Source organism: Bacillus sp. LUNF1 (assembly GCF_011008975.1).
GTDB lineage: Bacteria > Bacillota > Bacilli > Bacillales > Bacillaceae > Bacillus > Bacillus velezensis.
Map to the genome: position 1 here is coordinate 1897322 of NZ_CP048876.1, position 115343 is coordinate 2012664.

Here is a 115343-nt window from a genome sequence, read left to right on the forward strand (position 1 = left end):
TAAGACGCAAGGAGCACCATATATAAAGTCGATTCAGTTTGGGATGCCAGCTGCTTTAACCCATCGCTTTTTTGCTTATCAAGCGTAAACTGCATTGTGGCTCCCGCAAAATCCCGTGCCGACGGCCGGATATAATCGGTCGGCAGATGAAGGACAGGAACGTCGCCGCTGTACAGCTCTAACCAATAGGCTTCTTGTTTTTGAATCTGTTGTAATCTCGCTTCGCCGGTCTGCCATACCGCGTAGTCCTTGTACTGGATGCGCAGGGGCGGTAATGTCTCTCCTTCATAAATGCGGATAAATTCTTTGATCAATACGCTCATGGACGTTCCGTCAGAAATAATGTGGTGCATATCAAACATCAGAATTCCGCGGTCAGGTTGAAGTTCAATCAGCCCCACGCGAAGCAGCGGCGGCTCATCCAGGTGAAAAGGACGAATAAATTGGCGGATATAAAGGTGAGCACCATCTTCTTCCCCTTGGTACCACTCTGTTTCAAACGCTGCATGATCCAAGACATACTGAACGGGTTCTCCGTCAGCCATTTTAAAACCGGTGCGCAAAGATTCATGGCGCAAAATCAGCGTGCGGAAGGCTTGCTGCAGTTTGTCACGGTCAAGCTTGCCTTCGACAGCCATCAGTCCCAGCATGTTGTAACTGAGTTCTCCGCCTTCCAAGTGATTCAGGATGTACAACCGTTTTTGTGCTGAGGATACCGGATAATAAGGTCTTTTTTCAATTGCAGGAATCGCAGCATATCCGGTCAGCTCCGTCTTCGTGATCGTCTGTGCGAGCTGTTCAATGGTTGGGAAACGGAAGACGTCCCGCAAAGGAATTTGGACATGCAATTGCTTTTGTATTTTTGCAATCAGCGCCGTTGCCCGCAGGGAGTGTCCGCCGATCTCAAAAAAGTGATCTCTGATCCCCACCTGCTCTAATCCGAGGACATCCTCCCAAATTGCTGTCAGCTGGATTTCTGCCGAAGTTTGCGGCGGGACGTACTCTATGCCGCTGTCACGCTTTTTGACCGGAGCCGGCAATAACTGGCGATTCAACTTCCCGTTTGGAGTCAGCGGCATCTTATCCAGCTGAACAAAATGAGCCGGGATCATATATCCCGGTAAATGCCGGGCCATTCTTTCGCGAAGTTCACTGATCTGTATTGTCTTATCCGCAGCAAAGTATCCGCACAAGTAATATTCATCATCTGCATCTTTAAGGGCAGCTGCGGCGGCTTCTTGAATATCAGGAACGTTCAGCATCACCGATTCGATTTCACCGAGTTCAATCCGAAAACCTTGAATTTTCACCTGATGATCAATCCGGCCGATATATTCAATATTTCCATCCGGCAGAAGGCAGGCCAGATCACCGGTTCTGTACATTCGGTCCTCCGGTACAAACTGATCGGCAACAAATTTTTCGTCCGTCAGTTCCGGCAGGTTCAAGTAACCCCGCCCGACACCGTCCCCTGCAATATACAGCTCGCCTTGGACGCCCGCCGGCTGCAGCCGTTTTTTTGAATCAAGAATGTACATGCGGTTTCTGCCTAACGGCTTGCCTATAGGGACATAGTTTTGGCTGCGTGCCCACGCATCGGAAGAACATTCAATGTTGAACAGAGACGCGTCTACGCAAGTCTCCGTAGGCCCATATACATTGGTAATCCCAGGCGCAGCGCCATGATCGCCGAATAATTGCATGAGCTTATTTACCGTCGTTTTGGAAAGAGCCTCTCCTCCGATTAAAAGATGCCGAAGCGTGACTCCCTGCAAATCACCCGCAGCTATCAAAAGCTTTAAGTGGGCAGGTGTTCCGTCGGTGATGTCAATCGAATGCTGCCGGTAGTAACGGCATAAGGCAGCACCGTCTGACACAATCTCTTTCGGAACAATAAACAAGGTATGTCCTGACAGCAAGGAAGCATACATTTGCTGAACAGAAGCATCGAAATAATATGGAGCGAGCATGGCTACATTCAGCTCCGCCTCATAGGCAGAGTAAATTTGGCGTCGAAGTCCTTCAATCAGGTGAATGACCTGGCGATGTTCAATTAACGTGCCTTTAGGCTTGCCTGTCGTACCGGAAGTATAAATGGCATAGGCCAGTTGACTGGACTGATAAGAGAGTGCAAGACTGCTGTCTTTTTCGTGATAGAAATGTTCCTCCATGAGTTCGATACATGTTCCTGAGAAGCCGATGTCATCCTGCAGCTTCCCGCGGTAAAGCAATACGCTGAGACTTGAATCACTCAAAATATAACGGATGCGTTCAGACGGAGAATCAGGATCTATCGGCAAATATGCGCCGCCCGCTTTTAAAACTCCCAAGATGCCTACAATCATCTCAAGCGAGCGTTCAGTCATAATACCGACAAGCTGATCGTTCCGCACACCTTTTGCCTGCAAGGTTCGCGCAAGCTGATTGGCACGCCGATTCAGTTCTCCGTAGGTGAGTTGTTTATCCTCGAATACAACCGCTGTATTGTCCGGAGTACGTTGCGCCTGTTCCTCGAACAACTCATGAATCGTTTTTTCACGCGGGTATTGCATGTCATTAGACTGAAAGCGGCTGAGCAGATGTTCTTTTTCTTGTTGAGAGAGAAGCTCCAATTCTTCTATTTTGACAGACGGCTGCTGTAATACTTGCTGCATGAGCTGTTCAAAATGTCCGCAGAGCCGTTCCGCTTCTGATTTTTCATATTCATTTTCATTAAAACCGAAATGAACGGCCAGCTGTTCGCCAGGAATAACAACCACATTCAAATCATAGTGGGAGTGTTCCTGCATATGAAAATTCGTAATGTTCAGCTCCGTACCATGATGTCCCGTCTCTTCGACCTGCTGCCCGATCGGATAGTTTTCAAAAATCATGATATGGTCAATCAGGTTCTGCTTTTGTTCCGTTTGGGCCTGAATTTCGTATAAAGGATAGGTATCGTACGATTGGGAAGCCAGCGCGTTTTGTTGAACCATTTGCATCGTATCAGCAAAAGTGCTGTCCTCCTCGCAGCGGATGCGAACCGGAATGGTATTGATGAACAGGCCGATCATCTGTTCCACATCAGGAATTTCCGCCGGCCTTCCCGACACGACACTGCCGAAGACAACATCTGCGGACCCGCTGTATTTCTGTAATAAAATTCCCCATAACGTTTGGATCAACGTATTTAATGTAACCTGATGCTGATTTGCGATCTGCTGTAATTGTTTTGTCTGTTCGTGATCAAATCGGCAGATCACATTGGCATAGGCGTATTCTTTTTGTTCATGCTGCGCTATTTTATGAAGAAGCGTGGTTTCACCTTTATATCCTTCAAGATACCTGCTCCAGTACCGCTTTGCCGCTCCCTGATCTTGGCGGCCAAGCCACTCGATATAGTCGCTGTAAGGAGCTGCCGATGGCGGTTCTGGTTCCCTGCCTTCCTGTAAGGCGCTATAATGATCAAACACTTCCTTCGTGATAAGAGACAGGCACCAGCCATCCATCACAATATGATGGAAGCTCCAAATCAAATGATATTTGCGGTCTTCCATACGGAAAATCGCAATGCGCATCAACGGATCCCGAGCCAAGTCAAATCCTTTTGCCTTGTCTTCTCTTTGATAGGCTGCGATTGCATCCTCTCGCAGGTGCTCCTCTATGTCACGCAAATCTGTAAAATGAATTTGCGGTGTTTGCGTTTTATAGACAATTTGTAAAGGAGTATCGTTCCAGCCGCTGTAAAAACGGGTTCTGAGCACGGCGTATGTTTCAAATAATCGTTCAAGGCTTGCTTTAAACCAATCAATCTTTAACTCTCCCTGCAAATCGAACGATGCTTGTTCAAAATAAGAACTTGAGGCCTCGTCCAGCAGGCTGTGGAAGAGCATTCCTTTCTGCATCGGAGTGAGCGGATACACGTTTTCAACCTCACCTGCATGCGGCAGTTGAATGAGGAGCTGATCCAATTCATCAATGGACATGCCCTTTAACAAAATATCGCTTGGCGTCAGTTCCGATTGTTCTTTATGAACGCAATGCGTAATGATGGACCGCAGGCGGCTTTGAATCGTTTCCGATAACCGCATGATCGTTTCTTTTGCGTACTGTTTGCTGCTGTAGCTGATCGTAAGCCTCAGCCGGCCCTCGGTGATCATTCCGTTTATATTCAATACATACGGTCTTTCTTGATTTTCGCTTGAGTCTGAACCGCAAGAATAAGAAGATAATTGAACCCCATGCTGCTGTAAATCTTGGTCAAACTGTCCCAGGTAGTTAAAGCTGATCTCAGGATTGAGTTTCGATGGCATTCCGCCGCTTAAGTACCTTGCTATTCCATATCCGATCCCTTTATGCGGAATTTGGCGCAATCCTTCTTTGGTCGTCTTGATATAATCAGAGATTTCTTTGCCCGGCTGCGCGTGCAGCACAACCGGATACAGACTTGTAAACCACCCGACCGTGCGGGAGATATCTATATCTTGTATAATCTGTTCTCTGCCGTGTCCCTCTAAATGAATCGGAATTTGTTCCAGTCCTGACCAATGCGATATGGAAAGACCCAGAGAAGTTAAAAGCAAATCGTTTATTTCCGTGTTATAAGCGCGATTCGCTTGTTTTAATAGCAGATCCGTTTCCTCTTTCGTCCATTCCACAGTTGCTGTTTCACTGTCTTTTGCAGTTGTATGGGTTTCATGAAAATCTTTAGGCAGCGGTTTGACATCGGTTTGTTCGATCTTTGTCCAATATTCCTGTTCTTGTTTTATGGTTTCACTTTGCGCGTATTCTGAAAGTCTCTTAGCCCATAATTGGAAAGAGTCTGTTTTTTGCGGCAATTGAATCACTCGCCCGTTCTCGGCTTGCTTGTAGCCGCTAACGATATCTTCCAGTAAGATGCGCCATGAAATCCCGTCTATAATCAAATGATGGATGGCAATGAGCAGATGATCTCCATTTGCGCATTGAAACAACACGGCTTTCATTAACGGCCCATCACTTAAACGCATACTGCTTTGTATCTCATCAGCCTTGGCTTCAATTGTCCGTCCCGGATCGGAATCTTCTTTCAGATTCAGGACTTCTAAGCGGTACAGTCCGCTTTGGGCGATTTCTTCATTCTGCGCCTCGCAGCCATTTTCCGTAGTCCGGAACGTCATGCGGAGCGCATCGTGATGTTCAGCAAGCTTTTGCAGGGTTTGACGAAGCTGCGTTTCCTGAAAACCTTCCGGCGCATGCAGCATGACGGCTTGATTATAATAATGCTGATCTGTTGTTGTTTGTTCGAAAAACCAATGCTGAATAGGAGTCAGGCTGACTTTTCCTTTGACCTCATCTTGATCGGCTATACGCAGATTCTGCTTGATATGCGGACTCAATTCAGCAATTGTTGCATATTGAAACAAGTCCTTGATTTCCATTTTGTATCCTTGCTGATTTAATCTGGAGGATACTTGAATGGATTTAATGGAATCTCCGCCAAGGTCAAAGAAATTATCAAGAATACTGACGTTTTCAGCGCCTAATACCGATTCCCAGGCAGAAACTAATATTTCTTCAGCTTTTGTTCGGGGAGCTTTATACTCTGCTCTGTCCTGCAGTTCGAAATCCGGAGCCGGCAGCCCTTTTCTGTTTATTTTTCCGTTAGAAGTTAAAGGCATTTCATCAAGCTCGATAAAATAAGCCGGAACCATATAACTTGCAAGGGTTTGAGACAATTGTTTCCGGAGCCGGGCTGCCGTTGTTTGCCCGCCGCTCACGTAATATGCACACAATTGTTTAAACCCGTGGACGTCCTCTCTGGCTGTAACGACAGCTTCCTTGATCGCTTCTTCTTGAAGCAGTGCCGCCTCGATCTCGCCTAATTCGATACGATAGCCTCTGATTTTCACTTGTTCATCTATTCTGCCCGCATATTCAATGTTTCCGTCCGCCAGCCACTTCGCCAAATCTCCGGTCTTATACATCTTCGCTCCGGGTTCAAACGGGTCAACGACAAATTTCTCTGCTGTTAATTCGGGACGGTTTAAATATCCTCTAGCCACACCGGCGCCGCTGATATAGATCTCTCCCGGCACTCCGATCGGTGCGGGTTTCATATTCTCATCAAGAACGTAAATGCTCGTGTTTGCCGCAGCGGTTCCGATCGGTACCGATTCCCGTCTGTCCTTTGCGGCATCGTAACGGTAAATCATGCAGCCGACAACGGTTTCCGTCGGTCCGTACTCATTGCATATTTCAATCCGGCCTTCGAACTGTTCATGAATGCTGCGGGCTAACCGGGTGCTTAAGTTTTCCCCGCCCACAATCATTCTTCTGACAGCCGTTTGATCGGCAATGTTCATTTCTTTCAAAACCTGCAAATGGGCCGGGGTCAATTTAATGATATCCACCCTCGGGTCCCGCACAATCGATTCAAGCAGAGCTGTTTTATCCTCTCCGTCATAGACGATGATTGCATTGCCTGTGACAAGCGGCGTGAAAATAGAAGTCACCGTCAGATCAAAAGAAATGGACGAATACAATGGGAAGTTGGCTTTCTCGCCTTTTACATAAACCTCTTTCGCCCACCAAATATAATTGGTCAAGCCTCCGTGCTCGATTAGTACGCCTTTTGGCCGGCCTGTGGAACCTGACGTATAAATGACATATGCCAAATGGCTCACATCATTTATCGGAGCAAGGTCAGAGTCATCTTGGTGATAAGAACTTTCATCATCAAGTAAAACCGTGGCGCCTTCATAGGCAAGCTGTTTCCTGACATCCCGCTGCATTAAAACGATTCCGGCTTGGGAGTCATCCAGCATATACCGGATGCGGTCTTGCGGATATTCCGGATCTATAGGGACATAGGCTCCGCCTGATTTTAAAACGGCAAGGATTCCGACCACCGATTCGATGCTGTTTCTTGTGATGATGGCTACAGGCTGATCCGTCTGCACTCCTTTCGCTCTTAACGTTCGCGCCAGTCGGTTGGCCCGCTTATTGAGCTCTCCGTACGTGAGCTGCCTGTCCTTATCAATGACGGCTGCTTGATCGGGCGTACGCTGCGATTGCTCTTCAAATAGTTGATGAACCGGCGTCTGCGGGAACGGCGCGGCCGTGTCGTTCAGCGTCTGCAGAAGGGTTCTTCTTTCGCCTTCCGTTAACAATTCCGCTTGATCCACCCGGATATCCGCATCTGTCACGACTTGATGCAGGATTTGCATGAAATGTTCCCGAACACGCTCTATGCTTGCCTGATCATACACATTTGCATTGTATTCAAAAGAGATGTTCATCTCGTCGCCCGGTATAACGGTCAAATTAAAATCGTAGTTGGTCTGTTCTTCCATTTGTACGTTGGAAATTTTGATGGATGTTTCGTTCTGGCTGCCTATACTTTCCATATACTGATCAACCGGATAATTTTCGAATATCATTAAATGTGTAATTAAATCTTGCTTTTGCGTTGTACGCGCTTGAATATCGTACAGCGGGTGTGTCTCAAATTGTTGAGACGCTACAGCCCTTTCCTGCGCCTCTTTCATAAGCTCAGCAAACGTTGTCCCGGCTTCACATCGGAACCGGACGGGAATGGTGTTAATGAATAAGCCGATCATGGTTTCCACGTTTGGAATTCCAGCAGGTCTTCCGGATACAACACTTCCAAACACAACGTCCCGGCTACGGTTATATTTCTGCAGCAAAACCGCCCATGCCGTCTGCAGCAGCGTGTTCAGCGTGACATGATGCTTGCCTGCCGTCCGCTTCATTTTCGAAGTGAGATCGGAGCTTATGTCACACGTCACTTTTTCAGGAACGTATCGTCCGTCTTCCGCTGCATGGTGATCCTTAGGAAGGCCGGTTTGCTCCTCATATCCCTCCAAGTACTGATCCCAATAAGCCGCGGCCTCTTTCGCATCTTGCCGGCCGAGCCATTCAATATATTGACTGTACGGAGTAATTGATGATTGTTCAGGCTGCTTTTGCTGAAGCAAGGCAAAGTAATTCTCGAATATTTCTTTTGTAATCAGCGGCAGGCACCAGCCGTCCATCAAAATATGGTGGAAACTCCAGATAAAACGGTATGTCTTTTCATCCGTACGAAGGATGAATAACCGCATTAACGCGCCTTTTTCTAAGTCGAACCCCCGCATCTTATCTTCTCTGGCATATTCCTGAATCATCGCTTCTTTTTGTGATTCCTTCATCTCTCGTAAGTCATTGAATTGAAAACCGATTTTTTTCGTTTTGAATATGATTTGGAGCGGCTGATCTTTCCAGCCTCTGTAAAAATTCGTGCGGAAAATGTCATATTTTTGCGATAAGCCGTCCAAGCTTTTTGAAAATGAATCAATCTCCAGATCTCCATGCAGATCAAACATCGTTTGCTGAAAATAAGCACCTGAATTCGGATCAAATAAGCTGTGAAACAGCATGCCCTTCTGCATCGGCGTTAATGGATAAATATTTTCCGCTTCGCCTAATTCACGCGTCTGCTCCAAAAGCTGTTCCAGTTCATCGATTGAGATGTCTTTTAACAGGATGTCACTTGGTGTGAGAGAAGTCTGCTGCCGGCTCACGCAATGCGCAATGACTTCTTGCAGACTTTCTTTCAGCCCCCGGGCAAATTGCGCCATAGTAGATCTTTCGTATTGTTTGCTGCTGTAGCTCAGTGTCAGTGATAATGTCCCTTCGGCAATCATGCCGTTCAAATCAAGCACGGCCGTTCTCTCTTGGTTTTCGTTCATTGATAACCCTGTGGAAAAAGGCGAGATGCGTAAAGCCTGGTGCTTCAGGTCTTGGTCAAATTGTCCCAAATAGTTAAACGATATCTCCGGATTCAGCTGCAGGCTGTCGGCTTCCGGATGCCCGGATATATATTTGATGATGCTGTAATTCATTCCTTTGTCAGGGATGCGGCGCAGCCCTTCTTTTACGATCTTTATCCGCTGCGACAGGTTTTTTCCGGCTTCCATCCTCAGGACGACAGGGTACTGGCTTGTGAACCATCCTATCGTGCGGGAAATGTCAGCATCCGGAATAATCGGTTCTCTCCCATGGCCTTCCAAATTTACGACAATGTCTTCCGTGCCTGTCCACTTGTGAACAGCCAGCCCTAACGAAGTCAGCAGCAGATCGTTGATATCCGTGTTGTAGGCGCGGTTCGCATGTTTTAATAATTGCTCCGTTTCCTCTTTTGTCCATTGAATCGTCACTTCTTCGCTGTCTCTTAATAACGATCCTTCGCTGATAGTGTCCTTAGGCAATGGCTGAGGCTTTATACTTGAAAGCTCAGTCCAATACGCAATCTCCTCTTCCATATCGGTTTCCGCCGCATATTTGGACAATTGATCGGCCCAGAATGGAAACGAGTCTGTTTTTTGCGGGAGCTGGATTGTTTGTCCGCGTTCTGCCTGCTCATATCCGCTTGCAAAATCTTCGAGTAAAATACGCCAGGATACTCCGTCAATCAGCAAATGATGAATTGCAATCAGCAAATGATCCCCGTCCGGACATTGGAACAAACCGAGCTTCATCAATGGCCCTTTGTCTAATACCATGCTGCTTTGAATCTCATTCGCTTTATCGGCAATCGCTTGAGCCGGATCGGTTTCCCCTTTATAATTCATCACTTCCAGATGGTATAGTTTACTTTCATCTGTTCCTGTAATTCGCGGAGCATATCCATCCGGCGTTTTTTCAAAAATCATCCTCAAGGCATCGTGATGCGACGCGATCCGTTCCATCGTCCGGCGAAGCGGAGCCTCTTTAAAGCCTTCCGCCGAATATAACATGACGGCCTGATTGTAATGGTGTGCATGCGGCATTTTTTGCTCAAAAAACCAATGCTGTATCGGGGTCAGCTTGGTTCCGCCATTCACTTCTCCTTGATCAGCCACCCTGCTGACCGGCGCTACAAACTGACTAAGTTCAGCAATCGAGGGGTGTTTAAACAAATGCTTCATATCAACCTTGTATCCGGCTTGATACAATCTGGATGACACCTGAATTGATTTAATCGAATCTCCGCCAAAATCAAAGAAATTATCCGAAATTCCTATACGTTCTGCCCCTAATACTTCTTGCCAGATGGACACCAGCAGTTCTTCTATTGTGTTCCGCGGGGCTATGTATTCGTATTCCGCCCGCGTATTTTCGTCAGCAGCAGGCAAAGCTTTCAGATCAATCTTCCCATTTGAAGTGAGCGGAATGCGTTCCAAAGGGATAAAGCGGGAGGGAATCATATAATTCGGCAGTTCTCGGGATAAGTCTTCTCTGAACTGCGCAGCGGTCAAAGAAGGCTCGCCGACATAATAGGCATACAATTGTTTGGCCCCGTCTGCGTCTTCCCGCGCGACGACTGCGGCTTCACGAACGTTTTCCAGATTGAACATGGCTGCCTCTACCTCGCCGATCTCAATCCGGTAGCCGCGAATTTTCACTTGATGATCAATCCGCCCTAAATATTCGATTCTTCCATCCGGCAGCCATCTGGCGAGATCCCCCGTTTTATACATCTTTTGACCAGGGACATGCAGATGCTCCACAAATTTTTCCTCCGTCAATTCAGCCCGATTGAGGTAGCCGCGGGCCACTCCCGCTCCTCCGACATACAGCTCTCCCGGTACGCCGATCGGCTGGATTTGATGGTGCGCTCCTAAAATATAAGCTTGATGGTTGGCCACCGGGCTGCCGATTGTGATCTGTTCATCAGCGGACTGAACAGGGTGAAATGTAGATACCACGCTGTTTTCTGTCGGTCCGTATTCATTATTGATCCGAATGCGAGGCTGCAGAGAATGCAGCTTCTCAACTGTATCTGTTTCCAGCTGCTCACCGCCTACAACAACATGCTGAACATGGATGAAATCCTCTGCGTTCATCTGTTCAATCATCGTTTTCAGAAGACGGGGAGAAGTTGAAAAATGAGTAATTCTCTCTTGTTTTATGGCATTTTGAATGGCGAAAGTTTCTTTATTCTCTTCATTAGGCAAAAGGTGCAAAGTTGCTCCTGAGATGAGCGGGCCGAAGAAGTTTAAAATGAACGCATCAAAAACATACGGGTACAAGACAAGCACGCGATCCGCCGGAGAATGCTTGAAAAACGCCTTCTTCCATTGGAGCGAATTCACAATGCCGCCGTGTTCAACCATGACCCCTTTCGGCTTTCCTGTTGTACCCGACGTATAAATGACATAGGCTAAATGGCTGTGTTCCGCTATTGGTGATAACAATGAGCAATCGGCATGGTATGATGTTTCATCATTCAAATCAATCACCCGGCCGTCAAAGGCGAGGCTGTTTTTTAAATGTTGCTGAACAAGGAGAACGTCTGCATCCGCATCATGAAGCAAATATTGAAGCCGCTCTTTTGGATATTCAGGATCCAGGGGCACATAAGCGCCCCCTGCCTTCCAAACGGCTATAATGGATACGATCATTTCTAATGAACGATCAGCGAGAATGGCGACTAACGTATCGGGTTGAACCCCGCAATTACGCAATGTTCTTGCCAAACGGTTCGCCTTCTCATTCAGTTCCCTGTACGTCAAATGGTCGTTTTTAAACTTGACGGCCGTATGCTCAGGCGTTCTTTCTGCTTGCTCTTCAAATAATTGATAGACTGTTCTGCTCCCGGAGAAATCTGTGCCGGTGTCGTTAAAATCAAACAATAGCTTCTGTTTTTCCGCTTCCGGTAAGATCTCTGCCGTATGGATCGCGGCTTGAGGCTGAAACAGAATCACAGACAGCAGCTGATCCAAATGGGATACAATTTGATTAATATAGCGCTCATCGTACAGATTGCCGTTATAAAAAAGCTTCAAATGAATCCCGTTGTTCTCCAAGTCAAAGTGAAACAGCGTATCGGTTGCAGTATCTTCTTTAAATTGCAAGGAATGAATTTCGTTAAGCGAAACGACGGTATGAATCAAAGGCATATGCTCGTCATTGTATTGCACGCTTAAATGCCGGACCATTTTTCTAAACGGCAGGTTTTGATTTTTCAGAGAATCATTAACGGCTTCTTTCAGCTGCCCGAATACGGTTTTAAATGTGCTCTCGTTTGAAAGCGTATTTTTTAAGAGAACAATGTTGTTAACGGCTGACTGACCGGCTTTTTGCTTCGATACCGTTGGAATGCCAAGAATCAGGCTCGTTCGATCCGTATATTTATACAACAAGCATTCAATACCCGCCAATAAAATCAGATAGGCCGCCATATCGGAATGATTCGCCATTGTCATGATTCTTTGAGATACTTCCGGAGATAAGGAACGGCAGATGCATTTTTCCTGGTAGCCGGTACGGGCCAACGACGCTTTATCCGCTGCTTTAAAGTAAGGGAATGCGCTTAGGCCGTCTTCTTCATCAAACAGGTTTTCCCAGTACGTTTCTTGAGTTTTAAATACCGACATTGGAGCACCTCATTTTATATATTTTAAAGAAATAATGCTTTTCCCTAAAAGTTCAATTGAATAGAATCAAGCGCGTTCTCTTCTTCCTCATTGCTGCCGCTCAATCCGATATGTTCGATTAGAATGCTTGGCTGTTCCAAAATCGCCGATAGGATGTGTAAGTAGTCGTTTGATAAAACCTCGATTCTGCTTTTCTTAAACAGTTTTTTCGAATATTCAAACAGTCCGTGATAGTTGTCGCGGTCCGCCTGAATCGACAAGGTCAAATCGAATTTGGCAACCGGATGATGAAATGGATACGGCTTGAGTTGAAGGGAATCGAAAGTCAATTCAGCATGATCAAGATTTTGCAGCACAAACATCGTATCGAATAAAGGATTGCGGCTTGAATCTTTTGGAAGATGCAGATGCTGAATTAATTCTTCCAATGGATAGTCTTGATTTTTATAAGCGTTCAGCATGTTTTCTTTTACTTCATTTAAGTAGGCATCAAATGTTTTACGGCCCGCCGGGTGATTGCGAATGACTAACGTATTGACGAACATTCCCACGACCGGCTCTACATCTAAATGAGTCCGCCCGGCAGACGGCGTTCCTACGATAATATCTTCTTGTCCGCTGTATTTGGATAAAAGAATCGTATAGGCTGCCAATAAAATCATATACAGTGTTGCTCCTGTGTCTTCTTCCATTTGGCTTAAACGCTGTTTTAAGTGTTCGGGTATAAGAAATTCAAATGATTCGCCTTCGTAATCGCGTATGGCAGGTCTCTCATAATCCGCGGGAATATCCAGTACAGGAATATCACCGTGAAACTGATCCAGCCAATACGCTTCCTGGTTCTTGATGTTCCGTTTCTGAATGTCCGATTGCTGCCAAACTGCAAAGTCTTTATATTGAATAGAGAGCGGGTCCGGTTCGTTCCCCTCGTAGATTCGGCTTAAATCTTTCATCAGAATATTGACGGACACGCCGTCAGAAATGATATGATGCATATCAACCACAAGCACGTGCCGCGCAGGTTCAATTTCAATCAGTCCGGCCCGCATCAGCGGCGGTTTGGCTAAGTCAAACGCTTTGATGAAATCAAGCACACGGTCTTCCGCCTCTTCTTTGCTAGCTTGAATTCGTTCTATCGTAAAGTCGACGTGATGATGAATACGCTGTGCCGGCTCGCCTTCATATAAATCAAAGCTGGTCCGCAGCGCTTCATGACGCGCGATTAATTTTCGGAAAGCGGCGTTTAACCGTTCGGGATCGATCGTCCCTTCCACATTCATGGCACCCGTCATATTGTAAGTCAGCTCGCCGCCTTCTGTGTGACTTAACAAATACATCCGCCTCTGAGCTGAAGAAACCGGATAATATGGCATTTCCTTTGCAGCCGGAATCGGTACATATCGATTTTTGTCCATGTGTAACGCCTTGTCAGCCAATTGTTCAATGGTAGGAAACTTGAATATGTCTTTGAGAGACAGATTCACATTCAGCTCTTTGTGAATTCTGGCGGCTAAGGCAGCCGCTCGGATGGAGTTGCCTCCGAGATCAAAGAAATTATGTTTGATCCCCGCATGGCTTATTCCGAGCACTTCCTTCCATAAATCTGTCAGTTTGGACTCCGTCTCATTACCCGGCGGAACATATTCAGCTGTCTGCTGCAGACTCGCTTCCGGTGCAGGCAGTGCCTTACGGTTTATTTTCCCGTTGGATGTTAACGGCATATGCTCCAGATGGACAAAATAGGTCGGAACCATGTAGTCCGGAAGCTGCGATGACAATTGTTCCCTAAGCTGCGCAGCCGCTATAGGCTTGTCGCTTACGTAATACGCGCATAATTGTTTTAAGCCGTCTTCTTCTTCTTTCACTGTAACCGCGGCTTTTTGCACCGCTTCCGCGTTATGCATTGCTGCTTCAATTTCACCAAGCTCGATTCGGTGTCCCCTGATTTTGACTTGTTCATCAACGCGCCCAATATATACGAGATTTCCGTCCTTCAATCGCTTAGCCAAATCCCCTGATTTGTACATCTTCGCTCCCGGTACATACGGGTTTTCAACAAATTTCTCTGCCGTTAAATCCGGGCGGTTCCAATACCCTCTGGCAACACCCGGTCCGCTGATATATATTTCGCCGATTACCCCGATCGGAACCAGGTTTCTGCTTGCATCGGCCACATAAATATCCGTGTTGGCAGCCGGAGTGCCGATCGGTACAAATTCCCGCTTGTCCCGTTCTGCGTCGAAGTGATAAATCATACATCCGACGACAGCTTCCGTCGGTCCGTATTCATTGAAAATGTCCAGCCGGCCTTTAAACTGTTCGCTGACACTTTTGGCCAGACGGGTGCTTAAATTTTCTCCGCCGACAATCATTTTCCGTATTGCGGTGCCGCCAGCGATATTCATCTCCTTGATGACGTGCAGATGTGCCGGGGTCAATTTGATCATGTCTATTCTTGAGTCCCGCATAATCTCAGAAAGCACAGCGCTTTTGTCTTCGCCGTCAAAGACAATGATGGTATTTCCCGTAACCAGCGGTGTAAATATCGAGGTCACAGTCAGATCGAAAGAGATGGAAGAGTATAATGGGAAGTTGGTTTTCTCACCTCTTACATAAACCTCTTTCGCCCACCAAATATAATCAGCCAGCCCCTGATGCTCAATGAGTACACCTTTTGGATTTCCCGTGGAACCTGACGTATAGATCATGTAGGCCAAATCATGCGCATCGCTGTCCGATTCAAGATTCGAGTGATCTTCATGGTATGAGTTTTCCTCATCCAAAAGCACAATGTCACCATCATACGGTAATTGATCCAGCAGGCTGCGCTGTGTCAACACAACCTCCGCTCTTGAATCTCTCAGCATATATTGAATCCGATCTTCCGGATATTCAGGATCAATGGGCACGTATGCGCCGCCGGCTTTCAGAACAGCCAAAATTCCGACAATCAGCTCGATCCGATGCGGGCTGATGATGGCAACGAATTGATCCGCTTGTACGCCTTTTGTCCGTAACGTCCGCGCCAATCGGTTCGCCCGTTCATTGAGCTGTCTGTACGTATAACGCTCATTGCCAAAAATAACGGCTTCATGATCGGGACTCTGTTCCGCCTGCATTTCAAACCACCGATATACCGTTTCCTTATGCGGATACGGCGTCTTTGTGCCATTACACTCCGTCAGCAGTTGATGACGTTCGGTTTCAGACAGCATAGGAACAGAAGACAATGTCATCTCCGGCTGCTCAGCAAGGCTGTTTAAAATGGCGGTATAGTGTCTGGTGATCTGTTCAATGGTGTCTTTTGTGAATCGTCCCGGTCTATAATCAAAATGCATCTCTATCTGTTGACCGGCATCTTCGATCGTGAGCATCAAATCATATAAAGAGACCCCTGGATTTCGTTCTTTCACTTTAAATGTACATTCATTGTGCCGGATTTCATGAAATTCAATGTTTTGAAACACAAACATCGTGTTAAACAGAGACTTTCCGGTTGTTTCCCGCTGTACATTTAATTTCTCCACAAGCCGGTCGAATGGATAGTCTTGGTTTTCGAAAGCGTCAAGCGTCTGCCGCTTTACTTCTTCCAGATAATCCGTAAACGTTCTATTGGCGTGCGGCTTCGTCCGGATTCCAATGGTTTGTATGAAAATACCGATGATCTTTTCGATATCCGGATGATTTCTTCCTGAAGCAGGCGTGCCAACGACAATGTCTTCTTGTCCCGTATATTTATGAAGCAGCACATTATAGGCGGCCAGAAGCACCGTATAGAGAGTCGTTTCCGCCTTTTGTGCCAAGTCTTGAAGCGAACGGATGACATCCGGCTGTAAGGAGCATGTCACACGCTGTCCCTCAGAAGACCGTTCTGCCGCTTTTGAACCGTCTGTCGGCAGGTCAAGGATGGGAATTTCGTCTTGAAATTGTTCCAGCCAATATGTCTCCTGCCGCTTCATGGCATCGTCATTCATCCGTTGGTTTTGCCATTCTGCGAAATCTTTATATTCAAATTCAATGTCCGGTAATGGTTTCTGATGATATAAAGCCAGCAATTCATTTGTAAGGATGTTGACGGAATAACCGTCCGAAATGATATGATGCATATCGATGAGCAGTTCGGCCTGCTCGTTTTCAATCTTGATCAGCTCCGCACGAACTAACGGAGCTTGGTCCAGGCGGAACGGTTTTACAAACCGGTCTGAATAGGCATCAAATTCATCCCGGCTCATTGTCCGGACATGAACGTTAAAATCAACTTCGTTTTCAAGTTTCTGAACGATATCGCCATCTATAATGTCGAAATACGTGCGAAACGCTTCGTGCCGCTGCATCACTTGTTGAAGAGATGAGATCAGGGCTTGCTCATCGTACTTCCCTGTTATTGATATGTGGCCGAACATATTTTGCGCCAGCTGATCCGGTTCCAGTTGGTGCAGGAAATATACTCTTTGCTGCGCCGGCGATGTCGGGTAATACGCTTTTTTCTCGGCAGCCTTCATCGGGAGGTGCACGACTTTCGTTTCGTTCTGAATGAAACGTGCTAATTCCTTAACAGTCTGGTGATTGAAAAATTGTCCGATGGAAACCTTTTGATGAAATGTCTTCTGAACTTTGGAAAGCATAAGCGTCGCCTGGAGTGAGTTTCCTCCCAGAGCCAGGAAGCGGTCTGATCTGCCGACCCGTTCAAGGCCGAAAAGTTCCTCCCAAATCCGCGCCAGCTGCCGCTCCGTTTCATTTACCGGCGCCTCGTAGGCTTCAGTAAAATTTGCCGTATTGCTTCCTATTGAAGCGATCCGCTTCTGGTGTTCGGCGTAAAGTGCTTGTAAATCATGCTGTTCTTCATCGGAAAACATCATCATGGCGTCAAGAGGGATTGAATCTCCCTCAACCATTTTTTGCAGCAATTTTGTAAAACCCGCTCCCCACTTTTTCATGATTTCCGGACTGACGACGTTCGTATTAAAGTCGAAATCAAGAACATATTCTTGATGCGCGTCTGTTATGTTAAGAAATAAATCGTACAGGGTGCGTTTTACCGGGTATGCAACAGGCTCCGCCTCCGCCTTTCCGAAATACAGCTTTCGAAAAGGTCTGTCTAAATTAAAGATAATACGCATATCCGGCATTTGATCGTGCGGAAGCTCTCTGGCCACCAGTGTCATCGGGACGGCTTGGTGCTGCATTGCAAGATTCACGCTTTCTTTCATGCTGCCAAGATAACCGGATAAAGTGCTTTCTGAAGAAGACGTGTTCTTCACCGGAATCATATTGACGCAATTTCCAATCAGATCATGCTGTTTCATATGCGATTGACCTGCAGCGGGGATCCCGATCGCAAGGCCTGACTGTTTGGTAAGCCGGTGCAGAAAAAGATGAAATGCGCCCAGCATCGTCACAAATACGCTATTTTTCATCTGAATGCTTAATGATCTTAAAGCCTCGCTCAATGGCCGTCCAAGCCTGACGGTACACCGGTCTCCCTCATACCCGTTCGGATAACGGACAGAATCTGCGGTTGGCAGAATTGGCTGCTGTATCGGTTCAGAGAAATGACGCCGCCAATAACGGACCCCTTCTTCATACTGGCCGCTGTCGATCTGTGCCTGCTGCCAGTCTAAGTATTGGCGAAACGAAACATCTGCCTCTTTCGGTGAAATCGATTTTCCTTGTACTATTGCCGCGTAGTTGCTCTCCAGTTCTTGAACAAAAACGGCGATTGACCATCCATCGGCAATGATATGATGGAACGTGAGCACAATCAGATGTTCATTGTGAGCCGATGTAAGCACATGGATTCTAAACAAAGGCTTTTGTTCATGGAAATGAAACTGCCGCTTGGAATCTTCTGTCAGCCATTTTTGGATTTCCGGCTCCCGATGTTCATGCGGGAGACCGGTAAAATCAATGACAGGTATTTCTATATTCATCCGTTCCTGCACTTGCTGTACCTCGTCATCGGGATGAATCACCGTACGTAAAGCTTCATGACGGTCAACGATATGCCGGACGGCTTGTTTTAATGATGTATACTGCAGTTCGCCCTTCACTTTCAGCATAATGGACTGGTTTAAAGCGGCGGAAGCTTCATTCCCGTAATGGGATGCCATAACCAACTGCTTTTGTTCAGGTGAAAGCTCGCGCGTCCCGGACTTTTTACGGCCTCCGCCATCAGGGGAATCCGGGCCTTCCGGAATAAATCCGCCTCGGCGAAGATCCTCCACCGTGTCTTTCACCGCTTGAATAATATTTTCGATATCATCCGCGGTATGCGCCGCAGACAAGAAGCAGTTGCGTCCCTCCCATACATAGACCCCTTTATAGTTGAGATGGTAAAAGAACAAGTCATTATCAAGCGATGAGACAAACCGGAATAAAGAACCGAATCGAACCATGCGGATAGGCACTTGCGCTTGTTCGAAGCAGCGATTCAGCTCATCGACCAGGTAGGCTGTTTTTTGATTAAGCTGCTCATACAGATGTTCTCCCTCGGTTTGTAAATGGCGAAGGACGGCTAATGACATCCTCATGGTAAGCGGGTGAGTATTGAAGGTGCCGGCCACAAACGTGCGTTTCGCCTCGTCTTGCGGGTAGGAATCGTCCCCATACTGCCAGGTACCCCCGTCGATCGCATTCATGAACTCAGCTTTTCCGGCAACTACCCCTAACGGCTGTCCGCCGCCGATGATTTTTCCGTAGGTCACTAAATCAGCCTGAATGCCGAACCATTCCTGTGCGCCGCCAAGACCGATCCGAAATCCGGTAATAATTTCATCCATAATCAGAGCTGTTCCGGATTGCTGCGTGATCGCCCGCAATTCTTTCAAAAATGCCTGCGGCTGCAAATCCGGTCTGCGGCTTTGTACCGGTTCCACCAGTACGGCTGCCAATTCATCACCAAGACTGCGGATCACATCCAGCGAATCGGGATTGTTGTAATGTAAAATAATCAAATCATCCATAAAGCTCTGCAATATGCCCGGAGCCAGCGGATTCGCAGACGCAGCCCCGCCTTTTGTGCCGGCAACCCCTAATACGCCGTCAAACGTCCCGTGATAAGATCCTGAGAACGCCACGACTTTCTTTCTTCCTGTTGCCGCCCGCGCCAAACGCAGGGCAACCATGACGGCCTCTGTTCCGGAATTATAGAAAGCGACCCTTTCCACTCCGGTACATGTGCGGATCCGGTCGGCAACTTCACCGGCGACATCTGACATCGGGCCGAGCGGAGGCAATGATGAACGGGTTGAATCATCGATAACCTGTGTAATAAAGGAAGGATGATGCCCGAAAAGGTTAACCCCGAATCCCATGGTGATATCGATATATTCATTTCCGTCAATATCCCACATTTTAGAACCGTCAGAACGTTCGGCGATAATCGGGTATACGATTTCCTTCCAATACGAACGGAAGCTGGACAAATTGCGGTTGTTTGCATGAGCAAATCGGGTGTTGTCCGTATATTGTTTGGAACCTTTCGTTTTATCTGCGTATTTCTTGATGAAATCTTCTAAGTATTGTTTTTGCCGTGCGGTATAGTGTCCCTGATCATTCAGGTTCTGAGGCTGGAAAGGAACATAGGGTTTCGCTTCTTGAGCCGCTTTCTGTTCTGCAGTGACGGTCGGAGGCCCCTGCTTGACAGAAGGAATTGATTTCTCTTGCGCTTTAGCGTATTCTTTCTCATCGGAATGATGTCCGCTGTTTCTCAGCAAATTAAAGCTATTTAATTGAGCTTGCAAGGCATCCTGAATTAATTGATTTTGAGATGCGATTATTTTTTCGAGCGTATGCTCTTGATGACCATCTCTGCGATCCGATTCAGGCTGCGCTTCTGAAATGACCTGTTTTTCCTGCGCCGGAACATTCTCTTGAGGCGGAGCGGATGCAATGGACGATGGAACGATATCAGCCAAGTAATCTATGACACTTTGAAGGTTGGTCAACGTATCAAAAAAACGATCCATCGGGATATCTACCCCAAATTCGTCCGCGATGGCTTTTTTGATCTGTGACAGCATGATAGAATCCATTCCGAGCCCGATAAAATGAGCATTCAGATCGAGTTCCTCTCCCCTGATCCCCGAAGCATTGCTGATTACAGTTTTCAGGAAGGATTCAATATGCGCCTTCGATTGATTGATATTCAATGCCGCTTCTCCTCTCTTTTCGCCCTCGTTTAAGCGCAACTGGTCAGCTTCAGCCCAGCATCGGCTCCGTTCAAACGGATACAGGGGCAATGGCGTCTTTTGTACAGTTTCACCGGAATAAAGCGCGCGCCAATCGATAACGGCTCCTTGCACAAATAATTCGGCTGCGCGATGCAGCCATGTGATCCGTTCATCTTGCGTACGTAAACGCTGCTTAATCAGAGCGGCTGCTTGTTGATTCAGCTCTTCTTTATGAGCAGGCAGCATTTCCTTCATATTCTTGTAACCGATGTATACACCGGGAAGGTTTCTGTCTCCCTGAATCAGGCGGGACAGCTTATCCGATAATTCTTGCTTACCGGATACAATCATGGCAATGCCATGATCCAAATGAGCCCTGCCCGTACTGGCTGTATAGCAAATGGACTTTAATGAAGCTTGGCTGTCATCCGATACATATTGCCGGTACTGCTGTGCGAGTTCATAGAGTGACTTTTCAGTATGAGCGGATAAAACAAATAGGTGCGGCCCATGTTCATCCTCGGGTGCATACTCACTTTGAGAAATATATTCTTCCAATACCACATGAGCGTTCGTTCCGCTAAAGCCAAATGAGCTGACTCCGCCTCGCAGCGGCTCATCACCCGATGTGAACTCCGAAACTTCCTGATTCACATAAAATGGTGATGAGTGAAAATGAATGAGCGGATTAGGTTCATTAAAGTGCGCTAACGGCGGATTTTTCTTGTGATTCAGCATGAGGACAGATTTGATCAGCCCGACGATGCCTGCCGCTTCAAACAAATGGCCGATGTTCGATTTAACAGAACCAATCGCACAAAATTGTTTTTTTGCCGTATACTTTTCAAACGCTTTACAAAGCCCGTTAAATTCAACCGGATCGCCGAGCTTCGTTCCGGTGCCATGCGCTTCGATGAAAGACAGTGTTTCAGGAGCAATGCCCGCGTCTTTCCAGGCCGTCTCAATGACCTCAGTCTGAGCTGCCGGATTCGGTGCTGTAATCCCGGCGGTTGTTCCGTCTTGATTCAGCGCGCTTCCCTTGATTACGCCGTAAATATGGTCTCCGTCGCGAACAGCATCCTGCAAAGGTTTTAGCAGGACTGCGGCCGCGCCTTCACCTGTGCCCGTGCCGTCTGAATCTTTGCTGAACGTTTTCGTGTACCCGTCCGAAGATTCCATATCAAGTCCGATACAGATCGGCAAGAGCGATGTCCGGATACCGCCGGCAAGAGCCATTTCACAATCGCCGGACATTAAAGATTTACATGCCATATGAACGGCGGCAAGCGATGAGGAGCATGCCGTATCCACTGTGACCGCCGGCCCTTTTAAATTTAAGAAATAAGCGATTCGGCTGGCTAGCACGGAAGGGAGATTGCCCACGATATATTGATGAAGTTCATCCGGATAATTCGCAGAAAGGAGACGTTCATAATCGTAGCCCACCTTCGAGTACCCCGCATATACCCCGACACGGCTCCCGTTCATGCTGCCGCCGGCATAGCCCGCATCTTCAATCGCATGCCATGCAGACTGCAAAAACAGTCTTTGGTTAGGGTCCATAAACTGAGCCGCTTTAGGAGCTAAACTGAAGAACGAATAGTCAAAGCGGTCGATTTCATCTAAATAGCCGCCCTTCACAAACTGACTCTCATTGAACTCGCTTTGGATGGACTTTAAATAATCCGCCGCATCTTTCAGCCGGGATTCGGGGTATTCTCGAATGCTGTGCTCACCTTTTTCAAGCAGATTCCAAAAATCACTTTTCGTTGACGCTCCCGGGACATTGAGCGACATCCCGATAATGGCGATATCTTTCGGTGTCACATGGCTTGGTTTCGCTGCCGCGTCCTGCTTGATTTCAGCCCGGCTTTCAGACAGATATGCCGCTAAATCAGTGATAGAAGGATACGTAAAGAGATCTGAAACGGCAAGCTTGCGTCCGAATTTCTGTTCTATGCGCTCGGCAATCTGCGATAACTGTAATGAATTTGCTCCCATATCAAAATAACTGTCAGCGAGGTGAACCTTTTTTCCATCGAGCACTTCGGAAAAGATAGACAGCAATTCCGTTTCTATCTCATGAATGGGTGTCTGTCCGGATGTTTCCGTGCTGCTCTCCAAACATTCATTGATGGCGGCAGACTCTGTTGAAAAATTCCCTGCCTCATACTGTCTGGCAAGTTCGTAGCGTTTAACCTTTCCGCTGGTTGTTTTAGGGAGTTTTCGGATCGGAAGGACTTCTTTTATGCTCCAGCCGCCCCGCTTGTACAAATGTTTTTTTATCTCTTTGACAAGCGGTGCAAATTTTTCAGGTGATTTTTTGTAAACAACAAAGAGCACGATTTCTCCGCTTTGCGTCTTTTGATCATATACACCGCAGGCGGCAACCCTTCCTAAGTCAACCTCTTCCATTTCAATCGCGACCCGTTCAATATCGTGCGGGTAGATATTTTTTCCGTTCACGAAAATAATGTCCTTTTCTCTTCCGGTTACGACTAAGTTACCACTTTCACTAATGAATCCGAGGTCTCCCGTTTTTACCCAGCCGTCAGAAGTCAGCGCTTTTTCCGTACTCTCTGGGTTGTTATAATACCCTTGCGTCACATTGTCTCCTTTGATGTGGATATGGCCGATGATTCCGTCTTCTACTCTTTCATTTGTTTCATCGGAGATCCGAAGCTGACAATAGTCAATAGGTTGTCCCACTTCAACGAATGAAGCGCAATTTTGGTCCTCTTTGCTGACTTTTACAGCTCTTTCACCAAGATTTAAATAGTCACGATGCAAATAAACGGGAACGAATTCTTTACCTATTTTAGAGAACGCTGCGCCAACCGAAGCTTCCGCTAAACCGTAAACATTCAAAATAGCGGATCTTTTCAGATTGAATGCTGCGCATCTTTTCAAAAATTCGTCACACAGCTCCGGCAATATCGGTTCTGCACCGTTTGCGATGACCTTGATGTGTGATAAATCCCAGTCTGGTTCGTTTTTCAGAAATTTAAGGAAGTAGTTGTACCCGAAATTAGGAGATGATAGAATACTGGCTTTGTGTTCATGAGCTTTTTTCATCCAAAGAATAGGTCTTCGAATAAATAACTCTGTAGGCATTAGATTTTGATTGATTCCGGTTATGAAGGGAACAAGGTGGCAGGCGATGAGCCCCATATCATGCGTTAAAGGCATCCATGATAAGAAAGAGTCTTTCGAATGAACGTGTAGGGCAGTCCCAATGGCGCACGTGTTATGTATTAAGTTGTGATGCGTTAACATGACTCCTTTTGGATCTCCTGTTGATCCAGAAGAAAATTGGATAAAGGCGAGTTCATCCGCATCAGGTTCATAAAATGAAGCGGGGTAATCGTAGGTTTGATCTTGAATGATGTCAGATTTTTCGTTTAATTGATGATGGAAATCCTGTAAATCGTGTTCTGCAGCGTATTTCTTTATTTTGTCCAATACTTTTTCAGAGGCAATCAGAAACGGATGATTTAATATATTCCAAATGCGCCAGACCTTCAGCTTATGGTCATCATCTTCTCCGATACTGACCGGCACCGGGATCATTCCTCCTAATATACAAGCCCAAAAAGCAACGACAAATGATTTATTTTCTCGGATTTGAAATACAATTTCCTGCTTCGGCTTAATGCCGAGATGCTGTAAATAGCCAAGATACCCTTGCGCCTCTTCAAACAATTGGCGATAAGAGACAACCGTCTCGTTTTTATCGGATTCGATAAAACGGATCCCGCGATCAGAGATATTGCTTCTTTCCCGAATGACATCTACTAAGGTTTGGAATTGACTGGTATACATAGGTCCCCTCCTGGGCGCTTTATTTTAAAATCCGCAATTCTTCCCAAGCCGGAAGCTGTTTAGCTTCACAAATTAATTTGCATAAATGGATCGAATGTTCGAGTTCTTGTTCTGAAAGCACATCTTCATGCCTTTTCATTCTCTCTTTCAGCTCTTGGATTTGCGTAAATAATGGCGTCGTCATATTGGAATAAGCCGCTGAATCCTTGTTGTAATTTCGCGCAATGACGGATTGAATCATCAATTTATTTAGTTGTTTTTTGCGTAAATGGACAATATGTTTCTTTCTTTCCGCTGAATTGGAAAGCGGGGGAACATCAGATGTCTGTCCTAAGGGATAAGGTACAATGTGATTCGTTGTTTTTCTCAGCAGACCGGCTAAGACATTGTTCGGACCCATTTCGATGACTTCTGTGACTCCATGTAAAAGCAAGTAATGCATCGATTCTGTCCATCTAACCGGCATCGTCATGTGCTGCTTGAGATGTTCGCGGATCGAATTTCCGCTGCTGTAAGGGCGTGCGGTGACATTTGAAATGATCGGCCATGCGGCATCCCGGAAGGAATACCGGTGTAATACAGTCTGGAATTGTTCAGATGCTGATCGTACCATCTGACTGTGAAAAGGCGCACTGACATTCAAATAAGTGTATGCCGCACCCTTTTCCTCCGCCATCTTGATGACACGTTCCACAGCTTGCCGGTGTCCGGAAATCACATGCTGCTGTTCTGAATTCATGCAGGCTACACCTGCCGGAAAGTCTTCCGTCGACACTTTCGAACATATTTCTTGCAAGGTTTGAAGAGAGAGGTGAGTCACGGCGGCCATCGCCCCCTGCTGCTGAGGATCCGCATTTTGCATAAGAATTCCCCGCTCCCTTACAAGTGTAACGGCATCCTGAAAAGAAAGGGCGCCGGCACAGACAAGCGCTGAATATTCGCCTAAGCTATGGCCTGCCAGGAAGCGTGGCTTCACCCCTATTTCCTGCATATACACTTGAAAAGCAATGACACTGACCGTTAAAATAGCGGGCTGCGCGTTCATTGTCTTTGTCAATTCATTCATATCTCCGTTAAAACACAGTTTTTTTACATCCAAGGAGATCGCATCGCTCGCTTCTTCAAACAATCTCTTTGCGAGCACAAAATCATTCCAAAATTGTTTGCCCATTCCTACAAATTGAGACCCTTGTCCAGGAAATAAAAAGGCAAGATTGTTCATGAGATTCCTCCGATCATATTGAACAAGGGATACAATATCCTACAAAATATCCCTTTATATAACATCCTAGCATGATTATAACAAATGTGTATAGAATACTTTCGGAGGAGTTATTGTTCGTTTTCACAAACGAATTAGATATATTTATTCATAAAATAAAACATGGGGGTTTCACCGAAAATCAGTCTTAAAGAGAGATGATGAAAGCCGGAGTGGAGCCTGTTACCGGCTCTTCTTCACTTAGAACGCGCTCTTCATGTTTCATATGTTTTAGGGCTATTGGCATTATTGTGTCAGAAATTACATATTTTCTGTTTATTGTAAAAATTCATTTGTATATCTGTGAAGGATTGTAAACTGATTGCGCTTGATTATAAATGCGGCGCAAGAGATGGATCTGGATGGGGAAAATCCGCAAGGGCGAAATACGCCGCAGAACATGGAAATGACCCTGCCCGGATACCGATTGACGCAGTAATCGGCCTATTGAGTGAACAAGGTTTTCAGGCATAAAAAACAGCCGTTCAGAGCGGCTGTTTTTTAAAAAAGTATTAGAACTATTGAGCGGTATACCCGCCATCCATGACTACGGCCTGACCTGTGACCCCTTTTGCTTTGTCGCTGGACAAAAATACGGCGTAATCAGCGATTTCCTTCACTGACAGCAGCCGTTTTTGGGGAACGAGCGGAAAGATGACGTCCTCAAGCACCCGCTCGTACGGTACATTCCTTGTTGCGGAAATGTCCTTTAACTGATTGCGGACAAGCTGAGTGTCCACATATCCCGGACAAAGCGCATTGACGGTAATGCCGTCAGCCGCGCCTTCAAGTGCGCCGACTTTCGTTAAACCGATGACGCCGTGCTTGGCGCTGTTATATGCCGCTTTCCCGTGAAAACCGATCAGTCCGTTGACAGACGCCATATTAATGATTCGACCGAATTGCTGTTTTTTCATCATGGGAAATGCATGCTTCATTGCGATAAATGGCGCGGTCAGCATGAGACGAATGAGCCGTTCAAACTGTTCGGTGGGAAATTCCTCGATGGGCGCGACATGCTGAATGCCGGCATTATTCACAAGGATATCGAGACGTCCGTATTGTTTCTCGACCGTCTGCAGCATGTCGGCCACTTGCTTTTCATTTGTTACATCGCATGTGATGCTGACTGCTTCACAGCCTTCATCTGTCAGTCTTGCCGCCGCTTCTTTCCCCGCTTGTTCGTTTACATCAGAGATGATGACGGCTGCTCCTTCACGGGCGAATTCTTTTGCGATTTCAAGCCCGATTCCTCCGGCTGCTCCTGTTACAACGGCTGTTTTTTCAATAAGCAATGAATGCATGACGGCGCCTCCTCATTTTGGTCTGACTCCGTTTTTTAACGACTGGCTGACAGTAAAATGACCTTCTGTTTTCTCAAAGACCTCCTCCATAGTTACACCTTCCTGCAGTTCGGTGAGCGTCATACGGCCATCATGAAAATCGAATACAGCCAAATCTGTGATCAGCCGATCGACCACCTGCCTGCCGGTTAAAGGCAGCGTACATTCCGTTCTCACTTTAGATTCCCCATATTTATTAACGTGCTCCATAATGACAATAATCCGTTTTGCTCCGTGGACTAGGTCCATTGCGCCGCCCATTCCTTTGATCATTTTTCCTGGGATCATCCAGTTCGCCAAATCTCCCCGTTCGGACACTTCCATCCCGCCGAGGATCGCTACATCAATGTGGCCGCCGCGAATCATGGCAAAGGATTCGGCACTGTCAAAATACGAGGCTCCCTTTACCTCGGTAATGGTTTCTTTTCCCGCATTGATCAGATCGGGGTCCTCCGTTCCTTCCGCCGGATAAGGCCCGATCCCGAGCAAGCCGTTTTCAGACTGAAGCAGGACGTTATAATCATTCGGTATCTCATTGGCTACAAGCGTCGGCCTCCCTATCCCCAAGTTCACATTCATTCCGTCCTTAATTTCCTTTACAGCCCGTTTGATCATTCGTTTTCTGCTATCTCTCATTCTGTCAGCCTCCTTTATCATGCTTGCCGGACGGTGCGGCGTTCAATCCGTTTTTCATGAATCCCGCCGAGCAGCACGTGCTGCACAAAAATACCCGGCGTATGAATTTGATCCGGATCAAGCTCTCCGGCATCGACGATTTCTTCAGCCTCTGCAATCGTCACTTTGCCTGCCATTGCAGCGAGCGGATTGAAATTTCTTGCCGTCTTTCTGAACATCAGGTTGCCCAGAGGATCGGCTTTCCAGGCCTTTACGATGGCGGCGTTCCCTGTAATCCCTTTCTCCAGAAGATAGGTGCGCCCGTCAAATGTCTTATGTTCTTTTCCCTCGGCTACTGATGTTCCGACGCCCGCAGGTGTATAAAACGCCGGAATGCCCGCCCCTCCCGCGCGAATTCTTTCTGCGAGCGTTCCTTGGGGCACCAATTCGACTTCCAGCTCCCCGCTTAAAAACTGCCGTTCAAAGGTTTTGTTTTCTCCCACATAGGATGCGACCATTTTTTTGATCTGCCGGTTTGCAAGCAAGAGGCCTAAACCCCAATCATCAACACCGCAGTTATTACTGACAACGGTCAAGTTTTTTACGCCGCTGTCCCTGATCGCGAGAATTAATTGTTCCGGAATACCGCACAGGCCGAAGCCTCCTGCGATGAGGGTGTCTCCGTCCTTGATCAGTGCAGCAGCATCTTGATAAGAGTCCATCACTTTTCCTATTCCCATATTCGTTTCCCCTTTCTGTTTTGGCTACACAAGGCCCGTCAGACTGTAAATGGCGATGATGACAAACACAGCGGCTGTTTTAATGACGGTAATGGCAAAGATATCCCTGTAGGATTGGCGGTGGGTCAACCCGGTGACCGCGAGCAGCGTAATGACGGCGCCATTATGCGGAAGAGTGTCCATCCCGCCGGAGGCCATCGAGATCACCCGGTGCATGACCTCCGGCGGGATGTGGAATGTATTGATTGCTTCTGTATACGCTGCTGACATCGTGCTTAAAGCGATGCCCATTCCTCCTGATGCCGATCCTGTAATCCCGGCAAGCGCAGTGGTCGTCACCGCTCCGTTGACGAGCGGATCAGTAAACGTCTGCGATATGCCGCTGCTGACCATTTTAAAGCCGGGAAGCGCCGCAATGATGCCGCCAAATCCGTATTCGGCTCCTGTATTCATCGACGCCAGCAAGGCGCCCCCGATGCCCTCATTCAGTCCTTCTTTCAAATTGAAGAGGACTTTTTTCCAATCGAACAAAATCGTTGTCATGATTCCGATGAACAGTGCGAGTTCTACTGACCAGATCGCAGTGACGGAGGAAAGGTCAATTTTCCCGAACGCTTCTAAGCCGAGCGGCGCAAAATCAAATCCGTCAGGGTACCAATGCGGGAGCCACATCGTGAAGCATTTGTTCATGACCCCCACAAGGATAAGCGGAACAAAGGCGAGCACTTGCCGCGCGGGGCTGGGTTCTGCCTCCTGCGGTAAAACAGGCGTATGTTTTTCATTAGCCAGACCCGAGGATTCCTCTGCAGCGGAAACTTCAGATTGAAATCCAGCATAGCCTTCTCCGGCATTGGCCGCTTTTTTGCGCCGGGATTCTAAATAAATCATTCCGGCCGTAAGCACAAATGCTGCACCAATCAGTCCGAGCCAGGGAGCGGCATAAATGTTTGTTTTAAAAAAAGCGGTCGGAATGACATTTTGAATTTGCGGTGTGCCGGGAAGCGCATCCATTGTAAATGTAAAGGCGCCTAATGCAATCGTACCGGGTATCAGACGCTTGGGAATATCAGCTTTGATAAATAGGTTTTTAGCAAACGGATAGATGGCAAACACCGCTACGAAGAGACTGACGCCGCTGTACGTTAAAATCGCACCCATTAAGACGATGGCGAGAATGGCTCTTTTTGCTCCCACAAGCTTGACGATTGTTTTTGCAATCGACTCAGCGAGCCCCGAGATTTCAACAACCTTGCCAAAAACGGCCCCTAAAAGAAATACGGGAAAATACAGCTTAATAAATCCTACCATCTTCTCCATAAATATATTCGAGAAGAAAGGAAGCACGAAGCTTGGATCTGTCAGGAGCACGGCAAACAGCGCGCAAATCGGGGCGAATAAAATGACTGAAAAGCCCCGGTAAGCCGCAAACATCAGCATGCCTAATGCCAATAAAATAATAACAATGTCCACAAATCCCCCTCTTTTCTGCTCAATGTTAGTAAGCGCTTACAAAAATCGAGAAAATAAAGCAAAAACATGCCGGTTTTGCACAGTTTTTGAGGCTGAAAAAATGTGCATTATGGTGAATTCTCCGTTTTGGCGAAAGAAAAGGAGACCCTTGCTGCATTATATTGATTGGCTGAGCAGTGAGTTTTTTTAGGGATAGTGAGATGGATCAGAGAGGATTTTTGCTTTATAAATATGTATTCTTTTTTCTTTCATTTATTTCCTGCAAGAGGAACCGATAAAATCCGGCCCTCCTGCATGGTCCATTCAGCCAATAACAACCGGAAGCTCTTTGAGCGACCTAAAACCAATGAGCTTGCGGTATTCAAGGCGGTGTGCGGCCAGCCGAAGTTTAGGCATCCGCTCAAACAGTGTGAGAATTGCAATTTGTGCTTCGATGCGCGCTAATGAGGAGCCTATGCAAAAATGGGCGTTCTTTCCGAATGCAAGATGCGGATTCGGTTTTCTTTGGATATCCATTTTGTGAGGCTGATCGAATATGCTTGGATCGCGATTGGCTGCACCTAAAAGGATATATACCTGCTCTCCTTTTTTTATGGTCTTCCCATTTATTTCGCAGTCTTCTGAGGCGGTGCGTGCCGTCAGCTGCGCGGGGCTGTCGTAGCGCAAACATTCCTCAACTGCAGTTTCAATAAGCGAGGGGTTTTCTCTCAGTGCGCTAAGCTGTTCAGGGTGTTTCAATAAAGTAAACACACCGTTGCTTATGAGGTTTACCGTCGTCTCGTGTCCGGCTATGACAAGTAAGATACATGTCGCGAGCACTTCCTCTTTTGAAAGCTGTTCCTCCATAATAAACCTGCTGATCAAGTCTTGCTGAGGGTGAGCTTTCCGCTTGTGAATCAAATCTCTGAAATATGACGTGAGCCTGCCTGCGGTGTCGCTTGCTCTGACTAACGTCTTTCTTGATCGGGTAAGATCAATGGCCTGAATGACGTCTGCCGTCCATTGTCTGAATTGATATCTCTCCTCTTTCGGCACTCCGAGTATCTCCGCAATGATAAGGCTTGCCAATGGAAAGGCAAACTCTGAAACAAGGTCAGCGTTTTTTTTGATTTGGACTTGATCCAACAAGTCATGAACCGTTTCGTTTATACAGGGGCGAAGTGATTCCGCCGTCTTTGCGGTAAATTCTTTACCGATAAGCATCCGCATCCGTTTATGGTCTGATTGATTTTTAAATAACAGCATATCGTGCTGGATATGCGATAGATTTTGATATTTCGTTGAAGCTTCCGGAAGAGGAATGCGGTTTTTAAACCGGGTGTCTTTCAGAATCGCTGCCGCTTCTTTGTACCCGGTGACATACCAGCCCGGATATTTTAATACGGTTCCTTTATAAACAGGATCAATGGATCGCAGTTTGTCATAAAATGGGTAAGGGTCATTCCAAAAATCCGAATCCGCATGGAGAGACGGATGTGCAATCGATAGGCCTGCCGTCATCTCATACCTCCGTATTGCAGGCGGATTGCAGGCCGGCTTTCATTTCTTCAACGGATTCGACTTCAAAACCTAAATCATGAAGCATTTGATGATCCTCTGTTTCATGCTGCCCTGCTGTCGTTAAGTAATCTCCGACGAAAATCGAATTTGCGGCATAAAGTCCCAGCGGCTGCAGCGAACGAAGGTTGACTTCCCGGCCTCCTGAGATACGGATTTCTTTTGACGGATTGATAAAACGGAACAAGGCGAGCACTTTCAGGCAATACACCGGATGTAATTCGCTTACCCCTTCTAACGGAGTTCCGTCAATCGCATGCAGAAAATTAACCGGGATGCTGTCGGCGTCAAGCGCTTTTAAGCTGTTCGCCATATCAATGACGTCCTGTTTCGTCTCTTTCATGCCGACGATGACACCAGAACAAGGTGACATCCCCGATTGTTTCGCCGTTTCCACTGTATTGACCCTGTCGTCATACGTGTGGGAGGTCGTAATGTTTGAGTGATTCCTTTGTGATGTATTGATGTTATGATTGTACCGGTCTACTCCTGCCTGTTTCAGCCGCTCTGCCTGTTCCGGCTTCAGCAGACCGAGGCATGCGCAGATTTTTAAACCGTACGTTTCTTTAATTTCTTTGACAGCATCAACAACTTGATCTACTTCTCTGTTTGACGGTCCCCGCCCGCTGGCGACGATGCAGTATGTCCCTATATTCAGGTCGTGGGCGCGTTTTGCCCCCTTTAGCAATATATGCTTATCCACCATCCGATAAGACTCGATCGGCGCTTTTGATATTGAAGATTGTGAACAGTACCCGCAATTTTCCGGACACAGGCCTGATTTTGCATTCATAATCATATTCAGCTTTACTTTTTTTCCGTAAAATCGTTTTCTGATATGAAAAGCGGCATGCATCAGCAATAAAAGATCCTCATCAGGACAATTTAAAATGGCCAGCGCTTCTTGATTCGTTACTTCCGCCCCGTCCAGCACTCTCTCTGCAAGATCCATCCATTGATTCATGTTTATCTCCCCATTTGTGTCAGATTCATGAAAGAGGTAACATCTATATGTTTCTCAATCATGTGTTGAATGTTTTCCGGTGAAACGTGATCCAGCTTCGGTGTGATTCCCAAAATCGGAACTTTGCATAATGTTTCAATCATGCTCGGGTTCGTCTTTTCGTCCAGCCCCGGCCGGCTCTTTACGCCGTTGATAATAATGCCGAGAACCTCTATCCCCATGTTTTTCGCATATTCAATGGTTAAATATGTGTGGTTGATGGTTCCGAGATCAGGCCTGGTGACAATCACTGCCGGCAATTCCATGGCTTTTATCAGATCACTGACTAAGTAATTTTCACCAAGCGGGACGGAAATGCCGCCTGCCCCCTCAACGATGAAACACTCATGACGATTTTTGATCTTACTCCAGTGGGCCATGACATCCGCCATGCTCACGGATTTCCCCTCAAGCATGGCGGCCGTGTATGGCGCAAGCGGCTCTTTCCATTCAAATGGCGTAATTTCTTCATGAGACAGTGCGGTTTGTGACATGTCTTTCAAGAGCGAGGTGTCACTTTCCGGATGAGTCCGCGGCACGCCGCTTAAAAACGGCTTAAACACTCCGATATCCGCCTGTTTCTGCCGGAATGCCGCGGCAAGTCCGCAAGAAACGATGGTTTTTCCGACGCCGGTATCTGTTCCTGTAACAAAAAAACTTCTCATTTGTTTAAATTCAGCTCTTTTCTAATGGAATCAAATGCTTCTGTCAGCTCGTCTATGTCCTGTAAGCTGCGATCCGCCGTAACGGTCAGCCTGATTCTGCTTTCGCCTTCCGGAACGGCGGGCGGGCGGATGGCCGGGGCGCAGATTCCCTTTTTCTCCAGCAGCGCAGCGGCTGAAACCGCTGTTTTTGCATCACCGATGATAACGGGGATAATCGGTGTATCTCCGCCTCTTACGGTAAAGCCCATATCGGCCAGACGCGTTTTTATCGTTTTGACAGACGATTGCAGCTCACGGCGCGTATCGTGCATATCTGATATGATGTCAAATGCCGTATGTGAAGCCGCACAAATTGACGGCGGGAGGGCCGTCTGAAAAATAAACGTCCGCGCCTGATTCAGCAAAAAATCAATGAAAATGTTTGATCCCGCGGCAAAACCGCCTTCCGTTCCTACAGCTTTGCTTAATGTGCCGATGACAACATCCGGACAAACACCGAAATAGTCACTGGTTCCCCCGCCGTTTTCCCCGAGTACACCGGTTGCATGCGCGTCATCTGCTATCACAAATGCCTGGTACTGCTTTGCAAGCGCCATTATGCGGTCAAGAGGCGCGATGGTGCCGTCCATGCTGAAGACGCCGTCTGTGACGATGAAGCGGCGGTTCCGAGCCTGGACGGAAGCAAGTTTTTTCTCAAGATCAGCCATATCAATATGGCGGTACACGATGGTTTCCGCTTTTGATAAACGGCAGCCGTCAACAATGCTCGCATGGTTCAGTTGATCGCTTAAAATGACATCGCCTTTTTGAGGCAGTGAGGCAAGCACGCCGATATTCGCCAAGTAACCGCTTGAAAACAATAAAGCCGCTTCCGTCTGTTTAAAGTCCGCGATTGTTTGTTCAAGTTTTTCGTGCCACACAGTATTTCCTGTTGTTAACCTTGAGCCGCCGCTTCCCGCTCCGAACCGGCTCAGCGCCGTTTGCGTGGCTGTGATAAGCCGCTCATCTTTTGACAGGCCTAAATAGTCATTGGACGCCCAGGTCTGCCGCTTTTGCCCTTTGGTTTTGAGAGCGGTTTCCTGTGTTCGCAGCGTCCGATACAGCCCGTCTCTTTTCACCGCATCGAGCCTTCCGAGGAGCCATCCGTCAAAATCCACGGCCGGTCACCTCGGCTATCGCTTCTTTCATAATGGAGATCATGGCTTGTAACTGATCGGTTGTGCTGGCAAGCGGCGGCAGAAAGGCGATGACGTCTCCGAGCGGCCGTGTCAGCATACCAAGCTCTCTCATTTTCAAGGACACCTTGTATCCCATCCGCTTTTCAGGCAGATAAGGCTGTCTTGTCCCCTTATCCTGCACAAGCTCTATGCCGCACATGAAACCGAGCTGGCGGACATCGCCGACATGAGGAAGCTGCTTCAGATTATGAAGAAATTCCGCTGCCGTTTTTGATTTTTCGGCGACTTGTTCAACGATGCGCTCTGATTCGAATAAACGCAGATTTTCAATTGCTGCGGCACAGCCAAGCTGATTTCCTGTATAGGAATGGCCGTGGAAAAATGTTTTCATTTTGTCGTAGTCATCGTAGAAGGCTTCATAAATGGCTTCTGTGGCAAACGTCACAGCGATCGGCAAATAGCCTCCCGTAATGCCTTTCCCTGCCGCCATCAAGTCCGGCTGGACATTTTCATGCTCACAGGCAAACATTTTTCCGGTGCGGCCAAACCCCGTCGCCACTTCGTCAACGATCATTAACACATCATATGCCGTACACAGCTTTCGTACGCCTGCCAGAAAGCCTTCAGGCATGACGATCATCCCGGATGCGCCTTGCACCATCGATTCAATCGTAAGTGCGGCAATCTCTTCGTGGTGCTTTGCAAGCAGCTGTTCGAGCGCGTGAAGGCATTTATCCCGGCACTGTACGGGGTCGCCGCTTTCAGATCTGTATACATACGGAATCGGAGCTTTGTAGCTTTCAAACATCAGCGGGCCGTACACATGGTGGAAGAGTTCAATGGAGCCGACGCTGACAGCTCCGATCGTATCGCCGTGATAGCCGTTCTGCATAGAAATAAACGTCTGTTTCTCGGGTCTCCCTATGTTTTTCCAGTATTGAAAGGCCATTTTCAGAGCGATTTCCATTGCTTCCGCTCCGCTGTCGGAGTAAAAAACGCGTGTCAGCTTTTCCGGTGTGATGCCTGTCAGCATCTCGGCAAGTTCTGTTGCGGGAACGTTCGTCATACCCAGCAAGGTCGAATGAGCGATTTTTTCAAGCTGTTTTTGAATCGCTTCATCCATTTCTTTTTTTCGGTGGCCGTGTACATTGAGCCATACTGAAGAAAAGCCGTCATAATATTCTTTGCCGCTGATGTCTTTCAGCATGATCCCGTTTCCGCTTTCAATGATTAACGGATCTTCATCGTAATCTTTCATTTGTGTGAAAGGCAGCCAAAGATGCTTTTTGCTTTTTTCAATCATTGATTGTTTCATCATTTCTCCTCCCGCTGAATGAATACAGGCTGCTTCTCTAAAAAATGGATACAGCTCTCCGTATCTATGGAGCCATCTGTAAAGAAAATCCGGCAGCCGCATTCATCTCCGGCATTTTTCATCTTGGCAATCCGCTGATATCCCAGCTTCTTTGCGGCAACGTAGCCTGTTATGTAATCAGGGTCATCCGACCAGCACAATTCAGCAATAATCCCCGGATATGCGCAAACTTTTGCCGCGATGGCATGTGCTTCTTTTATTCGTGAATTTTCCGGCATGTTGTGCGTAAAAGCCCATTTTTGAAAATCATGTGACGGCCAATCCACTCGGGATACCCGCACACCTCTATTTCCTCTGCCGTCAATGCGTTTTCCTGCCCGTATATCGAACAGGACCGCTCCTCTTGCTTCTGCATATTCCGCAATGTTTTCATACGCTTTCTCTATCATGTGCGGGGGAATCCCCGCCTTTTGCAGAAGCTTGCGGGCGATTGCTTGTCCTTTTTCCGGCGTGTCTGTTTGATGGAAAGCAACCGGCAGAGGGCGGATCGTTTCGATCGGTTCATTAATGCTTTCAAGCTGAATCTGCATAAAATCAGGTATCCCTCTTGAGTGCGAGAAGCCTTTATGTAATAAGCCATCTACCGCTTCCTGTAAACCGCCGTAAGTGATGAGCCGTTCTCCGCCGGAAATGTGTTTTCCGCCCTGCTCATGGGGGGCGTTTTGGGAAGCTCTCATTCTGACGCTGTAATAGGTCTCTTCCTGCATATATTCCCCTCCTTTCTCTTACTTTGAAAATTAATGTTAACCAAATTAATAAAAGGTTAACACTTATACAGAATATTAGTGCCCTCTACGGAATATGTCAACCTAAACTATCAAACTGTTAACTTAATGAGTTTTGCAAAGCCTCATTACGTTTTCATGTTTTGTTCATATTTTAGTAATTGTTTATTCAACACTGTCCGCTAAAGTAGTCCATATTAACGAATATGACAGCCATCTGATTCTTTTATGAAGGGAGGTCAAAACCGGATGCCGTTATGCTGAAAGAAAAAGTAAAGACAGCAGGCCGTTTTTGCACTGTAGGCGTCGGCAATACGCTGATCGATTTTGGTGTCTTCTTTCTTCTCGCCGCTTGTCATGTCCCCTATCTTCCGGCGCAGATCTGCTCCTATTCGGCAGGGATCATCAACAGCTATGTATGGAACCGGAAGTGGACGTTTCGTGTAAAACGCAAGGCTGACGGGAAAGAGATCATGCGATTTCTCATGATTAATCTTGCCGCGTCGGGAATCACCTTTTTGCTGCTTTACGCGTTTCAAAAAGGCGGCTGTTCGCTATTGGTGAGTAAGTTCGCTGCCACTATCGGCGGAATGATGATGAATTTTATCGGAAACCGAATCTGGGTATTTGGAGATTCGCTGAAAAACATACAGGATCAGGAGTGAAGATGAATGAAAAAAAGAGTGAGAAAAGCGGTCATTCCCGCAGCAGGTTTAGGAACGAGATTTCTGCCGGCGACAAAGGCGCAGCCTAAAGAAATGCTGCCGATTGTCGACAAACCGGCCATCCAATATATTGTCGAAGAGGCCGCAGCGTCAGGAATTGAAGATATATTGATTATTACAGGGAGAAACAAACGCTCGATTGAAGATCATTTTGACCGGTCGGCGGAATTGGAATTCAATCTTGAGGAAAAAGGCAAGACGGAGACGCTGAAGGAAATGCAGCGGATTGCCGATTTGGCCAATATTCATTACATTCGTCAGAAAGAACCGCTCGGATTAGGACATGCGGTGCTGTGTGCGGAGCATTTTATCGGAGATGAGCCTTTTGCCGTTCTCTTAGGTGATGATATTATGGTATCTGACACTCCCGCTCTTTCACAGCTCATAGACATCTATAACCAACACGGTACAGAAACGGTCGGCGTACAGCCCGTCGATCCTGCTGATGTCAGCAAATATGGTATTATACAGACGGGGCGGCAGAGCGGTCTTGTGTACCAGATTGAGGATCTGATTGAGAAACCGGCTGTTGAAAAGGCGCCCTCTCATATTGCCGTGATGGGCCGCTACATATTAACCCCCTGCTATTTTTAAAACGCTGAAGACGATCGGAAGAGGCGCGGGCAACGAAATCCAATTGACAGACGCGCTGCGCGAAGTGTGCCGCACCCGAAGCATTTACGCGCGGGAGCTTGAAGGAAGCCGGTTTGATATAGGAGATAAGTTCGGCTGTTTTAAGGCCGGCACGGAGATCGGGCTTCTGCGGGAAGAAATGAGACCGAAACTTTTAGCTTATTTAGAAGAGGTGTTAAAAAGAGAATCTGAAGAAATCGTGCGTTAAAAAATAATTTGTAACCATTTTGCTTGTCAATCAGTCATATAATTGGGTAAAAAGATAAAGAGGTTGTGAACAGTGTGGGCAATTTTATTAGTGAAATATTATCCTGGCTGACAAGTATGGGCTATTTAGGGATTGCGCTCGGATTAATGATCGAAATCATTCCGAGTGAAATCGTTCTGGCTTACGGAGGCTATATGGTGTCAGAAGGCACGATCAGCTTTATCGGCGCCATTGTCGCCGGTGTGATCGGGGGAACGATCGCGCAGTGCTTTATTTACTGGATCGCCCGTTATGGGGGACGGCCGTTTTTGGACAAGTACGGCAAGTACTTACTTCTGAAAAAGCATCATGTTGATGTTGCGGAAAACTGGTTTCGCCGTTACGGCGCCGGTGTTGTGTTCTCGGCGCGGTTTATCCCGGTCGTCAGACATGCGATCTCCATCCCCGCCGGCCTTGCGAAAATGCCTCTTTCCAAGTTTGTCATATTGACGACACTCGCCATTATTCCGTGGTCTGTCATTTTCGTTTATCTCGGGTATCAGCTCGGGGGACAGTGGAAAGACGTAGACAGCTATGCCGGAATGTATACAACTCCGATCATTATATTGGCTCTCGTATTTATTGTTGTTTATTTCGTTGTGAAGAAAATGAGATCAAGACTGTGAAAAAAGACTGCATAAGAACGGCTGTGAGCCGGATCTATGCAGTCTTTTTTATTTATACCGGGTATACGGGGTGTTTCCGGTGTGTGAATGTCAGTTGTTTGGACATGTAAGCAGTGAGGCGTTTATTGAGTTCTTCCCGCAAGGAATCAGCAGGAACAATGCCGTCAATCACCATTTCAGAGGCAAGCCGGTAAAGGTTAATGTCTTCCTTATATTCATCACGCTTTTCTTGAATAAAAGCCGGCCTTTCTTCAGGGGCTAGCTCGCTGATTTTGTTTGCGTAGACCGCATTCACCGCTGCTTCAGGACCCATTACGGCAATTTGCGCAGTCGGAAGCGCTAAACAGCAGTCCGGTTCAAAAGCAGGCCCCGCCATCGCGTATAATCCGGCACCGTAGGCTTTTCTGACGATAACAGAAAGCTTCGGAACAGTCGCTTCCGCCATTGCGGAGATCATTTTTGCGCCATGTCTGATGATGCCCGCCTGCTCAACCTTCGTTCCGATCATGAATCCGGGAATGTCTGCTAAAAACAGAAGCGGAATATGGAATGCGTCGCACAAAGCGATAAATTTTGCGGCTTTATCCGCCGAATCGAGAAATAAAACCCCCCCTTTGACACGCGGCTGATTGGCGATAATGCCGACCGGCTGTCCGTGAATCCGCGCAAGCCCCGTTATTAATTCCTGTGCAAATAACGGTTTAATCTCAAAAAATGAGTCTTCATCAATGACACGTTCAATTAAATCCATCATGTTGAACGGTGCGTTTTGATGTGCCGGGATGACATCTGAGAGCGGTTTTTCAAAAGCTTTCGGGTTCTTAGATTTGTTGACGGGCGCTTTTTCAGTATAATTTGACGGAAAATAGCTGAGATATGTCTGCGCCATCATGATTGCTTCTTGTTCCGTCGGGGCGAGGAGATCACCGCAGCCTGATACGGAACAATGCATACGGGCGCCGCCCATTTCTTCAAGCGATACTTTCTCGCCAATCACCATTTCCGCCATACGCGGGGAGCCTAAGTACATGGATGCATTGCCTTCGACCATAATGACAATGTCGCAAAAGGCCGGAATGTAAGCGCCGCCCGCAGCGGAAGGGCCGAACAATAAACAGATTTGCGGAATGCGGCCCGACAGCTTTACTTGATTATAAAAGATGCGGCCGGCTCCCCTTCTGCCCGGGAACATGTCGACCTGATCCGTAATTCTCGCACCTGCGGAATCGACTAAGTACAAGAGCGGACACTGAAGCTTTTCCGCCGTCTCCTGAATGCGGATGATTTTTTCCACCGTTTTCGCGCCCCACGAGCCCGCCTTTACGGTTGAGTCGTTTGCCATCACACAAACGGTTCTGCCGCCGATGGTTCCGATCCCGGTAACGACCCCGTCAGCCGGCAGTCCGTCTGACATGCACTCGGCGAAAAAAGCGTCTTCAACGGATATGCCGTCATCGAATAAAAGCTTCAGCCTGTCTCTTACAAAAAGTTTTCCCTTCTTTTCGTTGCTTGCGTGATATTTCGCGGCTCCTCCCTTTTCAATCGTTTTGCTGCGTGTCTGCCGTTCTTTTTCGTAATCCATCCGAGTCCCTCCATGTTTTATTTTCCTTTGTATTCAGGGGGTCTTTTTTCTTTAAAAGCGCGCAGGCCCTCTTCCCTGTCAAGTGTGGGGATGACTTGTTCATATGCTTTTCGTTCGATTTCGAGCCCTGTATTGAGATCTGTCTCCAGACCCTTGTTTATCGCGGATTTTGCTTGTCTGACGGCGATCGGCCCATTAGCGGCGATGCGGCCGGCCAGTGCTTTTGCTTTTTCCATAAGTTCATCGGCTTCACAAACATGCTCGATCAGCTTCATGTCTTTTCCCTCTTCTGCAGAAAGTCTTCGGCCGGTATAGATCAATTCTTTTGCCGCGCCAGGGCCAATAAGCCGGGGCAGTCTCTGCGTTCCGCCCGCTCCGGGAATGATCGCAAGCCCTGTTTCAGGAAGGCCGAGGCCCGCCCGGCTGACGGCGATTCTGATATCGCAGGCGAGAGCGAGTTCAAGGCCTCCTCCGACAGCGGTTCCGTTCAGCGCTGCAATGACCGGCTGCGGGAGAGCTTCAATGGATGCGGCCGTGTCACCGATACGCCTGACGCTTTGTCTGACTTGTTCATGATTCATCCCCGCTCTTTCTTTTAAATCAGCACCGGCGCAAAATGTGTTCCCGTTGCCGGTGAGAATGACACAACGAATGGATGGCGAGTTTTTGATGTCTTCAATCACACGCTGTAAATGATCAATCATTTCTGAAGACAGCGAGTTGGCCGCATGCGGGCGGTTCAGCGTGATCAGACCGATCGTTTCTTGACAGACGGAATACAAGACGCAATCTTCCATGGCTTCTCCTTTCTCATTTCGTTCTGAATGCCTGCAGGTTTCTGCTTGGCAGGTCTTTGCCTATTTTATCCGCGATCCAGCCGGCGGCATAAAGAAGTTTATTCATGTCCGTCCCGGTATCAATCCCCATTTGTTCGAGCATATAAATGACGTCTTCTGTGGCAGCGTTGCCTGCTGATCCAGGGGCGTACGGGCAGCCGCCAAGCCCGCCTGAGGAAGTATCAAAGGATGTGATGCCCATATCAAGAGCGGGAATGATATTCGCTAGAGCCGTTCCTCTTGTATCATGGAAATGGAGTGCGATTTTTGAGGCGGGAATTCTCGGCAAAAGGGCTTCAAGCACGGCTATGACCTGCAAGGGGTTTGCCGCGCCGATCGTGTCGCCGAGCGATATTTCATCAACACCCATTTCGAGCAGGATGTCTGACAGGCGGATGACTTGTTCGACCGGCACGTTCTGTTCGTACGGACAGCCGAACACAGTAGACAGATAAGCTCTCGTCGCCATTTTTTCAGCTTTTGCTTCAGTAATAACCCGCCTGAGCTCTTGAACGGTCTGGTCAATCGGTTTGTTTACGTTTTTTTGGTTATGGGTTTCGCTTGCAGATAAAAATACACATGCCTGATCGATTCCGCCTTCTGCCGCATGCTCCAGTCCGATGAGGTTCGGAACGAGAGCCGCGTAGACCGTATGTTCAGATCTGGCAATGCCTTTTGCGACGTCCAGGCTGTCACGAAGAGCCGGAATCCATCTCGGATGCACGAATGATGTCACTTCGATATAGGGAAGGCCTGTTTTTGACAGCATATTGATCCACTCAATCTTATCTTCTGTATCCACCCACGCTGATTCATTCTGCAAGCCGTCACGCGGTCCTACTTCATTGATGCGGACATGTTTCGGACAGTTCATGCTGCACCTCCTTTTTTATTGAAGTTCAATCAGGACCTCTCCTTCATCAGTGAAATCACCTTCTGATTTTTTCACTTCTTTCACCGTACCCGCTGCATCAGCGATAATCGGAATTTCCATTTTCATAGATTCCAAGATGGCCACTTCCTGTCCTTCTTCAATGACATCGCCCGGCTTCACATGAATTTTCCACAGATTTCCCGCCATCTGAATTTTTATGACGCTCATTTTGACGCCCCCTCGTTCATTCTTTGTAAAAAACCGGTTGTTGCCTCGCCCTTTTCAAATACTTCTGAAAGGGCAATTTTTGTCAGCAGCGGAATGTTGGTTTTAATCCCTTCTACATGATATTCGCCAAGGGCGGTTTTCAGTTGTTCAATGGCTTGTTTTCTCGTATTCGCCGTGACGATCATTTTGGCAATCATCGGATCGTAAAACGGAGAAATGACGCTTCCCTTTTCGACGGCGCATTCGTGTCGCACTGACGGGTGTCTTAAAACGGAAAAAGACGAGATGGTACCGGGTGACGGGTAAAAGGTGACCGGATCTTCCGCATAGATCCGCACTTCAATCGCGTGACCGCGGTGGTTGATATCTTTCTGCGAGAAAGTCAGCGCCTGCCCAGCGGCAATTTTCAGCTGTTCTTCCACAAGATCCAGTCCTGTAATTTCTTCTGTCACCGGATGCTCCACCTGCAGTCTTGTGTTCATCTCTAAAAAATAGATTTGTTTCTTTTGGTCGACGAGAAATTCTATTGTGCCTGCATTTTGGTAGCCGATCGATTTAGCGGCTTTAACGGCGGTTTCACCGAGTCTTTGTCTTAATTCATCGTCAACAAACGGCGACGGCGCTTCTTCTATCACTTTTTGGTGGCGCCTTTGGACTGAACAGTCACGTTCAAACAGATGAACGGTGTTGCCGAAAGAATCTGCGAGTATCTGAATTTCAATATGACGGGCATTTTCAATGACCTTTTCCATGTACATTGCGCCGTCTCCAAAAAAGGACGCGGCCCGCTTTTGATTGCCTTCAAACGCTTTGGCCAGCTCTTCTTCTGAATGTACGATCTGCATGCCGATTCCGCCTCCTCCTGCAGACGCTTTCAGCATGACCGGAAAGCCGATGGCACGGGCTTCTGCTAAGGCGGAGTGAACATCGGGCAATGGCTCTGAAACACCGGGAACGATCGGGACCTTTGCTTTTTGCATCGTTTTTCGGGCTTCTATCTTGCTGCCCATCTTTGCGATGATATCACCGGGCGGACCGATAAATGTGATTTGTTCCTTCCGGCAGCGTTCGGCGAACAGGCTGTTTTCTGACAGAAGCCCGTAGCCCGGATGAATGGCGTCCGCTCCGGCGGATTTGGCGGCTTCTATGATTCTGTCGATATGTAAATAGCTTTCATTTACTCTCGATTTTCCGATCGGATAGGCCTCATCAGCCGCTTTTACGTGCAGCGCGTCCCGGTCGGCTTCTGAATAGACAGCTGCCGAGGGGATGCCGAGACGTTTGCAGGTGCGGATAATTCTTAAGGCGATTTCTCCTCTGTTGGCAATTAGGACTTTTTTAAACAAATGTGAAGCACTCCTTTTTCATTAAGTTAACTTGAGCTCTTCAATCGTTTTTTCCCGCAGCTTGAATTTCTGAATTTTTCCTGAGGCTGTCATTGGATATTCATCTGTAAACAAAACGTACCTGGGGACTTTATAGCGGGCGATATGTTCTTTGCAAAAGGTTCTGATGTCTTCTGCGGAAGCGGTTTGTCCGTCTTTGAGCCTGACCCATGCCGCGGCCTCTTCTCCGTATTTCGGATCAGGCACGCCGACGACCTGAACGTCTGCTACCGCGGGATGCCGATATAACATTTCCTCAATCTCGCGCGGATAGATATTTTCGCCGCCCCTGATCAGCATATCTTTCAGACGGCCCGTGATTTTGCAGTACCCGTCCTCGTCCATGACCGCCAAATCACCGGTATGCAGCCAGCCGTCTTTGTCTATCGCTTCTTCGGTCGCTTCTTGATTTTTATAATAGCCTTTCATGACATGATATCCGCGGGTGCAGAGCTCTCCTTGTTCGCCCCGCGCGGCTTCTTGGGATGTTCCGGGCCGAACGATTCTGACTTCGATATGGGGAAGCGCGCGCCCCGCTGTTTCCACTCTTCTTTCAAATGAATCATCCGTTCTTGTCTGCGTAATGACAGGTGATGCTTCGGTCTGTCCGTAGGCAATTGTAATGTCAGTCATCCCCATTTTGCCGATCACTTCTCTCATGACTTCCGCCGGGCATGGCGAGCCTGCCATAATACCGGTTCGGACGTGGGAAAGATCATATTCAGAAAAACGGCTGTCATGAAGGAGGGCGATAAACATCGTCGGTACACCGTGCAGAGCCGTGCAGGCTTCTTGCTCCACCGTTTTCAGAACGGCCGGCGGAGAAAACTGTTCGATCGGAATCATCGCCGCACCCGCGGAAACACATGCCAGCACGCCGAGCACACACCCGAAGCAGTGGAAAAACGGCACGGGAATACATAAACGGTCACTTGGAGTAAGCTTCATGCATTCTGCGATATTTGCCGCGTTATTTACGATATTAAAATGTGAGAGCATGACGCCTTTCGGAAATCCGGTCGTACCTGATGTATATTGCATATGAATGCAATCATCCTTTTTCAGGCTGTCCATCCTTCCGTCAAGCTCTGCATCCGTTACAGATTCAGCATCCTTCAGCAAAGAATCCCAACGGTGCATCCCGGGCGGGCTTTTATCACCGATATATAACACCGTCCGTAAAAAGGGATAACGTTTCGAACGCAGCCTGCCGCGCTCACACGTTTTCAGCTCCGGAATCAGCTTATTCACGATTTCAACATAAGATGTCTGCCGGTAGGAATCCATGATTATCAGGGCCGAGACATCTGAATGTGCCAGCAGATAATCAAGCTCTGCGATTTGAAAATTGGTATTAATGGTGACCAGAACGGCGCCGATTTTCGCCGTTGCAAATTGCGCCGCGAGCCATTCCGGAATGTTGGATGCCCATATGGCCACATGATCTCCTTTTTCAACTCCCAGCTTCATCAGCCCTTTTGCGGTTTGCCGGCATAACCGGTCAAACTCGGCATACGTATAACGAAGGCCGCGCTCAGGGTAAACAACCGCTTCACGATCCGGAAAAAGCTCCGCGGTCCGCTCAAGCAGCTTTCCGGCTGTTAAATGGATAAGTTCAGCCATATGACCTGCCCCTTTCCATCCCTGTCTTAGTAAACGTTTTCATTTTACTTCAAAAGCTGTCTTGCGATGACCATTCTTTGAATTTCTGACGTTCCTTCGCCAATCTCCATCAGCTTTGCGTCACGAAGCATACGTTCGACACCGCATTCCTTCATATAACCGGAACCGCCATGAATTTGGATGGCCTGAAGGCATGCTCTGACGGCCATTTCTGAAGCATAAAGCTTGGCGAATGCCGCTTCTTTCGTAAATGGCAGGTTTTGATCCTTCAGCCATGCCGCTTTAAGCACCATCTGTCTGGCAAGGTCAATTTCCATCGCCATATCGGCCAGCTTAAATTGAATGGCTTGAAATGACGATATCGGACTGCCGAACTGCTTGCGTTCCTTCGCATATGACAGCGACGCCTCCAGTGCGCCTTGAGCGATACCGACAGCCAGTGCCGCAATCGAGATCCGCCCGCCGTCTAATGTATATAAAAATTGTTTAAAACCTTTTTCAGGATCACCGAGCAGGTTATCGGCAGGCACCCTGACATCCTCCAGCACAAGCTCGGCCGTATCCGACCCTCTCACACCCATCTTGTCGTACGGATTTGTGATCGTAAATCCCGGTGTGTCTGTCGGGACGATGAGAGCTGAAATGATCGGTTTTCCGTCGGAGTTCTTTCCTGTAACGGCGGTGACAATGACAGTGCGGGCGTAATTTGCGTTTGTGATCCAGCATTTCTCTCCGTTTATCACATAGTCATCGCCCTTTTTCTCGGCTTTTGTCTGGGTACCGCCGGCATCGGAACCTGCATTCGGCTCTGTCAGCCCGAATGATCCGAGCGCTTTTCCCGAAGCAAGCGGAATAAGATGTTCTTGCTTTTGCTGTTCAGTACCGAAATAGTATAATGGGCTTGCGCCGAGTGACACGGCTGCCGCGTAGCTCAGCCCAGTGCTGCCGCAGGCTTTTCCGATTTCTTCGACCGCTGCTGCATATGAAATGGTATCACCGCCCGCCCCGCCGTATTCTTCCGGAAACGGAATTCCGAGCAGCCCGAGTTCGCCTATTTTTTTAAATGTGTCTATCGGGAAGACGGCTGATTGATCAACCTCATGGGCTTTCGGGGCAATTTCATTTTTGGCGAAATCTCTGACCATTTCGCGCACCATCTGCTGTTCTTTTGTCAGTTGAAAATTCATTAACCTTCCTCCTTCTGCTGCTTTCTACATTTTATTAATGGGGGTCTTTATTCATTCCATCCAAATGAAGTCTGAACATTCGGACTCATCCGCTGCAAAAAAACTGACAGCGCCGCAACTGTCAGTTTTATTAATAATGCTATTTAACCATCTGTTTTGCGGAGGGACGGCTCTCATGGTGAAGCCTGTCAACGGAAGTAACGATATAGGTGCAGGCTCCTTTCGCCCGAGTATCAGTATCTGAAAATGTCTGCGTCCGTGACGATGTTTTTCTGACTGTATCCACTAAATAAGGCTGCTTTCCCTTTTCTGCGCGGTAAATGGCGTAATAAGCCGTTTTTTTACCGTTGGATTTCGCATCTTCAATATAGAGTGTATGGCCTGAAGCATTCTTCTCCGCCCGTTTGACAGACGGTTTTTTTAAAGCGGAATGTCCGAGCCAAGGCATCTCGGGAATTAATGCGGGCCGGCTGTACATGTCTTTGATCAAACGGTTTTTCACATCGAGCGGATTACGGTTTAAATCCTTTAAACTGAAATGCATGCTTCCTTTAATCCAAGCTGATCCCCTGTTTAGAGTAATCTGTCTTCCGTATTCCCCCGGGTCGGCCCAGGCCGGATCAGCATTGTTGTTGATTTTATAAGCTGCTTGCCCGATATATAAATGCACCGGCCGATTGTTCACTTCTTTTCCCCACCAATCCGCTAAGACGTCATATGCCGCCGCTTTAAATCCGATGCTCCAGTAAATTTGCGGCGCGATGTAATCAATGTATCCTTTTTGGATCCATTCTCTCGTATCAGCGTATAAATCATCGTAGTTCCGCACCCCTGCGGCCGTTTCGGAGCCTGTCGGGTCATCTGCGGCATTTCTCCATACGCCGAACGGGCTGATTCCGAATTTGACATAAGGTTTTTCTCGTTTGATGGTTTGGTTGATTTCTTTTACAAGCCGGTTGACGTTATCCCTGCGCCAGTCATCAATTGATGCAAAGTGAGCCTTTCCGTACCGTTCGTATTCCGCCTGATCGGGGAATTCCTGTCCGGCAATTTTATAAGGATAAAAATAATCATCCATATGAACCGCATCAATGTCATAACGGCTGACCACTTCTTTGATTCCATCCGTTATAAATTGTCTTACTTCCGGAATGCCCGGATTATAGTACAGCTGTTTTCCGTATGCAGCGACCCAGTCCGGATGGGAACGCGCGGGATGATCATCTGAAAGCGCATTCAAATTTGTGTGATTCATCGTGATCCGGTAAGGATTGAACCAAGCGTGAAATTCAAGATTCCGTTTATGTGTCTCTTCAACTAAAAAAGCAAGCGGATCGTAGCCGGGATTTTTGCCTTGTGTTCCTGTCAGATACTCTGACCAAGGCCCGTAATCTGATGGATAAAAAGCATCAGCCGCAGGCTTAATTTGGACGATAACGGCGTTCATTCCCATCTCCTGAACGTCATCCAGCAGCTTGCTGTATTCACTTTTTTGCTCTTCCGGCGACAGCCCTTTTTTAGAGGGCCAGTCGATATTGGTTACAGACGCGATCCATACGGCTCTCATTTCTCTCTCCGGCTGAGTGCCGCTTGCTTGTGCGGATGCTGAGAATGTAAAGATACCGGCTGTCAGTACAACGGTCAAAAACCATATCATGCTAAAACGGCAGCTTTTCATGTTTTTCCCCCTCTCTGCTTTACGGTATTCCGAAGCATTCCGGGCGGTGAATCAGAAAGCCTGCTTTGCTCCTCTCAGCCTAAAAGGGAAAGAAAAAAGTCCTAAAGCGAATAAAACGCTTCAGGACTTTTTATGTTTTATGGCGGCGAGCACGTCAATGATCTTCGTTCCGACGCCGACACATGTTTCAAGAATGGCCTGCGCTCCGGCGATGGACAAAATGAATATAACCGGATGTGCATAGCGGGGCCAGACCAAGTAGCAGATGCCGATCAATATGGCGCACCAGACACCCGCACACCAATAACATTGCAGCATATAACCGAATGCGGAGGAAGGGACTTTTTTTTGGACGGCGCGCCCGTTTTGATCGACGGTTTTTTCTTGCTTGATAAAGGGTTTTCTTATGAATTCCGTAATCTTATCAAATACGATCAAATGGGTCAGCCGGTAGCTGGCAAGAATGATCATTACATACGTAAGCCAAGATAGGTTCGTCATCTCAAAGCCTCCAAAAAAACTGAGTTTGATTCCCCTATCTTGCCCCTTGTCTTCTTCAGCCATTCTGCCGGATGTTACAGATTCCGCGCCAAGCGTCTTCCGCTGTTTGCAATGATGTCCAGTATGACCTCAGCATTTTGCTGTGCAAAGGCGGGTTCAAACATATCTTTATGGGCGCCCCCGCCTTGATATTCCTGATAGAGTCCCGTTGTGGCGCCTTCCCACTTCATCGGCTCGGTCTTATCACTGTGCTCTTCCTTTATGCCGGCTTCGATAAAATGGAGGTTTGCAGCGATTTGGCCGTCATTTATCAGTTCCGCCCAGTACGTTTGATAGCGCTCTGTCTTTTTGATGACTGCTTCTCTGACGGCTTCCGGGACGTTGTCGGCTGTTGCGTTTGTTGGCTGCGGCGGCAGTGCGTCAAGCTTTCTGTACGCGTCTGCGATAATGACGTCGCTGATTTCTAAGCCGCGCTTTTCCATCGCTTTTGCCGCCTCGAATGCCGTATTGCCGCCCGCTGAATATCCGAAGAGGATATAAGGGCCTTCCGGCTGGATTTCCAGCATTTTATCAATGTATTGTTCCATTCTGCTGTCTTCTTCAATAAAGTTAAAGCCGTACACAGCAGCCCGTCCGTTTAATGCCGCCGCAAGATCTTTAAAGAAAATGCCGAAACCTGAGATAGGCGGAAAACAGAATAGGTTGCGGCCTTTCGGCTGATTCAGTCTGCTGATATGCTGCTCTGCAGCTTCTGACAGTGTGTTTGAATACAGCTTTTCGGCCAATTGTTCAATTGTCGGATATTCAAATATCATTTCAATCGGCACATCCATCTGCTGCCTGGTCTTCAGTTGATGAATCACTTGCAATGCTTTCAAAGAATGGCCGCCCAGCTCAAAGAAGTCATCCTGTATGCCCAGCTCCCCGCAGCCGAGGATCGGCGTCCAAATGTCGATCAGCTCACGCTCTACCCAATTTCGTGGCGGAACGGCTTTTGATGACGTTTTTTTCCGTTCCGGCGCAGGCAGCCCGCGGCGGTCCACTTTGCCGTTTGCGGTAAGCGGCATACGGTCAAGCTTAATCACATACTGCGGAATCATATAGTCGGGAAGCGACCTGGCCAACAGGGATCGAATGGCTCTTTCTTCAGCATATGCGCCTGTATAATACGCACAAAGGATTGCTTCTTGTCCTTCTTTTGCTGCGATGACTGCCGATTCCCTGATTCCATCTATTTCAGTCAAGCGTGCTTCAATTTCGGCCGGCTCAATCCGCTTCCCGCGAATCTTGAATTGGCGGTCGATACGGCTGATGTATCCGATGCTTCCATCAGGCAGCCAGTGTGCCAAGTCGCCTGTTTTGTAGATCTTTTCTTCAGGATGAACCGGGTGGCTGACAAATGCTTCACTTGTTAAGTCAGGCCTGTTTAAATAGCCTTTGGCAACCCCGTCACCGCCGACACAAAGCTCACCGGGCACGCCGATCGGCGCAAGTCCGCCGTTTTTATCAATGATATACGCGGTTGAATTGCTGATCGGTTTTCCGATTGGGATCGGCTGAGAAAAATCGTGCCTGATTTCGTAAAAGGTAGAAAATGTCGTATTTTCCGTCGGTCCGTATATGTTATAAAGGCTGAGATTCGGACAGCGGTGTCTGACCTTATTGATGAGCGCCGGGGACAATGCTTCTCCGCCGACATATAAGGTGTGCAACCCAGAAAACATCTCCGGATCTGTCTGGGCAAACTGGTTAAAGAGCGCCGTCGTCAAAAACAGAATCGTAATCCGGTTGGAAGAAAGATAATTGCCGAACCTCTCAGGGGCAAGCATTGTCGAGCGGTCAACCACATGAAGACATGCTCCGTTCAAAAGCGCTCCGAAGATTTCAAATGTCACTGCGTCAAAACCGATGGACCCTGTCAGAATGAGACGATCCGTCACACCGGCCGACGTGTAATTGCTGTTTGACACGAGCGATACGACGTTTCGGTTGGAAATCATCACGCCCTTCGGTTTTCCTGTTGAACCGGATGTATACATAATATAGGCAAGGTCATCAGGTGCTGTATCGGTATTCAGCTTTCCCGCATCAGCTGTTTGTTTTTCAGCTGCAGCCGGGATAGAGATGATGTGAGAAAAGTCAATATCAGTCTCAATCCCTTTTTGTACCGTTAACAGCTGTGCTCCGCTCTCAGTGAGCATATCGGCGATCCTGTCGGATGGCAGTTCTGCATCAAGGGGAAGGTACGTCCCTCCCGCTTTCAATACAGCGAGAACAGCGATGATAAATTCCGGTGAGCGTTCGGCCAGAATCCCGGCAATTCCCTTTGGCGCCAAACCGTTTTCCAGCAGGATGCGGGCGAATGCAGTTGACCGTTCATCGAGCTCCCGGTACGTCAACGTCAGCCCGCCGACGTGAAGCGCTTGATGATCCGGGGTTTTCTTCACCTGTCGGCTGAACAGGCTGATGATGCTTTCGTCTCTTTCATAAGTTGTTTTCGTGTCATTAAATTCGCCGATTATTCTTGATTTTTCCTTTTGTCCGAGCATCGGAAGCCGATCAGCGGGAACATCGGGATTGAAGGCGGCGCCGCGCAGAGCTTCTTCCAAATGTCCTTTTACGCTCTCTATCCATACTTCGTCATAAACGTTCGCATTGTAGCTGAATTTGATGAGCAGCTCATCTCCAGGCGCTATGATGAGGTTAAAATCGTAGCCCGATTGTTCCGAAACGTTGACATACCCGATCCGGAACGGTGCATCCGATTCCTTTTCCGCGTCTTTCATCTGCTGCTGGATCGGATAATTTTCAAACACGATAATATGGTCGATTAAATCCTGTTTCAGCTCAGTCTGAGATTGGATGTCAGCAAGCGGATGATAACTGAACGCCTCTGAGTCAAGCATTTCTTTCTGCAAGCGCCCCAGCAGTTCTCTAAAGCTTTCGTCACCCGTTTTAATGCGTACCGGCACGGTATTGATAAACAGCCCGATCATGCTTTCCACCCCGTCAATGACGGAAGGCCGCCCTGATACGACGGCACCGAATACGGCATCGTCCGTCCGGTTGTAGCGCTGCAGCATCAGGCCCCATACAGTCTGCATAAGAACCGCGAGCGTAGCCCCCTCTTCTTTGGCGATGGTTTTCAGCCTGTCTGTCAGGTTTTGATCTAAAGAAAACAGGAGCTCTTTCTTACGGTAGCCTTTTTCCTGGGGACGGGCCGATATTTTCGGGAGTCCTGTGGGTGTCTCGCAGCCTGCTAAATATCCTTTCCAATATTCAGAAGCCGCGTCTTTGTCCTGATCAGTCAGCCATGTAATATAAGTGCTGTAAGGCTTTGCGGGCGCCAGTGTGACGGGTGAGCCTGATTCAATCGCCCGGTACATATGCATGAATTCCTGAAGGACGATGCCGAGGCACCAGCCGTCCATAAGAATGTGATGGTGGCTCCAGACGCATACATATTTTTCGTCACCCGTTTTAAACAAAGAAACACGCATCAGCATATCCTTTTGCAAGTCAAAGCCTTTTAAGCGGTCACGTTCCTTAAATCGCTGTAAATAGATGCTCTGTTCCGCTTCGTCCAAATGTGTAAGATCTTCGCGGTGCAGCCGGAATTCCCGCTCACGCAGCACAACTTGGCGGGGGCCGTTCAGCTGAGCGACATGAGGTAAAAAAACCGTTCTGAAAATATCGTGGCGGCTGATGACAGACTGTACGCTTTGCTCAAACAATTCCGGACGAAGCCGGCCTTTTATGGTGAAGACGGATTGCTCGATATATGCAGCCCCCTCCTTTTGCAGAAAGGAATGAAAAAGCATTCCTTCCTGCATTCGGCTGAGGGGATAAATGTTTTGGATATTTTTCGTTTTGTCCATGTGTTCCTCCCGCTCGATTTTAGTGGAAGCTGAGTAAGTCGGCAATATCCTGCAAGGCTTCCTCAGTCAGCTCCCGATCATCAAAGTCACTGACGGTCTTCTCCGTATCGGTTTTGCTGAGGCAGTGTTCCGACAGTTTCAGGAGATAATACCGGCAGCTTTCGGACAGCCGTTCGATCGTATCTCGCCGGAAGCGCTCCGTTTCATAGGAAATGCTGACGGTCATCCGGCCTTTTGCCGCAATCGCGCTGATTTCAAGTGACTGCTCCCGTTTCCATGTATCTGTCACATCATCTCCGCCTCCCAAAGGAGAAAACTGAAACGCGTCTGGCTGTTCCGTTTCTGCCGGATTCCCGCCGGGCGCATCGAATTGTCCGAGATAGTTAAAGCTGATCTCCGGTGCTTTCCCGAAAGTCATCCCGGCAAGCTTCGGCGGTGTTAAATATTTGAGGACGCCGTATCCGTTCCCTTTATCCGGAATGCGCCGCAATGTGTCTTTGACGGTTTTCAATGTGCGAATTTCATATTCTTCATGAGGTTCATAAGCTCCGCTCCGGAAAAGCACCGGGTAAATGGAAGTGAACCACCCCACTGTCCTGCTGATGTCCGCACCTGCCTGCTCCGATTGGCGTCCGTGCCCTTCAAGGGCGATTTTCAAAGCGTGCCGCGGCGACCACTTCTGAATGGCAAGCACGGCGGAAGTCAAAAGCACATCTTGTGTATCCGTATTGTAGGCGCTGTGCACATCTTTCAACAGGGCGTCCGTTTCACTTTCTGTCAGAGTGAAGGATACTGTGTTCCGTTTTTTTGCAGGAGTTTGAGATAAATCTGCCTGCTCGTAAGGAAGACTTTCTGTTTCATAGTGTTCAATCTCCCGCCAATACTCCGCCTGCTGAAGCAGCTGTTTACTTTCGGCATAATCGGCCAGCTGCTCCGTATATGTTTTGAATGACATGGTTTTCGGAGGGAGTTTGATTTCCTGTCCAGAGACGGCCTGCTCATAAGCAGAAGCCAAGTCTTCCAATAAAATCCGCCATGATATCCCGTCGACAGCGAGATGATGGACCGTCAGAAACAAGTAATCTTCTGCTTCAGAGCGGAACAGCCCCGCCTGTACAAGCGGCCCGTTCTCCAAATCCATGTTTCTCTGAAGCTCGGCGACGCGGCGTTTTACAAAACGTTCCTTCTCATGCTCATCGCCTTCCGTTTCTAAAATGGTCAGGCTGTAAAGCTGCTCATCTGGGAGGTCAGCCGGTCTGTTGAAAAGGAGAAGACCTTTCTCTTCGTCTTTTTTGCAGACAAGGCGCAAGGCATCATGATGAACGGTAATGGCTTTTAACGTTTTCCTCAGGATCTCTTCATCTATTGAATTTGTTCTCGTCAGCATGACGGACTGGTTAAAATGATTTGCTTCCTTCATGTCTTGTGTGAAGAACCATTTGTGAACCGGCGACCACTTCACTTCTCCTTCTGCAGGAGCTTGGCTGACCGGCTGCCGCTCTGTACGGACATAAGGCGCCAGCTCCCTAATTGTCGGCCGGCTGAAAATATCTTTTACGGCGATCTGTTTTCCAGCCTGATGTAATCGGGCTGATACTTGCAGGGCTTTGATGGAATCGCCGCCCAGTTCAAAAAATGATTGATCCGCGGCAATGTTTTCAGTTCCGAGCACTTCGCTCCAAATCGCGGACAGCTCTTTTTCCATGTCGCTTTCAGGCTCGGTAAATGCCCGTCCGGTGTGCGCTTTTTTCCGCGGCTCAGGAAGCGCGCGGCGGTCAAGCTTCCCGTTCGGTGTGACAGGCAGGGCTTCAAGTGTTTCAAAGAACGCCGGCACCATATAAGCGGGCATTTCATTTCTGAGTGCCTGCTGCACGGTTTCACTTTCTGTTCCTTCTTCTGTCACGATATAAGCGCATAGTTCCGTTTGGCCTGCTGATGCGGTATGAGCGGTGACGGCTGCTTCTTTGACACCTTTTATGCCTGTTAAGGCGGATTCAATTTCTTTCAGTTCCACCCGGTAGCCTCTGATTTTGACTTGCTCGTCCATTCGGCCGATATATTGCAGTGTGCCGTCCGGCAGCCATTTTGCCAGGTCGCCCGTGCGGTACATGCGCCGGTTCTTCCGGAACGGGTCTTGGACAAAGGCTTGAGCCGTTTGCTTATGAAGATTGCGGTACCCTCTTGCAAGGCCGGAACCCGAGATGCAAAGTTCTCCCGTTACACCGATCGGCTGCGGGTGATCCCCGTTTAAAATATAAACGTGTGAATGCTCAATCGGACGGCCGATCGTGATGTTCTCACTTTGTTCTATATGTCTTGCCGCTGTAGTGGCGACGCTGTTTTCCGTCGGTCCGTACTCATTGGCAAGCTCCGTGTGTGGACAAACTGATAAACTGCGGCTGATAATGTTTTGGTCGACAGCTTCTCCGGCTAATGTGACAATTCTGAGAGACTCGGCATCCCCCGGCTCCAGTACGTCAAGCAGTGTACGGTACAGTACGGGAACAATGATCATGTGAGTGATGCGGTAAGATGCAAGATAGTGTTTAATAGCAAGAATATCTCTTGCTTCATCTTCGGCTAAAACGGCCGCCTTCGCACCTGAAATCAGCGGTGTGAACATACTTGTTACAAAACCGTCAAAGGAAAATGAAAAGAGCTGAAGAACCGTATCTTTCTCATTCAGATCATAAAATCCGCTCCGCCATTGAAGGGTTTGGCTGACGGATCGATGTTCGACCATAACCCCTTTCGGCCTGCCTGTCGTTCCCGATGTATAAATGATGTAAGCCAAATTTTCCGGTGCTGATAATGACTGGACCGGCGAAGCATCCTGTTCTTGGATATCCTCCAGTGCGAGCACTTCACCGTTAAAACGATCAGGCACTTGTTCTATCGCACCATGTGCGGTAAGGAGAAGCGCTGTGCCGCTGTCTGAGATGATATATTGCTTGCGTTCCTCCGGATATTCAGGATCTATCGGGACGTAGGCTCCTCCGGCTTTCCAAACCCCGAAGACTGCCGCTACTTGTTCCGGCGATCTTGGTATCACAATGCCGACGGCTGCATTAGGTCCGATCTGCCGTTTTTGCAGAGCTCTGGCGATTTTATTCGACCAGTCATCTAATTCTTTGTATGTGATCAATGTTTCCCCGCTGATAAGGGCCGCGGCATCAGGTGTTTTTCGCGCCTGGGTGATGAACAGTTCATGAACTGTTTTTTCAGGCAGCTGTTGATCCGTCAAGCCGTTAAAGTCCGAAAGAATCCGGTTCCGTTCCGGAGCAGTCAGCATGCTGATCGCTTGTAAAGAAGTTTCCGGTTCACGGACAATGTGTTCAAGCATCGTCATAAAGTGGGAAGCCCAGCGCTGCATTGTTTCTCTCCGGAATAAAGACGCCGCATATTCAAACAGAAAATGAATCTGTCCCCCGCCTTCAGAAGCCTGTAAAGTGACATCAAATTTGGAAACCGGACGGGACACATCCGCAGGCTGAATATGCAAACCGTCCAACAGCAGTTCCTCATGCTCTATATTCTGGACGACAAGCATGGCGTCAAACAGCGGATTGCGGCTTGTGTCCCGCTGCACGCCGAGCCGTTCCACAAGCTCTTCAAACGGATAGTCTTGATGCTCATACGCCTCAAGCGCCGCCTGGCGGACTTCCGCCAAGTAATCGGTAAACCGTTTGTCTCCTTTCGGCTCCGTTCTGATGGCCAGCGTGTTGACGAACATGCCGAGAATCGGTTCAAGGTCTTTGTGCGGACGCCCGGCAATCGGTGAGCCGACGATGATGTCTTCCTGCCCGCTCAATCTCGCGAGTAACGTATTGTACGTGGCAAGAAGCACCATATACAAAGTGGAGCCGTGATCCCGGGCGATGCGGTGAAGGCCGGATGCCGTTTCAGCGTCAAGCGTGCACGATACGCTGCCGCCCGCAAAGCTTCTGACAGCCGGACGGGGCTTGTCAGCCGGAAGCTCAAGCACCGGAAGCTCTCCTTCTAGCCGCTTCAGCCAATACGCTTCCTGTTTCTGGTACCCTTCTTTCTCCTGAAACGACCGCTGCCAGACGGCATAGTCTTTATATTGAAGGCGCATCGGCGCAAGCGAACGGCCTGCGTACAGCTCGCCGAATTCTTTTATCAAGGTGTTGACGGACACACCGTCAGAAATAATATGATGCATATCCGTTAATAAAAGATGATGTTCGTCGGATTCTTTCACGAGAGCCGCACGGAAGAGCGGCGCTTCCTCCAGACAAAACGGCCGGACGAATGCGTCAGCTGACTCGGCCTCATCCAGCTGAAACGGTACGCTGTCATGGATGCGCTGCACCGGTTCACCGTCAGGCCCCGTTTCAAAGGACGTTCTGAGCGACTCATGCCGCTCCACAAGCTGCCGGAACGTCTCCTCCAGCCGGCTGCGGTCAAGCGGGCCCGTCAGTTCCAGCACAGCCGGCATATTGTAGCCGACACCGCCGTCTTCAAGCTGTTGGAGCACATACATCCGTTTCTGCGCCGAAGACACCGGATAGGTGTCCTGTTTTTGCGCAGGCTGAATCGCTTCATACGGGCTCTCTTCCAAGTCCTGAATAACCGAAGCGAGTTCTTCCACCGTCGGCCGGGCGAAGATGTCCTGTAACGGCACCTGAACACCGAACTCTTTGGCGATGCGGGAAACGAGAGCCGTCGCTTTTAACGAATGGCCGCCCCGCTCAAAAAAGTGATCCCGGATGCCGACAGGGCCGTTTTTCAGCACCTCTTCCCAAAGGGCGCAAAGCTTCATTTCCGTGACGTTCCGCGGGGCGGTGTACGCCTGTCTGTCTGCCGCTCCGCCGGGAGCCGGCAGCGCGCGGCGGTCAAGCTTTCCGCTCGGCGTGACCGGCCATTCGGTCATCTCTATAAACTGAGCCGGCATCATGTAGGCCGGAAGGCGTGCCGCAAGCTCCGCCCGCACGTCATCGCTTTCCCGTCCTTCGATATAGGCGTAAAGCGCGGTATCTCCGTGTTCGGTCCGGGCAGTGACCGCCGCCTCACGAATGCCGTCGATGCGCCGGATCGCCGCTTCGATCTCTCCCGGTTCGATCCGGTAGCCGCGGACTTTCACCTGTCCGTCTGAACGGCCGAGCCATTCGATAAGGCCATCTTCTGTCCAGCGTGCGATATCACCCGTCTGATACATGCGTTCTCCCGGATAAAACGGATCATTGAGAAAGCGCTCCTCCGTCAGCTCAGGCCGGTTCAGATAGCCCCGGGCCACCCCTGTCCCCGCGATGTACAGCTCTCCGATACAGCCCGGCGGCAGAAGCTGTTTCTTTTGATTTAAAATATACAGCCGCATGTTATGCCCGGAAATGCCGATCGGAACATTGTGAAATTCTTTTCCTTGCGGCAAATCAAAGTACGCCGCTTCTACCGTCGCTTCCGTCGGACCGTAGGAATTTGTCAATTCCGTTCCAGGCAGAAGGTCATAAAAACGGGAAACCAAGTGCGGGCCCAATTGTTCACCGCCGGCAAAAACCCTTTTTAAGCAGATCTTTTTGATCGGCTGTTTTCTGGAATTTATATATTCCAAGAAAGCATGAAGCATGGATGGCACAAAATGGGCCGCCGTTATGCGGTTATTCTCCAATGCGTTCAGTATCATTTCAGGGTCTTTCTCGCCGCCTTGCGGAAGGAGGAAAACAGAAGCTCCCGCGATCGGCCACCAAAACAGCTCCCAAATCGAAGCGTCGAAAGAGTATGATGTTTTATGCAAAATGATGTCAGAATCACTTAATCCATAACGCGTTTGCAGTGAGTATAAAAAGTTTACGGCTGACCGATGTTCAACCTGCACGCCTTTTGGGCGTCCCGTAGAACCGGATGTATAGATGATATAAGCCAATGAATCAGGTTTTACCGGAACGTTAGGGTTGGCCGCAGCTTCAGGGTTTCCTGTTTGTCCGCTTTTCAGAGAGATCATTTCTCCCTCAAAAAGATCTGGTGCGAAAAGTTCTGGTTCTGCCAGTAAGAATTTCACGCCGCTGTCTTTCAGTAAAAAGCGAATCCGCTCTTCCGGGTAATCCGGATCAATCGGCAGATATGCACCGCCTGCTTTTAAGACAGCGTAAATGCCGATCAGCATGTCAGGAGAACGCCGGCCCATAATGGAAGTTTTATCCTCCAGCCTTATGCCGCGCTTGATCAGCTGATGCGCAAGCTCGTTTGCCCTTTCGTTCAGTTCCTGATACGTAATCGAAATGTCATCAGTTAAAATCGCAGGACGGTCCGGCGTTTTTTCCGCCTGCTGTTCCAGCAGATCATGAAGAGACTGATGAAGCGGAAACGCTGTTTTCTGCACGGGGCTGAAATCTTGAAGCAGAGACGCTTCTTCTTTTTCTGTCAAAACAGAAATATCGTCTAATTCCAAGCCCGGATCACCCGCGGCGTTTTCGGCAAGTGTCGTAAAAAATCCCGCCCATTTTTGAATCGTTTTTCTCTCAAACAAATCGGTGCTGTATTCAAACTGGCAGTACAATTCACCGGCGTTTTCAGAGATGTACAGTGATAAGTCAAATTTAGAAATCGGCAGGCTGACGTCTGCCGGCTGCAGTTCAAGTCCGGCTGCCCTAAGCTTCTGCTGTTCCATATTTTGCAGCGCAAATGTTGTGTCAAACAGCGGATTTCGGGACATGTCCCGCGGCACACCGAGCTTATCGACGAGCTCTTCTAACGGGTAATCCTGATGTTCGTAAGCCTCAAGCGCTGTTTGGCGAATTTCCTTTAAATATTCTTTGAATGTCATGCTTCCGTCGGGACGCGTCCTGAAAGCAAGCGTATTGACAAACATGCCCAGAACGGCGTCAAGGTCGGCATGAGGCCTTCCTGCAATCGGAGACCCGACAATCATATCTTCCTGTCCGCTTAAACGGGCTAACAGAACCGTGTACACACCAAGCAGCGTCATATACAGTGTGCATTTGTTTTCTTTCGCCAGCTTTTTCAACTGAGCTGTATGTTTTTCATTGATGACAAATGACACCCGGTCTCCGGAAAAACTCCGCACCGGGGGACGCGGCTTATCAGCCGGCAATTCAAGCACGGGAATCTCACCGGCAAGCCGGTTCAGCCAGTACTCCTCTTGTTTCCGATATGCGGCGCCCGCCATAAATGATTGCTGCCAGACGGCATAATCTTTGTATTGAATCCGTAACGGCGGCAGGCTTCTCTCAGCATACAGCTCACTGAATTCACGTATCAAAAGATTGACGGATACGCCGTCTGAAATAATATGATGCATGTCAGCTAAAAGCAGATGCCGGTCTTTTTCTATTTGGACAAATCCCGCCCGGAAAAGGGGCGCTTTGCCGAGATCGAACGGCCGGATAAACGCTTCGGCTGATTGTTCTTTTGTAAATGCAAACGGCACGTCGTCATGAATCCTCTGCACGGGCAGGCCGTTTTTTTCTTCAAAGGACGTTCTGAGCGGTTCATGCCGCCCGATCAATTCCTTGAACACGGCTTCCATCCTATCTCGGTCAAACGGCCCCCTCACCTCTAAAACGGCTGGAATGTTATAGCTGACACCGCCATTTTCAAGCTGGTGAAGGACGTACATCCGTTTTTGGGCGGATGAGACAGGATATGTTTCTTTCATTTCTGTCTTTTCTATGGATGCGAACGGGTTCTCTTCTGCTTCACTGATGATTTTGGCGAGTTCTTCTACAGTCGGATGGCTGAAGACATCGCTCAGCGGGATTTGCACACTGCACTCTTTAGCTATTTTTGCAACGAGTGCCGTCGCCTTTAATGAATGGCCGCCAAGCTCGAAAAAGTGATCGTGAACGCCGATCGGGCCGGTTTGAAGCACTTCTTCCCATATGCGGGTAAGCTTCAGCTCGGTCACATTCCGGGGAGCTGTATATCGACGGCCTGTGGCGTATGCCGAAGCTTCCGGAAGGGCCCGCTGATCGACTTTTCCGTTCGCAGTGAGCGGAATTGAGTCAATAAAAGCCCATTTGACCGGAATCATATACTCAGGCACCTCTTTAGCCAAATCTCTCCGCAGCTGAGAAGGATCAGTCGCTTGTGAGACGCTGCAGTAAGCGCATAATTCATTTTCGCCCGACTCATTCGTTTGAATCAGAACGGCAGCTTCTTTTACGGCGTGATGATTTGCCAGGACGGTTTCAATTTCCTTCGGTTCAATCCGGTACCCTCTGATCTTCACTTGATCATCTGTCCGGCCGATGTATTCGATTTGGCCGTCCGCACGCAGTCTTGCCAAATCTCCGGTCCGGTACATGACGGCGTCCGTTCTGAACGGATCCGGCAAAAATTTCTCTTTGGTCAGCGCCGGATTGTTCACATAGCCTCTTCCTGTATTCGCTCCGGAAATATACAATTCTCCCGCAATTCCGAGAGGCTGAAGATGCCGGTTTTTGCTGAGAATATACATCTTGTTATGATGGATCGGTTTCCCGATCGGCGGATGTTCAGGTATGTCATCTCCCGCAGAAATCGTATACGTTGAAACCACATGAGTTTCTGACGGGCCGTAATGATTATGCAGATGCATACCGTGTAAACGGAGCGTCTGCCTGAACAAACGCGAAACGGTCAGCTGCTCCCCGGCCGTAATGACATGCTTCACACAGCGGGGAAAAGACTGTGCATAACCTTCTTCATTGAAAAGCATTTTGACAAACGCAGTCGGGAAAAACACAACTTCCGTGTTGTGCTGATCAATAAACGAAAACAGCTGAGAAACATCCCGTTTGATTGATTCGGGTACGATACAGAGGGTGCCGCCGCTCAAGAGTACTGAAAATAACTCTTGATAGCAGACGTCAAACGCCAAAGATGCGTACTGCAGCACATTTGTGCAAAAATCAATGTCTGTGTTCGTCAATTGGTCAGAAAGCAGGTTGGCCATATTTTTATGTTCGAGCAGCACACCCTTCGGTTTCCCTGTCGTTCCCGATGTATAAATCATATAAAGGAGGTCGTCTGCCGTATTAATGGATTGCACATTGCTTCCGTCCGCTTCCGTCCCGGCCTCTTCTATGTATGTAACTTGCAGCGCTTGTTCCACGGGGACGGACTGATGCCGCTCTGTTACAACATGGACGCAGCCGCTGTTTTCAATAACATATCGGATACGCTCCTTTGGACTGCCCGGATCTATCGGGACAAAGGCGCCGCCCGCTTTTAAAATACCGAGAACGGCCGCCGCTAAAGAAGGGGAACGGCCAAGCATGACGCCTACCGGTTCCTCCCGCTTTAAACCGCGCTTTTTCAGCAGGCGGGCCAGCTTATTAGCCGATTCGTTCAGTTCTTTGTACGTCACTGACTCACATTCATACCGAATTGCGATTTGATTCGGCGTTTTTGCGGCCTGCCTTTCAAACATCGCATGAACCGTGTCATATTCAGGTTTTTCGGTCTCTTCAGAAATCGGCGCAAGCAGCTGCGCTTTTTCCCCTGGAGTGATGATTTCAAGCTTGTCCGGCGTGATGTCCGGTTTGTCGAGAACCTGGGAGACGATGTGTGCCAAATGGCCTTTGATATTTTCGATAAATTGGCGGTCATACACGCTTGAATCGTATCTCATTTTCAAATGAATCTCGTCACCCGGCGCCACCATCAGGTAAAAACTGTAGTTGGTTTCGTCTTCCATGCTGAAATCATGGATGTGAAAAAGGTCTTTCGTGTCTCCCTTGCTGTTCAGCACATCAAGCTCCTGTTCAACCGGATAATTCTCAAAGACGAGAATGTGGTCAATTAAGCCTTGTTTTACCTGTGAATTCGCCTGTATGTCATAAAGCGGGTGATAGCTGTATGCCTGTCCTTTCAAAGCGTCCTTTTGCACGTTTTTGATCAGCTTTTGAAACGGGATGTCCGCCCCGCTGATCCGGACAGGCACGGTATTAATAAACAGGCCGATCATTCGCTCGATGCCTTCGATTTCAGACGGCCTTCCCGAAATGACAGAACCAAAAACCGCATCTTCTGTCTGGTTATACGCCTGAAGCAAAATGCCCCAGAGCGTGTGGAAAATGGTGCTCAGCGTGACCTCTTCTTTCACGGCCAGCTCTTTCAGCTTAGCCGTGTCCTCTTTTGAAAAGGAAAACGTCACTTCCTCTTGTCTGCTTTCGCCGGCTTTTTTCTGCTTCGGCAGAACAGTCTGCTGCTCAAAGCCTTCAAGGTATCGCTCCCAGTACGAAGCGGCTTTTTCTTTATCTTGCTCCATCAGCCACTTGATGTAGGTCCCGTACGGCACAGCGGGCTCAAGCGTTAACGGTGTCCGGCGGAGCCGCGAGGCGTATATCTGGAAGAACTCTTTCAGCACGATTCCGAGACACCAGCCATCCATAATGATGTGATGGAAACTCCATATGCACGTATATTCACATTCACCGGTTTGAAGCAGCGTCACCCGCATCAGCATGTCTTTTTGCAGATGAAACCCTTTCTCACGGTCTCTTCGTTTGGCTTCTTCAATATACTTGATTTGATCAGCCTTATTTAAATTAGTGAGATTTTCCTCAATAATGCTGACGTTCCGCTCTTTTAATACGACCTGCTGCGGCACTGACACGTTCTGGCTGATAAAGATCGTTCTGAAAATATCATGTCTTTCGAAAAGGGCATGAACGCTCTCTTCAAACACGCGGGTGTCAACCTTCCCCGTTATTGAAAAGGAGGCCTGCTCGGCGTAAGCCTGTGATTCCTTTTGCAGGAGGGAATGAAAAAGCATTCCTTCCTGCATATAAGACAGCGGATAAATATCCTGAATTGCATTCTTTTTTGTCATGTTATAATCTCCCTGTCGCCTTTTTCTACAGTTCCTCGACAAAACTCGCTATGCTGTCCAAATCATCAGATGTTAACGTTTTGCTGCTAAAATCACTAACGGTTTTTTCTGCTTCCTCTTTCCCTGTGCAGTGCGCCATAATATCACGCAAATATTGCTGTAAGGTTTGCAGCAGCTGTTCCATCGTTTCTTTGCGGAAGCGGCTCGGCGGATAGCTCAAACTGAAGTGAAGTTTGTTTTGTGCGGCCATCGCGCTCATTTCCACCGCTTGTTCCCGCTGCCATGTCGGCGTGATGTCGTGCCCGCTTGCAAGACCGGACAGACTGAACGTGTGCTGATCTTCTGTATCATTGAATTGCCCTAAATAGTTAAAGCTGATTTCAGGCGCTTGTCTGAAGCGGATTGTTTTTTGTTCAGGCGGTGTCATGTATTTTAAAATGCCGTAGCCTATTCCTTTATCCGGTATTCTTCCGAGTGTGTCTTTGACCGTTTTTACCGCCGTTCCAAGCTCAGCGCCTGCTGTGTTCAAGTCAATGAGCACCGGATACATGGAGGTAAACCAGCCTACGGTGCGGCTGATGTCGAGCTCCGGCATGATGTGCTCTCTCCCGTGCCCTTCCATCGCGATGCGCAATCTGCCGCCCCCTGTCCAGTCCCGTAAAGCCAAAGCTGCGGCAGTCAGAAGAATATCTTGCGTATCGGTATGGTAGGCCCGGTTGACCTGCTGAAGCAAAACGGACGTTTCTTCTTCTGTAAGCGTAAAGCTTACCGTTTGCCGAATGCTGTCGGCTCCCGTCTGATGCTGCGGTTTTTCATAAGGAAGTTCGGCGGCTGTTTCTTCTTCAATAAAACGCCAATATTCTTCTTCATGCATCAGCTTGCTGCTTTTTGCGTATTCTGAAAGCCTTACGGCGTATTGTTTAAACGAATCGGTCTTTGGCGGAAGCTGGACCGGCTGACCTTTTACGGCTTGAGTGTAAGCGGCAGATAAATCCTCCAGCAGAATACGCCATGACACTCCGTCAACCGCCAGGTGATGTACGGTGATGAATAAATAATCCCCGGACCGGGTTTTGAACCAGCCGGCTTTTAATAACGGCCCTTTTTCAATATCCATCCGCTGTTGGAGCGCAGCCACTTCAGTTTCTATTTCTCTTTCCCAAGTATCTGTCTCAGACAGATCCCAAATGTCCAAGCTGTACAGTTCAGCATTTTGAATACCGTGATTGATTTGTCTGAAACTTTCGTTTTCTGCACTGACGGTGATCCGGAGTGCATCATGATGAATGACAAGATGCTTCAAGGCTTCTTTGAGCGGCTGTTTATGCAATGCGTCAGAGCTGAACATCATGACGGACTGATTGAAATGATTTCTGTTTTCCATCCGCTGTGATAAAAACCAGTGCTGAACGGGTGTCCAAGGTATGTCTCCTTCTACCGGCCGCTGATCGCTGACTCTTTCCGCTTTCCGGATAAGAGGCGCGAGCTCCTTAATGGACGGGTGCCGGAATAAGTCACTTGCCGTCATTTTCCACCCATAGCGTCCGAGCCGTGCGGAAACTTGCAGCGCTTTGATTGAATCGCCGCCCAACTCAAAAAATGAGTCCTCAATCCCGACTTGTTTTGTGCCGAGCACTTCCTGCCAGATCACGGAAAGCTGTTCTTCAAGCTCATTGCGGGGAGCTGTGTACGCGGTTTGAAGCGCGAGCTCCGGTTCGGGCAGATTTTTCCGATCCAATTTACCGTTCGGCGTAAGCGGCAGCTTCTCAAGTTCCATCATATAGGCCGGAACCATGTAATTCGGCAGTTGCCGAGAAAGTAAAGAACGCACTTTTTCTGTATCCATGTCCGCCTGCAGACTCATATATGCGATCAGTTCTTTATTGCCGGACTGCCCGGTTCTGACTGACACGGCAGCTTCTTTCACGCCGTCCAGGCTCCTCAGTGCGGCTTCAATCTCTCCCAGCTCGACCCGATAACCGCGGATTTTCACTTGATCATCCATCCGCCCGGCATATTCGATCGTTCCGTCCGGCAGCCAGCGGGCTAAATCTCCGGTGCGGTACATCCGTTCTCCGGGAACAAAAGGATTAGGGACAAATTTTTCTTCCGTCAGCTCAGGGCGGCCGAAGTATCCTCTTGCCACACCGTCTCCTCCAGTGCATAATTCGCCGATGACGCCAATCGGCTGCGGTGTTCCCCTGCTGTTTATGATATATGCGGTTGAATTTCCGACTGGGCGGCCGATCGGGATTGAATGATCGTATGATTGTTCAATCAAAAAGCAAGTCGAGAACGTCGTGTTTTCAGTCGGTCCGTATCCATTCCATACTGAGAGATGCGGCAGCGCACTCCGAACCCGGTTTACATGGCTCGGGGACAGTGCTTCCCCGCCGATAATCAATCGGGATAATCCGGAAAACACGTGTTCATTTTGTTCTGATAAATGGTTGAACAGAGACGATGTCAGCCACAGTGTCGTAATGCCGTTTTGCTGTATAAATGTTTCCAGAACATCAGAGTCGAGATAGGTTTCCTGGTCACTTACATATAAAGAAGCGCCGTTTAAAAGCGGACCGAATATTTCAAATGTCGTAACGTCAAATCCTAATGATGAAGTAAACAACAGTCTATCTTCCGGCGTAAAATCAATATAATTGCTGTTTTTCACAAGGCGGATCACGCTTCGCTGTTCAATCATGACGCCTTTTGGCGCACCTGTTGACCCGGACGTATAAATCATGTAGGCCAACGATTCAGGTCCGCCGAGCGGTTCGGGATTTTCCGAACTCAATCCGGCCTTTGTTTGAATATCCTCTATGAATAAACGTTTTCCTGAAAGCGGCAGACCGTCAAGTTTATCAGATTGGAGAAGAATATCAGCTTTACAGTCTTTAAGCATCCATTCAGCCCGTTCCCGCGGCACATCGTCACCGATAGGCAAGTAGGCGCCCCCCGCTTTTAATATTCCGAGGATTCCGGAGGCAAGCTCTGTTGTGCGGCCGGTTAATAAGGCGACAACGCTTTCCGGACCGACGCCATTTGATCGGAGAGCCGCCGCTATTCTGTTAGCCCGTTCGTTCAGCTCACGGTATGTCAAGATTTGTCCATCATAAACAACTGCCCGGGCATCGGGAGTTTCTTTTGCCTGCCGCTCAAATAAACGGCTGATGGTTTCGTGTCTTGGGTAATCGCTTTTCGTCTGATTAAACTGATAAATGACGCGATTTGTTTCAGCATTATCCAGTACGTGAATGTCACCAAGCGGTATCGCTTGGTTTTCAATTACTTTTGTAAGAATACGGGTAAAATAAGATAGCCATTTTTCAATTGTCTGTTTTTGATAGATATCTGTATTGAATTCAAAATCAAAGCTGATGGAACCGTCAGACCCTTCTGACGCGTAAAGCGTGGCATCAAACTTTGCGGTTTTATGACTTGTATCCGCAGCTTGAGCCAAATGCAGCTTATTTAACACCAGGGATTCACGCTCCATATTTTGGAGCACAAACATAACGTCAAACAGCGGATTTCGGCTCATGTCCCGCTGTACGCCGAGCCGTTCCACCAGCTCTTCAAACGGGTAGTCTTGATGCTCATACGCCTCAAGCGCCGCCTGGCGGACTTCCGCCAAGTAATCGGTAAACCGTTTGTCTCCTTTCGGCTCCGTTCTGATGGCCAGCGTGTTGACGAACATGCCGAGAATCGGTTCAAGGTCTTTGTGCGGACGCCCGGCAATCGGTGAGCCGACGATGATGTCTTCCTGCCCGCTCAGGCGCGCGAGTAACGTATTGTACGCGGCGAGAAGCACCATATACAAAGTAGAGCCGTGATCCCGGGCGATGCGGTGAAGGCCGGATGCCGTTTCAGCGTCAAGCGTGCACGATACGCTGCCGCCCGCAAAGCTTCTGACCGCCGGACGGGGCTTGTCAGCCGGAAGCTCAAGCACCGGGAGCTCTCCTTCTAGCCGCTTCAGCCAATACGCTTCCTGTTTCTGGTACCCTTCTTTCTCCTGAAACGACCGCTGCCAGACGGCATAGTCTTTATATTGAAGGCGCATCGGCGCAAGCGAACGGCCTGCGTACAGCTCGCCGAATTCTTTTATCAAGGTGTTGACGGACACACCGTCAGAAATAATATGATGCATATCCGTTAATAAAAGATGACGTTCGTCGGATTCTTTCACGAGAGCCGCACGGAAGAGCGGCGCTTCCTCCAGACAAAACGGCCGGACGAATGCGTCAGCTGACTCGGCCTCATCCAGCTGAAACGGTACGCTGTCATGGATGCGCTGCACCGGTTCGCCGTCAGGCCCCGTTTCAAAGGACGTTCTGAGCGACTCATGCCGCTCCACAAGCTGCCGGAACGTCTCCTCCAGCCGGCTGCGGTCAAGCGGGCCCGTCAGTTCCAGCACAGCCGGCATATTGTAGCCGACACCGCCATCTTCAAGCTGCTGGAGCACATACATCCGTTTCTGCGCCGAAGACACCGGATAGGTGTCCTGTTTTTTCGCAGGCTGAATCGCTTCATACGGGCTCTCTTCCAAGTCCTGAATAACCGAAGCAAGCTCTTCCACCGTCGGCCGGGCGAAGATGTCCTGTAACGGCACCTGAACACCGAACTCTTTGGCGATGCGGGAGACGAGAGCCGTCGCTTTTAACGAATGGCCGCCCCGCTCAAAAAAGTGATCCCGGATGCCGACGGGGCCGTTTTTTAGCACCTCTTCCCAAAGAGCGCAAAGCTTCATTTCCGTGACGTTCCGCGGGGCGGTGTCTGCCGCTCCGCCGGGAGCCGGCAGCGCGCGGCGGTCAAGCTTTCCGCTCGGCGTGACCGGCCATTCGCTCATCTTTATGAACTGAGCCGGCATCATGTAGGCCGGAAGGCGTGTCGCAAGCTCTGCCCGCACGTCATCGCTTTCCCGTCCTTCGATATAGGCGTAAAGCGCGGTTTCGCCGTGTTCGGTCCGGGGGGTGACCGCCGCCTCACGAATGCCGTCGATGCGCCGGATCGCCGCTTCGATTTCTCCCGGTTCAATCCGGTAGCCGCGGACTTTCACCTGTCCGTCTGAACGGCCGAGCCATTCAACAAGGCCGTCTTCTGTCCAGCGTGCGATATCACCCGTCTGATACATGCGTTCTCCCGGGTAAAACGGATCATCGAGAAAACGCTCCTCTGTCAGCTCAGGCCGGTTCAGATAGCCCCGGGCCACGCCGGTCCCCGCGATGTACAGCTCTCCTGCCACGCCCGCAGGCTGGATGGTTCCCCCGCTATCTAATACATACAGACGGGCACCCGGAACGGGTTTTCCGATCGGAAGCCTTGTCCGTCCGCTGTCCCGTTTTCGGTCACAGACGTAAAACGCCGCATCAACCGTCGCTTCCGTCGGTCCATAGCCGTGAATAAGCATCGTCTCCGGCAACAGATCTGCAAACCGGGCAGCCGTAAGCGGGGAAAGAGCTTCGCCTCCGGCAAACACGCGTGTCAGTGTTCTGCCGAGGCGTGTTCTTGTTTCCTCAGGCTCCGTTTCCAGCGCGTCTAAAAAGCTGTTGACCATTGCCGGAATAAAATGCGCGGTCGTCACCTTTTCTGAGGCAAACGCTTCAATCATCCGCACAGGATCTTTCTCCCAGCCGGCAGGAAGCAGATACACGGAGGCGCCTGACATCGTCCACCAAAACAATTGCCAGATAGAGGCGTCGAATGAAAAGGATGATTTCAGCACGATAACATCCTCTTCCGTTAACGGAAACTGCCCTTGCATCCCTGATAAAAAGGCGGCGGCCTGACGGTGTTCAACAGCCACTCCCTTCGGTGTTCCCGTCGAACCGGACGTATAAATGATATAAGCGAGCGAAGCGCTATCCGCTTCTTCAGAGACAGCCCCTGTCTCCGTCTCGCCTGTCAGAGCAGAAAGAGACACTTCTAGCGTTTCTCCGGAAAAACCGGAAACGGATAATCCCGGCTGTGCAAGCAGAAGACAAGCGCCGCAGTCGTCGAGCATATAGCGCAGCCTGTCCTCAGGATAGTCAGGGTCAAGCGGCACGTAGGCGCCGCCCGCTTTTAACACGGCAAGCACTGAAACCACCATCTCCGGCGAGCGTTCAGCGAGTACGCCGACCATGCTTTCTTTGCGGATGCCTTTTTGGCGGAGCCGAACGGCGAGCCTGTCTGTGTACTGGTCGAGCTCAGCGTACGTCAGCATGCCGCCCGGAAAACGGAGCGCCGGACGATGCGGCGAAAGCGCGGCGCGGCGGGCAAACAGCCCGTGAAGCGTCGGAGCCGGCGGTTCAACCGTTTCTGTACGGTTAAACGCATCCAGCATATTTCTGGCTTCACACGCATCCAGCAATGCGATCTCGGAGGCGCTCATTTCAGGGTCGGAAATGACTGACTTCATCATATGCCGTAAAAATGTTTCAATATTCTTCATAAAAACACGATCGTATATACCGGTATCAAAGTTTAAGCGGATATAAAGAGAATTTTCCGGAATCACCTTTATGCTGCATCCGTAGTTTGTGACTTCCTCCATCGTGAAATCTTCTACCGCAAAATCAAATGAACCGGCCTGACTCACATTTTCAATTTCACGCTGGGCCGGCACATTTTCAAACACGATAATGTGGTCAAACAGCGCTTGCTTCAGAGGGCTTTGCGCCTGAATGTCATACAGCGGATAATAGCTGTACGCTTCTGCTTGCAGCGTCTCCTGCTGCAAATGCCTGACGAGCTCCAGAAAAGAAAATGAACCGCTTTTCACCCGCACGGGAATCGTATTGATAAACAGTCCTACCATTTTTTCCACGCCTGCGAGATCCGACGGCCGGCCGGAAACGACAGAACCGAAAACGGCGTCATCACAGCGGCTGACACGCTGCAGCAACATGCCCCACAGTGCCTGGAACACTGTATTCAGCGTTGCTCCCGCCCTTGCCGCAATGTTCTTCAGCCCATTTGTCTGCTCTTCCGAAATGGTGAAAACCGCCTGCTCAAGTTCGCCATTTGGTTCCGCGGATTTTTTCGGAAGAGACGCCGATTGCTCAAGATCGGCAAGTCTCATATTCCAAAAAATCTCGGCTTCTTTACGATCCTGCTTCATGAGCCATTTAATATACTTTCCATATGGCTGAACAGGCTCGAGAGACGGGAGCCGTCCGTCTCCGAGAGATTGATAGATCATCAGAAATTCCTTCATGACAATTCCGAAGCACCAGCCGTCCATGACGATATGATGATGGCTCCATATACAAACATAGCGTTCAGGCGCTTTTTTCAAAATGGAGACTCTCATGAGAGGGTCTGATTGCAAATCAAAGCCTTTATCTTTATCTTCTTTTCTGAACCGGTCGGCATATTTGTCTTGTGCCTTCTCGTCCAAATGAGAAATATCATGAAACTGAACGCGGCTTGGTCTGTTTTTCAACACGACTTGGCGGGGCTTCGCCACATTCTTATGAATAAATGTCGTACGGAAAATATCGTATCGTTCAAAAACAGCATCTATACTTTTTTGGAATCGTTCCCGGTCAAGCTGTCCGTTGATCGTAAACACCGCTTGTTCGAAGTAGGCTCTTGAGTCATGATCCAACAGAGAATGAAAAAGCATGCCCTCCTGCATAAAAGATAAAGGATATATATCTTGTATTTCCGGTTGCTGCCCCATTGCGCCACTCCTTTTCTATAGTTTGTTGACGGCTCCCATAATGTCACTCAGATCTTCCAGCGTTAACTCCTCGTCACTGAAATCAGCGGCGCTCCATTCACGCTCCTCTTTGCCTGTGCAATGCGTGATGATCTGCTTGAGAAAGGCATGAAAATGTCCCGTCAAAACTTCAATCGTTTCTTTTTGATACTGAAAACGGTTGTACACGACATGCATGCTGAGACATTCCGACGATACGGAGCCGCTGATATCAAGTGTGTACGGACGTTCCCAGTCCGGGCTGACTTCATTTCCCGCTTTTACGGGAGAAACACCGAAGCCGCTGGAACGGATTTCCCGGTCGAACTGCCCCAGATAGTTAAAACTGATTTCAGGAGCATCAGATTCAGTCTCTTCCCAGAGTTTGCTTATATACTTCAGCACCCCGTATCCCGCTCCTTTATGCGGAATGCGGCGCATCATGTCTTTTGTCCGCTTAATGTGATAGCCGAGCTGCTCGCCGTCATCAGTCTGATCTTGAAAACTTGCGTCAACCAATACCGGATAAATTGACGTAAACCAGCCGATGGTTCTGCTGATATCAAGATGCTCCAGATGCTCTTCCCTTCCATGGCCTTCCATGCTGATTTTGAATGTCTCGTTTCCAGTCCATCTGTTCAGCGCAAGGCTTAACGCGGCAAGCAATAATTCACCCGTCTCTGTTGTGTATGCTCTGTTCGCTTCCGTTAACAGCTGCTCAGTCTCCTGTTTTGTCAATGTAACGGTCATCACATCTGTATCTTTCAGAAGATTGGAAGAGATGCGGGCATCTTTCGGAAGCGGTTCGACCGCCGCTTTTTCTCTTTCGGACCAGTAGTCTGCTTCCTGTAACAGCCGGCGGCTTTTTGCATAATCAGAGATTTGCTTCGCGTAAGTCTGATAGGAATCGGTTTTTGCCGGAAGCGCGGTTTCTTTTCCTTCGAGCGCCTGCCTGTAGCATGCGGTGAGATCTTCAAATAAAATCCGCCATGACACCCCGTCAATGACAAGGTGATGAATGGAAAGCAGCAGATGATCGCCATCATTAGCGTGAAATAATCCGACAGCTACGAGCGGACCCGTCTCCAGCCGAATGGAAGTTTGAATAAGGGCGGCCGCCTGTTCAATTGCGGCGTGCTCCTCTTGTAATGACCCTTTCCCTCTCACGTCATGCGTTTCAAACATAAAGAGTTCTTCTTCAGAAAGGTTTTCCGCTCTGTTATATTGAATCACCGATCCGTTTTGCGTGCCGCATACCATCCGTAATGCGTCATGATGAACCGCGAGCTGTGCCAGCGCTTTTCTCATAGCAGATTCATTGATTCTGTCCGCACTGCGGAGCATAACCGACTGATTAAAATGATCATGCGGCAATGATTGCGACAAGAACCAATGCTGGATCGGCGTCAGCGGCACGTCTCCCGTGACGGGAGCCTGATCAATCACGCGGCGGACTTTCCGGAGCCGCATCGATACTTCTCCCAGTGTCTGATGCTCGAACAGCTCGCGGACGGTCGTTTCATAGCCCTGCTGTTTCAGCCTCGCACATACTTGCAGCGCTTTAATCGAATCCCCGCCGAGATGGAAGAAATGAGCATTGGGGCCGAGTCCTTCAACACCTAAGAGTTCTTCCCAGATGTCAGCCATCATTTCTTCAGTTTCATTTCTCAGGCTGATATCATCTCCAAGGCTATCATTTAATTCAGGCTGCGGGAGCGCCTTCTCGTCCAGCTTCCCATTCGCCGTCAAAGGCAGTTCATCAAGCTCTATCAAGCGGGCGGGAATCATATATTCCGGCAGAAAAGCTCTGAGAGAGGCCTGAATCTCTGCTTCTTTTATCTTTTCGTTTCCGTGTAAGACCGCGTATGCGTAAATGGAGTGCTGACCATGCTGATCAGCACGTGTGATCACGGCGGCCTCTTTCACGGAGGAAAGCTCTTGCAGCGCTGATTTAATTTCTCCCAGCTCAATTCTGTGGCCTCTGACTTTTACTTGCGCATCTTTACGCCCGACATATTCCAGCTCGCCATTTGAGAGCCTTTTGGCGATATCGCCCGTCCGGTAGAGCCGCATGCCGTGCGGATTCGTGATGAAACGGGAGGCGGTTAAATCATCCCTGTTTACATACCCCCTCGCGACGCCTTCCCCGCCGATATAAAGCTCACCGGGAATTCCGATCGGCTGCAGATTCATATAGGCGTCCATGACAAAAGCATGAAGGGTTCCCAGCGGTCTGCCGATATTGCTTTTGTTTCTCTCAATATCATCCATATTCAGTTTTTTGCATGTGACGTGAACCGTGGTTTCCGTAATGCCGTACATATTAACAAGCTCCGTCTCCGGGTACTTTTCTTTCCAGCTTTTCAGCATGCCGGGCTGAAGCGCCTCTCCGCCGAAAATGACATATCGAAGCTGTAGCCTGTCCGTATGCCCGGCCTCTTCATGAATGAGTCCTGAAAAAGCCGTCGGCGTTTGGTTCAGCACCGTTACGCCTTCACTTTGCAGCAGCTGCCGGTACAAATGCGGATCACGGGCAGTTTCTTTCGGCACGATAACTACCTTTCCGCCGTATAAGAGCGCGCCGAATATTTCCCATACAGAAAAATCAAAGCAATAGGAGTGGAACAGCGTCCAGACGTCTCCAGAGCCGAAATCAAACGGCAGTCCTTTATGTGTGATAAGGCTGATGACATTGCGGTGTTCCGTCATAACGCCTTTCGGTTTTCCTGTTGTGCCCGATGTGTAAATCACGTAAGCCGGCTGTTCAGGCGTTATCATTTCTTTCGTTCTGTCTGCTGAAACGGATTCAGGCTTATCGATGTATAAAACCGGCAGCCCGTCCATTCCGGATATCCCAAGACCCGATTGCGTCAACAGAACACGCGCGCCGCTGTCAGTCAGCATAAATGAAATCCGCTCGTCAGGATAGTCAGGATCGATCGGCAGATAAGCTCCTCCCGCTTTTAAAATACCGAGAATCCCAATCAGCATATCCGGAGATCGATCGGTCATAATTCCGACAATCTGTCCGGAGCGGATGCCATTTTCCGACAGCATATCGGCGATTCGATCCGCCTTTTCATTGAGCTCGCGGTAGGTGAGACGCTCATCAGACATGACGGCTGCAATTTGATCCGGCATTTTTTCCGCCTGTGCTTCAAATAAACTGACGATCGTTTCATGCCTCGGATACTCCGCCGTTTGATTTCCCGCTTGAAGAAGCATCTGCCGCTCGTTTGTGTCCAGCAAATGAATGTCAGACAGCTTCCGCTCATCATCCGATGCGATTTGTCCTAAAAGCTCTTTAAAATGACCGGCCCACCGTTCGATCGTATCCTTTTCAAACAAGGCGGTACTGTATTCAAAATGAAAATCCAGTGAGCCATCCGGCCGTTCCTCGGCATGAAGCGTCAAGTCGAATTTTGAAATGTCATGCTTCACTGCATGTGAAGAAACGGATAAGCCCGGAAGGTTCACTTCGAAATCATCACTGTTTTGCAAAACGAGCATGGCATCAAACAGCGGATTGCGATTGACTTCCCGGTGTGTATCAAGCTTTTGGGCAAGTTCTTCAAACGGGAAGTCCTGATGTTCGGCCGCGCCGAGGGCGAGCATTTTCACCTCTTCTAAATAAGCGCGGAATGTCTTATCCCCTTTCGGCCTGCTTCTCATTGCCACGGTATTTACAAACATGCCGATGACCCCGTCAAGCTCAGCGCGGCTTCTGCCGGCCGCAGGTGAACCGACGACAATGTCTTCCTGCCCGCTCAATTTAGAAAGGAACAAGGAGTAGCTTGCCAAAAGAATCATATACAGCGTCGAACCTGTCTCATCCATGAGCCGGCGCAAATTCTCCGCCGATTCCTTTTGAAGGCGCGTTCGAACAACGGACCCGCTGAAATCAGGAAGCTGCGGGCGCTTTTTATCGAGCGGCAGATCAAGTACGGGAATGTTTTCCCCGATCGTCTCCAGCCAATAACGCTCATGTCTTTTGAATTCTTCAGCGGCAAACCGCTCATGCTGCCAGACGGAAAAATCTTTGTACTGGAGTTTTAACGGCTGCAACTCCTTTCCTCTGTATAAATCCGTCAATTCTTGAATCAGAACGCTCATTGACACACCGTCTGCGATAAGATGATGCATATCAAGCAGCAGAAAATGACGTTCTTCAGTGACTTTGGCTAAAGTCACTCTCAAAAGCGGCGCTTTTTCCACATCAAACGGTTTGACGAAAGTTTCCATCACCTCTTGAAGAAGGTTCCCGGATGGCATGTGAATCTCTGTGAGGTCAAGATCGACATGTGAATGTATGTGCTGCATCGGCTCCCCGTTTCGTAAAACAAATGAAGTGCGTAACGCTTCATGCCTTTGTAACAGCGCTGAAAAGGCTTCGTGCAGCCGATCCCGGTTGAGTCTGCCGCTCAGTTCCAGACAAGCGGGCATATGATAGCCTGTACTGTCCGCTGCAAGCTGATGAAGGGCATAGAGCCTTTTTTGCGCAAAAGATAGCGGGTACAAGTCCTTTGCCACAGCAGGCGTGATTTCTGCATATTCTCCTCTTTTCCTCTGTTCAAGGAAGCGGGCCATGCTCTCGATGGTCGGATGTTCAAAAACATGGCGGACGGCAAGTTCAATTTGGAGCCGTTTATGTATGTTTGAAACAAGCGACGCGGCTTTCAGCGACTGTCCGCCGATTTGGAAGAAATCATCTCTCATACTGATATGTTCCCGTTTCAGCACTTCTTGCCAAATAGACAGCAGCTCGGTCTCAAGCATTGTGCGCGGAGCTTGATAATCACCGGTTCTCTCAGCTTCTTTCGGCTCAGGAAGTGCGGCCCGATCAAGTTTTCCGCTCACAGACAGCGGCATTTCCGTCAATTTCGTAAAGCTTCCCGGTATCATATAAGCAGGTAATCTCCCGGCCAATTCGGCATGAGGGTCAAATGTCACACCCGCGTTTTGCAGTACGACATAAGCTGCAAGCTCCTGTTCCCCGTCCGCCGTTTTGCGCACGGTGACTGCCGCCTCTTTTACCCCGGACAGACTTCTGAGTGCCGTTTCGATTTCTCCTAATTCAATTCTGTAACCTCTTACCTTGACCTGATCGTCAAAGCGTCCCATATATTCAATCGTTCCATCCGGTAAAAATCGGGCTGCATCTCCCGTTCTGTACAGCCGTTCACCTTCACGAAACGGATGAGGGGTAAAGACTTTGTCCGTCAGCTCTTTTTGCTGAAAATATCCGTCCGCCAGACCTTTTCCGGAAATACACAGTTCACCGACGGCTCCGACCGGCTGCAGCCGATCTCCGTGCATCATATAGACAGAAGTGTTGGCAATCGGGCGCCCGATCGTAATCCGGCTGCTTTTTTGCAGGTTGCGCAGAATCGTCGTGGCCACACTGTTTTCCGTCGGGCCGTATTCATTCAGCAGCTCGGCATTCGGGCATATGTTGCGGCTCGCTTCCACGATATCAGGGGTGGCCGCTTCCCCGGCAAATGTCACCGCCCGAAGCGTCTGCGCATCCTTTTTCGTCAGCGAATCAAGCAGAACGCGATACAGAGACGGAACGATCAGAAGATGGCTCACTCCGTGGCGGGTGATTTTCTGTTTTATTGAAAGGACGTCTTTCGCATCATCTTCATCAGTTAACAATACACAGGCGCCCGACAGAAGCGGAGTGAAAAGACTCGTTAATGACCCGTCAAATACGTATGAAAAAAGATGAAGCGCTATGTCCCCTTCTGTCATCCCGTATTCTTCACGCCGCCATTGCAATGTATTGCTGATCGCTTTGTGTTGTACAAGCACCCCTTTCGGCCGGCCTGTCGTTCCGGAGGTGTAAATGACATACGCCCAATTTCCGCTGTCAGAGACCGGCGGAAGCGGTGCGGTCTGCTGGGAAACCGTTTCCTCCATGATGACGACGCTGCCTTTAAAATGCGGCGGGATGAGGGGGAGCAGGTCTTTTTCAGTCACGAGCAGTGAGGCTTCACTGTCTCTCAGTAAAAATGAAATCCGTTCAGGCGGAAATTCCGCATCAATCGGCATATAGGCGCTGCCCGACTTCCAAATTCCGAGCAGAGCGGCAACCGTACTCATTGATCGGCGCAGCATAACAGCGGTGATCTGGTCGGGGCGTGCGCCTTTTTCCCTTAACGCATGCGCAATCTGATTCGCCCGCTGATTTAATTTCTTGTAGCTCCAGCATACCCCGTTATATCTCAACGCCTCTTGGTCAGGCGTTTTTGCCGCCTGTTCTTCAAACAGCCCATGAACGGTTGTCTCAGGGTACGGACGGTTCGTTTCGTTAAACGAATGAATCAAGGCTTCTTCCTCCGGAGGCACGAGACTGATGCTTGATAAAAGCCTGTCCGGATCTTCCGTTACACAGGAGATGACCTCCAGAATATGCCCTTTGATCCGTTTCATCTCTTCCCGATCGTAGATGCCCGCATTGTAGCTGAATTTTACATAAAACTCTTCTCCCGGAACGATGACGACGTTAAGATCGTAATTGGTTTCCTCCGCCATCGAAAAGTTTTCAAGTGAGAGCGCACTGCTTTCCGTTTGCTGCCAGCCGTTTACCGCAGCCTGCATCTGAACCGGATAATTCTCAAAAACCAGGATATGGTTCAAGAGATCTTTTTGCAGACCGCTCTCGTTTTGAATGTCATAAAGCGGATAATAGCTGTGCTCTTCCGCAGCGAGTGACTCTTTTTGCACCTTTTTGAGAAGAGAAGAAAAAGTCATATCCCCAGCCGCGCGCACCCTTACCGGCACGGTATTGATAAACAGTCCAGCCATGGATTCAATGCCGCTGATAGCAGACGGCCTGCCGGAAACAACCGAACCGAAGACCGCATCTTCAGTGCCGTTGTAACGATGGAGAAGCAACCCCCAAATGCCCGTAAATAAAGTATTCAGCGTGACCCCGGTGCTTCGGGCAATGTCTGTCAGTTTTTGTACGGTTTCAGGCTCAAGGGAAAATTGAAAATGCTCAGATGCATAACCGTTTTGCGCCGGCTTATGCTTCGTTTGCGGAACGGAAACGACTTCTCCGTAATCTTCCAAGCAGCGCGACCAGAACGCTGACGTTTCTTCTTTATTCCGGCTTCGGAGCCATTTGATATAAGAGCTGTACGGAGCCGGACTGCCGAGGTTTACAGGCCGCCCGTTCCGGATCGCATAATACATGCTGAAGAAATCTTTCAGCACAATGCCCAAGCTCCAGCCGTCCATCATAATGTGATGGTGAGTCCAAACGCACGTATGGCGGTTTTCTCCCGTTTGAAAAAGAGTCAGGCGCATTAAGGGGCCTTTTTGCAGATCAAACCCCTTATGCCGGTCGGTTTCCTTGAATTCCTCAATGATGCTTTGCTGCCGTTCTTCCGAATAGTCTGAAATGTTCTCAGTCTGTACGGCTGTGTCACGGCGTGAAAGGACAACCTGCTGCGGACCTTCAAGGTCAGGCACTTCTTTTATGAAAATCGTTCTGAAAATATCATAGCGGCTGACAAGCATATCCAGACTTTTTTGGAATGTATCAATGCATAAATCCCCGCTGACTGTAAACGAAATCTGCTCGACATATGCGTTTGATCCGGAATCCAGAAGCGAATGAAACAGCATGCCTTCCTGCATATATGATAAAGGGTAAATATCTTGAATTTCTGTCGCTTGTGTCACGAATGCCACACACCTTTTTATGAAATTAAAGTCCTTTTACGAGATCTTCAATGCTCGATAGTGCTTGAGCGGTCAATTCTGTATGGCTGTAATCCGTTAATGTTTTTTCCCGCTCTTTTTTGCCGGAACAGTGGGCGATGATGTCCTCGAGGTGAGTATGGAAACGATTCATGAAGAACTCGATTGCCCCCGGTGCAAATACATCGGTATAAACGGCTTTTACCTCCAGTTGCCCGGCCGCCACCATCGCGTTAATATCCAGATCAAACTCGCGGATGCGCCCGGCCGCTATATCATGCTGCGGCTTGAACGGTGACATCTTCAGCGTTCCTTCAAGACCGTCAAACGCACCGAGATAGTTAAAGCTTATTTCTGGGTCTTTATAAAGAATGTTTCGCGAATATCTCAGCAGCCCGTAGCCGGTTCCGTGGTGAGGAACCCGTCGCATCATGTCTTTTACCGTCTTTATGCGGTGCGCGGTTGTTTCGCCTGAGCCGTCCGGCACTCTCATATCCAAAAGCACCGGGTAAACAGATGTAAACCAGCCTGCCGTTCTTGACATATCAATGTCAGGTATATGCCCCTGGCGACCGTGCCCCTCAGTGCTGATAAGCATCTGTTCAGAACCCGTCCACTCATGAAGCGCCATTCCAAGCGCCGTTAAAAGCAATTCATGAACATCCGTTCCGTATGCCTGCTGTGTTTCCAACAGCAGCTGTTTCGTGACTTCGCTGCTTAATATCCACGATGCAGTGCACGCGTTTTCCTGCAATCGTCCGGCGTTTTCATCAGTTATTTTCGGCAGCGGCGCTGTTTCACTAGACATCACGCTGTCCCAGTATGCGGCTTCCTCCAGCAATGCTTTGCTTTTGGAAATGTCAAAAAGTTCTTCGGCATACTTTATATAAGAATCGCTTTTCGGCGGCAGTTCGATTTGTTTGCCGTCCAATGCCTGCTGATAAGCTGTCTGCAGATCTTCAAGCAATATCCTCCATGACACGCCGTCCACGATAAGGTGATGAATCGTTATAAGCAGATGGTCGGCTTCCTTCTGCCTGAACACTCCGAGATGAAGCAGAGGCCCCTGATCAAGACGCATAGCCTGCTGTATTTCTTTTTCCTCAGCGGCTATCCGTTTTTCGGGCTGCGTTTCTTCTGAAATATCTATGACGTTAAGCGTAAAGATTTCTTCATACTGCTTTGTGATTCCGCGATTATATTGAACCGTTTCCCCATGCTCATTTTCAGTGAAGGTCATTCGCAGCGCATCATGATGTTCTGTCAGCGCGCAAACCGCCTGATACAGCGCATCTATTTCGAGGCTGTCTTCACTGCACAGCATGACCGCTTGGTTATAATGAAGCTCAAACGCACCCGGCTCCTCAAAAAATCTCTGCTGGATCGGTGTCAGCGGAGCGCTTCCTTCTATCGGCCCCTGATCAGCCGTTGCAACAGCCGGCGTGAGGTGCTTTGCGAGTTCTGCAATCGTTGGGAATTGAAACAAATCGCGGATCGACATGTTCCAGCCTTCTCCGGCGAGTCGGGCTGACACTTGAAGCGCCTTAATGGAATCTCCCCCAAGCTCAAAGAAAGAGTGATGAATTCCCGCTTTCTGAACATGAAGCACATCTTCCCAAATCCGGCATAACATCTCCTGTTTTTCATCGCCGGGCGCGACAAATGCCTGTGATGAATGTATCTCTTCTGCCGGCAGTGCCGATTTATCAAGTTTGCCGTTCAGTGTCAGGGGCATGCTGTCTAAGCCGATAATATGAGACGGCATCATATAAGCCGGGAGCTCCTGCATAAGAGACTGGCGAAGTGATGAGATATCGGCCTCTTTAGGAACGATGTATGCCGCTAATCGGGCTTGTCCTTCAGCATCTTTCATCACGGTAACAGCCGCTTCTTTGACTTGATCGTGTTTCAAAAGCACACTTTCTATTTCTCCCGTCTCAATTCTGTATCCTCTGATCTTCACCTGCTTATCGATCCGCCCTTTAAAACGAAGAGTTCCATCCGGAAGCCAGCAAGCCTGATCTCCAGTTCTGTAAAGCGTTTCTCCCGTTTGTAACGGGTCACTGAATGCGCCCTTTGTCAGCTCAGGCTGTCCCCAATATCCTTTGGCGACGCCGGCGCCCCCGATATACAGCTCTCCGAAAACACCGATCGGCTGGACCTGTTTGTCTTTGTTTAAGACGTACATTTGCACATTCGGAAGCGGAACACCGATCGGCACATCATCTTCCCGCGGCTCTTCGCTCATTTTAGCTTCATAATACGAAGAATCAATTGTCGCTTCTGTTACACCGTAGCTGTTAATGATCCGCATTTCTTTTCCGAAGCGTTCTTGAAGCGTATAAAAATCCTGCGACTTGATCATATCTGAACCCAGTACAAGTATTTTTACACTTTGCAGCGCGAGCTTCCGGCGATATATATATTCCATAAACGGAACAATCAGCGCGGGTGTCGACTCCATAAACGTGATACGGTGCTGATCAATGAGCTGATAAAGCTGTTGTGGCTCAAGCCGGACGTCATCCGGACAAATGACAAGCGTTCCTCCGTTTAGCAGGGCGCGTGCAAGATCCCCTGAAAATACATCAAATGAGAAACTCGCCATCTGCAGCACTCGGACTGGTTTACGATCAAGCTCATAAATTTTCCGCCATGCAAGTGCTGCATGCGTAAAGCTGAGATTTCTGACTTCGACTCCCTTCGGCGTTCCCGTTGTTCCCGAAGTATATATGATATATGCAGTATCATCCGGAGACGCTGCCGGCTGAATATTCTTTGCACAAATATCGTATTGATCTTCATGATCGAGCTGAATGAGAAATAAATTGTGATCCGTCAGCTGTGAAGCAAGTTCTTTGTATTCTGACTGCACCATCAAGACGGATGCCGCGCTGTCTTTTAATAAATAGCGAATCCGTTCTTCGGGATAATGGGAGTCAACCGGTATATACGCCCCTCCCGATTTCATGACGGCAAGAACGCTGACGATCGCTTCAATCGAACGGTTTGCCAATATAGCTGCTCTTTTTCCCGGACCGAATCCATTTTTGTGTAATGTTCGCGCAAGCCGATTTGCCCGCTCGTTAAGCTGCGAATAGCTGATCTGTTGTGTTCCTTCAATAACAGCGGTCTGATGAGGCGTTTCTTCTGCTTTCTCTTCAAACAACTGGTGAAACAGTTTGTGTTTTTCCATGAATTCGGTTTGTGTGTTATTAAACTCAATCAGTAACTTTTGTTTTTCTTCTTCATTCAAAATGTCAGTTTTCGATAGTGTGACTTCCGGTTCGGCGGCAACATGGCGCAAGAGATTCAGTAAGTGGCCCATCCAGCGTTCAATCGTTTCTTTCTTAAAAAGCTCGGTGCTGAATTCCATTTCAAAGCGGATGTTTCCATCGGATTCAGCCGCTGATAAGGTCAGGTCAAAACTTGATACATCATGTTCGGTATGCTCTGATCGTGACGCCTTCAGACCGGCCAGATTTATCTCCTCTCGCTCCATATTCTGAAGAATAAACATCGCATCAAACAGCGGATTGCGGCTCATGTCCCGCTGCACGCCGAGCCGTTCCACAAGCTCCTCAAACGGATAGTCCTGATGCTCATACGCCTCAAGCGCCGCCTGGCGGACTTCCGCCAAGTAATCGGTAAACCGTTTGTCTCCTTTCGGCTCCGTTCTGATGGCCAGCGTGTTGACGAACATGCCGAGAATCGGTTCAAGGTCTTTGTGCGGACGCCCGGCAATCGGCGAGCCGACGATGATGTCTTCCTGCCCGCTCAATCTCGCGAGTAACGTATTGTACGCGGCGAGAAGCACCATATACAAAGTGGAGCCGTGATCCCGGGCGATGCGGTGAAGGCCGGATGCCGTTTCAGCGTCAAGCGTGCACGATACGCTGCCGCCCGCAAAGCTTCTGACAGCCGGACGGGGCTTGTCAGCCGGGAGCTCAAGCACCGGGAGCTCTCCTTCTAGCCGCTTCAGCCAATACGCTTCCTGTTTCTGGTACCCTTCTTTCTCCTGAAACGACCGCTGCCAGACGGCATAGTCTTTATATTGAAGGCGCATCGGCGCAAGCGAACGGCCTGCGTACAGCTCGCCGAATTCTTTTATCAAGGTGTTGACGGACACACCGTCAGAAATAATATGATGCATATCCGTTAATAAAAGATGGTGTTCGTCGGATTCTTTCACGAGGGCCGCACGGAAGAGCGGCGCTTCCTCCAGACAAAACGGCCGGACGAATGCGTCAGCTGACTCGGCCTCATCGAGCTGAAACGGTACGCTGTCATGGATGCGCTGCACCGGTTCGCCGTCAGGCCCCGTTTCAAAGGACGTTCTGAGCGACTCGTGCCGCTCCACAAGCTGCCGGAACGTCTCCTCCAGCCGGCCGCGGTCAAGCGGGCCCGTCAGTTCCAGCACAGCCGGCATATTGTAGCCGACACCGCCGTCTTCAAGCTGTTGGAGCACATACATCCGTTTCTGCGCCGAAGACACCGGGTAGGTGTCCTGTTTTTGCGCAGGCTGAATTGCTTCATACGGGCTCTCTTCCAAGTCCTGAATAACCGAAGCGAGTTCTTCCACCGTCGGCCGGGCGAAGATGTCTTGTAACGGCACCTGAACACCGAACTCTTTGGCAATGCGGGAGACGAGAGCCGTCGCTTTTAACGAATGGCCGCCCCGCTCAAAAAAGTGATCTCGGATGCCGACGGGGCCGTTTTTCAGCACCTCTTCCCAAAGACCGCAAAGCTTCATTTCCGTGACGTTCCGCGGGGCGGTGTACGCCCGTCTGTCTGCCGCTCCGCCGGGAGCCGGCAGCGCGCGGCGGTCAAGCTTTCCGCTCGGCGTGACCGGCCACTCGGTCATCTCTATAAACTGAGCCGGCATCATGTAAGCCGGAAGGCGTGTCGCAAGCTCCGCCCGCACGTCATCGCTTTCCCGTCCTTCGATATAGGCGTAAAGCGCGGTTTCGCCGTGTTCGGTCCGGGCGGTGACCGCCGCCTCACGAATGCCGTCGATGCGCCGGATCGCCGCTTCGATTTCCCCCGGTTCAATCCGGTAGCCGCGGACTTTCACCTGTCCGTCTGAACGGCCGAGCCATTCGACAAGGCCGTCTTCTGTCCAGCGTGCGATATCGCCTGTCTGATACATGCGTTCTCCCGGATAAAACGGATCATCGAGAAAACGCTCCTCCGTCAGCTCAGGTCGGTTCAGATAGCCGCGGGCCACCCCTGTCCCAGCGATGTACAGCTCTCCTGCCACGCCCGCAGGCTGGATGGTTCCTCCGCTATCTAATACATACAGACGGGCACCCGGAACGGGTTTTCCGATCGGAAGCCTTGTCCGTCCGCTGTCCCGTTTTCGGTCACAGACGTAAAACGCCGCATCAACCGTCGCTTCCGTCGGTCCATAGCCGTGAATAAGCATCGTCTCCGGCAACAGATCGGCAAACCGGGCAGCCGTAAGCGGTGAAAGAGCTTCGCCTCCGGCAAACACGCGTGTCAGTGTTCTGCCGAGGCGTGTTCTTGTTTCCTCAGGCTCCGTTTCCAGCGCGTCTAAAAAGCTGTTGACCATTGCCGGAATAAAATGCGCGGTCGTCACCTTTTCTGAGGCAAATGCTTCAATCATCCGCACAGGATCTTTCTCCCAGCCGGCAGGAAGCAGATACACGGAGGCGCCTGACATCGTCCACCAAAACAATTGCCAGATAGAGGCGTCGAATGAAAAGGATGATTTCAGCACGATAACATCCTCTTCCGTTAACGGAAACTGCCCTTGCATCCCTGATAAAAAGGCGGCGGCCTGACGGTGTTCAACAGCTACTCCCTTCGGTGTTCCCGTCGAACCGGACGTATAAATGATATAAGCGAGCGAATCAGCATCCGCTTCTTCAGAGACAGCCCCTGTCTCCGTCTCGCCTGTCAGAGAAGAAAGAGACACTTCTAGCGTTTCTCCGGAAAAACCGGAAACGGATAATCCCGGCTGTGCAAGCAGAAGACAAGCGCCGCAGTCATCGAGCATATAGCGCAGCCTGTCCTCAGGATACTCCGGGTCAAGCGGCACGTAGGCGCCGCCCGCTTTTAACACGGCAAGCACTGAAACCACCATCTCCGGCGAGCGTTCAGCGAGTACGCCGACCATGCTTTCTTTGCGGATGCCTTTTTGGCGGAGCCGAACGGCGAGCCTGTCCGTGTACTGATCAAGCTCGGCGTACGTCAGCATACCGCCCGGAAAACGGAGCGCCGGACGATGCGGCGAAAGCTCGGCGCGGCGGGTAAACAGCCCGTGAAGCGTCGGGGCCGGCGGTTCAGCCGTTTCTGTACGGTTAAACGCAGTTAACACCCGTTTCTTTTCTTTTTCATCCGCCATATCAATATGCCGAATCAGCCGGTTTGGATTTCTAACGGCATTTTCAACGATCGTCAGCAAATGAGTTTGAATTCGTTTAATCGATGTTTTAGTAAATAAAGCGGATTGATAATCAAAATTCAGCTCAATCAATCCCGTATCTGTCCGCTCCTTAATTAAAATGGACAGCTCATTTGCCGTATGCCCGCTGAAAAACATCGCCGTTTCATAATCGAAACCTTCTGCCTGACGCCACGCGAGAGGCTGGTATTGCATCGAAATCCCGATGATATTTTGCAGGTCGTGATGAATCTGCCTTAATTCATTGACAAAAAGATTGTAAGGATATTTCTGGTGCCGCATAACAGACAGCTGCTCTTTTCCTACGCTGCGGACAAAGGACAGGAACTCCGCATCAGGATCTGCCGTCATTCTGATCGGCAGTGTGCTGACGAACATGCCGAGCATATCCTTTTCGAGCCTGGAGCCCCGGTTTCCGTAATAAGTACCGATGGCAATATCCTTTTTAGCCGTCAGACGGCTGATGCATATGTATAACGAAGCCATAAACAGAGAGATGATGCTGACATTATGATCTTTGCAAAAACGCCGGATTGATTGTTCTAAGGAGTGGGAAAGAGTGATTGTATCTCTTGAAGCCGCAGTGCTTTGTCTAAGATGAGAGGTTCGTTCCGCCAGTGAAAGGTGTTCCGGAACGGTTCGGTATGTTTCAGTCCAAAATGAACGGTCTTTTTGAAAACGGGAAGACTGTAAGTATTGCTGTTCTTTTTCCATGTAGCTGAGATAGGAAGGGCTTTGGTGTTCGGCCAAATCCTCGCTTCGCATGATTTTTTGGTAGATTTCAATGAGCTGATTGCCAAGCAGATTGAGCGAGATGCCGTCCATAATAATATGGTGAAATTTTGAATAAAGCCAAACTTCTTCGTCTGACATGACAAGCAGAGTAAATTGATACAGCGGTGAATGAAACAGCTTGAACGGAACACGCGTCTGTTTGTCAATCCATGCCTCCCGCTCTGATTGATCAATATGAGTAAAATCAACGGTCTCTAAAGAAATCGGCCGATGCCCGGCCAGATACAGCTGGGGTTCTGAGCCGTCCCCTTCCGTCAGTTGAAACCTGAGCGAATCATTTTGCAAGATAGAGAAATCTAAAGCACGGCGCAATACGTCAAAGTCGATATTCCCCCTGAATTTGACGCACGCCGCGAGATTGCAGATACTTGTGCCCGGCTCGAGCAGCTCTGTAAACCAGACTCTTCTTTGGGCGTGAGTTAAAGAATAAACAGTGTTCTTCAATGGAATCCCTCCATTTCAATTTAAGAGGATAAGAAAGTGAAATAATTACAATTAAAATTCGACAGCATATGACTAAATCATCCATATAGCATTATTTTAAAACATATTTTAGAAATCACAATAAAAAATTAAATTTTCTCTAACATTTTTTAGAATATAGTATATATTCCTCACTTCATTTATTCATTTCTATAATCTTTATACCATGTAAAACGGTATGTATGCACACTGTAAACTGGTTCTTAAACACTATAATAAGGAATAAAATGTATAATTAATTGCACTTTTAAAAAGGTTTTGCCTTCTGAAAAGAAGTTTTACGTTTAAAAATGAAAAATCAGTGCCATGTAAAAAAAGGAAGTATATTGCCGTATTACTTTTTGAAAAGATTGATTCATAATCGCAATATAATGTTTTACAGACATCAAAAAAGCCGAATCCTCTAAGGATTCGGCCCTTCTTATTGATTTGCCAGCACGACTGCGATTTTGTCTTCAATGTCTTTTCCGTCATCTTCGTCAAGCAGCCCGTTTTGAAGCACGGAAAAAATAAGCGTATCTCCTGTTTTTGTGTCTGCATAGCCGGCAATCGAACTGACAGACGTTAATGACCCGGTTTTCGCTTTGATTTTGCCCTCCGCCGGGGTGCCCTTCAGCCGATTCCGGAGGGTTCCTCCCGTCATTCTGTCACTTGCGCCCGCGACAGGGAGCGAACGAAGGAAAGCCGGGTACCACTTTTCTTTCTGAACCGCATACAAAAGCTCTCCGATTTGGCCGGCGGATACGCCGTTAACATGAGAAACGCCGGATCCGTCTCTTGCAATCAATTCATCCGGATTCAGCCCGAACGATTTGAGCTCCGATTTCATCACGTCCGAGCCCTTTTCCCAGCTTCCCTCTCCTTTTTTCACTTTTCCCATTTCCTTGATCAGAATTTCGGCGTGCCCGTTGTTGCTCAGTTTCATAAACGGGATCAATAATTCTGAAAGAGGCATGGATGTCCGTGATGTGACAAGCTGGGTGCGGTGCGGCATTCGCCCTGTTCTGATTTTCCCTTTTACAGTTATACCCTGTTTAGTAAGCGCTTGTTTCCATAAATCTAAAGCATAGGACGACGGATCCCACACCGCCGCCCATTCTTTTGCCTGTGCCGAGCCGGCAGGTATAGTTCCCTTTATCGTAATCACATTGCCACCGTGCTCCCGTTCAACCGTCAATTCTTTCTTTTCATCAGAAGCGACGGTTTTCACTTCATTTTTCACACGAACGACGTCCGTATGGGGAGAAATCGAAATGCGCGGCTTTTTACCGGGCTGTTTTGCCGGGCTGATTTCCGCAATCACCGTTCCGGTATCATAATCCTCATTTGGGGAAGCGGTAAGAGCTGATACTTGCGCGCCATAATATTGGCCTTCATCGCTCCACGGAAGATCAACTGAATACCTGGTATCGTCATACCACGAGTCATCCCCGACCAGATCTCCTTTAATGACATGGATGCCTCTGGCTTTGACCTGTTTAGCCATCTTCTCAAAATCAGAAGCCAATAGGGTCGGATCGCCTTTTCCCCTGAGATAAAGGTTTCCGCGCAGCTGTTTTCCTTTCACGGCGCCGTCTGCCCGTACTTCTGTCTTAAAGGTGTAATCTTCTCCGAGAACGGAAAGCGCCGCAGATGCCGTCAGCAGCTTCATCAGTGATGCAGGCCTAAGCCGCATATCTTCCCGGCTGCCGAACAGCACCTCCCCTGTTTTTGCTGACCGGACACTGACGCCCGCTGAAGCTCCCTTTAAAGCAGGTTCTTCATCCAGAATGTGTTCCAGCTCTTTTTGCAAAGTATTTTTTTGTTCAGCCGCCTTAGCCGCATCATCAATATAAGGAACTGCGGCAATGATCAAAAGCAGAATCACCGCGCTCAAGCGTTTCACATATGTTTTCAATGTTATCCCGCCTCTTTCCTATTCTTCGTCATGCAAAATGGTGATCCTGGATGACGCAGCCGCTTCTTCGCCCGGTTTCAGAATCTGAAGCCCTGTCAGTGATGCAGGCTGATTCAGATTAAATGCATCTGTAACGGAAGTATAAGGCTCAAGACTGACAAACCCCTGCTTTCCGTCACCGTTATATACCACCCAATGCTTGAAAGACGTGTCTGCCTGATACAAAACGGATAATTTCTCATCCGGATGATAAATAACAGCTTCGTTATTGCCGCCGTTCCGTCCGGAAGAAAGAAAAACATCGTCAAACTGTTTATTTTTCAAAGACATCCCATGACGGAACGCTTCTTTATCAGGCACATCCAATAAACGGCCCGTCGGCACGAAACGTTCATTTAATTCCCACATGCGGTCAGCCGTCAAAAATAGACGGGATCGCTCTTCATTGAAAACAAAAGTTGAATGATAGCCGAGCCCCCAAGGAAAAGCCTCCGTTCCCTTGTTGATAATCAGCGCCCGCTGCGTAAACACATTGTCTTTTAATGTATAGGTCATCCGGACAATGACATCGTGCGGAAATTGTTTGTGAACACGGGGAATCTTTGAAAGATCAATTTCTGTTTCGACTTTCATTCCATCCCCCTCTTCTTTCGCTGCCGCCGCTTTCCAATGCTGATTGTGAAGAAAGCCGTGAATATGATTATGTTTATCCTCTTCGTTTATCTCAAATTGATACGCGCGGCCGTCAAAACGAAACGTCCCATCCGTAATCCGGTTCGGCGGGAATAAAACGGGAATGCCGTACAGCATCGGTTTTGCGCGGAATTGCTCCGCAGTTTCCGGTTCTCTAAGAAGCCGCATACCGGTTCTTTTATCCCGAAGCGATATGACATTTGATCCCCACTCCGGCACAATGATGCATTCAGCCTGATCAGTCTCCGCTTTAATGGCTGAAACCCCTAAATAAGTCGTATGTTCAATCGTCATAAGCACCTGCCCTTTCCTTGTTTTCTAGCATGTATAGGAATTCCATTTTCTAAACTCATTTTCCTTCTCTAAAAAAACATCGCCCGTATGAACTGAGCGATGTGCGGTAAAACCTTATTGAATCAGCCGGGTAATCTGTTTTTTCTTCCATACAAACCGGTAATATCCGTATTGCAGCAGCAGGCTGACGACAAAAGCCGCCGGATAACCGACCCAAATGCCTAGAATGCCGAGATTCGTATAATGAGAAAGAATAAAGGCCACAGGCACTTCAATTCCCCAAATCGCAAAAATGCTGATAATCGTCGGCCATAACACCGTACCGCTCGCCCGCATTGTTGCTGAAACAATCTGAGCGTGACCGAAAATCAGATAGCTCCAAAGGGTAATCATAATCAGATTGCGGGCAATGTGGAGTGTATCCTGATCTGTTAAAAACAAAGCCAGTATCTGCCGGGAGAAGGTATAAATCAGCACAATCAAAACCCCGCCGATCAAATAATTCAGGCCGATGCCGACTTTGATGACCTGCTTCAGCCGGCCGAATTGATTGGCGCCAATGGATTGGGCGGCAAAAATTGAAACGGCGATACCGAGGCTTACCGCCGGCATCTGCACATAACTCGCCACTTGGTTGACGACCCCGTAAGCAGCCGTCGCGTTTGATCCGTAATGATTGACAAATGAAATGACCGCAATTTCAGAAAGTGAAACGAGAATCATATTGATGCTCGACGGAATACCGAGACGGAGTAAAAGCGCAAGCAGCTTTTTGTCCATTTTAAGAGAACGGAGCGCAGTCCGGTCAAATGCCAATGGATGTTTCCTTTTCCGCAAATAAACCATGAGTACGATAAATGTCACGATGTTTGAAATTACGGTTGCATACGCCGAACCGTAAATGCCGAACTTCGGAAGTCCGAAAAGCCCGAGAATCAATAAGGGCAAAAGCCCGATGTTTATGACTGTACTGACGATTAACGTATAAAACGGAGTCTTTGAATCTCCCGTTCCGCGTAAAAATGTCGTATACGCAAAATATAAAAACATCAGCGGCATTGCGCAAAACAAAATGCGCGCATATCGGACACTGACATCTATTACGTTTTCCGGCGTTCCCATCAGCCGCAGAATATCAAGCGTAAACACACTGCCGACAACTGCCAGAACAACACCGATCATAAAGGTAAAAGTCAGTGTAGTGCCGACAATCGCCTTCATCCTCTCTTCGTTTTTCGCGCCGTAAGCCTGCCCGATCAGAATGGAACTTCCCGAACCGATTCCGATCGTAAAGGAGATCAGCAGAAAAAACAGCGGAAAAAAAGACGATACGGCGGCAAGCGCATCGACTCCGAGCCACCTTCCGACAAATACCATTCCGACCAATTGGCCGACAGATTGCAATACATTGCTTAAAAGCAGCGGCACTAAAAACAGTGACATCGATCGCCAGACAGACTGGCCGCGGCCTTCCGCTGTTTCTAAATGATCTTGTACTTCCATATGTAGGACTCCTTTTTTGATTTTCTTCCATTTTATTATTCAGCAGACAGCTTGTAAAAACCTTTTGTTCAATGAAACTCTTTATCTTTTTCTCACGTCTTACATGGAAATAAACCATAAAAATAAAAAGTCCGGAAAATATTTCTGAAAAGGTATTGTAATCTTACCGTAATTATTGTAACATTTGTAACATAAGAGAAAGAGATTGATTGAAGGAGAGATTATATCATGAAAAAATGGCTATTATTCCTCACTACTATTACATTGATTCTGTCATTGGGCACTGCGGCGACCGCAAAAAATGCACCTAATGACCTTACACAAAAACAAGCACTTCAGCTGGCCCTGTCAGCGAGAGAACATTTCTGGAACACAATGAGCGGCGGTGCTCTTAAATCAAACACAAATTGCACATCTGAACCGTTTGAATATCAAAATCTGCAATATGTATTTATGTGCAAAGACCTCGGAACAAAAGCGAAAGCCGTAAAATATCTGACACCCGCTTTTACAAAGCAAGCGATTGACAAAGGGTTCAAAGATTACCACTTCACTGTAAAAGACGGCAAATTGGCTGTTCCTGTCGGCGACGGAGATAACCTCCTGAATTGGAAAAAAGCAAAAATGACTCTTCTTTCTAAAAAAGGAAGCGCTCAAACATACCGCTTCACTGTACCGACTCTTGACGGTTCTCCGTCAGCAAAACGCGATGTAACATTCGTAAAAGAAAACAACGTTTGGAAAGTCAATCAATTTGATGCTGTCATATAAGAAAAAGCCCGCTTGCTTACAGCGGGCTTTTTTCACATCATTTCCACCAGGTTCTCACAAAATATTCAACTCAAAACCCCCTTGTATAACAAGGGGGTTTTGTTTTACCGACATTATTAAGCTGCGCCTATCTCATACAAAAAACGCTCTAGGAGAGATTCGAACTCCCGACCTGCAGTTTAGGAAACTGCTGCACTATCCGCTGTGCTACTAGAGCCTGCTTCTATTATAGTAACGCTGGCGGCCGTTTTTTTCAAGTCTACAGCCCTCCGAACACTTTATAGGCGGCTCTCGTCGTATCTTCATCTATTCCGATATAACGCATTGTAATAGACGGAGAAGAATGATTCAAAATCCTCTGCAGTTCAGCAATGTCTTTTGTCCTCTGATAAAAATGATACCCGAACGTCTTTCTAAGCGTATGCGTCCCGATTTCCTCCAACCCGCAAGCGGCAGCCGCTTCCTTTAATATTCTGTATGCCTGAATCCGGGATATGGGCTTATTCGTACGTTTCGATTTAAACAAATAGTCATCCTCTTTCATGTCTTTTGTATAAGCGTATATGTCGGCCTTTAAAGACTCCAGTATCAGAATTTTTCTTTTCTTTCTCGTTTTGCTTTCGGTTGCCCACACATGATCTTTGTTCCTGACATCCCTCACGCGAAGCGGCAGAACATCAGAAATCCGCAGTGCGCTGTTCATGCCGAAAATAAATAAAAAATAATCACGATCACTTTTCTTCATTAAATACTGTTTGACTTCCTGGATCTTCTCCAAACTTCGGATCGGCTGTACGATATGCATTAAAAAACCCCTTATAATTGGTAAAGTAACATATTGAGAGTTATGTTACTATTATAGCCGAAACCCGTTGAATGATAAAGGGTAAAGGGTCTTATGTAACATAATATACATAGTGTTACATAAGGTGAATCAGATACACAGTTTCAACAAATTACTCAAAAACATCATTTTCAGACCGATGACAAGCTTTTAAACAAATCGATACTTTAGGTATTAAAAAATGAAAACAACAGCCTTAAAATGAAATCTGAGCATCCGTTTTTTTGTGAGCAACCGAAAAAATGCAAAAAAAAGACACAATATGAAATTGTGTCCTAGTCTTCATCTTTTACATCAATGTCTTCAGGAAGCGGCTCATTTAAAAACTCTTGAATCATTTCCTTATATTTTTCCAGCTGTTCGAGATGGGTTTGAAATTGTTCCTTGTTGATTAAATATTGCTGTCCGTCATGGACGGCCCTTATTTTATTCGTCAAAACAAGATTGTGCACATATTCTTCAGGAAGACTGGTAAACTCAGCTGTCTCTTTGATCGTTAAATACATGGCTCACGTTCCTTTCATATGTCATGTGAGTGAATTCTGTTTTGTTTATTGTAGCTTATTTTTTGTCTTTATGCTTGTTTCACAGCTTTTTCAGTCCGGTTTCCCATTTAGCCTATTTGCGACTGATTACATTCACACAGAAACCCCAACTTTTTGCACACCGGACTATTCCGTTTGTCACTTGTGAAAACAGCACATTTTACTTACTCTATAATTGTAAGCGGAAAACAAAGGAGGCAGACTATGAAAAAGAAAAAGTTTATGAATCTCTGTTTTATCGTTCTGCTCAGTACTTTGCTCGCGGCCGGAAGCATCCCTTATCACGCTCAGGCTAAGAAACACCCGTTTTCCTATGACGACTACAAACAGGTAGATGTCGGCAAAGACGGCATGGTTGCCACCGCCCATCCTCTCGCTTCACAAATCGGTGCCGACGTGCTGAAAAAAGGCGGCAATGCAGTTGACGCCGCGGTTGCCATTCAATTCGCATTAAACGTAACTGAACCTATGATGTCGGGAATCGGCGGCGGCGGATTTATGATGGTTTATGATGCGAAGACGAAAGACACCACCATTATCGACAGCCGGGAACGCGCACCGGCAGGCGCAACGCCGGATATGTTCCTTGACGAAAACGGCAAAGCCATTCCTTTCTCCGAACGCGTTACGAAAGGGACTGCAGTCGGTGTTCCGGGAACATTAAAAGGACTTGAAAAAGCGCTCGACAAATGGGGCACACGCTCCATGAAACAACTCATCACCCCTTCCATTAAACTTGCCTCAAAAGGCTTTCCGATTGATTCGGTTTTAGCTGATGCCATCTCAGATTATAAAGACAAATTATCACACACTGCTGCAAAAGACGTGTTTCTTCCGGACGGAGAACCTCTGAAAGAAGGAGACACACTCATCCAAAAAGACTTAGCCAAAACATTTACAGCTATTAAGTACAAAGGCACAAAAGCATTCTATGACGGTGCATTCTCCAAAAAGCTTGCGGAAACAGTGCAGGAATTCGGCGGCTCAATGACAGAAAAAGACATTAAAAACTTCAATGTGACAATTGACGAACCGATCTGGGGAGATTACCAGGGCTATCATATCGCAACTGCTCCTCCTCCAAGCTCGGGCGGTGTTTTCCTGTTGCAAATGCTGAACCTCTTGGATGATTTTAAGCTTTCTCAATATGATATCCGTTCTTGGCAAAAATATCAGCTTCTCGCAGAAACGATGCATTTGGCTTATGCTGACCGCGCCGCATTTGCCGGGGACCCAGAATTCGTCAACGTCCCTCTCAAAGGTCTCTTGAATCCAGATTATATCAATGCCCGCAGACAGCTGATAGATATTGATAAAGTCAATAAAAAACCGAAAGCCGGCGATCCTTGGGCCTATCAGGAAGGTTCTGCAAACTATAAACAAGTGGAGCAGCCGACTGACAAACAAGAAGGCCAAACGACTCACTTCACGGTAACTGATCGCTTCGGCAATGTCGTATCTTATACGACAACAATTGAACAGCTGTTCGGTTCCGGCATTATGGTTCCCGGATACGGCGTTGTGTTGAATAATGAGTTAACAGACTTCGATGCGGTGCCTGGCGGCGCAAATGAAGTGCAGCCGAATAAACGTCCGCTCAGCAGCATGACTCCGACTATTTTATTCAAAAATAACGAACCCGTCCTGACTGTCGGCTCCCCCGGCGGAGCAACGATTATTTCTTCCGTCCTGCAAACGATCCTGAACAAAGTTGAGTATGGCATGGATCTGAAAGCGGCGGTCGAAGAGCCGAGAATTTACACAAACAGCATGACATCCTATCGATATGAAAAAGGAGTGCCGGAAGAAGCCCGCACAAAACTGAACGAAATGGGGCATAAATTCGGCAGCAGCCCGGTTGATATCGGGAATGTGCAAAGCATCCTGATCGACCGTGAAAACGGCACCTTCACCGGAGTTGCCGACTCAAGCCGAAACGGAGCCGCAATCGGCGTAAACTTGAAAAAATAACTAGACAAAAAGCCTCGTTTCTCAAGCTGAGAAATGAGGCTTTTGTTTATTCTGCACTGTATTCAGTTGAGGTTTTTTCAGACGTTAATGACGCAAGCGAAAGCACGCCGCACATCGCGATGACAACACCCGCTGATCCGATCCATGTCACTGACGCAAGAGACAGATGAGTGACAACAATGCCCCCGATGCCCGCCCCGGCTGCCATAGCCAGCTGCATCACAGACTGGTTGAGGCCAAGTAATACACCCGATGATTCAGGCTCCATCGTTGCCAAATGATACTGCTGAGCAGGTCCTGATGACCAGGCGGCGAAGGACCAAAAAATAAGCACTGCCGCCGCTCCAAAAGCAGAATGTGTCACAAACGGCAATAACATGAGCATGATAGCATGAAGCGCCATTCCGCCGGTTAATGTCATACGCGCCCCCCATTTGTCTGCGCTGAAACCGCCTGCTTTAGAACCGGCAAGACTTGCAATACCGAAAATAAGCAGCAATGTACTCAGTATTCCGCTGCCGATATGAGTGACGTTCAGTAAATACGGAGAAAGGTACGTATACGCAACCGAATAGCCTCCGAGCCAAAAAAACGTAATGGCCAGCCCGACAGCCACCTTTCGTTTCTTCAAAAGAGAAAATTGCTGAATGAGCGGCACCGGTTTATCTCCTTTTATCTCAGGCAACGCGAAACGTATAATAAGCATGGCAATGATCCCGATTGCCGCAATTCCGGCGAAAACCACTTTCCAGCCGAAAGCTTCAGACACAGTTCTTCCCATCGGAACACCGATAATGAGCGCCGCCGTAAACCCCATAATGACGGTTGCGAGAGAACTTGCCTGTTTTCCCGGGGGAGCGATTTTTGCTGCGATCGTAAGCGCGGTGACCACCACGGTTCCTGCTCCAAGCGCCATAATCACCCGTGCTCCCGCAAATAAGCCGAATCCCTGCACAAGGAAAGAAATGATATTCCCGATAACAAACAGCCCCAGAGCATAGATCATGAGCTTCCTTCTGTCCAGTTTTGCTGTAAGGGCCATCATGACAGGCGTTCCGATTGCATAAACAAGCGAAAAAATCGTAATCAGCTGCCCTGCCGCTGCCACAGTAACTCCCAAGGAACCTGCAATTTTATCAAGCATCCCTGATATCACATATTCAGACGTCCCCACTAAAAAACTGATAATTGCCAAAATGTAAATCTTCCAGGTATTTTGCACCTGACACACTCCTTCATTGATGATTTATATAAAGATATATTGTGATATATCGATATAAAGAGTTGAACAAACAGAAACAAATCGCAATATGTCGATGTGTAGTCGGAAAAAGAAACTGAATCCCTCTTCTAAAGGATTCAGCCCTACATTTCGCGCTGAAAATAATCGGCCATCGCCTTTATCGCGTCTTCATCTCTTTTATAATAGGTGTATTTGCCAATCCGTTTTGTTTGGATAAGGCCCGCCCGCTGAAGGATGGAAAGATATTGAGACGCCGTTGACTGTGTCATCTGAAGCTTATCGGTGATCTGGCTGACACACACTCCGATCTCATTCATATCAATGCCATCATGCGGTGCGAAGTGACGGTCCGGCTCTTTCAGCCATTGTAAAATCTCAAGCCGTGACTCATTAGACAACGCTTTAAAAACATCAATAGGTTTCATACGCTTTATTATATCGTGATTTTACGATATGTCAATGTTGTTTTTATTAAATCTCTATTTTTTGTTTTGCCTCTCTTATGATCCGGGAAATAAAATCACTCACATTCTCTTCAAATGTGTCTTCCCGCCCGTATTGCCGTACATGTACAGATTGATGGCGGCACTCTTGATCCCCCACAACCGCAATATACGGTATTTTTTTCATTTGTGCTTCTCTGATTTTATAGCCGAGTTTTTCATCGCGCTGATCGAGCTCAGCCCGGATACCCGCTTTCTTCATTTGCAGGTGCACCTGTTCTGCGCAGTCCCGGTGTGCGGTGTTTGATACTGGGATGATTTTTGCCTGTACCGGTGCAAGCCATAAAGGGAACGCTCCCCCGAAATGTTCTGTAATGATTCCGAGAAATCTGTCGAGAGATCCGAATACCGCCCGGTGAATGACAACAGGACGGACTTTTTGGTTTTTTTCATCAATATATGTTAAATCAAATTTTTCCGGCATTTGAAAATCCAGTTGGACAGTGGCGCATTGATGGCTCCGGTTCAGCGCATCTTTTATATGAATATCAATTTTCGGTCCATAAAATGCACCATCTCCCCGATTAAACCGAAAACGATATCCCTGTTCTTTTAATACTTTTTCTAATGCGCTCTCAGCCCTGTCGCACAAGTGTTCGCTTCCCATGTAATCTTCCGGTCTTGTTGACAGCTCAATATCATAGGAAAAACCAAATGCGGTGTACACCTCGTGAATCAGCTGCAGCGCCGAAGCGATCTCACTCTCGATCTGATCCTGCGTTACAAAAATGTGTGCGTCATCCTGGCAAAAAGATCTGACGCGGAGCAGGCCATTAAGCCCCCCGCTGAATTCGTGACGGTGCACCTGACCGAACTCAGCCATCCGAATCGGAAGATCACGATAAGAACGAAGCTTTTCTTTAAATATGAGCATGTGGCCGGGGCAGTTCATCGGCTTTAACGCGAAGCGCTGATGATCAGCTTCTGAGAAATACATATTCTCTTTATAATGATCCCAGTGGCCGGATTGCTCCCAAAGACGCTGGTTCATCATCATAGGGGTGCGCACTTCCTGATAATCATAGTCATCCTGCTTTGAACGCAGAAATGATTCAAGCGTGTTTCGGATAAACTGACCGTTCGCCAGATAAAAAGGCATACCCGGCGCTTCTTCCGAAAACATAAAAAGTTGTAACTCCGCTCCCAATTTCCGATGATTTCTCATCTCCGCCTCTTTCAACACCTGAAAATGTCTGTTCAGCCCCTTTTCTGAGGAAAATGCTTTTCCATAGATGCGCTGGAGCATTTTTTGGTTGCTGTCGCCGCGCCAATAAGCCCCTGATACATGAGTGAGCGAAAAAGCTTTTATCTGTCCGGCAGACGCCAAGTGCGGACCCCGGCATAAATCAATGAATTCGCTCTGGCGGTATATACTGATTGTATCAGTCTGCGAAATACCCGCTAAGAGCTCAAGCTTCAGCGGTTCATGAGCAAACAGCTGCTCTGCCTCTTCTCTGGAGATTTCTTCTCTGATAATTTCCGGATTTTCCGAAATGATTCGGTTCATCTCTTTTTCAATGACTGCCAGGTCTTTTTCAGTAATTGTTTCATCCATATCAAAATCATAATAAAAGCCATTGTCAATAACGGGTCCGATCCCTAAACAAACCTTCGGATACAGACGTTTTACCGCTTGCGCCAATACGTGTGCTGCTGTGTGTCTCATCACTTCCAGTCCCGCTTCAGACTGAAAACTGCACAGTTCAATCGCCGCATCCTTATGAATGCTTCTTCTAAGGTCATATAACGATCCGTTTACCTTTCCGGCGGCAGACGTCTTTTTCAGACTCGGACTGATTGATTGAGCGATCTCTTCTAACGTAACGCCTTTCCGGTATTTTTTTTGTTTTCCATCAGGAAAAGTAATCACAATGTGTGGCTTCTTCACGGTCTGATCTCTCCTTTATTTTTAATAAAATAAAAAACACACTCATCCCAAAGCAAGGGACGAGTGTGTGTCAGACCCGCGGTTCCACCCAAATTCCCGCCACTTCAAGTGACGGCTCATTTTTGCCGTAACGCGGCTATACGGTATCGGCTGCTTTCGTTCACCGATACAGCTCAAAAGGCGGTAAGCTCATTCTTCGTGCCGGGAAGGTCTCAGCCGCGCCCTCCCTCTCTGTATGGCCGGTTAAAATGTCTCATGTCCTTATCATTGCCATTTTTCTTATATAAACATAAAAACACACTCATCCCAAAAGAAGGGACGAGTGTGTGTCAGACCCGCGGTTCCACCCAAATTCCCGCCACTTCAAGTGACGGCTCATTTTTGCCGTAACGCGGCTATACGGTATCGGCTGCTTTCGTTCACCAATACAGCTCAAAAGGCGGTAAGCTCATTCTTCGTGCCGGGAAGGTCTCAGCCGTGCCTTCCCTCTCTGTATGGCCGGTTAAAATGTCTCATGTCCTTATCATTGCAGATACTTTATCCGAAAAACTTTCTTTTATTATACATAAATTTTCCGAAAAAGAAAGTTTTTTTAAGAAAAACCAGAACGAAAAAAATTGGCGTACACAGCTGTCCTGTTTTCTCATCTTCCGTTCGGTAATGCTTTTAATCCATTTAGCAGTTCTTCAAACGCCGATGTCAAAAATAAATCACTCCGGTAGATGAATGATATATTCATATCCCGAAACTGTTCAGGAAGCTCATGAAGAAAAAGATTTTTCCTGTTTTGAAAATAACGGACGGCTGATGCAGGCAGAAAGGAAACCCCCATCCCCGCCTGCACCGCCCCAATAATGGCTTCCAACGTACCGAATTCAATGATTTTATGTGCGGGCATTGCCTCTTCTTTCAGTATGTTTTTTATTTTGCGGCGGTGCGAACAGCCCGCGGCAAAATACAGAATCGGATCTCGCAACAAGTCTTGCAAACTGCCTTCCCGCTTATTTGAAACCAAGACCAATTCTTCTTGAAATACAGCGACTTGCTCAAGATCTTCGTATTCGACCGGACCATAAACAAAAGCGCCGTCCAGCTCATAATGTAAGACGCGCTGCACTAAGGTATGTGTATCACCCGTTGACAGAGACAGCTGTACTTTCGGGTAACGGCTGTAATAGTCTGTGAAAAATTGAGGGAGATGGACGGCTGCCGCCGTTTCAAGAGAACCGATTCGAAGCGGGCCGTTCGGATCGCCTGCCTCTTGCGCCGTTTTTTGCGCCTCATGCAGCAATTGAAGGATTCTGTCTGCGTCTTTCAATAAGTTTTCACCTGCGGGCGTCAGCGTCATCCCCCGATTTGTGCGGTAAAAAAGCTGTGTTTGCAATTGCCGTTCCAGCTGCTGAATCCGGTTTGTCACATTTGATTGAACATAATGCAGGCTTTCTGCCGCCTTTGAAATACTTCCTTTGCGGGCGACAGCCTGAAAAATCTTTAAGTCTCCGCTTTCCATGTAAGGGCACCTTCTTGCTATGATTTTTATTGATAGCCGGCTATCAATTTTCATTTATTTACTGCAGCTGATACAGCCTGTAAAATCTTTCTCATCAATCATAAAGGAGAGAAGAATAATGAATGCCCTTATCATACACGAAAATGGCTTTGATTTCAGGCAGGCACCTGACAAAAGGCCAGGAAACGGCGAAGTAAAAATCAAGCTGAAAACAGCCGGATTAAACCATCGTGATTTGTTTTTAATGAAAAACCACGAAACCGGAAACCATGAATTTACTCTCGGTTCAGACGGCGCGGGGATCGTAACCGAAATAGGACACGGCGTCCGGTCTCATTTACTGCATGCAGAAGTCATCATCAACCCGGTGCTGAATTGGAAGACTGTTGAGGACGTACCAGCCGTCCCTGATATTTTAGGCGGTCCGAGCGACGGAACATTTTCACCTTATGTCATCGTTCCTGCGGAAAACGCCGTTTTAAAACCCGAACACCTGACTTGGGAGGAAGCGGGCGTGCTGCCGTTATCAGCATTAACCGCTTATCGCGCCTTATTTACAAAAGGACAATTAAAAAAAGGCGAACACCTTATCCTTCCGGGCATCGGAAGCGGCGTGGCAACTTACGCCTTATTAATGGCAAAAGCTATCGGAGCGACAGTCAGCGTCACCTCCCGCAGTGAAAACAAAAAACAAACCGCACTGTCATACGGTGCAGACCGGGCGATTGACAGCTACGGTGATTGGAATGAGGCACTGAATGGCGAAAAAGCAGATATCATACTTGACGGTGTAGGCCCCGCCTTGTTTCAACACTATCTTGACATTATTAAACCGAATGGCCGGATCGTAACATTCGGCGCCAGTTCAGGCGATCAGCTCGGATTTCCTATTCGCTCGCTGTTTTTTCCGCAGATTCATATTCTCGGTACATCAATGGGAAGCAATGAGGAATTCGCGGATATGCTGGAATTGATAAACCGCTGCGGCATCCGTCCCATTATCGACCGCATGTACCCTCTCAGTGAAGCAGCTGCCGCTTTTAACAGAATGCGGGAAGGACGGCAGTTCGGCAATATCGGCTTTCGTATAGATGTCTAAAAAAGGAGGAGCGGACCCGTCCGTTCCCTTATTTGTTTATAAGCGTTTCTGCTTGAAATTCAATATGTTTTTCTTCATCAATTAAAATCTGCCCGCAAATCGACTGCAGACACACAGAGCCCGTCAGCAGCACCGTGATCGACTGCTCAAGGCTTGCAAATCGTCTCAGTCTGCGGGAGAAAACAATCTCTCCACTCTGATAAACAAAATTCCATATGTTATCTTCCTTTCCACGTTATCCTTATATACTCATTTCAATACGAAAAACCGGCTGATCCCAGCCGGTTTTATAAATAAACCCCTTTATTTACGGTAAAACAGTGCTCCCCATTAAATAACTGTCGACTTCGCGCGCTGCTTCCCGGCCTTCATTAATCGCCCATACAATCAGGCTTTGGCCCCTTCTCGCATCCCCTGCGGCGAAAACACCGTCAACATTCGTTTTATAATCCCCATATGCCGCCTGAATTTTATGATTTGCCGAATCGACACCGAACTGTTTCAATAATGGCTGTTCTGTCCCTTCAAAACCGATGGCGATGAACACCAGCTGAGCAGGCCATACTTTTTCTGTCCCGGGCAGTTCATGAAATTCATACTTTCCGAATTCGTTTCTGACTTTTTCCATTTGAATGGTGTGAATCTCTTGTAAGCGGCCCTGCTTATCGGCCACCATTTTTGTCGTCTGAATTGAATATTCTCTCGGGTCTTTGCCGAACTTTGCCTGCGCTTCTTCATAGGCGTATTCAAGGGTAAAGACGTGCGGCTGTTCAGGCCACATATTGTCGTTCGTGCGCGTCTGAGGAAGTTTAGGATGTTTCCCGAACTGGTGCACACTGCGCGCTTTTTGGCGCAGCGCGGTTGCCACGCAGTCAGCTCCTGTGTCTCCTCCGCCGATCACGATGACGTCTTTCCCTTTAGCGTCTATAAATTGTTTGTCTTTGAAGTTGGAATCTAAATAGCTTTTCGTCGCCAGTGTTAAATAGTCCATCGCATAATGGACGCCTTTTGCTTCCCGGCCTTCAATCAGCAGATTGCGCTGCTTTTGGGCGCCTGTGCACAAAATGACGGCATCAAATTGTTCTTTCAGCTCATCAGCTGTTATGTCAACGCCGATTTCGGTATTTGTTACAAAATCTATACCTTCCTGCGTCAAAAGCTTAATACGGCGTTCGACGACATTTTTCTCAAGCTTCATGCTCGGAATGCCGTACATCAGCAGGCCGCCGGCTCTGTCGGCACGCTCATAGACTGTTACGGAATGACCGGCTTGATTCAGCTGATCAGCGCTTGCCAGACCTGCCGGGCCTGAACCGACGACAGCGACTTTTTTACCTGTGCGTTTCGCGGGAATTCTCGGCTGAATCCATCCGTTCTCAAAACCTTTGTCAATGATCGTCCGCTCGATGTTTTTAATTGAAACAGCCGGATCTGAAATAGCCAGCGTACAAGATCCTTCACAAGGAGCGGGACAGACCCGCCCTGTGAATTCAGGAAAGTTATTCGTTTTCAGAAGGCGCTCCAAGGCTTCTTTCCAGCGCCCCCGATAGACGAGGTCATTCCACTCCGGTATCAGATTATAAATCGGGCAGCCGGACGTAAAACCGTTGATATCAGCGCCGATTTGGCAAAACGGTGTGCCGCAATCCATACACCGCGCCCCCTGCCGCTTTGACGCTTCATCTGAAAATGGAGCCGAATACTCTTTCCAATCCTTTAAGCGAGTGAGAGGGTCCCGCTCAGCCGGTTTTTCTCGTTTTTCTTCCATGAATCCAGTTGGTTTCCCCATGTTCCTCTCCCCTTTCTTACTGTACTACCGCTTGTTTTTGATCTTTGGCAGGCGTTTGGTGAACCTTTGTATTGGCTTCAAAAGCATACATAATTGCGTCTTCTTCTGATAAACCCGCCGCTTTTTGTTCTTCGATGCTGAGGAGCATTTGTTTATAGTTTTTCGGAATGACTTTGATAAAGGTTTCTGCGGCTTTTTCCCAATTGTCCAGGAGATCTGCGGCTTTTTTGCTGTTTGTCAGCGCTGCATGCCGTTTGACCATTTCTTGTACTTCTTTGATCTCCGCCTCATCCGTCAGCTTTTCAAATGAAATCATTTCCATATTGCATTTGCGTTTAAATGCTTTGGCATCATCACTCAGGACGTATGCGATACCGCCTGACATTCCCGCCCCGAAGTTTTTGCCGACTTCGCCGAGGACGACAACCCGGCCGCCTGTCATGTATTCACAGCCGTGGTCTCCGATACCTTCTACAACGACATTGACTCCGCTGTTACGGACTGCAAAACGTTCACCGGCGCGCCCGTTAATGTACGCTTCCCCGCTTGTTGCTCCGTAAAATGCGACGTTCCCGATAATAACGTTATCGTGAGTTTCACAATTGAAGTCATCAGGCGCTTTCACGATGATTTTTCCGCCTGAAAGCCCTTTGCCTACGTAGTCATTTGAATCCCCGTTCAAATGAAGCGTCATCCCCTTAGGAACAAATGCCCCGAAACTCTGTCCGGCTGATCCGGTAAAATGAAGTCTGATCGTATCATCCGGCAGGCCTTCCGCTCCGTAGCGTTTAGAAATTTCACTTCCCGTCACGGTTCCGGCTACGCGATTTGTATTATTAATCTTGATTTCAGCTTCCGCTTCCTGACCGGCTTCAATTGCAGCCTGCACCGCCGGAAGAATAACCGTCATATCAAGCGACTCGTCGATTTTATGGTTTTGCGCCGTACGGAAAGTGCGTACGCCTTCAGGCTGGTACAGCAGTGTGGATAAATCAAGCTGGCCCGCTTTCCAATGCGCTTTCGCACGTTCACTGACATGAAGAACGTCTGTCCGTCCGATCATTTCATCAAGCGTCTTAAAGCCTAACTCTGCCATATATTCACGCACTTCTTCTGCGACAAACAGCATGTAATTTACGATATGGTCAGGGTCGCCCATGAATTTTTTGCGGAGCTCCGGGTTTTGCGTCGCGACACCTACAGGACATGTATCTAAGTGGCAGGCGCGCATCATAACGCAGCCGAGAACGACAAGCGGCGCTGTAGCAAAGCCGAATTCCTCCGCACCGAGCAAGGCGGCCATTACGACATCTCGGCCTGTCATCAGCTTACCGTCCGTTTCCAATACCACGCGATCCCGTAAACCGTTTAGCATCAGCGTTTGGTGAGCCTCTGCAAGACCAAGCTCCCACGGAAGACCCGTATGTTTAATACTTGTTTTCGGCGACGCGCCCGTTCCGCCATCGTAGCCGCTGATGACGATGACATCCGCCGTGCCTTTTGCCACACCGGCCGCAATCGTGCCGACACCGGCTTTTGACACGAGCTTGACGCTGATACGCGCGCTTCGATTTGCATTTTTCAAATCATGAATCAGCTGCGCCAAGTCTTCAATTGAATAAATATCATGGTGAGGAGGCGGTGAGATCAGCCCTACACCTGGTGTAGAACCGCGGACATCCGCGACCCAAGGATATACTTTGTTGCCCGGAAGCTGACCGCCTTCTCCCGGCTTCGCCCCTTGCGCCATTTTGATCTGCAATTCATCCGCATTGACGAGATAATGGCTCTTTACGCCGAAACGGCCGGAAGCGATCTGTTTAATCGCACTTCTTCTGTCGTCGCCATTTTCATCCGGAACGAAACGTTTCGGGTCCTCGCCGCCTTCTCCGCTGTTGCTTTTTCCGCCAAGCCTGTTCATCGCTATCGCTAAAGCCTCATGGGCTTCCTTGCTTAATGAACCGAATGACATCGCTCCTGTTTTAAAACGTTTCACGATGGACGCAGCTGATTCAACTTCCTCTAATTTTAAAGGCTTGCGGTCTTCTTTGAAGGCGAACAGATTGCGTAAAAATCCGATTCGTTCTTCATCCGCTGCATGAGAATACTGCTTAAACAGGCTGTAATCATTCTTGCGGCACGCCCATTGCAGGGTATGGATGGTTTTCGGATTGAAAGCGTGGTGCTCTCCCCCGTTCCGCCATTGGAATTCACTTCCCGGATCAAGAGTTTGGCTGTAATCATCCTTGTACGCCGCTTGATGGCGCTGTTTCGCTTCTTGCGCAATCGTTTCGATATCGATTCCGCCAAGCTGAGATGCAGTACCGGTAAAGTATTTGGCGATAACGTCTTCACCGATGCCGACCGCTTCAAAAATTTGGGCGCCCCTGTAACTTTGCACAGTTGAAATCCCCATTTTTGACATCACTTTCACGACGCCTTCTGTTACGCTCTTTCCGTATTTGCTGACAGCTTCTTCATACGGAATATCAAGCCGGCCTTCATCGATTTCCTGCTTATACGTAGCGTAAGTCAAATACGGATTGACAGCATCGGCACCATACCCGATGAGAGCCGCAAAGTGATGAACTTCACGCGCTTCCCCGGATTCAACGATAATGCTTGCTTTTGTTCGCAGGCCTTGGCGGATCAAATGCTGATGCATCGCACTGACGGCCAAGAGCGGCGGAATCGGCGTCAATTCCTTACTCATTGCCCTGTCAGATAAAATTAACAGAGATACGCCTTCCTTGATCGCTTTTTCCGCCTGCTGAAACAAATCCTTCAGGCCTTTTTCCAGGTCATCGGAAAACAGCGCGCGGATGTTCTGGCTCTTAATGTCAGGGTGCACAAGTGTTTTCAGCGCATAAAACTGTTCGTTTGATAATACAGGAGTATACAGTTTAATGCGGCGGGCATTTCTTTCACTTGGATGCAGCAGATCGCCTTCAGCTCCGAGCCATGTCACCGTGGAGGTCACAAGCTGCTCGCGGATCGCGTCAATCGGCGGGTTTGTGACTTGAGCAAACAGCTGTTTAAAGTAATGAAACAGTGATTGGGCGCGATCGGATAAAACGGCGAGCGGCGAATCATTTCCCATAGAGCCGAGCGGGTCCTTGCCTTCTTTAATAACAGGAATTAAATACTTCTGGATATCTTCATACGTATAGCCAAACGCTTTTTGACGGACGAGAAGATCATCGAATTGTTCCTCTTCCCGGATTTCCGGGTCAGGATTCACTTGAACCAATTCTTCTTCAAGCCATTTTTGATACGGGAATTCATTGGCGATTTCTGTTTTTACTTCTTCATCTGAAATAATCCGGCCTTCCTCTAAGTCAATGAGCAGCATTTTTCCGGGCTTCAGACGTTTTTTATGAAGAATGTTCTCCTGCTCAACTTCAATAACGCCGGCCTCGGATGAGAAAATAATATGGTCATCTTTTGTCACATAGTAACGTGCCGGACGCAGGCCGTTACGGTCAAGGATGGCGCCGATCTGTTTTCCGTCCGTAAACGAAATGGCGGTCGGCCCGTCCCACGGCTCCATTAAAGAGCTGTGATATTCATAAAAAGCCCGTTTCTCTTTAGACATGTGAGTGTTTTCCGTCCATGGTTCCGGAATCAGCATCATTGCCGTATGTGCCGGTTTCCGCCCCGCCATCACGAAAAATTCAAACGCATTATCAAGAATGGATGAGTCACTGCCCTCAGCATTTAAAATCGGCAGCACTTTGTGAAGATCGTCTCCGAAGCTTTCTGAAACGAACTGCTGCTCCCTCGCTCTCATCCAATTGATGTTGCCCCGGAGCGTATTGATTTCTCCGTTATGGATCAGATAGCGGTTCGGATGGGCACGTTCCCAAGTAGGAAAGGTATTTGTGCTGAATCTTGAATGCACGAGTGAAAATGCAGATACGAAGGTTTCATCCTGCAAATCCAAATAAAAAGCGTCAACTTGCTCAGGCGTTAACAACCCTTTATAAACAATAGTCTGGCTTGACAAGCTTGCGAAGTAAAAATCAAGCTGTTCTTGAAAGCCCCAATTTTCCGCCTGCTTCCGGATGACATACAGTTTGCGTTCAAAAGCAAGGCTGTCTTTCAAATCGTTTGCGGCGCCGATGAATACTTGACGCACATACGGGCAAGTGCTTTGTGCCACTGTTCCGATTTTTCCGACATTTACAGGGACGGTTCTCCAGCCAAGAACGATCTGTCCTTCCTGCTCAATGAATGTATTCACCTGTTTTTCGATCTTTTTTCTTTCCTCTTCATTTTGCGAGAAAAAGACCATTCCTACCCCGTAACGGCCTTTTTCCGGCAGTCTCATTTCTCCGCACTCTTTCTTAAAAAAAGCATCAGGGATCTGAACCATCAGGCCGGCGCCGTCACCCGTATTCGGATCACTGCCCTGTCCTCCTCTGTGATCCAGCTGGCAAAGCATCTTCAGTCCTTTTTTGACAATGTCATGTGAAGGTTTCCCTTTTAAATGGGCATACAAGCCGATTCCGCATGCATCGTGCTCAAATTCCGGACGGTAGAGACCTTGTGCTTTCGGCATTTGATTGTAAGTCATAATTCCTCTCCCCCGATCAGTTTCCGTTAATTATCGGTCATAAAATCTGACAACTTTAAATTAATTGTAAGTTTTCAAAACAATATAAACAATATATAATTTAGATCAAATACATCTCAAAATGAGATAGATAGGTGTGAACACAATGGAATTACGCCAGCTTCGGTATTTTATGGAAGTAGCAGAACGGGAACATGTGTCAGAAGCGGCTGATCATCTGCATGTCGCACAATCCGCCATCAGCAGGCAGATTGCAAATCTTGAAGAAGAGCTGAAAGTCACTTTATTTGAACGGGAAGGCAGAAATATTAAATTAACGCCGATCGGCAAACAATTTTTAGAACATGTTAAAACAGCGATGAAAGCAATTGATTACGCGAAGGAACAAATTGATGAATACCTTGATCCGAATCGCGGAACCGTCAAAATAGGATTTCCGACGAGCCTTGCAAGCCAGCTTTTGCCGACGGTGATTTCGGCATTTAAAGAGGAATACCCGAACGTTGAGTTTTTGCTCCGCCAGGGGTCTTATAAGTTTTTAATTGAAGCCGTAAGAAACAGGGATATAGATGCGGCGCTGCTCGGCCCCGTTCCGACGGAATTCCCCGACATAACAGGCAATATCTTATTCACGGAAAAGATTTACGCGCTTGTTCCGCTGCACCACCCGCTTGCCAAACAGAAAAATATTCATTTAATTGATCTGCGCGGCGACCAATTTGTTTTATTTCCTGAAGGGTTTATTCTCCGTAACATGGCGATTGACGCTTGCAGACAGGCCGGCTTTGCGCCGCTTGTATCGACGGAAGGCGAGGATTTAGATGCCATTAAAGGATTAGTCTCCGCGGGGATGGGAGTTACTTTATTACCTGAAAGCACCTTTGCAGAAACCACACCCCGGTTCACGGTCAAAATTCCGATTGAATTTCCTCAAGTGAAGCGTACCGTAGGTATTATTAAACCAAAAGGAAGGGAACTGGCTCCGTCTGCAAATGATTTCTATCATTTCGTCATTCAATTTTTCTCCAAACTTGAACAATATCAATAAAAAACAAACCCGAGCTTCAAAACGAAGCCTCGGGCTTTTTCATATTTTTATAGATCTTTCTCAGCCGATCGGAATGGATAGTTCAACGTGGCAGACAAACGCTTCCGGATCAATGACTGATTGATCGGTCTGTTTATGCGGCGTTTCTTTAAAAGTCTTCAGCTGGGCTGAGGAATAGTTGACGATGCCGAGTCCGAGCTCTTCTCCCTGCTGATCAAGCAGCCTGACAACCGCTCCGCTGCTGAATCTGCCCTTAATCTGCTCGATGTCCTGCGGTGACAGCTCCATATTTCCGTTCGCGACATCGCGGCTGCTTTCTTTTTCCATCACAATTTCGCCTTCGGGGCCGGAATTAAATGCAAGCCATTGTTCTTTGTGGTTTAACGGCAGGGTTCCTTCCGCTTCAAAATAAGTTCCTTCAGCCTTCTCATCTACCGCTTGAAGCAGAATGTCCGGAATGTTGGCCTGCCCGAGAAAGCCTTTAATACCGGAGGCCATCACAATTTTAAAAGCATCCAGTTTCGAACGCATTCCGCCGGTTCCCATTTCACTCCCGGCATCTCCCGCGCTTGCTTCTATTTCCGGAGTGATGTCACTTACATGTCTGATTCTTTTCGCTTTCGGGTTGCTGCGCGGATTATCATCATATAAACCGTCAATGTCTGATAAAATCACAAGCATGTCGGCATCAATTAAACCTGCCACCTTCGCTGCGAGTGTATCGTTATCTCCGAATTTCAGCCGATTGACTGTGACCGTGTCATTTTCATTAATAATTGGAATAATGCCCCGTTCCAAAAGGACGTTCATCGTATTGCGCACATTATGGTAGCGGTATTCATCGGAAAAGTCGCTTCTTGTAATTAAAATTTGTGATGCGACATAACCGTGCGCTAAAAACAGCTTTGAATAAGCCTCCATTAATAATCCCTGCCCGATGGAAGCGGAAGCCTGTTTTTCAGGGAGGCTTTCCGGTTTCTGAATAAATCCGAGCTTCCGATAACCTGCCGCCACTGCGCCGGAAGATACTAAAATCACTTCATAGCCGCTGTCTTTCAGCTGTGCGATTTGATCCACCAATGCTTCCAGCTTTCTTCTGCTGATTTCCCCGTGCAGGCTCGTCAGTGAGCTGCTGCCGATTTTCACCGCGACTCTTTTGATCTTCGTCCGAGACGTCACTGTATCACTCCTGTTTTTTAACGATTATAGTGCTGCCGTTTTTTCAATTGTTTTGCTGATCTCAATAGAACGTTCGGTCGCGTGTTTAATGGCTTTGGCAATGGCTTCTCCGCCGCCTTCTGACCTGAGCGCATCGAGGCCGGCTTCCGTCGTGCCGTTTGGAGAGGTGATGTTTTCCCGAAGCACATCCGGTTTTTCACCCGTTTCCATCAGCATTTTAGCTGCGCCCAATAACGTTTGCGCGCCGATTTTGCGGGACAGCCGTTTGTCTAAGCCGGCTTCTTCACCTGCTTTTTCAATAAACTCCATTAAATAATAAAAGTACGCCGGTCCGCTGCCTGCAATGCCGGTGAAAATGTCCATCTGATCTTCCTTGATCACGTACACTTCCCCGAGGCATTCCAAAAGGGATACCGCGGTTTTTGCTGAACCGTAAGAGACATGGTCTCCGAAAGCCGCAGCTGTTGCCGATTCGCCGATCATGCTGGATGTGTTCGGCATCACTCTTACAACAGGCTGACGATCATGTAATGATTGTTGTATAAATGAGGTTGTTATGCCTGCCAGAACAGACAGGATAATTTGATGAGGTTGAATACGCCGTTTCAGCGTAGCCAGAGCGATTTCGGCATCCTTCGGCTTCATGGCTAAAATAAAGACATCAATATCTTCGGTTTTCATGCTGTCAAAAGCAATGCCCTGAATTCCGTACTGATGTTCCAATTCAGCGAGTCGCTCTGTATTGCGGCGGTTTGTCACGCAGATGTTTTGGTTGGGAATTTTTTTTGCGCGGACCATGCCTGATATCATTCCTTCAGCCATTGATCCTGCTCCGATAAAAGCAACTTTCTTTTGATCTAAGATCGGTAACATCTCCCTTGTTCGTATTTTGTTCGTATTTTTCACACGTTTTTTATGTTACCACTTCAAGAGTCGATGTCAAGTTTGAAGGTTCTATTGATATGTATTGTTCCGAGCCTGCTATTATGTATAATGAATCACAGAACATACCTTACAAACCTTTTGAGCCCGGGAGGCCGGCTGCGTTCCGGCCGGATTTAAAAATTATCTGAAATGGCTTTTTCAATCAGCTTTTTGCAGCGGTCAAGCTCTGTCTTCAGCTGTTTTTTGTAAAGCTTCGCAGCTTCATAGTCTTTAAATTGATAGAGAACGACTTCCTGGAGTTTGGCTCCCTCTTTTTTCACTTTTACTTGCTTTAAAATCCCGTCATCCAAAAGTTCGTGAAGCGAACGGTATACCTCGGTATGATTCGGCTTAAAACCGATGGGTTTAAATTCCGAGCGGAGCACCTCGAGAAGCTTCAGTCCGTAAAGCCGTTCCTGCTCTGTCATTGTAATCATGTAAAGCTTTAAAAAAGCTCTTTGTTTCACTAAAAAACCGGTTGAACTTCTTTTTTCTTCTTTCAATATGTGCACACCCTTCCTTCTAACAAATTATTCCATGTACTAAATATTCTCTTTATATCCCGTTTTCCCTTTTATCGTTCGGACAGTTTGGTTTGTATAGATTTGTTTTTTGGAGGCGGGGAAAATAATCTTAATGAACATTTGGTACATAGTTTATTTAGTTTAATTATAGCTGATAGCAGTTTCTTTTTCACTCTTTTTTCTGCAAAAACGGATTTTTATGCCTATTTATTCGGGTTTGCGGGAACAAAAAAGACCCGTCGTGAAGACAGGTCCCCTTTTGTTTAAGGATTAGTTGACCACAAACCGGCAGTTTTGATGAAAATGCGCGGATGTAATTTCAATTGAGCAACCATATATTCTGCAAGATCCTCAGGCTGCATGACTTTTTCCGGATTGCCGTCTGTCAGATTTAATTCAATAGACATGTCGCTGGCAACCGTGCTCGGAGTCATTGCGCTGACACGGATATTGTGTTTTCTGACTTCCTGCATGAGAGATTCAGTCAGACCGAGAACGGCAAATTTAGAAGCGCTGTACGCACTTGTCGCCGCGGCGCCTCTTTGGCCCGCCGTAGAAGAAATATTAATGATATCTCCTGATTTTCTCTCAATCATTTCAGGAAGAACGGCGCGTGTCACGTGGTATACACCCATTACATTAACTTGTATGATGTCTTCCCACTCTTCAGGCGTAAGATCCAAAAATCCGCCGAATTTGCTGATTCCGGCATTGTTAATCAAGATGTCAATCTCACCGAGTTCTTCTTTAATAGAGGAGACGGCTTGTTCAACCTCTTTTTGGTTTTTTACATCGGCAGCAGCGAATGATGCCTTTACACCAAGGGCTTTCACTTCTTCCGCAACCTTTTCGACATTTGCTTCTGTGCGGCCGATTAAACCGATATTGACTCCTTCTTTGGCTAAAGCGATAGCGGCGGCGCGGCCGATTCCTCTGCCCGCACCCGTGATAAGAGCCGTTTTGTTTTGTAAGCTTTCCACGTCTTTCACCCTTTCTGAATGTCCTTATGTACGATTTCACATTATAAGCAGAAAAAAAACAATTAGCAAATAAAATGATTCAACACGATCCGTAAAGGGTATCAACTGAAAAAAAGGAGTGAAAAGCAGATGATCATCATTTTGTATATCAGTGCTGCCGTTGCGGCTGCCGCATTCATTTATGCAGGCGTATCCGCCGTGCGTTTTAAAAGAAACACAGCGCCTGATATAAAGAAGATTAACACCACAGCAGCGTCCATGCAGACGTCCGTTGATGAAATCAAAACAGAAACCGTTCTGTTATCGCAAAAGCAAAAAGAACTGCAGGAAGATTTTCTCACTAAAAAAACAGCCGTGCAAACGACGGCGGCCGAAGTTAAAGGAACGCCTCACGCCTTAAAAATGCTCTGGAACGCCGGTAAAAGTGATGTATGAGCCTGCATGTCATCCGACGTTTTTGATGACACTAAGAGAAACTGGCGGATTCAAGGAGGCATAACATGATTTGCGATCGTGAGCGGCTTGCGCATTTTTTGCAGCAGCTTAAAGCACTATCATATTCGGGAGGGTTTACAAAATCGGATTTGCTGACTCCGGCTTTCCATTTAGCCAAGGACGGAGATCTGGATTTGTATTATTCGCCTCATAATGAATATATTAACCCTCATGCAGTCGTTGCCATTTCCGGAATCACACCCGGTTTTTTTCAAATGCAGCTGGCTTACAAAAAAGCGGCACAGCTTTTAAAAGATGGCGAAACGCTTGAAACGATAGCGTATGAAACAAAAGAAGCGGCCGGACTTTCCGGTTCAATGAGACAGAACATCATCGAAATGCTTAATGAATGCGGTCTGCCGGCCGCGCTTCACGTTGAGGATTCATCCCGGTTATTTGATTCAAAACGGGAGCTTCTTCATACAACGTCCGTTATCAAACACCCTGTTTTTTATAAACAGAAAAACTATACGGGACATCGGCCGGCAATCAGCAGATCAGCTCTTCTCAGCCGTTACGCGCTGAAATGTTTTCCGGATGAAATAGAAATGATGGAAAAGGACATTCTGCTTATCCCTCTCGGCAAAGCAGCAGAATCAGCCTGCCGCATGCTGAAGAAGAACGGCAGAATGAGTCATGCGGTCATTCTGGAAGGTTTCCCGCATCCGTCCGGAGCAAACGGACATCGTTTCAAACAATTTCACAAAAACAAACAATCGTTACGTGAACAAATTCAGCGCTTTGCCGGGTTTCTTCAGCAGCTGTAAAAAAACGCCCCGAGTTTTCGGGGCGCTGCTGTTAAGAAGCGTATTCAGGCAATGCTTTATTGTGTTTTGCCGTTTTCTCTTCAGGCATTTTGATTTGATTTGTCAAGATTGCACTTACGAAATAGAGCGCTGCGAAAATCCATACAACGCCTTGTGCGCCGACAAGCCCGATGAACGCCCAGGCAAGCGCGGGGCCGACAAATGCCGACAGGCCCGCAGCCAGATTTAACACAGACATGGCAGCACCTTTATCGCTGCCGGCCGCCGTCGGCACGATAGCCCCGATCGGAACGAACCCGGCGAGGAGCCCTCCCCATATAAAACCGACAATGCTGACGAAAAGCAAGTTCCCATGTGATACAACAGGAGCATAATATAATAAAAGAGTAAAAATGCCGCAGCCTACTCCTCCGAACCACATGACAGTCTTTTTCCAGCCGAAGGCATCACCGACTGCGCCGAAGATTAAGTTAAAGACGATATTTCCGAGAAAGATCGTTCCCCAAATTTGAAGCCATACATTTGTAGAAATGCCGTGCTGCGCCATATGCATCGGAAGAAATACCGGAAATCCGTATGTACCAATGCTGTTAATGATCCGAATGATCCCCCCAGAGAGCACGCGCGGATTTTCAGCAAGGATGGTGATTCCCTTCATTAATTCCTGCGCCTTTTCCCGCTTATCTGCCTTTTTCTTTTCAAAGCGGTCCCTATTTAAAATCAAAGCAAAAAACGCGCCGAGGCAGACCCAGAAAATTGAACTCCACAGTGTATTCAAATAGCCGAAGGATTTGATGGCCCAGCTTGAATACCAAGCACCGAATACAAACATCCCGCAGCAATATGCAATCCAGAACCAGCCGACTGCCGTACTGAGCCTGTTTTTCGGCGACCGGTAAATCACCCATGTCAAAAATGAATAGGCAAACAGCGGATAACCCAGCCCTTTAATAAAATACGTGACATACATCACCGGCAAATTAAGATTTTCAAATCCGTATGCGATAAACGCGGCTGTTCCGATAACGTAAAACAACAGCCCCATAAACATCGTCCGCTTTGCGCCGAAGGCTTCGAGGCAGACCCCTGAAAACCAAGACGCCACAGCGAGAGAAATACCGTAAACCGTAAACAGGGATGCTGATTGCTGTACCGTCAAGCCGTTTTCAACTAAAAACGGGCTGAGCCAGCCTTGTTCAAGGCCATCCCCCATCATAAACAGCACGACTCCCAAAAATCCCCAGGCGAGCTGTTTCGGAATTCCTATTTTATTAAGCATTTTTGTTCCTCCTCAGCAAACTTTCATGTTGTCATCTCATCCCCAAGTCAGGCTTTCACCGCCGGCTGAAAACGAGTAAATAACTTTTGCGTATATTTCCATTCTTCATATAGGAAGAGATCCGTCTGATCCGCTTCCGGCTCAATTACCTTTGTGCGGCTCGAAAGCTCTGCTTTCACACCGAGAGCTTCGTTGCAAATCATCGCCGCTCCCATTGCGGATGCCTGGCTGAACCCCTCTCTCTTATAAATTTTCTTTTGGAGAAGGTTAGCAAGAAACTGTGTCAAAGCATCACTTTGGAAACCGCCGCCGCACACCTTCACATAATCTTTTGAAAAGGAAGCCACCTCTGTTAACGCCTCATAGTTCCATTTGATTGAAAAAGCGATTTCCAGCAGTGCGGCTTTGACAAAATGGGCTCTGCTTAAGTTTTGGGACAGCGGGGCGTCAAAAATAAATCCGCCTTTTGCCAGTGCGTTTTTCTCTGGCGATAAATAGGAGCCTAACGCAGAAATACAAGCATGATCATGTTTCGGCAGACTTGCGATTTCCCGTTCCATGACGCCGTAGGATTCATTCGGATAAAAAATGGATTTTAATTTTTGATAATTGAGTCCTGTTACACCCGGATTCGTTTCAAGAAGCCATTGACCTTCTTCTGTATGGCAATTCAGCCATGCATTCTCTAATCTTTCGGTTCCGGTCTCAGCTGTTATCTTTATAATCGGCGTCGTCGTGCCGGATACGATGACGATATCTCCCGGCTTTGCATCTGCACTTTTGATGGCAAGCTGTGTGTCTCCCCCGCCTGCAATCACAGGCACT

At 48.1% G+C, this 115343-nt stretch carries 52 protein-coding genes, 1 tRNA gene, 1 pseudogene and 1 other annotated feature (2 of these 55 running past the window's edge); of the genes and pseudogenes, 9 read left to right on the forward strand and 45 right to left on the reverse strand.

Annotated features, from left to right (window positions below; genetic code table 11):
- The 13 genes from G4O42_RS09210 to G4O42_RS09270 form a co-directional block, all read right to left on the reverse strand.
- Positions 1-12380 carry the 5' portion of a non-ribosomal peptide synthase/polyketide synthase gene (locus G4O42_RS09210; RefSeq protein ID WP_032875088.1) on the reverse strand. The gene continues 3706 nt to the left of window position 1, outside the view, so 12380 of the gene's 16086 nt are visible here — the first part of the coding sequence; its start codon is at positions 12378-12380; its stop codon lies beyond the left edge, outside the window.
- A gap of 44 nt (positions 12381-12424) precedes the next feature.
- Positions 12425-24373, reverse strand: a complete 11949-nt coding sequence (bamA, locus tag G4O42_RS09215; protein ID WP_032875092.1) for a bacillomycin D hybrid PKS/NRPS BamA — start codon at positions 24371-24373, stop codon at positions 12425-12427.
- Between the two features lie 19 nt (positions 24374-24392).
- Positions 24393-25595: a bacillomycin D biosynthesis malonyl-CoA transacylase BamD gene (bamD, locus tag G4O42_RS09220; RefSeq protein ID WP_032875094.1), complete on the reverse strand. Its 1203-nt coding sequence runs from the start codon at positions 25593-25595 to the stop codon at positions 24393-24395.
- A gap of 557 nt (positions 25596-26152) precedes the next feature.
- Positions 26153-26938, reverse strand: a complete 786-nt coding sequence (locus tag G4O42_RS09225) for a 3-hydroxybutyrate dehydrogenase (protein WP_032875097.1) — start codon at positions 26936-26938, stop codon at positions 26153-26155.
- A 12-nt stretch (positions 26939-26950) separates the two neighbouring features.
- Positions 26951-27613 carry a CoA transferase subunit B gene (locus G4O42_RS09230; protein WP_032875100.1) on the reverse strand — a complete coding sequence of 221 codons (663 nt, stop codon included), beginning with the start codon at positions 27611-27613 and terminating at the stop codon, positions 26951-26953.
- A gap of 17 nt (positions 27614-27630) precedes the next feature.
- Positions 27631-28326, reverse strand: coding sequence for a CoA transferase subunit A (locus G4O42_RS09235; protein WP_047935773.1), 696 nt, complete (start codon positions 28324-28326; stop codon positions 27631-27633).
- A gap of 30 nt (positions 28327-28356) precedes the next feature.
- A complete protein-coding gene (locus tag G4O42_RS09240; RefSeq protein ID WP_032875106.1) occupies positions 28357-29802 on the reverse strand; it encodes a GntP family permease in 1446 nt (481 codons plus the stop codon).
- Positions 29803-30105: 303 nt separating this feature from the next.
- Entirely contained in the window at positions 30106-31302 is a 1197-nt protein-coding gene (locus G4O42_RS09245) for a cytochrome P450 (RefSeq protein ID WP_032875109.1), read from the reverse strand.
- 1 nt (position 31303) lies between these two features.
- A complete protein-coding gene (gene bioB, locus G4O42_RS09250; protein ID WP_003153914.1) occupies positions 31304-32323 on the reverse strand; it encodes a biotin synthase BioB in 1020 nt (339 codons plus the stop codon).
- A 2-nt stretch (positions 32324-32325) separates the two neighbouring features.
- A complete protein-coding gene (gene bioD, locus G4O42_RS09255) occupies positions 32326-33027 on the reverse strand; it encodes a dethiobiotin synthase (protein ID WP_032875112.1) in 702 nt (233 codons plus the stop codon).
- On the reverse strand, positions 33024-34184 hold the full coding sequence (gene bioF / locus G4O42_RS09260) for an 8-amino-7-oxononanoate synthase (protein WP_032875115.1): 1161 nt from the start codon (positions 34182-34184) through the stop codon (positions 33024-33026). The genes bioD and bioF overlap by 4 nt, the downstream gene beginning before the upstream one ends.
- Positions 34174-35520, reverse strand: a complete 1347-nt coding sequence (gene bioA, locus G4O42_RS09265; protein WP_032875117.1) for an adenosylmethionine--8-amino-7-oxononanoate transaminase — start codon at positions 35518-35520, stop codon at positions 34174-34176. The genes bioF and bioA overlap by 11 nt, the downstream gene beginning before the upstream one ends.
- On the reverse strand, positions 35520-36287 hold the full coding sequence (locus G4O42_RS09270) for a 6-carboxyhexanoate--CoA ligase (protein WP_032875120.1): 768 nt from the start codon (positions 36285-36287) through the stop codon (positions 35520-35522). The genes bioA and G4O42_RS09270 overlap by 1 nt, the downstream gene beginning before the upstream one ends.
- A gap of 275 nt (positions 36288-36562) precedes the next feature.
- Between G4O42_RS09270 and G4O42_RS09275 the strand changes: the two genes are divergently transcribed.
- The 3 genes and pseudogenes from G4O42_RS09275 to uptA all read left to right on the forward strand — a co-directional run bounded on the left by G4O42_RS09275 (position 36563) and on the right by uptA (position 38536).
- Complete coding sequence (locus tag G4O42_RS09275; protein WP_014418060.1) at positions 36563-36970, forward strand: GtrA family protein; 408 nt, start codon at positions 36563-36565, stop codon at positions 36968-36970.
- Positions 36971-36976: 6 nt separating this feature from the next.
- Positions 36977-37871, forward strand: a pseudogene (gene galU, locus G4O42_RS09280) (UTP--glucose-1-phosphate uridylyltransferase GalU).
- 74 nt (positions 37872-37945) lie between these two features.
- Complete coding sequence (uptA, locus tag G4O42_RS09285) at positions 37946-38536, forward strand: undecaprenyl phosphate transporter UptA (RefSeq protein ID WP_007410125.1); 591 nt, start codon at positions 37946-37948, stop codon at positions 38534-38536.
- 52 nt (positions 38537-38588) lie between these two features.
- On the opposite strand, the gene G4O42_RS09290 is transcribed toward uptA, so the two are convergent.
- From G4O42_RS09290 to G4O42_RS09370, 17 genes are all read right to left on the reverse strand, one after another.
- Positions 38589-40118 (reverse strand): acyl-CoA carboxylase subunit beta, encoded by a 1530-nt coding sequence (locus tag G4O42_RS09290; RefSeq protein WP_012117691.1) that lies wholly within the window; start codon positions 40116-40118, stop codon positions 38589-38591.
- 17 nt (positions 40119-40135) lie between these two features.
- Positions 40136-40915 carry an enoyl-CoA hydratase gene (locus tag G4O42_RS09295; protein WP_032875123.1) on the reverse strand — a complete coding sequence of 260 codons (780 nt, stop codon included), beginning with the start codon at positions 40913-40915 and terminating at the stop codon, positions 40136-40138.
- Positions 40916-40928: 13 nt separating this feature from the next.
- The gene (locus G4O42_RS09300) at positions 40929-41828 is read right to left on the reverse strand and encodes a hydroxymethylglutaryl-CoA lyase (protein WP_032875126.1); all 900 of its coding nucleotides are present in this window, start codon (positions 41826-41828) and stop codon (positions 40929-40931) included.
- A gap of 15 nt (positions 41829-41843) precedes the next feature.
- The gene (locus G4O42_RS09305) at positions 41844-42056 is read right to left on the reverse strand and encodes an acetyl-CoA carboxylase biotin carboxyl carrier protein subunit (RefSeq protein WP_007410121.1); all 213 of its coding nucleotides are present in this window, start codon (positions 42054-42056) and stop codon (positions 41844-41846) included.
- Positions 42053-43402, reverse strand: coding sequence for an acetyl-CoA carboxylase biotin carboxylase subunit (locus G4O42_RS09310; RefSeq protein WP_032875129.1), 1350 nt, complete (start codon positions 43400-43402; stop codon positions 42053-42055). The genes G4O42_RS09305 and G4O42_RS09310 overlap by 4 nt, the downstream gene beginning before the upstream one ends.
- Positions 43403-43423: 21 nt before the next feature.
- Positions 43424-45064 (reverse strand): AMP-binding protein, encoded by a 1641-nt coding sequence (locus tag G4O42_RS09315; protein WP_032875132.1) that lies wholly within the window; start codon positions 45062-45064, stop codon positions 43424-43426.
- A gap of 44 nt (positions 45065-45108) precedes the next feature.
- On the reverse strand, positions 45109-46251 hold the full coding sequence (locus tag G4O42_RS09320; RefSeq protein WP_032875135.1) for an acyl-CoA dehydrogenase family protein: 1143 nt from the start codon (positions 46249-46251) through the stop codon (positions 45109-45111).
- 139 nt (positions 46252-46390) lie between these two features.
- The gene (locus tag G4O42_RS09325) at positions 46391-47929 is read right to left on the reverse strand and encodes a glycoside hydrolase family 10-like protein (protein WP_032875138.1); all 1539 of its coding nucleotides are present in this window, start codon (positions 47927-47929) and stop codon (positions 46391-46393) included.
- Positions 47930-48049: 120 nt separating this feature from the next.
- On the reverse strand, positions 48050-48430 hold the full coding sequence (locus tag G4O42_RS09330) for a DUF1360 domain-containing protein (RefSeq protein WP_032875141.1): 381 nt from the start codon (positions 48428-48430) through the stop codon (positions 48050-48052).
- Between the two features lie 74 nt (positions 48431-48504).
- Entirely contained in the window at positions 48505-52308 is a 3804-nt protein-coding gene (locus G4O42_RS09335) for a non-ribosomal peptide synthetase (RefSeq protein ID WP_032875144.1), read from the reverse strand.
- A 19-nt stretch (positions 52309-52327) separates the two neighbouring features.
- Positions 52328-63103, reverse strand: a complete 10776-nt coding sequence (locus tag G4O42_RS09340; protein WP_057766235.1) for a non-ribosomal peptide synthetase — start codon at positions 63101-63103, stop codon at positions 52328-52330.
- Between the two features lie 25 nt (positions 63104-63128).
- Entirely contained in the window at positions 63129-70766 is a 7638-nt protein-coding gene (locus G4O42_RS09345) for a non-ribosomal peptide synthetase (RefSeq protein WP_045555043.1), read from the reverse strand.
- 15 nt (positions 70767-70781) lie between these two features.
- A complete protein-coding gene (locus tag G4O42_RS09350; RefSeq protein ID WP_032872262.1) occupies positions 70782-78473 on the reverse strand; it encodes a non-ribosomal peptide synthetase in 7692 nt (2563 codons plus the stop codon).
- Positions 78474-78498: 25 nt separating this feature from the next.
- Positions 78499-86157, reverse strand: coding sequence for a non-ribosomal peptide synthetase (locus tag G4O42_RS09355; RefSeq protein ID WP_045555042.1), 7659 nt, complete (start codon positions 86155-86157; stop codon positions 78499-78501).
- 460 nt (positions 86158-86617) lie between these two features.
- Positions 86618-88093, reverse strand: a complete 1476-nt coding sequence (gene dacB / locus G4O42_RS09360; RefSeq protein WP_032873498.1) for a D-alanyl-D-alanine carboxypeptidase/D-alanyl-D-alanine endopeptidase — start codon at positions 88091-88093, stop codon at positions 86618-86620.
- Positions 88094-88111: 18 nt separating this feature from the next.
- Positions 88112-89080 carry an aldose 1-epimerase gene (locus tag G4O42_RS09365; RefSeq protein ID WP_032873517.1) on the reverse strand — a complete coding sequence of 323 codons (969 nt, stop codon included), beginning with the start codon at positions 89078-89080 and terminating at the stop codon, positions 88112-88114.
- A 114-nt stretch (positions 89081-89194) separates the two neighbouring features.
- Entirely contained in the window at positions 89195-90583 is a 1389-nt protein-coding gene (locus tag G4O42_RS09370; protein ID WP_032873496.1) for an MATE family efflux transporter, read from the reverse strand.
- Positions 90584-90811: 228 nt separating this feature from the next.
- Here G4O42_RS09370 and G4O42_RS09375 point away from each other — a divergent pair, with 228 nt between their 5' ends.
- Positions 90812-91354: an IseA DL-endopeptidase inhibitor family protein gene (locus tag G4O42_RS09375; protein WP_032873494.1), complete on the forward strand. Its 543-nt coding sequence runs from the start codon at positions 90812-90814 to the stop codon at positions 91352-91354.
- A gap of 144 nt (positions 91355-91498) precedes the next feature.
- Here G4O42_RS09375 and G4O42_RS09380 read toward each other — a convergent pair.
- The 3 genes from G4O42_RS09380 to G4O42_RS09390 all read right to left on the reverse strand — a co-directional run bounded on the left by G4O42_RS09380 (position 91499) and on the right by G4O42_RS09390 (position 92704).
- Positions 91499-91571: transfer RNA gene (locus G4O42_RS09380), tRNA-Arg, on the reverse strand.
- Positions 91572-91613: 42 nt separating this feature from the next.
- Positions 91614-92159, reverse strand: coding sequence for a site-specific integrase (locus tag G4O42_RS09385; protein ID WP_003153850.1), 546 nt, complete (start codon positions 92157-92159; stop codon positions 91614-91616).
- 314 nt (positions 92160-92473) lie between these two features.
- The gene (locus G4O42_RS09390) at positions 92474-92704 is read right to left on the reverse strand and encodes an excisionase family DNA-binding protein (RefSeq protein ID WP_003153848.1); all 231 of its coding nucleotides are present in this window, start codon (positions 92702-92704) and stop codon (positions 92474-92476) included.
- A 243-nt stretch (positions 92705-92947) separates the two neighbouring features.
- On the opposite strand from G4O42_RS09390, the gene ggt reads away from it, so the two are divergent.
- On the forward strand, positions 92948-94714 hold the full coding sequence (gene ggt, locus G4O42_RS09395) for a gamma-glutamyltransferase (RefSeq protein ID WP_032873491.1): 1767 nt from the start codon (positions 92948-92950) through the stop codon (positions 94712-94714).
- Positions 94715-94760: 46 nt separating this feature from the next.
- On the opposite strand, the gene G4O42_RS09400 is transcribed toward ggt, so the two are convergent.
- The 4 genes from G4O42_RS09400 to G4O42_RS09415 all read right to left on the reverse strand — a co-directional run bounded on the left by G4O42_RS09400 (position 94761) and on the right by G4O42_RS09415 (position 99858).
- Positions 94761-95936, reverse strand: coding sequence for an MFS transporter (locus tag G4O42_RS09400; RefSeq protein WP_032873488.1), 1176 nt, complete (start codon positions 95934-95936; stop codon positions 94761-94763).
- A 143-nt stretch (positions 95937-96079) separates the two neighbouring features.
- Positions 96080-96382 carry an ArsR/SmtB family transcription factor gene (locus G4O42_RS09405; protein WP_003153841.1) on the reverse strand — a complete coding sequence of 101 codons (303 nt, stop codon included), beginning with the start codon at positions 96380-96382 and terminating at the stop codon, positions 96080-96082.
- Between the two features lie 46 nt (positions 96383-96428).
- Complete coding sequence (gene thrS / locus G4O42_RS09410) at positions 96429-98348, reverse strand: threonine--tRNA ligase (protein ID WP_032873485.1); 1920 nt, start codon at positions 98346-98348, stop codon at positions 96429-96431.
- Between the two features lie 52 nt (positions 98349-98400).
- Positions 98401-98625 (reverse strand) — a binding site (T-box leader).
- 366 nt (positions 98626-98991) lie between these two features.
- Complete coding sequence (locus G4O42_RS09415; protein WP_032873482.1) at positions 98992-99858, reverse strand: LysR family transcriptional regulator; 867 nt, start codon at positions 99856-99858, stop codon at positions 98992-98994.
- 118 nt (positions 99859-99976) lie between these two features.
- Here G4O42_RS09415 and G4O42_RS09420 point away from each other — a divergent pair, with 118 nt between their 5' ends.
- A complete protein-coding gene (locus G4O42_RS09420) occupies positions 99977-100957 on the forward strand; it encodes a zinc-binding dehydrogenase (RefSeq protein ID WP_032873479.1) in 981 nt (326 codons plus the stop codon).
- Between the two features lie 307 nt (positions 100958-101264).
- Here the strand turns inward: G4O42_RS09420 and gltD are convergent, their stop codons facing one another.
- Both gltD and gltB read right to left on the reverse strand, forming a co-directional pair.
- Positions 101265-102746 (reverse strand): glutamate synthase small subunit, encoded by a 1482-nt coding sequence (gltD, locus tag G4O42_RS09425; protein WP_003153838.1) that lies wholly within the window; start codon positions 102744-102746, stop codon positions 101265-101267.
- Positions 102747-102762: 16 nt separating this feature from the next.
- A complete protein-coding gene (gene gltB / locus G4O42_RS09430) occupies positions 102763-107322 on the reverse strand; it encodes a glutamate synthase large subunit (protein ID WP_032873476.1) in 4560 nt (1519 codons plus the stop codon).
- A 145-nt stretch (positions 107323-107467) separates the two neighbouring features.
- Between gltB and gltC the strand changes: the two genes are divergently transcribed.
- On the forward strand, positions 107468-108370 hold the full coding sequence (gltC, locus tag G4O42_RS09435) for a glutamate biosynthesis transcriptional regulator GltC (RefSeq protein WP_003153836.1): 903 nt from the start codon (positions 107468-107470) through the stop codon (positions 108368-108370).
- Between the two features lie 60 nt (positions 108371-108430).
- Here the strand turns inward: gltC and proB are convergent, their stop codons facing one another.
- The 4 genes from proB to G4O42_RS09455 all read right to left on the reverse strand — a co-directional run bounded on the left by proB (position 108431) and on the right by G4O42_RS09455 (position 111977).
- Positions 108431-109549 (reverse strand): glutamate 5-kinase, encoded by a 1119-nt coding sequence (gene proB / locus G4O42_RS09440; RefSeq protein ID WP_032873473.1) that lies wholly within the window; start codon positions 109547-109549, stop codon positions 108431-108433.
- Positions 109550-109573: 24 nt separating this feature from the next.
- Positions 109574-110422, reverse strand: coding sequence for a pyrroline-5-carboxylate reductase (gene proC / locus G4O42_RS09445; RefSeq protein WP_014418088.1), 849 nt, complete (start codon positions 110420-110422; stop codon positions 109574-109576).
- A gap of 185 nt (positions 110423-110607) precedes the next feature.
- On the reverse strand, positions 110608-110976 hold the full coding sequence (rtp, locus tag G4O42_RS09450) for a replication termination protein (RefSeq protein ID WP_003153833.1): 369 nt from the start codon (positions 110974-110976) through the stop codon (positions 110608-110610).
- 284 nt (positions 110977-111260) lie between these two features.
- Positions 111261-111977 (reverse strand): 3-ketoacyl-ACP reductase, encoded by a 717-nt coding sequence (locus G4O42_RS09455; RefSeq protein ID WP_007407344.1) that lies wholly within the window; start codon positions 111975-111977, stop codon positions 111261-111263.
- Positions 111978-112106: 129 nt separating this feature from the next.
- Here G4O42_RS09455 and G4O42_RS09460 point away from each other — a divergent pair, with 129 nt between their 5' ends.
- Positions 112107-112412 (forward strand): DUF948 domain-containing protein, encoded by a 306-nt coding sequence (locus G4O42_RS09460; RefSeq protein ID WP_032873471.1) that lies wholly within the window; start codon positions 112107-112109, stop codon positions 112410-112412.
- A 65-nt stretch (positions 112413-112477) separates the two neighbouring features.
- The gene (locus tag G4O42_RS09465; protein ID WP_032873468.1) at positions 112478-113239 is read left to right on the forward strand and encodes a hypothetical protein; all 762 of its coding nucleotides are present in this window, start codon (positions 112478-112480) and stop codon (positions 113237-113239) included.
- 31 nt (positions 113240-113270) lie between these two features.
- On the opposite strand, the gene G4O42_RS09470 is transcribed toward G4O42_RS09465, so the two are convergent.
- Positions 113271-114518, reverse strand: coding sequence for an RbtT/DalT/CsbX family MFS transporter (locus tag G4O42_RS09470; protein WP_022553238.1), 1248 nt, complete (start codon positions 114516-114518; stop codon positions 113271-113273).
- Between the two features lie 47 nt (positions 114519-114565).
- On the reverse strand, positions 114566-115343 hold the 3' portion of the coding sequence (locus G4O42_RS09475) for an FGGY-family carbohydrate kinase (RefSeq protein WP_032873466.1). It continues 689 nt past the right edge of the window; the window shows 778 of its 1467 coding nt (coding positions 690-1467); its start codon lies beyond the right edge, outside the window; the stop codon is at positions 114566-114568.

Bases quoted from the DNA above. Each gene is read 5' to 3' on its own strand.
- bamA (WP_032875092.1), bottom strand. From the start codon at position 24,373: ATGTATACCAGTCAATTCCAAACCTTAGTAGATGTCATTCGGGAAAGA.
- bamD (WP_032875094.1), bottom strand. From the start codon at position 25,595: ATGAACAATCTTGCCTTTTTATTTCCTGGACAAGGGTCTCAATTTGTA.
- G4O42_RS09225 (WP_032875097.1), bottom strand. From the start codon at position 26,938: ATGCATTCATTGCTTATTGAAAAAACAGCCGTTGTAACAGGAGCAGCC.
- G4O42_RS09230 (WP_032875100.1), bottom strand. From the start codon at position 27,613: ATGAGAGATAGCAGAAAACGAATGATCAAACGGGCTGTAAAGGAAATT.
- G4O42_RS09245 (WP_032875109.1), bottom strand. From the start codon at position 31,302: ATGACGGCAGGCCTATCGATTGCACATCCGTCTCTCCATGCGGATTCG.
- bioB (WP_003153914.1), bottom strand. From the start codon at position 32,323: ATGAATCAATGGATGGATCTTGCAGAGAGAGTGCTGGACGGGGCGGAA.
- bioD (WP_032875112.1), bottom strand. From the start codon at position 33,027: ATGAGAAGTTTTTTTGTTACAGGAACAGATACCGGCGTCGGAAAAACC.
- bioA (WP_032875117.1), bottom strand. From the start codon at position 35,520: ATGAAACAATCAATGATTGAAAAAAGCAAAAAGCATCTTTGGCTGCCT.
- G4O42_RS09270 (WP_032875120.1), bottom strand. From the start codon at position 36,287: ATGCAGGAAGAGACCTATTACAGCGTCAGAATGAGAGCTTCCCAAAAC.
- G4O42_RS09275 (WP_014418060.1), top strand. From the start codon at position 36,563: ATGCTGAAAGAAAAAGTAAAGACAGCAGGCCGTTTTTGCACTGTAGGC.
- G4O42_RS09290 (WP_012117691.1), bottom strand. From the start codon at position 40,118: ATGGATTACGAAAAAGAACGGCAGACACGCAGCAAAACGATTGAAAAG.
- G4O42_RS09295 (WP_032875123.1), bottom strand. From the start codon at position 40,915: ATGGAAGATTGCGTCTTGTATTCCGTCTGTCAAGAAACGATCGGTCTG.
- G4O42_RS09300 (WP_032875126.1), bottom strand. From the start codon at position 41,828: ATGAACTGTCCGAAACATGTCCGCATCAATGAAGTAGGACCGCGTGAC.
- G4O42_RS09305 (WP_007410121.1), bottom strand. From the start codon at position 42,056: ATGAGCGTCATAAAAATTCAGATGGCGGGAAATCTGTGGAAAATTCAT.
- G4O42_RS09315 (WP_032875132.1), bottom strand. From the start codon at position 45,064: ATGGCTGAACTTATCCATTTAACAGCCGGAAAGCTGCTTGAGCGGACC.
- G4O42_RS09320 (WP_032875135.1), bottom strand. From the start codon at position 46,251: ATGAATTTTCAACTGACAAAAGAACAGCAGATGGTGCGCGAAATGGTC.
- G4O42_RS09325 (WP_032875138.1), bottom strand. From the start codon at position 47,929: ATGAAAAGCTGCCGTTTTAGCATGATATGGTTTTTGACCGTTGTACTG.
- G4O42_RS09330 (WP_032875141.1), bottom strand. From the start codon at position 48,430: ATGACGAACCTATCTTGGCTTACGTATGTAATGATCATTCTTGCCAGC.
- G4O42_RS09335 (WP_032875144.1), bottom strand. From the start codon at position 52,308: ATGGACAAAACGAAAAATATCCAAAACATTTATCCCCTCAGCCGAATG.
- G4O42_RS09340 (WP_057766235.1), bottom strand. From the start codon at position 63,103: ATGACAAAAAAGAATGCAATTCAGGATATTTATCCGCTGTCTTATATG.
- G4O42_RS09345 (WP_045555043.1), bottom strand. From the start codon at position 70,766: ATGGGGCAGCAACCGGAAATACAAGATATATATCCTTTATCTTTTATG.
- G4O42_RS09365 (WP_032873517.1), bottom strand. From the start codon at position 89,080: ATGACGATTGAACATACGACTTATTTAGGGGTTTCAGCCATTAAAGCG.
- G4O42_RS09370 (WP_032873496.1), bottom strand. From the start codon at position 90,583: ATGGAAGTACAAGATCATTTAGAAACAGCGGAAGGCCGCGGCCAGTCT.
- G4O42_RS09375 (WP_032873494.1), top strand. From the start codon at position 90,812: ATGAAAAAATGGCTATTATTCCTCACTACTATTACATTGATTCTGTCA.
- G4O42_RS09385 (WP_003153850.1), bottom strand. From the start codon at position 92,159: ATGCATATCGTACAGCCGATCCGAAGTTTGGAGAAGATCCAGGAAGTC.
- G4O42_RS09390 (WP_003153848.1), bottom strand. From the start codon at position 92,704: ATGTATTTAACGATCAAAGAGACAGCTGAGTTTACCAGTCTTCCTGAA.
- ggt (WP_032873491.1), top strand. From the start codon at position 92,948: ATGAAAAAGAAAAAGTTTATGAATCTCTGTTTTATCGTTCTGCTCAGT.
- G4O42_RS09405 (WP_003153841.1), bottom strand. From the start codon at position 96,382: ATGAAACCTATTGATGTTTTTAAAGCGTTGTCTAATGAGTCACGGCTT.
- G4O42_RS09415 (WP_032873482.1), bottom strand. From the start codon at position 99,858: ATGGAAAGCGGAGACTTAAAGATTTTTCAGGCTGTCGCCCGCAAAGGA.
- G4O42_RS09420 (WP_032873479.1), top strand. From the start codon at position 99,977: ATGAATGCCCTTATCATACACGAAAATGGCTTTGATTTCAGGCAGGCA.
- gltD (WP_003153838.1), bottom strand. From the start codon at position 102,746: ATGGGGAAACCAACTGGATTCATGGAAGAAAAACGAGAAAAACCGGCT.
- gltB (WP_032873476.1), bottom strand. From the start codon at position 107,322: ATGACTTACAATCAAATGCCGAAAGCACAAGGTCTCTACCGTCCGGAA.
- gltC (WP_003153836.1), top strand. From the start codon at position 107,468: ATGGAATTACGCCAGCTTCGGTATTTTATGGAAGTAGCAGAACGGGAA.
- proC (WP_014418088.1), bottom strand. From the start codon at position 110,422: ATGTTACCGATCTTAGATCAAAAGAAAGTTGCTTTTATCGGAGCAGGA.
- G4O42_RS09460 (WP_032873471.1), top strand. From the start codon at position 112,107: ATGATCATCATTTTGTATATCAGTGCTGCCGTTGCGGCTGCCGCATTC.
- G4O42_RS09465 (WP_032873468.1), top strand. From the start codon at position 112,478: ATGATTTGCGATCGTGAGCGGCTTGCGCATTTTTTGCAGCAGCTTAAA.
- G4O42_RS09470 (WP_022553238.1), bottom strand. From the start codon at position 114,518: ATGCTTAATAAAATAGGAATTCCGAAACAGCTCGCCTGGGGATTTTTG.